At 68.1% G+C, this 93211-nt stretch carries 86 protein-coding genes, 1 tRNA gene, 2 pseudogenes and 1 riboswitch; of the genes and pseudogenes, 57 read left to right on the forward strand and 32 right to left on the reverse strand.

Going from position 1 to position 93211, the window contains the following annotated elements; all coding sequences use genetic code 11:
- The first annotated feature begins 439 nt into the window (after positions 1–439).
- Genes AB0H49_RS31920 through AB0H49_RS31940 form a run of 5 tightly spaced genes read left to right on the forward strand, consistent with a single transcriptional unit; the run spans position 440 to position 6437 of the window.
- Positions 440–2047, forward strand: a complete 1608-nt coding sequence (locus tag AB0H49_RS31920; protein ID WP_357256476.1) for an ABC transporter substrate-binding protein — start codon at positions 440–442, stop codon at positions 2045–2047.
- Positions 2048–2107: 60 nt separating this feature from the next.
- Positions 2108–3034 carry an ABC transporter permease gene (locus tag AB0H49_RS31925; RefSeq protein WP_355000516.1) on the forward strand — a complete coding sequence of 309 codons (927 nt, stop codon included), beginning with the start codon at positions 2108–2110 and terminating at the stop codon, positions 3032–3034.
- Positions 3027–3980, forward strand: a complete 954-nt coding sequence (locus AB0H49_RS31930; protein ID WP_357256478.1) for an ABC transporter permease — start codon at positions 3027–3029, stop codon at positions 3978–3980. The genes AB0H49_RS31925 and AB0H49_RS31930 overlap by 8 nt, the downstream gene beginning before the upstream one ends.
- 8 nt (positions 3981–3988) lie before the next feature.
- Entirely contained in the window at positions 3989–5662 is a 1674-nt protein-coding gene (locus tag AB0H49_RS31935; protein WP_357256480.1) for an ABC transporter ATP-binding protein, read from the forward strand.
- 28 nt (positions 5663–5690) lie between these two features.
- The gene (locus tag AB0H49_RS31940) at positions 5691–6437 is read left to right on the forward strand and encodes an oxidoreductase (protein WP_357256482.1); all 747 of its coding nucleotides are present in this window, start codon (positions 5691–5693) and stop codon (positions 6435–6437) included.
- 619 nt (positions 6438–7056) lie between these two features.
- Here the strand turns inward: AB0H49_RS31940 and AB0H49_RS31945 are convergent.
- Entirely contained in the window at positions 7057–7866 is an 810-nt protein-coding gene (locus AB0H49_RS31945) for an HAD-IB family hydrolase (RefSeq protein ID WP_357256596.1), read from the reverse strand.
- A 427-nt stretch (positions 7867–8293) separates the two neighbouring features.
- Here AB0H49_RS31945 and ssd point away from each other — a divergent pair, with 427 nt between their 5' ends.
- The 7 genes from ssd to AB0H49_RS31980 all read left to right on the forward strand — a co-directional run bounded on the left by ssd (position 8294) and on the right by AB0H49_RS31980 (position 13973).
- Positions 8294–9406, forward strand: coding sequence for a septum site-determining protein Ssd (gene ssd / locus AB0H49_RS31950; RefSeq protein ID WP_357256484.1), 1113 nt, complete (start codon positions 8294–8296; stop codon positions 9404–9406).
- Positions 9403–10590 (forward strand): TadA family conjugal transfer-associated ATPase, encoded by a 1188-nt coding sequence (locus AB0H49_RS31955; protein WP_357256486.1) that lies wholly within the window; start codon positions 9403–9405, stop codon positions 10588–10590. The genes ssd and AB0H49_RS31955 overlap by 4 nt, the downstream gene beginning before the upstream one ends.
- A 112-nt stretch (positions 10591–10702) precedes the next feature.
- Positions 10703–11491 (forward strand): type II secretion system F family protein, encoded by a 789-nt coding sequence (locus AB0H49_RS31960; RefSeq protein WP_357256488.1) that lies wholly within the window; start codon positions 10703–10705, stop codon positions 11489–11491.
- 234 nt (positions 11492–11725) lie between these two features.
- Entirely contained in the window at positions 11726–12340 is a 615-nt protein-coding gene (locus AB0H49_RS31965; RefSeq protein ID WP_357256490.1) for a type II secretion system F family protein, read from the forward strand.
- A gap of 420 nt (positions 12341–12760) precedes the next feature.
- Positions 12761–13003: a DUF4244 domain-containing protein gene (locus AB0H49_RS31970; protein ID WP_357256492.1), complete on the forward strand. Its 243-nt coding sequence runs from the start codon at positions 12761–12763 to the stop codon at positions 13001–13003.
- A gap of 161 nt (positions 13004–13164) precedes the next feature.
- Positions 13165–13566, forward strand: a complete 402-nt coding sequence (locus AB0H49_RS31975) for a TadE family type IV pilus minor pilin (RefSeq protein ID WP_357256494.1) — start codon at positions 13165–13167, stop codon at positions 13564–13566.
- Positions 13567–13586: 20 nt separating this feature from the next.
- Complete coding sequence (locus AB0H49_RS31980; protein ID WP_357256496.1) at positions 13587–13973, forward strand: Rv3654c family TadE-like protein; 387 nt, start codon at positions 13587–13589, stop codon at positions 13971–13973.
- Between the two features lie 296 nt (positions 13974–14269).
- On the opposite strand, the gene AB0H49_RS31985 is transcribed toward AB0H49_RS31980, so the two are convergent.
- Positions 14270–16621 (reverse strand): DEAD/DEAH box helicase, encoded by a 2352-nt coding sequence (locus AB0H49_RS31985; RefSeq protein ID WP_357256598.1) that lies wholly within the window; start codon positions 16619–16621, stop codon positions 14270–14272.
- A 499-nt stretch (positions 16622–17120) separates the two neighbouring features.
- Between AB0H49_RS31985 and AB0H49_RS31990 the strand changes: the two genes are divergently transcribed.
- The 3 genes and pseudogenes from AB0H49_RS31990 to AB0H49_RS32000 form a co-directional block, all read left to right on the forward strand.
- On the forward strand, positions 17121–17327 hold the full coding sequence (locus tag AB0H49_RS31990; RefSeq protein WP_011206895.1) for a cold-shock protein: 207 nt from the start codon (positions 17121–17123) through the stop codon (positions 17325–17327).
- A gap of 1057 nt (positions 17328–18384) precedes the next feature.
- A complete protein-coding gene (gene topA / locus AB0H49_RS31995; RefSeq protein WP_357256600.1) occupies positions 18385–21222 on the forward strand; it encodes a type I DNA topoisomerase in 2838 nt (945 codons plus the stop codon).
- Between the two features lie 103 nt (positions 21223–21325).
- Positions 21326–21400: pseudogene (locus tag AB0H49_RS32000) on the forward strand (toxin-antitoxin system HicB family antitoxin); the annotation flags it as partial.
- Between the two features lie 20 nt (positions 21401–21420).
- On the opposite strand, the gene AB0H49_RS32005 reads toward AB0H49_RS32000, so the two are convergent.
- On the reverse strand, positions 21421–21963 hold the full coding sequence (locus AB0H49_RS32005) for a DJ-1/PfpI family protein (RefSeq protein WP_355000506.1): 543 nt from the start codon (positions 21961–21963) through the stop codon (positions 21421–21423).
- Positions 21964–22134: 171 nt separating this feature from the next.
- Between AB0H49_RS32005 and AB0H49_RS32010 the strand changes: the two genes are divergently transcribed.
- Positions 22135–23340 (forward strand): DNA polymerase III subunit delta', encoded by a 1206-nt coding sequence (locus AB0H49_RS32010; protein WP_357256498.1) that lies wholly within the window; start codon positions 22135–22137, stop codon positions 23338–23340.
- 73 nt (positions 23341–23413) lie between these two features.
- Positions 23414–23486: transfer RNA gene (locus AB0H49_RS32015), tRNA-Thr, on the forward strand.
- A 79-nt stretch (positions 23487–23565) separates the two neighbouring features.
- On the opposite strand, the gene AB0H49_RS32020 is transcribed toward AB0H49_RS32015, so the two are convergent.
- The 4 genes from AB0H49_RS32020 to AB0H49_RS32035 form a co-directional block, all read right to left on the reverse strand.
- Complete coding sequence (locus tag AB0H49_RS32020; protein ID WP_357256500.1) at positions 23566–23934, reverse strand: hypothetical protein; 369 nt, start codon at positions 23932–23934, stop codon at positions 23566–23568.
- Positions 23935–24059: 125 nt separating this feature from the next.
- A complete protein-coding gene (locus AB0H49_RS32025; protein ID WP_357256502.1) occupies positions 24060–25427 on the reverse strand; it encodes a tyrosine-type recombinase/integrase in 1368 nt (455 codons plus the stop codon).
- A gap of 77 nt (positions 25428–25504) precedes the next feature.
- Positions 25505–25933: a hypothetical protein gene (locus AB0H49_RS32030; RefSeq protein ID WP_357256504.1), complete on the reverse strand. Its 429-nt coding sequence runs from the start codon at positions 25931–25933 to the stop codon at positions 25505–25507.
- Positions 25934–26026: 93 nt separating this feature from the next.
- The gene (locus AB0H49_RS32035) at positions 26027–26602 is read right to left on the reverse strand and encodes a helix-turn-helix domain-containing protein (protein WP_357256506.1); all 576 of its coding nucleotides are present in this window, start codon (positions 26600–26602) and stop codon (positions 26027–26029) included.
- A 610-nt stretch (positions 26603–27212) separates the two neighbouring features.
- Here AB0H49_RS32035 and AB0H49_RS32040 point away from each other — a divergent pair.
- The 5 genes from AB0H49_RS32040 to AB0H49_RS32060 all read left to right on the forward strand — a co-directional run bounded on the left by AB0H49_RS32040 (position 27213) and on the right by AB0H49_RS32060 (position 32398).
- Entirely contained in the window at positions 27213–27356 is a 144-nt protein-coding gene (locus tag AB0H49_RS32040; RefSeq protein WP_357256508.1) for a hypothetical protein, read from the forward strand.
- 358 nt (positions 27357–27714) lie between these two features.
- Positions 27715–29766: an AAA family ATPase gene (locus AB0H49_RS32045; protein ID WP_357256510.1), complete on the forward strand. Its 2052-nt coding sequence runs from the start codon at positions 27715–27717 to the stop codon at positions 29764–29766.
- 980 nt (positions 29767–30746) lie between these two features.
- Positions 30747–31007 (forward strand): hypothetical protein, encoded by a 261-nt coding sequence (locus tag AB0H49_RS32050; protein WP_357256512.1) that lies wholly within the window; start codon positions 30747–30749, stop codon positions 31005–31007.
- Between the two features lie 308 nt (positions 31008–31315).
- Positions 31316–31903 (forward strand): hypothetical protein, encoded by a 588-nt coding sequence (locus AB0H49_RS32055; protein ID WP_357256514.1) that lies wholly within the window; start codon positions 31316–31318, stop codon positions 31901–31903.
- 147 nt (positions 31904–32050) lie between these two features.
- On the forward strand, positions 32051–32398 hold the full coding sequence (locus tag AB0H49_RS32060; protein WP_357256516.1) for a hypothetical protein: 348 nt from the start codon (positions 32051–32053) through the stop codon (positions 32396–32398).
- Here AB0H49_RS32060 and AB0H49_RS32065 read toward each other — a convergent pair.
- From AB0H49_RS32065 to AB0H49_RS32080, 4 genes are all read right to left on the reverse strand, one after another.
- Entirely contained in the window at positions 32395–32934 is a 540-nt protein-coding gene (locus AB0H49_RS32065; RefSeq protein WP_357256518.1) for a hypothetical protein, read from the reverse strand. The two genes, AB0H49_RS32060 and AB0H49_RS32065, sit on opposite strands and share 4 nt — an antisense overlap.
- A 167-nt stretch (positions 32935–33101) precedes the next feature.
- The gene (locus AB0H49_RS32070; RefSeq protein WP_357256520.1) at positions 33102–33938 is read right to left on the reverse strand and encodes a helix-turn-helix transcriptional regulator; all 837 of its coding nucleotides are present in this window, start codon (positions 33936–33938) and stop codon (positions 33102–33104) included.
- On the reverse strand, positions 33935–34453 hold the full coding sequence (locus AB0H49_RS32075) for a DUF6879 family protein (protein WP_357256521.1): 519 nt from the start codon (positions 34451–34453) through the stop codon (positions 33935–33937). The genes AB0H49_RS32070 and AB0H49_RS32075 overlap by 4 nt, the downstream gene beginning before the upstream one ends.
- The gene (locus AB0H49_RS32080) at positions 34434–34805 is read right to left on the reverse strand and encodes a hypothetical protein (RefSeq protein ID WP_357256523.1); all 372 of its coding nucleotides are present in this window, start codon (positions 34803–34805) and stop codon (positions 34434–34436) included. The genes AB0H49_RS32075 and AB0H49_RS32080 overlap by 20 nt, the downstream gene beginning before the upstream one ends.
- Before the next feature lie 350 nt (positions 34806–35155).
- On the opposite strand from AB0H49_RS32080, the gene AB0H49_RS32085 reads away from it, so the two are divergent.
- From AB0H49_RS32085 to AB0H49_RS32095, 3 genes are all read left to right on the forward strand, one after another.
- Complete coding sequence (locus tag AB0H49_RS32085; protein ID WP_357256525.1) at positions 35156–35356, forward strand: hypothetical protein; 201 nt, start codon at positions 35156–35158, stop codon at positions 35354–35356.
- A 118-nt stretch (positions 35357–35474) separates the two neighbouring features.
- Positions 35475–35690, forward strand: coding sequence for a hypothetical protein (locus AB0H49_RS32090; RefSeq protein ID WP_357256527.1), 216 nt, complete (start codon positions 35475–35477; stop codon positions 35688–35690).
- The gene (locus AB0H49_RS32095; RefSeq protein ID WP_357256529.1) at positions 35687–36592 is read left to right on the forward strand and encodes a site-specific DNA-methyltransferase; all 906 of its coding nucleotides are present in this window, start codon (positions 35687–35689) and stop codon (positions 36590–36592) included. Before AB0H49_RS32090 ends, AB0H49_RS32095 begins: the two co-directional genes overlap by 4 nt.
- On the opposite strand, the gene AB0H49_RS32100 is transcribed toward AB0H49_RS32095, so the two are convergent.
- Both AB0H49_RS32100 and AB0H49_RS32105 read right to left on the reverse strand, forming a co-directional pair.
- A complete protein-coding gene (locus AB0H49_RS32100; protein WP_357256531.1) occupies positions 36575–37216 on the reverse strand; it encodes a hypothetical protein in 642 nt (213 codons plus the stop codon). The genes AB0H49_RS32095 and AB0H49_RS32100 overlap by 18 nt on opposite strands.
- Before the next feature lie 213 nt (positions 37217–37429).
- Complete coding sequence (locus tag AB0H49_RS32105) at positions 37430–37726, reverse strand: hypothetical protein (RefSeq protein ID WP_357256533.1); 297 nt, start codon at positions 37724–37726, stop codon at positions 37430–37432.
- 570 nt (positions 37727–38296) lie between these two features.
- Here AB0H49_RS32105 and AB0H49_RS32110 point away from each other — a divergent pair.
- Positions 38297–38953, forward strand: coding sequence for a triacylglycerol lipase (locus AB0H49_RS32110; protein ID WP_357256602.1), 657 nt, complete (start codon positions 38297–38299; stop codon positions 38951–38953).
- 116 nt (positions 38954–39069) lie between these two features.
- Here AB0H49_RS32110 and AB0H49_RS32115 read toward each other — a convergent pair whose 3' ends face one another.
- Positions 39070–39423: a DoxX family protein gene (locus AB0H49_RS32115; protein WP_357256535.1), complete on the reverse strand. Its 354-nt coding sequence runs from the start codon at positions 39421–39423 to the stop codon at positions 39070–39072.
- A gap of 91 nt (positions 39424–39514) precedes the next feature.
- On the opposite strand from AB0H49_RS32115, the gene AB0H49_RS32120 reads away from it, so the two are divergent.
- Positions 39515–40408, forward strand: coding sequence for a LysR family transcriptional regulator (locus tag AB0H49_RS32120; RefSeq protein ID WP_357256537.1), 894 nt, complete (start codon positions 39515–39517; stop codon positions 40406–40408).
- Between the two features lie 51 nt (positions 40409–40459).
- On the opposite strand, the gene AB0H49_RS32125 is transcribed toward AB0H49_RS32120, so the two are convergent.
- A complete protein-coding gene (locus AB0H49_RS32125) occupies positions 40460–41515 on the reverse strand; it encodes an alpha/beta hydrolase (RefSeq protein ID WP_355000501.1) in 1056 nt (351 codons plus the stop codon).
- A gap of 446 nt (positions 41516–41961) precedes the next feature.
- Between AB0H49_RS32125 and AB0H49_RS32130 the strand changes: the two genes are divergently transcribed.
- The 3 genes from AB0H49_RS32130 (at position 41962) to AB0H49_RS32140 (ending at position 43161) form a co-directional block, all read left to right on the forward strand.
- Entirely contained in the window at positions 41962–42339 is a 378-nt protein-coding gene (locus AB0H49_RS32130) for a glyoxalase superfamily protein (protein WP_357256539.1), read from the forward strand.
- 109 nt (positions 42340–42448) lie between these two features.
- Positions 42449–42910 (forward strand): DUF2752 domain-containing protein, encoded by a 462-nt coding sequence (locus tag AB0H49_RS32135; RefSeq protein WP_355000499.1) that lies wholly within the window; start codon positions 42449–42451, stop codon positions 42908–42910.
- Positions 42911–42975: 65 nt separating this feature from the next.
- Positions 42976–43161 (forward strand): hypothetical protein, encoded by a 186-nt coding sequence (locus AB0H49_RS32140; protein WP_355000498.1) that lies wholly within the window; start codon positions 42976–42978, stop codon positions 43159–43161.
- Positions 43162–43167: 6 nt separating this feature from the next.
- Here AB0H49_RS32140 and AB0H49_RS32145 read toward each other — a convergent pair whose 3' ends face one another.
- The 3 genes from AB0H49_RS32145 to AB0H49_RS32155 all read right to left on the reverse strand — a co-directional run bounded on the left by AB0H49_RS32145 (position 43168) and on the right by AB0H49_RS32155 (position 49307).
- The gene (locus tag AB0H49_RS32145) at positions 43168–44517 is read right to left on the reverse strand and encodes a M1 family metallopeptidase (RefSeq protein WP_357256542.1); all 1350 of its coding nucleotides are present in this window, start codon (positions 44515–44517) and stop codon (positions 43168–43170) included.
- A complete protein-coding gene (locus AB0H49_RS32150) occupies positions 44517–48455 on the reverse strand; it encodes a Pls/PosA family non-ribosomal peptide synthetase (RefSeq protein ID WP_357256544.1) in 3939 nt (1312 codons plus the stop codon). Before AB0H49_RS32150 ends, AB0H49_RS32145 begins: the two co-directional genes overlap by 1 nt.
- 222 nt (positions 48456–48677) lie before the next feature.
- Positions 48678–49307 carry a LysE family translocator gene (locus AB0H49_RS32155; protein WP_357256546.1) on the reverse strand — a complete coding sequence of 210 codons (630 nt, stop codon included), beginning with the start codon at positions 49305–49307 and terminating at the stop codon, positions 48678–48680.
- A gap of 100 nt (positions 49308–49407) precedes the next feature.
- A riboswitch (SAM riboswitch) is annotated at positions 49408–49521 on the forward strand.
- A gap of 46 nt (positions 49522–49567) precedes the next feature.
- On the opposite strand from AB0H49_RS32155, the gene AB0H49_RS32160 reads away from it, so the two are divergent.
- The 3 genes from AB0H49_RS32160 (at position 49568) to AB0H49_RS32170 (ending at position 51591) form a co-directional block, all read left to right on the forward strand.
- Positions 49568–50887 (forward strand): aminotransferase class V-fold PLP-dependent enzyme, encoded by a 1320-nt coding sequence (locus AB0H49_RS32160; protein WP_357256548.1) that lies wholly within the window; start codon positions 49568–49570, stop codon positions 50885–50887.
- Between the two features lie 61 nt (positions 50888–50948).
- The gene (locus AB0H49_RS32165) at positions 50949–51305 is read left to right on the forward strand and encodes a type II toxin-antitoxin system RelE/ParE family toxin (RefSeq protein WP_357256550.1); all 357 of its coding nucleotides are present in this window, start codon (positions 50949–50951) and stop codon (positions 51303–51305) included.
- Complete coding sequence (locus tag AB0H49_RS32170; RefSeq protein ID WP_355000493.1) at positions 51298–51591, forward strand: helix-turn-helix transcriptional regulator; 294 nt, start codon at positions 51298–51300, stop codon at positions 51589–51591. Before AB0H49_RS32165 ends, AB0H49_RS32170 begins: the two co-directional genes overlap by 8 nt.
- Before the next feature lie 6 nt (positions 51592–51597).
- Here AB0H49_RS32170 and AB0H49_RS32175 read toward each other — a convergent pair whose 3' ends face one another.
- Positions 51598–52149, reverse strand: a complete 552-nt coding sequence (locus AB0H49_RS32175; RefSeq protein WP_355000492.1) for a flavin reductase family protein — start codon at positions 52147–52149, stop codon at positions 51598–51600.
- 99 nt (positions 52150–52248) lie between these two features.
- Positions 52249–52725, reverse strand: a complete 477-nt coding sequence (locus tag AB0H49_RS32180) for a YbaK/EbsC family protein (protein ID WP_355000491.1) — start codon at positions 52723–52725, stop codon at positions 52249–52251.
- A gap of 110 nt (positions 52726–52835) precedes the next feature.
- Between AB0H49_RS32180 and AB0H49_RS32185 the strand changes: the two genes are divergently transcribed.
- From AB0H49_RS32185 to AB0H49_RS32205, 5 genes are all read left to right on the forward strand, one after another.
- Positions 52836–53657 (forward strand): crotonase/enoyl-CoA hydratase family protein, encoded by an 822-nt coding sequence (locus tag AB0H49_RS32185; RefSeq protein ID WP_355000490.1) that lies wholly within the window; start codon positions 52836–52838, stop codon positions 53655–53657.
- Positions 53658–53736: 79 nt separating this feature from the next.
- Positions 53737–54234, forward strand: a complete 498-nt coding sequence (locus AB0H49_RS32190; protein ID WP_355000489.1) for a MarR family transcriptional regulator — start codon at positions 53737–53739, stop codon at positions 54232–54234.
- On the forward strand, positions 54231–56024 hold the full coding sequence (locus AB0H49_RS32195; RefSeq protein WP_357256553.1) for an MDR family MFS transporter: 1794 nt from the start codon (positions 54231–54233) through the stop codon (positions 56022–56024). The genes AB0H49_RS32190 and AB0H49_RS32195 overlap by 4 nt, the downstream gene beginning before the upstream one ends.
- Positions 56021–57271: a sensor domain-containing protein gene (locus tag AB0H49_RS32200; protein WP_357256555.1), complete on the forward strand. Its 1251-nt coding sequence runs from the start codon at positions 56021–56023 to the stop codon at positions 57269–57271. Before AB0H49_RS32195 ends, AB0H49_RS32200 begins: the two co-directional genes overlap by 4 nt.
- The gene (locus AB0H49_RS32205; protein WP_357256557.1) at positions 57259–57918 is read left to right on the forward strand and encodes a response regulator transcription factor; all 660 of its coding nucleotides are present in this window, start codon (positions 57259–57261) and stop codon (positions 57916–57918) included. The genes AB0H49_RS32200 and AB0H49_RS32205 overlap by 13 nt, the downstream gene beginning before the upstream one ends.
- Here the strand turns inward: AB0H49_RS32205 and AB0H49_RS32210 are convergent.
- Positions 57888–59393 carry an alpha/beta hydrolase gene (locus AB0H49_RS32210; RefSeq protein ID WP_357256559.1) on the reverse strand — a complete coding sequence of 502 codons (1506 nt, stop codon included), beginning with the start codon at positions 59391–59393 and terminating at the stop codon, positions 57888–57890. The genes AB0H49_RS32205 and AB0H49_RS32210 overlap by 31 nt on opposite strands.
- A gap of 71 nt (positions 59394–59464) precedes the next feature.
- Positions 59465–60628, reverse strand: coding sequence for a serine hydrolase domain-containing protein (locus tag AB0H49_RS32215; protein ID WP_357256560.1), 1164 nt, complete (start codon positions 60626–60628; stop codon positions 59465–59467).
- Positions 60629–60951: 323 nt separating this feature from the next.
- Here AB0H49_RS32215 and AB0H49_RS32220 point away from each other — a divergent pair, with 323 nt between their 5' ends.
- Positions 60952–61194: a hypothetical protein gene (locus AB0H49_RS32220; RefSeq protein WP_067789945.1), complete on the forward strand. Its 243-nt coding sequence runs from the start codon at positions 60952–60954 to the stop codon at positions 61192–61194.
- A gap of 158 nt (positions 61195–61352) precedes the next feature.
- Here the strand turns inward: AB0H49_RS32220 and AB0H49_RS32225 are convergent, their stop codons facing one another.
- Positions 61353–61844, reverse strand: coding sequence for an inorganic diphosphatase (locus tag AB0H49_RS32225; RefSeq protein ID WP_067789948.1), 492 nt, complete (start codon positions 61842–61844; stop codon positions 61353–61355).
- Positions 61845–62075: 231 nt separating this feature from the next.
- Between AB0H49_RS32225 and AB0H49_RS32230 the strand changes: the two genes are divergently transcribed.
- From AB0H49_RS32230 to hpt, 4 genes are all read left to right on the forward strand, one after another.
- Positions 62076–63482 carry a D-alanyl-D-alanine carboxypeptidase gene (locus AB0H49_RS32230; protein ID WP_357256604.1) on the forward strand — a complete coding sequence of 469 codons (1407 nt, stop codon included), beginning with the start codon at positions 62076–62078 and terminating at the stop codon, positions 63480–63482.
- Between the two features lie 13 nt (positions 63483–63495).
- On the forward strand, positions 63496–64611 hold the full coding sequence (locus AB0H49_RS32235) for a zinc-dependent metalloprotease (RefSeq protein ID WP_357256563.1): 1116 nt from the start codon (positions 63496–63498) through the stop codon (positions 64609–64611).
- A 391-nt stretch (positions 64612–65002) separates the two neighbouring features.
- Positions 65003–66004: a tRNA lysidine(34) synthetase TilS gene (gene tilS, locus AB0H49_RS32240; protein WP_357256565.1), complete on the forward strand. Its 1002-nt coding sequence runs from the start codon at positions 65003–65005 to the stop codon at positions 66002–66004.
- 54 nt (positions 66005–66058) lie between these two features.
- Positions 66059–66616, forward strand: coding sequence for a hypoxanthine phosphoribosyltransferase (gene hpt / locus AB0H49_RS32245; RefSeq protein ID WP_355000485.1), 558 nt, complete (start codon positions 66059–66061; stop codon positions 66614–66616).
- 126 nt (positions 66617–66742) lie between these two features.
- On the opposite strand, the gene AB0H49_RS32250 is transcribed toward hpt, so the two are convergent.
- From AB0H49_RS32250 to AB0H49_RS32260, 3 genes are read right to left on the reverse strand one after another with little or no spacing between them, the layout of a single operon-like run.
- Positions 66743–67450 (reverse strand): cyclase family protein, encoded by a 708-nt coding sequence (locus AB0H49_RS32250; RefSeq protein WP_357256568.1) that lies wholly within the window; start codon positions 67448–67450, stop codon positions 66743–66745.
- Between the two features lie 54 nt (positions 67451–67504).
- Positions 67505–69694 (reverse strand): serine/threonine-protein kinase, encoded by a 2190-nt coding sequence (locus AB0H49_RS32255; protein ID WP_357256570.1) that lies wholly within the window; start codon positions 69692–69694, stop codon positions 67505–67507.
- Positions 69691–72390 (reverse strand): protein kinase, encoded by a 2700-nt coding sequence (locus tag AB0H49_RS32260; protein ID WP_357256572.1) that lies wholly within the window; start codon positions 72388–72390, stop codon positions 69691–69693. The genes AB0H49_RS32255 and AB0H49_RS32260 overlap by 4 nt, the downstream gene beginning before the upstream one ends.
- A gap of 337 nt (positions 72391–72727) precedes the next feature.
- Between AB0H49_RS32260 and AB0H49_RS32265 the strand changes: the two genes are divergently transcribed.
- Positions 72728–74047, forward strand: coding sequence for an amidase family protein (locus tag AB0H49_RS32265; RefSeq protein ID WP_357256574.1), 1320 nt, complete (start codon positions 72728–72730; stop codon positions 74045–74047).
- Positions 74048–74066: 19 nt separating this feature from the next.
- Here AB0H49_RS32265 and AB0H49_RS32270 read toward each other — a convergent pair whose 3' ends face one another.
- On the reverse strand, positions 74067–74957 hold the full coding sequence (locus tag AB0H49_RS32270) for a LysR substrate-binding domain-containing protein (protein WP_355000480.1): 891 nt from the start codon (positions 74955–74957) through the stop codon (positions 74067–74069).
- Between the two features lie 531 nt (positions 74958–75488).
- Entirely contained in the window at positions 75489–76157 is a 669-nt protein-coding gene (locus tag AB0H49_RS32275) for a hypothetical protein (protein ID WP_357256576.1), read from the reverse strand.
- Positions 76158–76367: 210 nt separating this feature from the next.
- Here AB0H49_RS32275 and AB0H49_RS32280 point away from each other — a divergent pair, with 210 nt between their 5' ends.
- From AB0H49_RS32280 to AB0H49_RS32295, 4 genes and pseudogenes are all read left to right on the forward strand, one after another.
- A complete protein-coding gene (locus AB0H49_RS32280) occupies positions 76368–77552 on the forward strand; it encodes a lipase family protein (RefSeq protein ID WP_357256578.1) in 1185 nt (394 codons plus the stop codon).
- 9 nt (positions 77553–77561) lie between these two features.
- Complete coding sequence (locus tag AB0H49_RS32285) at positions 77562–78443, forward strand: diiron oxygenase (RefSeq protein WP_357256580.1); 882 nt, start codon at positions 77562–77564, stop codon at positions 78441–78443.
- A 13-nt stretch (positions 78444–78456) separates the two neighbouring features.
- Positions 78457–78636, forward strand: a pseudogene (locus AB0H49_RS32290) (ferredoxin family protein); the annotation flags it as partial.
- Between the two features lie 153 nt (positions 78637–78789).
- The gene (locus tag AB0H49_RS32295; RefSeq protein ID WP_357256606.1) at positions 78790–79833 is read left to right on the forward strand and encodes an FAD-dependent oxidoreductase; all 1044 of its coding nucleotides are present in this window, start codon (positions 78790–78792) and stop codon (positions 79831–79833) included.
- A 1-nt stretch (position 79834) separates the two neighbouring features.
- Here the strand turns inward: AB0H49_RS32295 and AB0H49_RS32300 are convergent, their stop codons facing one another.
- A complete protein-coding gene (locus AB0H49_RS32300; protein WP_357256582.1) occupies positions 79835–80668 on the reverse strand; it encodes an SDR family oxidoreductase in 834 nt (277 codons plus the stop codon).
- Positions 80665–82272, reverse strand: a complete 1608-nt coding sequence (locus tag AB0H49_RS32305) for an aldehyde dehydrogenase family protein (RefSeq protein WP_357256584.1) — start codon at positions 82270–82272, stop codon at positions 80665–80667. Before AB0H49_RS32305 ends, AB0H49_RS32300 begins: the two co-directional genes overlap by 4 nt.
- Before the next feature lie 145 nt (positions 82273–82417).
- Here AB0H49_RS32305 and AB0H49_RS32310 point away from each other — a divergent pair, with 145 nt between their 5' ends.
- Complete coding sequence (locus AB0H49_RS32310; protein ID WP_355000476.1) at positions 82418–83716, forward strand: helix-turn-helix domain-containing protein; 1299 nt, start codon at positions 82418–82420, stop codon at positions 83714–83716.
- A gap of 6 nt (positions 83717–83722) precedes the next feature.
- On the opposite strand, the gene AB0H49_RS32315 is transcribed toward AB0H49_RS32310, so the two are convergent.
- A complete protein-coding gene (locus AB0H49_RS32315) occupies positions 83723–83971 on the reverse strand; it encodes a DUF2277 domain-containing protein (protein WP_355000475.1) in 249 nt (82 codons plus the stop codon).
- Between the two features lie 132 nt (positions 83972–84103).
- Between AB0H49_RS32315 and AB0H49_RS32320 the strand changes: the two genes are divergently transcribed.
- Entirely contained in the window at positions 84104–84940 is an 837-nt protein-coding gene (locus AB0H49_RS32320; RefSeq protein ID WP_357256587.1) for a DUF1266 domain-containing protein, read from the forward strand.
- 37 nt (positions 84941–84977) lie between these two features.
- On the opposite strand, the gene AB0H49_RS32325 is transcribed toward AB0H49_RS32320, so the two are convergent.
- On the reverse strand, positions 84978–85895 hold the full coding sequence (locus AB0H49_RS32325) for a hypothetical protein (protein WP_357256588.1): 918 nt from the start codon (positions 85893–85895) through the stop codon (positions 84978–84980).
- 555 nt (positions 85896–86450) lie between these two features.
- On the opposite strand from AB0H49_RS32325, the gene ftsH reads away from it, so the two are divergent.
- From ftsH to AB0H49_RS32360, 7 genes are all read left to right on the forward strand, one after another.
- Positions 86451–88859 (forward strand): ATP-dependent zinc metalloprotease FtsH, encoded by a 2409-nt coding sequence (gene ftsH / locus AB0H49_RS32330; RefSeq protein WP_357256590.1) that lies wholly within the window; start codon positions 86451–86453, stop codon positions 88857–88859.
- Positions 88860–89002: 143 nt separating this feature from the next.
- Complete coding sequence (folE, locus tag AB0H49_RS32335; RefSeq protein ID WP_355000570.1) at positions 89003–89617, forward strand: GTP cyclohydrolase I FolE; 615 nt, start codon at positions 89003–89005, stop codon at positions 89615–89617.
- Between the two features lie 56 nt (positions 89618–89673).
- A complete protein-coding gene (folP, locus tag AB0H49_RS32340; RefSeq protein ID WP_357256608.1) occupies positions 89674–90501 on the forward strand; it encodes a dihydropteroate synthase in 828 nt (275 codons plus the stop codon).
- The gene (folB, locus tag AB0H49_RS32345; RefSeq protein WP_355000471.1) at positions 90498–90935 is read left to right on the forward strand and encodes a dihydroneopterin aldolase; all 438 of its coding nucleotides are present in this window, start codon (positions 90498–90500) and stop codon (positions 90933–90935) included. The genes folP and folB overlap by 4 nt, the downstream gene beginning before the upstream one ends.
- Positions 90932–91480: a 2-amino-4-hydroxy-6-hydroxymethyldihydropteridine diphosphokinase gene (gene folK / locus AB0H49_RS32350; protein ID WP_357256592.1), complete on the forward strand. Its 549-nt coding sequence runs from the start codon at positions 90932–90934 to the stop codon at positions 91478–91480. Before folB ends, folK begins: the two co-directional genes overlap by 4 nt.
- A gap of 17 nt (positions 91481–91497) precedes the next feature.
- Positions 91498–91953, forward strand: coding sequence for a DUF3180 domain-containing protein (locus tag AB0H49_RS32355; protein ID WP_355000568.1), 456 nt, complete (start codon positions 91498–91500; stop codon positions 91951–91953).
- A gap of 70 nt (positions 91954–92023) precedes the next feature.
- Positions 92024–93049 (forward strand): DUF6779 domain-containing protein, encoded by a 1026-nt coding sequence (locus AB0H49_RS32360; RefSeq protein WP_357256594.1) that lies wholly within the window; start codon positions 92024–92026, stop codon positions 93047–93049.
- The last annotated feature ends 162 nt before the right edge of the window (positions 93050–93211 follow it).

Raw genomic sequence — 93211 nt, forward strand, 5'->3', positions numbered from 1 at the left:
CAGTGCAGTCGCTCGGCCTGCTCGGCCCAGAACGCGTCGCGATCGTCGGCGGCCGCCCGGTACAGCGAGGCGTCGGCGTTCGCCGCGGCGGCGAATTCCGCGCTGGGCGGATACGAGTCCCGGTGGTCGGCGGTGGTTTCGGTCATCACGTCTCTTCTTTCGCGTCGGCTCTGCCCACCTCGACACTAGCCAACTGTGACCTACGCCGCGCCGAGGAGTACGCGCCGGGCCGCGCGCATTCGGTGACATAGTTTCGGTGTTTCGCCGATGTTGCCGCGTTGGTAACAAGTGAAACGAACATAGGGCGATCCGATGACAAGGTCACCCGCCGATGGCTAACGTCGCTGACATTCCGAGGCGGGACGTGCGGGTACGCGCTGGAGAGGATCACGGGGCGCCGCACAGCCGCCTTCGACCTTCTCGAAATCGGGAGTACGCGTTGCGATTCCACAGAGTTACCGCGCTCGCCGCGGCGGTCTTGCTGGCCACAAGCCTAGGACTGTCCGCATGTTCCACCGATGACGGAGCCGATGCCGACATCGTCACCGTCAACGGCGCCGAACCGCAGAATCCGCTGGTGCCCACCAACACCAACGAGAACATGGGCGGTCGGGTGGTCGATCGGCTGTTCGCCGGGCTGAAGTATTACGACGCCGACGGCAAGGCGCACGACGAAATGGCCGAATCGATCGAGACCGCCGATCGCAAGAGCTATCGAATCACCATCGAGCCGGACTGGAAGTTCACCGACGGCACGCCGGTGACGGCCAAGTCCTTCGTCGACGCGTGGAACTACGGCGCACTCGGCACCAACGCGCAGCTGCAGAGCTACGTCTTCTCGCCGATCGTCGGCTTCGACGAGGTGTCCGCGGAAAAGCCCACCGCGCAGACGATGTCGGGTCTGAAGGTGGTAGACGACCGCACCTTCACCGTCGAGTTGAAGGCTCCCTCCATCGATTTCGAGAGCGAACTCGGCTACGCGCCGTTCTATCCGCTGCCCGAGGCGGCGCTCGAGGATATGCAGGCGTTCGGGCAGAACCCGATCGGCAACGGCCCGTACAAGTTCGCCGACGCGGGCGCGTGGGAACACAACGTCAAGATCGATCTGGTGCCCAACCCGGACTACCAGGGCGGTCGTCCGGCCAAGAACAAGGGCCTGCGGTTCGTGATGTACCAGTCCTTCGACACCGCCTACGCCGACCTGCAATCCGGCAACCTCGACGCGCTCGACACCATTCCGTCCAGCGCGCTCTCGGTGTACAAGCAGGAGCTCGGTGATCGCGCGATCGCCAAGCCGGTCGCGCAGAACCAGCACATCGGCGTGCAGTCCAACGTCCCGCATTTCGCGGGCGAGGAGGGCCTGCTGCGCCGGCGCGCGATCTCGATGGCGATCAATCGGGAACAGATCTGCGAGAAGATCTTCCACGGCACCCGCATCCCGGCCCGCGACTTCACCGCGAGCACGCTGCCCGGCTTCGACGGCAACCTGCCCGGTTCCGAGGTGCTGAAGTACAACCCGGAGGAGGCCAAGCGGCTGTGGGCGCAGGCCGACGCCATCGCGCCGTGGTCGGGCCGCTACGAGATCGCCTACAACTCCGACGGCGGCCATCAGGCCTGGGTGGAGGCGGTGGCCAACAGCGTCAAGAACACCCTCGGCATCGACACGATCGCGGTGCCCTACCCGACCTTCAAGAACATCCGCGACGAGGTGAACGCCGAGACCATCGGCAAGTCGTTCCGGTACGGCTGGCAGGGCGACTATCCGACGATGCTGCAGTTCCTCACCCCCCAGTACTACAGCTACTCCGAGACCAACAACGTCAACTACAACAATCCCGAATTCGACCGCCTGCTCGACGCCGCGCTGGCCGCGCCGTCGCAGGAGGAGTCCTACCGGCTCGTCGCTCAGGCGCAGGCGCTGCTGATCCGCGACATGGCCGACATTCCGGTACTGAATTACGTGGCGGCGGCGGGACATTCGGATCGCGTCAGCAACGCGCGACTCGCCTGGAACGGCTTGTTCGACTTCGAGAACATCGAGAAGTAGCCGCGTTGGAGCCGGGCCGACGACGAAAGTCGGCCCGGCTCGGCACTTTCCGGAGGAAATATGGCTTGGTACATCCTGCGCCGACTGCTCCAGATGATCCCGGTGTTCCTCGGCGCGACGCTGCTCATCTACGCGATGGTCTTCCTCATCCCCGGCGACCCGATCAAGGCGCTGGCCGGTGAGAAGCCGCTCACCCCGGCCGTCGAGGCCCAGCTGCGGGCCAGATATCACCTCGACGAGCCGTTCTTCATGCAGTACCTGCTCTATCTGAAAGGCATTCTGACCTTCGACTTCGGCACTGCCTACTCGGGCCGTCCGGTCCGCGACGAGCTGGCGCGCGCCTTTCCGATCACGATCAAGCTGGCCTTCATGGCGGTTTTCATCGAAGGCGTTTTCGGCATCGTGTTCGGCCTGATCGCGGGGTTGCGCAAGGGCAAGCTGTTCGATTCGACGATGTTGGTGGCCAGCCTGGTCATCATCGCGGTGCCGGTGTTCGTCGTCGGTTACCTCGCGCAGTTCCTGTTCGGGGTGAAGTGGGGCATCGCGCCGACGACCGTCAGCGGAAAGGCGAGTTTCGCGGAGCTGCTGCTGCCCGCGATCGTGCTCGGTTCGCTCTCGTTCGCCTATGTGCTGCGGCTTACGCGGAACTCGGTGGCGGAGAACATGTCCGCCGACTACGTGCGCACCGCGACCGCCAAAGGATTGAGCAGGCGGCGCGTGGTGACCGTGCACATTCTGCGCAATTCCATGATCCCGGTGGTCACGTTCCTCGGCGCCGACCTCGGCGCGCTGATCGGCGGGGCCATCGTCACCGAGGGCATCTTCAACATCCCCGGCGTCGGCGGCACGCTGTACCAGGCGATACAGCGGGTGGAGCCGCCGACGGTCGTCTCGTTCGTGACCGTGCTGGTGGTGATCTTCCTGATCGCCAACCTCGTCGTGGATCTGCTCTACGCCGCACTCGACCCGAGGATCCGCTATGCCTGAGCTGGAGAAAGACGTGGGCCGGCCCGGTCAGGAGTACTACGTCGCGCCGCCGGACGAGGTCGAGGTGCTGGCCACCGACCGCGTCGACGCCTCGGGCGAGCCGACGAGCATCTGGGGCGACGCCTGGCGGCAGCTGCGGCGCAACCCGATCTTCGTCGTCGCGGTCCTGTTGATCGTGGCGGTGACGGTGGTCGTGCTGTGGCCGGGGTTGTTCACCGATCAGGACCCGCGCCGGTGTCTCGGCGACGACATCATGGCGCCCCCGCGCCCCGGGCATCCGTTCGGTTTCGACCGGCAGGGCTGCGACGTCTACACCCGCACCCTCTACGGCGCGCGCGCCTCGGTGCTGGTCGGGCTCGGGGCGGCCGCGTTGTTCGTGCTGATCGGCGGCACGCTCGGCGCGCTGGCCGGGTTCTTCGGCGGAGTGCTCGACGAGATCGTCTCGCGCATCGCCGAGATCTTCTACGCCATCCCGATGGTGCTCGCCGCGATCGTCCTGCTGCAGATGCTGCGGCCCGCCACCATGTGGAACGTCGTTCTGGTGCTCGCGTCGTTCACCTGGCCGCAGGCGGCCCGCATCGCCCGCGGCGCGGTCATCGAGGCGAAGAACAGCGAATATGTCACGGCGGCAAAGGCGTTGGGCGTCTCGCGGACGGGGACGCTGGTGCGGCACGTGCTGCCCAACGCGGCGGGGCCGCTCATCGTGGTCTCCACCATCTGGCTGGGGGTCTTCATCGTCGCCGAGGCGACGCTGTCGTATCTCGGTGTCGGTCTGCCGCCCGACATCGTGTCCTGGGGCGGCGATATCGCCAGGGCCAAGAACGATCTGCGCACCTCGGCGATCCTGTTCTATCCGGCCGCCGCGCTGGCCATCACGGTGCTGAGCTTCATCATGCTCGGCGACGCGGTGCGCGACGCGCTCGATCCGAAGGCAAGGAAGAGGTGAGCGCCGCGATGCCGGACCGTCCACTGCTCGAAATCCGCGATCTGAACGTCTCTTTCAGTGCCGAGGGCAGGCTGGTGCCCGCCGTGCAGGACGTCGGCCTCGCCGTATACCCGGGCCAGACCGTGGCGATCGTCGGGGAGTCGGGTTCCGGGAAGACCACCACGGCGCACGCCGTCATCGATCTGCTGCCCGGTACCGGCCGGGTCACCTCGGGGTCGATCGTCTTCGACGGCAAGGATCTCACCAAGGCGTCGAAGAAGGAGATCGTCGCAGTGCGCGGTCGCGGTATCGGGCTGGTGCCGCAGGACCCGATGTCCAATCTGAATCCGGTGTGGAAGGTCGGCTTCCAGGTGCGGGAGACGTTGGCGGCCAACGGAATCGCCAAAGGCTCCGCGGCGGGGAAGCGGGCCGTCGAACTGCTCGAAGAAGCCGGTATGCCGGATGCCGCGCGCCGGGTGAACCAGTACCCGCACGAGTTCTCCGGCGGGATGCGGCAGCGGGCACTGATCGCGATCGGATTGTCGTGCCGTCCGAAGCTGTTGATCGCCGACGAGCCGACTTCCGCGCTGGACGTCACCGTGCAGCACCAGATTCTCGACCATCTCGATTCGCTGACCAGCGAATTGGGCACCGCCGTCCTGCTCATCACGCACGATCTCGGGCTGGCCGCCGAGCGGGCCGAGCACCTGGTGGTGATGTATCGCGGGCGGGTGGTGGAATCCGGTCCCGCCCTGCGTATCCTGCGCGAACCCCAGCACGCCTACACCAAGAAGCTGGTGAACTCCGCGCCCTCGCTCGCTTCGCAGCGGCTCTCGGCGGTGCGCGAGCGGATCGAGATCCGCGAGCAGGCGGTGCAGGTGGCCGAACAGGGCGCCGCGGCCGCGACGGCCGATGTCGTTGTCGCCGAGCGCCTCACGAAGGTGTTCCCGATCCGCGGTGGGGCGCCGTGGAAGTCTTCGGAGTTCCGCGCCGTCGACGACGTGTCCTTCCGGCTGCGCCGCGGGACCACCACGGCCATCGTCGGCGAATCCGGTTCGGGCAAGTCGACCGTCGCGCAGATGGTGCTCGGCCTGCTCGCGCCCACCTCCGGCACGGTGACCTTCGACGGACGCGACGTCGCGAAGCTGGATCGCAAGAGCGCCTTCGCCTTTCGCCGACGGGTGCAGGCGATCTTCCAGGACCCGTACGGCTCGCTCGACCCGATGTACTCGATCTACCGCACGATCGAGGAGCCGCTGCGCACGCACAAGATCGGTACTTCGAAAGAGCGCGCCGCGACGGTGCGGGACCTGCTGGACAAGGTGTCGCTGCCTGCCTCGGTGCAGCGGCGCTATCCGAACGAGCTGTCCGGCGGTCAGCGTCAGCGGGTCGCGATCGCGCGGGCGCTCGCGTTGTCGCCCGAAGTGGTGATCTGCGACGAGGCCGTGTCGGCGCTGGACGTGCTCGTGCAGGCGCAGATCCTGAGTCTGCTCAACGACCTGCAGGCCGAGCTGGGCCTGTCGTACCTGTTCATCTCGCACGACTTGGCCGTGGTGCGCCAGATCGCCGACGACGTGCTGGTCATGCAGCAGGGCCGAGTCGTCGAGGCGGCGGCCGCCGAGGAGGTCTTCGACCATCCGCGCGAGGACTACACGCGCAGGCTGCTCGACGCGATCCCCGGGCGGGATCTGCTCGCGGGGTGAGGCGGGCGCGCAAGTAGCCTCGTCTTTCGTGACCGACCCGCTGCAGCCCCTCGTCGACCTGCCCGGCGTGCGCGACGCCGCCGACCGCGCCCGCGATGCCCTCGCGGCGGTGCACCGGCACAAGTCGAACCGCCGCGGTTGGGCGGTCACCGCGGCCGAGGCGGCGGTGCGCGCGGCGCGGTCCTCGGCGGCGATCGACGGCGGCAGCACCGAGCTGCCCGCGGACGGGCAGGTCGGGGATCCGATCCTGGCCGGCTCGCTGCGCGTCGGACAGGCGCTCGACGGCGACGCCCTGCGCAACCTCACGGGCACTTGGCAGCGCGCGCCACTCCAGGCGCTCGCCCGGCTGCACCTGCTCGCCGCCGCCGACCTGGTCTCCGAGGAGGAGCTGCTCGGGCGGCCGCGCACGGATCCGGGCGTCGCCGAGCGGCTCGACCTGCTCGCGCAGACGGTGTTGGCCACGAAAGCGCCCGCGCCCGTCGTCGCGGCGGTGGTGCACGGCGAGTTGCTCGCGCTGCGGCCGTTCGGCACGGCCGACGGGATCGTCGCGCGCGCGGCCTCGCGGTTGGTGTCGGTGGCAAGGGGGCTCGACCCGCACAGCCTGGGTGTGCCGGAGGTGTTCTGGTTGCGGCGCAAGCAGGCGTACGACGCCGCCGCCGCGGAATTCGGGACCGGTCGGCCGGACGCGGTCGGCGGATGGGTGATCTTCTGCTGCGGTGCGCTGGAGGACGGCGCCAGGGAGGCGACGTCGATCGCGGACGCGGCGGCGGGGTAACGGCTCGGCTTCGGTGCCGCGTGCGCTGGTCGATGCCGCGTGCGCGGGATTCGATGCCGCTGCGCTGAGGCGTCCGCGCGTGCGGGTGCGGAACCCCCGCACATCAAAGCGGGCGGCGTTGTCGTTGACGACCTCACCGCCCGCTAGCACGGACTACCGGGTTACCAAGCGTGCTAGGTGGGTTGTGTTCTGCGGCCTCGGCGACTATTCGGACTCCGCCGGTTCATCCCCGCAACCTGTGCGAGGCCTTCGCCGTCGACAATCCGAATCTCGCAGGCCCACAACGCTTCTGCCCTTGTCGCGGCGTGCTCCGCGTGGGTGCCTGGTGTCCGTGCTGGGAAGGGTGGGATGGGAGACTGAACCTTCTCTTCCGGCTCCGCCTTGGCCTTCCGTCCTTCCGTGCCTCCTTTCTACCACTGTGAGTGGGCTCACTCAAGGGTTGAGAAAGCAATGAATTATTGGCGTGTCTGTCGGCGTTTCGTGATTAAATGCCTGGTCGCGGGCACCCCTCGTATCGGGTCGGCAGACCCCTTCGGCAAGCCTTCCGCTGCCCCGTCGAACAGCGCGGCGGAGGGCGTTCGGACCCCGCAGTCAATGATCAGCGTCGGGCCGTCGGCGATCAGCGGCGGCGGCGCAGCAGGCGGTAACTGATCGCTCCGGCCAGCACCGCGCTGAGCCCGACGGCCGCTGTCGCGGCAAGGGTGGTGGACGACGGCGACTGAAACCGCGCCCACAGCGAGACCGGGTTGGAGAAGGTGAGGATCGGCCAGCCGCGCGTGACCGCCTCGCGGCGCAGATTGCGATCCGGGTTCACCGCCGTCGGATGTCCGACGGCGCTCAGCATCGGCAGATCGGTCACCGAATCGGAGTAGGCGTAACAGCGCGAGAGGTCGTAACCCTCTGTGGCGGCGAGCTTTTCGATGGCCTCGACCTTGCCCTCGCCGTAGCAGTAGAACTCGACCTCGCCGGTGTACTTGCCGTCCGCGACGACCATCCTGGTGGCCGCGGTGCGCGAGGCGCCGAGCACCTCCGCGATGGGCCCGACCATCTCCTCGCCGGAGGCCGAGACGATCACCACGTCGTGGCCCCGAATCTTGTGGTCCGCGATGAGATCGGCGGCCTCGGCGTAGATCAGCGGGTCGACCAGTTCGTGAAGCGTCTCGGCGACAATGGATTTCACCTGTTCGACGTCCCAGCCCGCGCACATCTTCGTCAGATGTTCGCGCATACGCTCCATTTGGTCGTGGTCGGCGCCGGACAGCAGGAACAAGAAGTGCGCGTAGCTGCTTTCCAGCACCGCTCTGCGGTTCAGCAGGCCCTGGGCGAAGAACGGCTTGCTGAACACGAAGGTGCTCGATTTGGCGATCACCGTCTTGTCCAGATCGAAGAACGCGGCGACGCGCCCGCGTCCGATCGGGGTGCTGTTCACCGTCGTCGCGGCGCCCGCCTGGTGGTCAGGAACGGTTGTCTGGTCGCCCTCGGCCGTCACCCGTTCAGAATATGCACGCGATGCAAATCGCGGTGGCCGGGTGGGGTCTCCGGAGGCGGCCACGAGTTTGCCCGGGAGACGCCGGAGCCGCGGTGACGGCAAAGTTCTTCGTAGACAGACTTGCGTGACGGCCGGGGATTGGGTGTAGTATTGCTGGCACCTGGACATGGTCCAGGCGCGTTCAGCCCGACCCCCCGGGGCTGAACCCGACGGCCCCAGCCTCCTCCCCCCCCGGCTGGGGCCGTCCTCTATTTCGGGGACGGATTCCCCTCTTCGCTGGCTCGGCGGTTGTCCACAGCGGCGGAGTTATCCACATTCGGCATCTCGGGTCTTCTGGTGTGTCGCCAATTGCACCACGCTGACCTGCATGGATACCGACGCCGCGCAGACCGCCTGCATATCGCCCGCGCTCGTGCTCATCCGGGATGTCCGGTTACGCGACGAGGTCCGCCGGGTGGCGGCGGCAGCGGAACGCCAGCTGGACGAGCGTGAGCCGCCGGTGGGCAGGCATGTCTGGTCCGGAACGCCCCTGGTGATCCTCGACACAGTGGGTGCGCGCTCGTGCGCGGCGGCCGGTTGCGCCCGGCGGGTGGGCGTCGTTCTGGTGACCGAAGGGGAGCCCGAACTGTCCGATTGGCAGGCCGCGGCGGCGATCGGAGCCGAGCGCGTCATCGCCCTGCCCGCGTCCGCCGAGGGACTTGTCGAGAAGTTTGCTGAGCACGGCGAGCGGCGCGCTTCCGACGGCATCGCGGTGGCGTTTGCGAGCGGATCCGGCGGCGCGGGCGCCTCGGTTCTCGCCGCAGCGACCGCCCTGCGAGCCGCCGCCGAAGGGTTCCGGCACGACGTGGTGCTCGTCGACGGGGCGCCCTTCGGCGGCGGTCTCGACCTGCTGTTGGGCATAGAGACAGGTATGGGTCCCCGCTGGCCGGACTTGGTCGTCGAAGACGGCAGGGTCGCGGCCTCGGCACTGCACAACGCACTGCCGAGGGCGGCGCCGGGGCTCAGCGTGTTGTCCTGCGGCCGCGGCGGTGCCGGTAGATTGCCGAGCCGCATCGGCGCCGGTGCGGTGCGCGCGGTGATCGAAGCAGGCCGTGCCGCAGGCGATCTCGTGATTTGCGACATTTCCGGCGAGCGCGGCGCGCACGCGGAGCAGATGCTCGACCGCGCGGATCTGGTGGTGTTGGTCGTGCAGGCGACACTGCGGGCGGTGGCGGCCGCGGAGTCCGTCGCGGCGTACATCGGACGGCGAAATCCCAACCAGGGATTGGTGGTTCGAGGCCCAGCGCCGGGCGGTCTGCGCGGGGCAGAGGTGGCCGAGGTGCTCGATCTGCCCCTGCTCGCGGCCGTGCGCGCCCAAGGGGGTCTTGCGGGCCGATTGGAACGTGGCGGTCTCCCCACGCCGCGGCGCGGACCGCTCAAGGACGCTGCCGACGCCGTGCTGGCCGTGCTCGGTACGCCGACGGTGCGGAGCGGACGGTGAGCGCGCTCGTCACGGCCGAGCTGCTGGATCGCGTGCGAGAACGGCTGGCGGGTGCGCCCGGCGCGCCGGAACCGGCGGCCGTGGCGGCGGCCATTCGAGCCGAAGCGGGCGGCGTGCTCGGCGACACCGACCTGCTGCGGGCGTTGCGGCTGTTGCAGACCGAGATGACGGGCGCGGGAGTGCTGGAACCCCTGCTGCACGACCCGCGGGTGGCGGACGTGCTGGTGACAGCGCCCGACGCGGTCTGGATCGACCGGGGGTACGGGTTGGAGAAGACCTCGATCACGTTCCAGGACGAGGCGGCGGTACGCCGGCTGGCCCAGCGATTGGCGCTCGCGGTGGGCCGCAGACTCGACGACGCGCAGCCATGGGTGGACGGCAGGTTGACCGGAAGCGAAGCGGCGCTCGGTGATTCGTTCGGCGTCCGCCTGCACGCGGTACTCGCGCCGATCGCGCACGGCGGTACCTGCCTCTCGCTGCGGGTGCTGCGGCCCGCCACGCAGGGGTTGGACGCGCTCGCCGCGTCCGGCGCCGTGCCGCCGACGGCGAAAACGCTGCTGGAGCGGATCATCCGGGCCCGGCTCGCGTTTCTGGTGGTCGGCGGCACCGGCGCGGGAAAGACGACACTGTTGTCCGGCCTGCTCGCCAAGGTCGATGCCCGGGAACGGATCGTGTGCGTCGAAGACGCGGCCGAACTCGCGCCGCCGCATCCGCACGTGGTGCGCCTCGTCGCGCGCACGGCCAACGTCGAGGGCGTCGGCGCGGTGACGGTCCGGGACCTGGTGCGGCAGGCGCTGCGCATGCGACCGGACCGGATCGTCGTCGGCGAGGTACGCGGAGCCGAAGTGGTCGACCTGCTGACCGCGTTGAACACCGGCCACGACGGCGGCGCCGGCACCGTCCACGCGAACTCCCCGCGCGAAGTACCCGCCCGCCTGGAAGCCCTGGCGGCGCTCGGCGGCATGGGCAGCGCCGCACTGCACAGCCAGCTCGCCGCCGCGGTCCAGGTGGTGCTGCACGTGGAGCGCCGGGCGGACGGTTCGCGTGGACTGCGAGAGGTCGGTGTGCTCGATCGTGCGGAGAGCGGGAAGGTGCGGATCATCGCGGCTTGGCGGGCAGACGGTGGAGCGGTGCCGGGGGCGGGAGCGTTGGAAAGTCTTCTGGCGGAACGGGTCGGGCGATGAACAGACCGATGTCGTGGGTGGGCGAGCGGCTTGCGCAACAGGGGTGCGCGGACCCGGCGGCAGTGCTGGCCGGGGCCGCCCGGGCGGACCTCCTGATGGGATGGAGTCGGCGATGACAGCGGCGATGTTGTGCCTGGCGCTCGCGGCTCTGCTCTTGCCCAATGCGGGTGCGAGACGACGGTTTCGCGGACTGTTCTCGTTGGAGGGCGCGCGAATTTTGAACTACAGCAAGGTTGTTCGGGTCTCGGTGATTCTGGGTGTGGTATCCACCGCGCTGCTGGGCGTCGGGACCTTCCTCGCCGCCGCGCTGCTGGCGGCCACCGTGGGGCTGCGTAGGCGGCGGGCTCGCGGCGACCGTCACCGTGCGGAGGAGTGTGCCCACCTTCTCGACGCGCTCGGGGCGGTCATCGGCGAGCTGCGAGTCGGCGCGCACCCGAGCACGGCCGCGGACGTCGCCGCTCAGGAATCGCGCGGCGCGGCGGCCCACGCCTTCGCGGTCAGCGCCGCCCGCAGCAAGCTGGGTGGTTCCGGCGCCGACGGCCTGCGCGACTCGGGTGCCGTCGTCGAAGCCGAACTCGCTCGCATCGCCGACGCATGGCGGATCGCCGAAGACCACGGTCTGGCGCTCGCCGAGCTTCTGACGGCCGCCCGCGCAGACCTGCGGGGACGCATCCGTTTTCGTGCCCGCGCGACCGCCGCTCTCGCGGGTGCTCGCGCCACGGCCACGGTTCTGTCCACGCTCCCGCTGCTCGGATTGGCCTTGGGGCAGCTCATGGGCGCCGATCCACTGCGGGTCCTCTTCGCCTCCTCGGCGGGAGGCCTGTTGCTTCCACTCGGCGTGGGCCTGGCCTGTGCGGGACTGCTGTGGAGCGATGCGATCACGCGAAAGGTGCTGGTGTGAAAGGGCGCGGTGTTCCTCGGAGCCGCCGGGGCGGTTTTCCATCGGCGACGTCGCCAGTGGTCCCGTCGCCGGTACTGGCGCGGATGTGTGCCCTCGCCACAACGAGAACCGCCTTCTGCGGACGATCGAGCCGCCGTTGCCTGGGCGAAGTCGGGGCCGGTCCGCAGTGGTTGTCCGGAACCGCGAGCGGTCGTCCGGTGCTCGCGAATTCATTGCTGCGGAAGGGGATTCGGCATGACGATCGAGACGGGCGTCGCGACTCTGGCGCTGGCCGGAGCCTTCGCGCTGTGGCCGGGGCGCGTCGGTCCCAATCGGCGACTGCGGCTGCTGGCGCCGGTCGCAGGCGCGACGAATACGAAACCGGAGAAGCTGAGCGCGGGCGACCCGCTCGATATCGCCTCGGTGTTCGATCTGCTTGCCGCATGTCTGCGCGCGGGTCTGCCGATGGCGGGTGCGGCGCGAGCTGTGGCGAGTGGAGCGCCGTGGTCGGTCGGTGCGGCGCTGTGCACCGCCGCGGACCTGCTGGCGCTCGGATCGGAGCCGAGCGCCGCGTGGGAGCGCGCGGCGCGGGAAGCGGCGGGGCGGCCGGGCTCGGCCGAGATCGATTCGCTGGCCCGGATGGCACGACGTTCGGCGCGCTCTGGCGCGTCGCTGGCGGTGGCCGTGGGAGAACTCGCCGATCAGCACCGCGGCGCGGTCGAGGATGTGGCGGCGGCCCGAGCGGAACGCGCCGGCGTGCTGATCGGCGGTCCGCTCGGCCTGTGCTTCCTGCCCGCGTTCCTCTGCCTGGGCATCGTGCCCGTGGTGATCGGCCTGGCGGGGCGGGTCTTGGATGGCGGTCTCCTATGAATGGGCACCGCCTCGCCGATGGCGCACGGCCGCAGCAGTCTTACCCGCGCGGAGGGGCCGCGCGGGCCGAAGGGAAAGGGGAAGCCGGTGCGAATCGACAAACCGACGGCTCGCGCGCCGCGACGAGTCGGCGGCCCGCTGCTGGCCGAATGGTGCGCTCGCGCCCACACGGCCGCACGGGATTCGACGGCCGAAGTGGTCCGCGCGCTGCGTGGTTCCGCGACGGACATGGCGAGATCGCCGGGAAGTTCGATCCGGCGGGCCGCCCGCATGGCGGGTGTTCGCTTGGCTCGGAGGCGTGTGAAGTCGCGAAGGAGAGCGGCGCACCGCGCGGATCCAACGAGTCGGCACATGGTGCCTGCGAATGCCGCGGTCGCCGTGCGGCATCGGGATGCCGCATCGACGAGAGCCGAAGTAGATATGGCGGATTCGAGGTTTCCCTCCCGGCAGTTGCGTGCTCGCGCACGAGAAGCGATCGCGCGACTCCAGCTCCGCACGGTACGGGCAGCCGCTGCCGACGACGGCATGAGCACAGCGGAATACGCCATCGGCACGATCGCCGCGGCAGCGTTCGGCGCGGTGCTCTACGGGGTAGTGACCGGAGATTCGATCGTCGACGCGTTGACAAGGATCATCGACCGCGCCTTGAACACCACGGTGTAACGGCGGGCGCCGCGCGGCCCTCCCCTGTGATGGCGAGTGCTGCGCGGCGCTTCACCGTCGCGCCCGGTGTCCTGCGGCGTTCGACCGTGGTGGATGCAGTACGGCGCTTCACAGCCGCAGTGCGGCGCTCCACCGTGATGGCGGATGCCGCAGGTTCCCCTATGGCGGTGGCTGCTGCGGGGCGCACCACTGTCGCGGCGGGCGTTGGGCGGCGCCTTGGATCTACGCGGATCGCGGGCGATCGCGGTGCTGTCACGGTGGAGGCGGCGATCGCGCTCGGATCTCTCGTTGTCGCGGTGATGGCCTGCCTCGGAGCACTGCTCGCGGCGTCGACACAGGTCCGCTGTGTCGACGCCGCCCGCGAGGCGGCACGACTGGCGGCGCGTGGCGACGGGCCCAATGCCGTCATCACCGCCAGGCAGGTCGCCCCACCGAACGCAACCATTTCGCTCCGTACGGAAGGCGCCCACGTCGTCGCGGTCGTCTCCGCACGAACGCCCCTCGTTCCCCTCGAGCTACGCGCGGAGGCTGTGGCGGCTTTGGAACCGGAGGTGACGCGGTGAACGGGAGATCCGGATCGCCCATGCTCAGATGCGGTGGCACCAGCAGCCCGGCATGGCGAGGGGAGACAGGCGGGGCGACGGTGTTCGCGTGTGTGGCGTTGGTGGGGTTGATCGCGGCGGCGTTGTCGATCGGGCAGGTGGGAGCGGTGGTGGTGGCGCGGCATCGGGCGCAGGCGGGGGCGGATCTGGCCGCGCTGGCGGCGGCCGGGGCTTTGGACGGAGGAGTCGAAGCGGGGTGCGCGGCGGGCGAGAAGGTGGCGCGACGGATGGGCGCGCGGATTAGTGAGTGCCGGGTCGACGGATGGGATGCCACGGTGTCGGTGGCGCGAAATGTACCAATGGGTCTGTTCGGTGCGCGGACAGTGCACGCGATCGCCCGGGCGGGGCCGGTCGAAGAAGAAGAGTGACCGGTACGTACTAACACTCTCCGGTGTTTGTTGTGATGTCGAACAGACAATAGGATTATTCGAATAATTACGATGCGATATCTATTTTCCGCGCCGGGCGGAATATGTTGGCTATGAATCCGCACGTCGAGTGTCCAAGGCCACGGCAATAGCCCAGTTAACCTGAATCTAATCCTTTTTATTCGGCCAGGCGGCATCGCCGCGCCTGGTAGGGCGGAAGAGGGCTGGTGGAGGCAGCCGACTCCCGGAAACCACCCCCTAGATGGCGGTCCGGTCACGCTCGTGGGACGCAGCTGTCACGAACCGAGATCCGCGCTGTGACCTGGGCGAATAGAACCGTCGGGTCGGTCGTTCAACTCCGCGATGACGGCGGTCAACAGGCGCGCGGCGGCCCCCTTGTCGAGCGGGTGGTTGCCGTTGCCGCACTTGGGCGACTGCACGCACGACGGGCAGCCCTCCGCGCACGCGCAGGACTCGATGGCCGACAGCGTCGCCGAGAGCCAGCGGTGCAGCTGGGCGAACCCGCGCTCGGCGAAGCCCGCCCCACCGGGCTGGCCGTCGTAGACGAAGACGGTGGGCAGGCCGGTGTCCGGGTGCTCCGCCGTCGAGACTCCGCCGATGTCCCATCGGTCGCAGGTCGCGACAAGGGGCAGCAGGCCGATCGCGGCGTGCTCGGCGGCGTGCAGTGCGCCGGGCACCTGCCGCGGGTCGATTCCGGCGGCGACCAGGAGCGCGGGTGTGACGGTGTAGAGAACGGCGCGGGTCGGCAGGGATTGCGGCGGCAGATCCAGTTCGACCAGGTCGAGGACCTCGCCGGTGGGCAGGGTGCGCAGGTAGCCGATCACCTGGCTGGTTACGGTGACCTGCGCCAAGGCGCTGGTCACGGCCCCGTGTCGGTGCTGCTCGGTGAACGCGTCGACGGCGATATTGGTGACCTGCCGCGCGCTGGTCGTCCACCCGGGTTCGGCCGCGTGCACGAACGCTACGCCGCCCTCCATGTCGAGCTCGTCCACCACATAGGTCTCGCCTTGGTGCAGGTGGACGGCGCCTTGGTGCAGCGTCGCCGGGGCGCGCCCGGCATCGGCGGTGCCGAGCAGCCTGCCGGTCTCGCCGTCCACGATGGCCACCGGCGCGCCGATGCCGCCGCGGACGTCGACGTTGTCGTGCGGATGCGCGTCCGCGGTGACGTACCAGCGGGCGGCGCCGTCCTGACCTGCGTCGCGCCGCCGGATGAGACGTTCGGCGGCGAGGTCGGCGAGGACTTCACCGGCGCCGAGTTCCTCGACTTCGGCATCGGTGAGCGGCAGCTCGAGCGCCGCGCACAGCAGCTGCGGGCCCAATACATAGGGATTGCGCGGGTCGGTGATGGTGGCCTCGACCGGCTTGTCCAGCAGCGCCTCGGGATGGTGGACGAGGTAGGTGTCGAGCGGGTCGTCCCTGGCCACCAGCACGACCAGCGAACCCTGGGAACGCCGGCCCGCCCGGCCCGCCTGCTGCCAGAAGGAGGCGACCGTGCCGGGAAAACCCGAGATCACCACCGCGTCCAGGCCCGCTATGTCCACGCCGAGTTCCAGTGCGTTGGTGCTGGCCGCGCCGAGCAGGGAACCGTCGGAGAGTGCGGTCTCCAGGTCGCGCCGATCTTCGGCGAGGTATCCGGCGCGGTAGGCGGCGATCCGCTCGGCGAGGGCCGGATCCACCTCCGTGAGCAGCCGCCGCGCTTCCATCGCGGTGAGTTCGGCGCCGCGTCTGGACCGGACGAAGGTCAGCGTTCGCGCGCCCTCGATGACCAGATCGGCCATGATCCGTGCCGCCTCCGACGTCGCCGAGCGGCGGACCGGCGCACCGTTTTCGCCGGTCAGCGTCGTGAGCAGGGGCGGCTCCCACAGCGCGACGGTGCGCGCGCCCTGCGGCGAGCCGTCCTCGGTCACGGCGACGCAGGGCGCGCCGATCAGGCGGGACGCCGCGGCCGCTGGCTCGGCGGTGGTCGCCGAGCACAGGATGAAGACCGGATCGGCGCCGTAGCGGGCCGCGATCCGCCGCAGCCTGCGCAGGACCAGCGCGACGTGCGAGCCGAAGACGCCCCGATACGCATGGCATTCGTCGACGACCACATACCGCAGCCTGCGGAAAACCCGGGCCCAGCGCTGGTGTGACCGCAGCATGCCGACGTGCAGCATGTCCGGATTGGTGAAGATCCACCGTGCGTTCGCGCGGACCCACTGCCGGATCTCGGCGGGTGTGTCGCCGTCGTAAGTCGCCGGATGCACATCCCGCAGCGGGCCCTCGTGGGTCAGCGCGCCGACCGCGCGCAGCTGGTCGGCGCCGAGCGCCTTGGTCGGCGAGATATATAGGGCGGTGGCCTTCGGGTCGTCCAATAGAGCCGTCAACACCGGCAATTGATAGCCGAGGGATTTACCGGACGCGGTCCCCGTGCTGACCACGACGTGCCGTCCAGCGGCAGCCAACTCCGCGGTCCTGGTCTGATGCGTCCATGGGGCGTCGATTCCGCAGGCGCGGAGGGCTTCGATCACGTCCGGAGCGGCCCAATCCGGCCATTCGGTGCAGCCAGCATCCCGCGCCGGTAGCTCCACGACGTGGGTCAACCGGGGATCGCCGTCGAGGCCGCCGCTTTGGACACGATTCAGCAACGATCGCCCGTAGCCGGGGCTGCTGTCGCGCTCGGTCCGCGCCGCCTGATGGGTCGGATTCACGATGCCGGGGCTCCGACACGCGAGGAAAGTGTGAAACGTGTGCGAGTGGGAAGCTCCACCAGCCATTTCGATACCAAATAGCGACCTGGATCACATCTGGTTTGCCAGATGCTGTCCCGGTTATCCAGGGGCAAACGAACCTGAAGTACGGATTCGAGCATTGTGTCCCTCACCTGCACATTCGCAAGATCAACTTTTTTGCAAATTGTCGGTAACTCGACTGTTGAATTGCTCGAAGACATGGTTCACTAGTTCCTGGTCGCAAGCTTCTGTGTTCGAGGGACGGATCCAAAGTCCAAACCGTCAGCAGGATCGATGTTGCGAACGGTGTGCTTGGTGCTTTCCTGCAGGGGGAACCAAGAGTACAGCGGTCGGAACGGACCCGGTGGACGAACCCAGTTGTCCGCCGTTCCGGTAAGAAAAGAGAAGGAACAGAATGGCACAGGGAACTGTGAAGTGGTTCAACGCGGAGAAGGGGTTCGGCTTCATCGCGCCCGAGGACGGCTCCGCTGACGTCTTCGTCCACTACTCCGAGATCCAGGGGTCGGGCTTCCGGACCCTCGAGGAGAACCAGAAGGTCGAGTTCGAGGTTGGCCAGGGGACCAAGGGCCCCCAGGCCACCGGAGTCCGCGCGCTCAGCTGAGCGACGCTCAATCCACAGCTCGTCCCCCACCACCGGTGAGCCGGAGGTGGGGGACGAGCTATATCCGGGGTAGGTCGGAAAAGGGCACCGGCGGTCCGTGAAAAATATGAACTAAATGCGCGGCTGCCGACCGGCGTCGACTCCGCGGGCCGCGTTGCTCGAAGGATGCCGGTTCGCGAGCTTCGTATCGGTCGCCGGAGTGGGCGCGCATTGCGGTGCGAGGGTCGTTTCAGATGGAAAAACCGCAGCGTGCGGCACTTAACGCCAAGCCGCGTGCTCGGTCCGATCGCTGCCCGAACATCCGACCCAGCCACGACACCGCGACCGGTACTGGCACGCGGCGCATACGCTCGCCCGTCGCACAGCTGTGAAATCTGGCCCGCGCGCGTCGGAGGCCGAGCCACGGGTTACGCGCCCAGCCATCAGCAGCGGCAGAACGGCGCGATCCGGTCCGCGCCCGCGAACAGCGCGCAGGCGGTCCTCGTGGACGTAGGCCGAACTCCGGGAACCTCGGCGGTGAGCAGGCCGAGATCCCGGTTCATCCAGCTCGAGAACCTGCCCGGTGGCGAAGCACCTTGTCATTCAGCGCGATTGGCACACGCGCACACATCCAACTTGCCCCCGCACTCCGTATATATCGGCGACGACCCCAATACTCCACCACCCCACCAACCAGCCCAGGGCGAGCCTTACGAGCCCGTTCGCGGCCGTCTCGCTTCCGGACGGTCGAAGCGCACGCGACGCAGTCGCGAGTCTCTACCACTCGGAAGCGAGACATAAGTGGCCGCGAACACGCGCGCACCAGCGCGCCGAACAACAGGGCATACTGATCGGCAGCGATCACGTACGCTCAGTGGTTCGGGTCGCAAGCACTCGACCACAACCAGCGTCAAGGTATAAACGTGACTGGTAGCGATGTCAGCGTCGCCGCCGCTTGCCCCAAACCGCGCACGAACGCGCACCAGCGCGCCGCGCGGGTCGAGAAGGAAAGGTGTATTCGCCGGTGGCAACACGAGACCGCGGTGCAGCCGACCAGGGCCGTCCCCTGCGTCGTCTCGTGATCGTCGAGTCCCCTACCAAGGCCCGCAAGATCGCGCCCTACCTGGGCCGCAACTACACGGTCGAGGCCTCGGTCGGCCACATTCGGGACCTGCCGCGCGGAGCGGCGGACGTGCCCGCCAAGTACAAGGGGCAGCCGTGGGCGCGCCTCGGTGTGGACGTGGACAACGATTTCGAGCCCATCTATGTGGTGAGCCCGGATAAGAAGGCCAAGGTCACCGAGCTCAAGAGCCTGTTGAAGGACGCCGACGAGCTGTACCTGGCCACCGACCCCGACCGCGAGGGCGAGGCCATCGCCTGGCATCTGCTGGAGACGCTGAAGCCGAAGGTGCCGGTGCGCCGGATGGTGTTCCACGAGATCACCGAACCCGCCATCCAGGCCGCGGCGGCGGACACCCGCGAGCTGGATCCGGATCTGGTCGACGCGCAGGAGACCCGGCGCATCCTGGACCGGTTGTACGGCTACGAGGTCAGCCCGGTCCTGTGGAAGAAGGTCATGCCGCGGTTGTCGGCTGGCCGGGTGCAGTCCGTGGCGACCCGCGTGATCGTCCAGCGCGAGCGGGAGCGGATGCAGTTCCGTTCCGCGGAGTACTGGGATATCGCGGCCAAGCTGGACGCCGGTTCCGGCGAGGCGGTCGACGCCTCGAATCCGCGGACCTTCGGCGCGCGACTGGTGAACGTCGACGGCGCGCGGGTCGCGACCGGTCGAGATTTCGGTTCCGACGGGCAGCTCAAGTCGACCAACGGCGTGATCGTCCTGGACGAGGGCTACGCCCGACGGCTGGCCGAGGCGCTCGACGGCGCGGATCTGGTGGTCTCCTCGGCGGAGGCCAAGCCGTACAGCCGCAAGCCGTACGCGCCGTTCATGACGTCGACGCTCCAGCAGGAGGCGGGCCGCAAGCTGCGTTTCACCTCCGAGCGGACCATGCGGGTGGCGCAGCGGCTCTACGAAAACGGCTACATCACTTACATGCGTACCGACTCGACCACGCTGTCGGAGTCGGCGATCGCCGCGGCCCGCTCGCAGGCGACCCAGCTCTACGGCGCGGAGTATGTGCACCCGACGCCGCGCCAGTACACCCGCAAGGTGAAGAACGCGCAGGAGGCGCACGAGGCGATCCGCCCCGCCGGCGACACCTTCGCGACGCCGGGCCAGCTGCACGCGCGGCTCGACAACGACGAGTTCCGCCTGTACGAGCTGATCTGGCAGCGCACCGTCGCCTCGCAGATGGCCGACGCGCGCGGAACCACGCTGACGCTGCGCATCACCGGTGTCGCCGGTACCGGTGAGGAGTGCGTGTTCTCCGCTTCGGGTCGCACGATCACCTTCCCCGGCTTCCTCAAGGCGTACGTGGAAAGCGTGGACGAGGAGGCGGGCGGCCAGTCCGACGACGCCGAATCCCGGCTTCCCGCACTGGAAGAGGGCCAGGGCGTCACCGCGGTCGAGCTGAATCCCGATGGGCACAGCACGAATCCGCCCGCGCGCTACACCGAAGCCTCGCTGATCAAGACGCTCGAAGAGCTCGGCATCGGCCGTCCTTCGACGTATTCCTCGATCATCAAGACGATCCTGGACCGCGGATACGTGTACAAGCGCGGCAGCGCGCTGGTGCCGTCGTGGGTGGCGTTCGCGGTGGTCGGTCTGTTGGAGGCCTACTTCGGCAGGTTGGTGGACTTCGACTTCACCGCGGCCATGGAGGACGATCTCGACGCCATCGCAGGCGGGCGTGAGCAGCGCGGAAACTGGTTGTCCAGCTTCTACTTCGGCGGCGATCACGGCGTCGAGGGTTCGGTCGCGCGCTCCGGCGGGTTGAAGAAGATGGTCGGCGAGCAGCTCGACGACATCGACGCCCGCGAGGTCAACTCGATCAAGCTCTTCACCGACGACGAGGGCCGCGACGTGGTGGTCCGGGTCGGCCGGTTCGGGCCGTACCTGGAGCGCATGGTCGTCAATCCCGATGACCCCGAGGGTGATCCGATCTCGCAGCGGGCCAACCTGCCCGACGATCTGCCGCCCGACGAGCTGACGGCCGAGGCCGCCGAGAAGCTGTTCGCGACACCGCAGGAAGGGCGCAGTCTCGGCGTCGATCCGGAGACCGGGAACGAAATCGTCGCCAAGGAAGGACGTTTCGGCCCGTACGTCACCGAGATCCTGCCCGAGCCCGCCGCCGAGGAGACACCCGCGAAGAAGACCGCCAAGAAGGCGGCAGCGCCCAAGCCGCGCACCGGTTCGCTGTTCAAGTCCATGGATCTCGCCACGATCACCCTCGACGACGCGCTGAAGCTGCTGTCGCTGCCGCGGGTGGTCGGCGCGGACCCGGCCTCCGGCGAAGAGATCACGGCGCAGAACGGCCGCTACGGCCCGTACTTGAAGAAGGGCACCGACTCGCGGTCGCTGGCGTCGGAGGATCAGATCTTCACCGTCTCGCTGGACGAGGCGTTGAAGATCTACGCCGAGCCGAAGCGCCGCGGCAGGCAGGCCGCGAGCGCGGCGCCACTGCGTGAACTCGGTAACGACGCGGCGACCGGCAAACCGATGGTCATCAAGGACGGCCGCTTCGGTCCGTACGTCACCGACGGTGAGACCAACGCCAGTCTGCGCAAGGGCGACGAGGTCGAGTCCATCACCGACGAGCGCGCCTCTGAGCTGCTCGCCGACCGGCGCGCACGCGGGCCGGTGAAGAAGGCGGCCAAGAAGACCGCGGCCAAGAAGACGACGGCCGCGAAGAAGACCGCCGCCAAAAAGACGGCCACGGCGAAGAAGACCGCCGCCAAGAAGACGACGACCACCGCGAAGAAGGCCCCGGCCAAGAAGGCGGCCGCCGAGAAGTCCTGAGCGCCCGCCAACGGACTGGAGCTGTGGTCCGCGCTGTGCGACCGGGTTCGGGAGGACTGATCGTCTCGAGCCCGCACACGTGGCGTGGTACTGAATTGGTGCTATGTCGAACCTGAATCTGCGATTGCCCGAGGATCTGCACGCCGCGGCGTCGGCCGCGGCGGACGCCGCGCACGTGTCGCTGAATACCGCCATCTATTACCGCAGGAGGCGGAGGAATTCGCGCATCCAGGCGGGGTGGTCGGGCCAGGCGCGGCCGGTGACGATGTTGTCCTCGACGTGCGCCTCGCTGTCCACGAACTTGGCGCCCGCCGCCTCGATGTCGGGGGCGAGGGCGGGGTAGGCGCTGCACGAGCGGCCGGTGAGCACGCCCGCCGCGGCGAGGATCAGCGGGCCGTGGCAGAGGGCGGCAATGGGCTTGCGCTGCTCGGCGAAGTGCTGGACGACGCGCTGGCAGTCCGGGTTGTTGCGCAGGTACTCCGGCGCACGTCCGCCCGGAACCACGAGCGCGCCGTAGTCCTGCGGCACGACGTCGGCCAGCGCGATGTCGGCGGGCCAGCTGTGGCCGAGCTTCTCGGTGTAGGTGTCGAAGCCGTCCGCGAAGTCGTGGACGACGAATTGGAGCTTCTTGACGGTCGGCGCCGCGATGTCCACGGCGTGCCCCTCCTCGAGCAGGCGCTGGTAGGGGTAGAAGACCTCGAGGTCTTCGGCGGCGTCCCCGGCGATCAACAGGATTCTCACGATGATTCCACCTCCGCATCGAGGATCCGCCTGTGTGACGAGCCTGGTCAACGACCCGCGCGTCCACTGCCGCGTGTCGCGACGGGACAGGCCGAGAGCGGGTGGCGGGGAGAGCCTCCGGGGCCGCCCGGGCTGCGGACTTTGTCGGACGGCACCACTAGGGTGTATGCCGTGGCGGGAGTCTTCGATCGGTTGGTCGGCCAGGATGCGGTCGAGTCCGAGCTGACGGCTGCCGCGATCGCGGCCCGCGCGGGAGCGGTCGAGGGCGCGATGACGCACTCCTGGTTGTTCACCGGTCCGCCCGGATCGGGGAGATCCATTGCGGCGCTGTGCTTCGCGGCGGCATTGCAGTGCACCGATCCCGGGGTGCCCGGCTGCGGAAAGTGTCACGCCTGCACCACGACCATGGCGGGCACCCACGGCGACGTGCGGCGGGTCGTGCCCGAGGGACTGAGCATCAGCACCAAGGAGATGCGCGAGATCGTTCAGATCGCCGCGCGCCGTCCGAGCACCGGACGCTGGCAGGTGGTGGTCATCGAGGATGCCGACCGTTTGACAGAGGCGGCGGGAAACGTGCTGCTCAAGGTGGTCGAGGAGCCGCCGGACCGCACGGTGTTCCTGCTGTGCGCCCCTTCGGTGGATCCGGAGGACATCTCGATCACGCTGCGCTCGCGGTGCAGGCACGTGCACCTGGTGACCCCGTCGGTGCCGGCCATCGCCAAGGTGCTGAAGGAGCGGGACCAGCTCGACGAGAAGACCGCGAACTGGGCGGCCTCGATCAGCGGCGGCCACGTCGGGCGGGCCCGGCGGCTGGCCACCGACGAAGAGGCGAGGGCGCGCAGGCAGCGGGCGCTCGCCCTGGTGGCGGCCGTCGGACGTCCCGGCGCGGCCTACGCCGCCGCCGACGAACTGGTGAAGGCCGCCGACGACGAGGCCAAGCAGATGAGCGCGGCCCGCGACGAACGCGAACGCGAGGAGCTGGCCACCGCGCTCGGTGCGGGCGGCACCGGCAAGGGGGCGGCGAGTGCGACCCGCGGTTCCGCGGGCGTGCTCAAGGATCTCGAGCGCCGCCAGAAGTCCCGCGCCACCCGCACCGGTCGCGACGCACTGGACCGCGCGTTGATCGACGTGGCCGGTGTGTACCGCGACGCGCTCGCCGTCCGCTTCGGCGCGGCGCGCAACGGCTCGGGCGTCGCCCTCACCCACCCCGACCTGTCCGACCAGATTTACGACCTCGCCGATCGGGTGCGCCCCGAAGGCCTGCTGCGCTCCATCGAGGCCGTGCTCGACTGCCGCGAAGCCCTCGACCTCAACGTCAAACCCCGCTTCGCCCTCGCCGCCATGGTCGCGGCGATCATGGCCGCCCAATCCGCCTGACGTTCACCCTGCTGAACCACCCGTTTTCGCGATCAGGGGGCGGAGACGATAGACTCGCGTGGCCGAGAGGCACGCCGCCTTAGCTCAGTCGGTAGAGCGCTTCACTCGTAATGAAAAGGTCGGGGGTTCGATTCCCCCAGGCGGCTCGGTGCAGAAGGCCCCTGACATGCGGAAACGTATGCGGGGGCCTTTTTGCTGGTCGAACAAAGATTCGGTGTGTCACCACTATGACACCACTCGTCGTGCTCGGCACTTCTTGCGAGCCGAAGGTGTGTTCGAGTGACTGCACTCGGAATGGTCTACTCGGGCGCGTGCGGGCGAGGGCTCGGGGACGGCCTGACCGCGTACCTCGGCCATGCGTTCGGCGCGGCATCGGGCCATAGCTGATTTGGTGCGCGGATGGTCGCAGTGCTGATGACTGATCCGGCTGTTGAGCAACTGCCTGACGACTTCGGCGGGGGACATGCCCAGGTCCGTATGTGCAGCTTGCTCGGAGTCGGCGTCTCGGAAAGCCGCGATGATGCGCTTTAGCGGGTCCTGTTCCACACCGCCGTTGAACCGGCGACCCGGTTTGGTGTTGTCGCTCGTCGTCATGCGCGCATTGTAAGAATGTGGGTTTGACCGGCGGAGATGCTGCGCTCAGCGTGTCTGTGAGCGTCTGTGTATAACTCTCGCGACAGTGTGTGTCGGCGCGAACGTGCGGGCGTGCACGGACGAACCTAGACGCTCTTGCGCGTCCTCGGGATGAACGCTGTCACGTTGTCGGCGCTCGTTTGGGCTACGTCCTCGAACATGGATACGTAGACCTCCATCGTCAGCTTCATGTCGGCGTGCCCCAAGGTCTCTTGAACGGTCTTCGGATCGGAGCCCGACGCGATCATGAGCGACCCGGCGGTGTGGCGAACATCGTGCAGCCGGATCGGTGGCAGGTCGGCGGCTGCGGCAAGGCGCTTGAACAGCTTGGTGAACTGGTTCGGGTCGATGTCGCGCCCGTCCTCGCGGGTGAATATCCGATCGGTCTTGGTGTACGCCTCGCCCCACTTCAGTTGTTCGCGTTTCTGCGCAGCGCGGTACGCCTTCAGCAACGAGACGTTCTCAGTGCCGAGGGCTACGGTGCGGTCGCCAGCGTCGGACTTGGGTGTGTCCTCGATGACGCCGGACGGGCTGTGTACCAACTGGTTGTCGATCGTCACGGCCTTGTTGTCCCAGTCGACTACGGGCCAGTCCAAGGCGAGTGCTTCGCCACGACGGAGACCGCGCGTGCCCAGGATGTGCCACAGGGCGTAGAGGCGGTCACCTTCGACGGCATCGAGGAATGCGCCGAGGTGATCGGCACGCCAGACCATGACCGATGAGGGTGTGGGCGCTTCACGTCGTGCCTGCTTCGGAGTCCGGCCTTCCTCGATGAGCTTGGCAATGGCGTTGCGCCAGGTCTTTTCGCGTGCCTTGGTCCAGACGAGCGCTTTGGGTGGCTTGCCCGATGGAAGTTTGACGAGCTTCGCCACGTTCACCGTGACCAGACCCTCACGCAGGGCATCGCTGAGGCAGCTACGGAGCATTGCGCGCATTCGCTGCATGGCAGACGGGCCGGTGACGCGAGCCTTGATCTTGCCGCGCCGGATCTCTTCGTTGCGTTCCTCGATGTCTTCGAAAGCAGCGGTGAGGTGATGGACGCGAAGTTCGTCCAGCTTCACGCGACCGATGTACAGGCCCCAGCGCACGGAATACCGGGTGTAGTGGTCGTGGGTGTTGCCCTTCAGTTCGTGCGCTTTGCCCTTGAGCCATATCTCCATGTACTCCGCGACGGTGATACGGACCGAGATGTCCACACCCCGCGCGGCTTTCGCTTTCAGAGTGTCGAGGGCATCCACTGCGTCTTGCTTGGAATCGAATCCGAACTGCGTGCGCTGACGGCGCTTGCCCGTGGCGTCGGTGATTCCGATGATGTAGCCCCATGTGCCGTGCGTGGGCGACCAGCCGCCCCCGGCGCGCTTGAGTTTCGGGCAGTCCTTACCGAGCTGACGCCGCGTGCCGTCCTCATCGACGTAGGTGCATCCGCAGCGCTTGGTGATCGTTCCTTGTGCCATCGTTCGGCCTTTCTGGGTGGAGAAATGCGACGAGCCCCACGCATCGCGCAGGGCCCATCGGGGGTAGGTGGGTGTGGTCAGGCGTCGATACCGCGCTGTGCGAGCCATTGCCTGAAATAGGAAGTCTCTTGTCGGCCTCCGCGTCGGGGGCGCCTCACACAGAAAACGACGTAGTCGCCCTCGTCTGTGCCATCCTTCGGAACTTCGCAGGTCCCGTAGCCGCATTCGATCGACCACGTGTCTCCGGCGTCGGTGATGGAGTCGAACGGCTGTACCGCGTATGCGTGCTCCTCCGTACGGCTGGGCTCATACCTGACGAGGGACCGCGCGGTCGGCAACTTCTCCTCCAGCCAGGTGCGGAAAAGCTTCGCCCGGAACTCTGGCGGCAGTTCGTAGTAGTCGATGGAGGGCCGATCCCGACCCACGTGATGCAGCAGTACCGACTGAACGAGACGGTTGACGATTCGAGTGTGGACTTGGCGCGGGACGTGCGCGATGGATGTCATGGGAATGTTCTCCTGGTTAGGTGATTTCGGGGTGTCTAGGAGGCGCTGAGAGCGCCTGTCGGGATGCGGTGCGTGTGTGTTCGTGTGGTGTCGTCACTCACCGCCCTTCTGGATGTGCTCGCGGACCTCGCGTAGCAGACGCTTGGTCATGCCAGCGCGCAAGGTGCGCAACGCTTTCGGATCACTCGGGCGTGTGGACGATAGGCGTTCGTCACGCTCCTTCGTGGCGGCATGACCCCAAAGTTGTTGCGCGACATCCATAACCGTTTCGAGGTCCACACCCAACCGATCGGCGATCCTGTCGGAAACGGGGTCGTCCTCGCCTGCTTCGGAGAGATCGAATCTGACGACCGACGATCCAGCACGTTTGCCCTGAAGTAGGCCGCGCACGTCGGTAAGCGGGATCTCAGCCTCGGCGGATAGCTGAACATCCCCGGTGCCGTTGAAGAACTCAGCGAGCGATACGCGATACGCCGAGGCCATCAGCACGAGTTCATCGACGGTGACCGATGGCTTGCGCCCGCTTTCCAGAGAAGCCACCCAATCGCGGGTTATCGGCAACCCACACGCTGCAAGGCGTTGTGCGCACTCATGCTGAGTTTCACTTGAACCCACACGAAGACGTTTCAGGTTCTCACCTGCGATTCTGCCGGTTGTGGCTGCTTTCATGTGTGTAAATCTACCACATGTATGTGTGTTGTGAACTGTTATGACCGCGTGTTATCAATTTCATGCGTGTTCGATTGACACGCATGAGAGGAAGGAACCGCAGGTCATGGCAGGAAAGATGGGTCGTTCGATGACCCGAGATGAACTCATGAGACTCGCATCCGAGACGACCACCGACCTTCAGTCGGCGGGTCGCGCATGTGGGTTCTCGAAGCAGACTTGCTACAACCGCCTGCACGACGGGACATTCCCGGTGCCAGTCCACAAGTACGGGTCCGTGTATCGCGTGCCGACAGCGCCATTGCTCCGGTATCTGGGCATCGACCCGAACGAGCCTGCGCATCGTCCACACACACCGGCGTCTGAGTCGAACGGAGAACCGGGCACCTCATGTGTTGTGAAGACCAAGCGCGGCAAGGTGATTCGCCCAGACGGTCGATACCGTGACCGCGAGACAGGCCGCGTGTACGACGGGGCCGACATCATCGCGATGGCTCGCGTGCTGGGCGTCGCGTCATGAGTCCGCTCACGTCTGCGAACGTCGCCGACAACGAATCACGCGCGGTGCGGTGTGCCAGGCGCTCACGGTGTCTGCTGGGACGTGGTGCCGATGTCTAGCAACGTCGTGCTCGATTACGTGCTCGCGGTCATTGCCGTACCAGACGATCGAGCGAACGAATGGCCCTACGCCGCAGCCGTTCCCCTCGCGCTGCTCGTGTACCTGATCCATCCGTACCGGCGGGGTGCGCGATGAGACGCCGATACGCAACGCCACCGATCGAGCCCCCGGCGTCAGCGCTGGAATTCGTCGCCCGTTTCGTGTGCCCGGCGTGCGGGAGCAAGGCCGAGCTGATCGAGGGGCCGAGTAACTGGGCTGTCGAGATCGACCACACCGCCGAGTGTGCGAATCCGGCACCCGCGCCTGAGTTCGACGAGGCGGACGTGGAGGACCCACGCGACCGGATCAGGTTTCCCGAGCTGTTCGCTCCGGCACCCGTGGACCTCGATCACATCGAATGCCGACACGGGCCACTCGGGCGGGCGTACTGCGAACGCAAGCGGCGACAGGACGAGCGCGTCCGACGCGCAGAACAGGAAGCACGGAAATGACTATGACCAAGAAAGACACTGAGAACATCGACCGCGCGGCCATCGCGGATCATCTCGACCGGAACTACAAGCGCCGCACCGGGTTCGTGTGCGTCGGGAGCAAGGATCAGGCCAAAGGACAGAAGGACTTTCGGCATGAGTTCCTGATGTGGCCGAAGCAGCGTCGGGCGGTGATTGATCGTCTCGTGGACCTGAACAGTCAGAACCGTTGCGTGTGGGTGCCGACGTCCCTGTTCCACACCGACCGGCGTCGAGATGGCGAGACGGTGCCCAGCAATGTTCTCTCGTTCGAGCTGGACATCGTGACTGTGGATGCGCTGCAACTGCTCAATCACCTCGGGGCCGATCTCATCGAGTCCGGGCGGGTGGGACATCTACACGTCAATCTCTATTTCGCTGAGGACCTGAGCGGGGCCGAACTCAAGGAACGCGGGCGTCGTCTCGCTCGGGCGTGTGGAATCACCGGCCACGAATCGGGCGGCAAGTATGGTGACGGCGAATTGCTCCGACCCATCGGCACTTTCAACACCAAGGCCGAGGCTCGTACTCAGGTCATGCTGCGCAAGGCCGGTCGGTCGCGTCGTTACCCGATCAGTGTGGACCGATTCGACAGCATGGTCGGCTGGGCGCTCGATGGCGTGCCTGACGAACCCTCGCGCGGGAGACATGTCGATCCGATCACATTGGTCGCTCAGGAGGTCTCTAAGGACCGATTGCGGCGCATCGAGTTCCGCGAGATTCGATCCGCGCTGCGACAGCGTGACCCAGGTGATGGGACGGGCCGCCACAAGCTGACGAAGAAGCTCGTGCGCCTGTGCAACGAGAAGGGGCTGACGCAGGGCGAGGCGCTGTGGATTCTCGAGCAGCACGAACCGTCAGTAGCCAAGTTCGGGTTCGCCCGCCTCGCTGAGCAGGTTGTTGCGTGCTGGGACGGAGATACCCGAACGCCGGCCAAATCACGGAAGAAGGACGACGCGGCTGTCATGCCTGATGAAGACGACGAGTTGATTGTGGAGGATGCGCTGATGCCCGCGACGATTGCACGATGGCTGCTTGACGGGTGGCTTCCTATCGGAGAACTGGCGTTGGTCGCCGGGTTCGAGGACATGGGCAAGTCCACTCTCTGCATCGACTGGGCGGCCAGGACATCGAGGGGCGAACTGGCGGGCGAGTGGCTGGGGCGACCTCGCGGTGTGCTCTATATCGCCACAGAGGACTCGTGGACCTCAGCGATCATTCCTCGCCTGCAAGCCGCGGGAGCCGACCGTAGCCGAGTCTTCCGGGTTCGCCCTCCGGACAGCAAGCGGAGCTACGTCGATGCGGTGAAGTACCTCGATCAGTTGCGAAAGGTCATTAGCGCCAAGGATGTTGGGCTGATCGTCTTCGACCCCATCGCGAGTGTGCTGGGCGGGGTGAACGTAGAGAAGGAAGATCCCCTGCGGGCGGCCCTGGACCCGATCATCAACATGGCTGAGGAATGCCAGGTGGCAATCGTCGGGCTCAAGCACTTCACCAAGCTTGAATCCGCTGACCCGGCGAAGCTCATGGGCGGCAACAGGGCGTGGTCTCAGATCGCGCGAACCACGATCATGCTGGCGCTGCACCCGGATGAACCCGATCAGGTGGTCGTCGGCGTCCATAAGAGCAACCTTGCTCTGAAGCCGCAGGCCCGCTTGTTCAGCCGCGAAGGCGTGACGATCACCATTGAGGGACGCGAGAAGTCGTACCCGAGGATTGTGTGGGACGGAGAATCGCCGTACAGCCCACAGGAAGCGCTCACCGTGCGCCTGGCCAAGGAACGGGCCGCCAGCAATTCGACCAAGGCCACCACCAAGAAGGTATTGCCAGCGGCCTGGCTCGAAAGCTACCTGGAGGACGTCGGTCCCACACCCCGACCGGATGTGCTCGCCGCAGGTACCAAAGAACAGGAATTCTCGGAGCGGACGATCGACCGAGCTTGGGCAACATTGCGCGACAAGGGAATTGGTCAGGCAATGCGGACAGGCGACGGAACGATCGTCTGGGCGCTGCGTGATCTGCCCGAAGTCGTCTGACTCGCGTACGCGCACGCGCCGGTGATGCTCACAATCGGGGTTTGGCAATGGCAATTGGCAACAAGGTTCGCGCGTGAACTGTTTTAGATTGGCAATTAGAAAACAGGTATACCCCGACTGATCGCCATATTGCCAATTGCCAATCGTCATGTGAACAGTCACCGGCGCCCGCGTGCAGACTGCGCCCGCACGTAATGCGCACCGGCACACGTACGCGAGGAAGAAACGGGCCGATACGAAAACGAAAGGAAAGGTCATGGCAATAGTTCAGTTGGACCCGACGCCGATCTACAAACGGCACAACTGCACAAAGAAACACAGGACTACGCGGACGTTTATGAAGTGCGCCATCCGTCGTGCGGCGTGGGTGTGGGGTGAAGGTCCGTACGCGCTAATCGCTTGGTGTGGAGCCCCAACGGTCAGCTTGCACGAAACGCGAGAACTCGCGGAGTTCCACGAGGATCAGATCGACCGCTACGCCTGCGGGCATATGTGCAACGGGAGGCATGTGATTGTTCGAGTGCGCCTGTAAGGCAATTCATAACCAATCAGGTGAGCGGGGCTCGTACACAGGTCAGATGTTGTGTGACACCACTGTGTACGGGCCTCTCGCTATAGCTCAGACGATGAATGTCAATGCTTCGCATTAGGTGGGTGTGGAGCCGCCACGTGTGCGCGCACACGAGGAAGACACGCTGATGTCTTGACCATGCGTGACCGTGGGATTTATCGCGAGAGCGTGTGACAGTCGCTGTGCGGACCTGCTAGAACGTAATGTCGGCGTCTGATTCATGAGCGACGTGCGGGGGGAATTAGTTTCGGGGTATTGGAAAGCCATTCGGGCTATCGCTGTGGCTTGGTCGCGCCTGCGTGCGAGGAGGCAAAACTTACGGGTTCGGATTCAATTGTCTTTGTGCATATCATGCCGACAATGGCGCACGCCGCCGCGTCATTCGGAGGAAACCCGGAAGGGAACGAAAATGGCTTACCGAGCATACCGAGACAATCGAGTACCAGACATTGCGGGCCTCTGTGAGGATGTCACCTATCGCATTCCCGGAGTGCCGCATGAGTTCGTGATCAACGCGGACCTGTTGTGTGGCGACTGCTCGGTGCCAATCATCGAGTTCCGAAACCGCACGTCCGGCAAGACAACTCGTGCCCAGATGTGGCATGACGGGACCTGCCCGACCGCCGATGACGAGGTGAAGATCAAGCCTCGAATTCTGCACCGTCAGTAGTAGGTTCCGCACGTCGCCGAAAGAAGGGAGGTGAACAGCTATGGATAACAGGCCACCGCCGGTACGGCGATCTGAGATTCAGATAAGCCGCGAGGCGCTCGGGCGCATGACGCCGCAGGAAATCGTGGAGGCTCAGCAGAAAGGTCAATTGGTCGACGTGCTGAGTGGTAAGTCGAAGTAAGGCTCATGCGTGCCCGAATGGGCGGTGTGGGGCATAGGAATTCCGCTCTTTCGCCGAATGGCAAGGTCGGAAATCCGAGATTGGAATCAGGCGGGTAAAGCCGCAATCACCGAAAGGAGATGTACGAATGTCTGTCTTTGAAGAGTTGAAGGCCCGCGTCATCGCGGGAGATAGCAAGGTCACGCCCAAGCAGCTCGCCGAGGGACGGGCCGCCGATGAGCTGGCCGAGTTCCTTGCGTTGTCCGACAAGCGAGAGTCCGAGGAGCGTGAGGCGCGGGAGCGCAAGGAAGCTCAGGATGCGTTCATCGCTGGGGAGTACGAAGACTTCATGACCACGGATCTCGATCCGTTGCGTGAGGCGTACGCGGACGCAGTGCGGGCAATCGCCAAGCTGTACACCCTCGCTCAGGAACGTCGGCGCGCGCAGAGCGAGATTCGCCGGAAGGCCGCGAAGCTCGAACTGATCCAGGCTGTTTACGGGCCGTCAGCGTCAGCCCCACACCGGGTACCAGTTCCCGACGATCGGAAGCGCTGGATGGAGCAGTACATCGCCGGGGACTACGTCAAGCGCGCCGTTCTCGAAGGCGAAGGGCGGCAACTGAGGGGACATGTTCTCCACACCGACGAGGTGTTCAACGAGCTTCAGGAACGCGCTGAGGCCAACAAGGAAGCCGCAGCCGAGCACGGTCGCATCTTGCGCGAATCCGTCAAGTAGCGCGGCAGAGATCCCGTGAAGCCGCACACGGGGTCGCGCCGATAGACCCGGAGTGTCGACTGCCCCCGTGCACTCCGCCCATAGCCCCGCGACGGGCTTGTTCCCCATTCTCCGTCGCGGGGCTTCGCCGTAGATGAGGGAGAAGTGATGCAGGTAGCCGAGCGACGCGCGGAAGCCCTTCGGATGCGCGAAAGCGGGATGGGTGTGGACGAGATACGAGAAGCGATGGGCTACAGGACGAATCGCCTTGTGCGACAAGACATCCGCAAGGCACGAGAACAGGCGTTTGCCGTCCGCGATCCGCTCGAAGATGAGCTGCCAGTAGACGTGCTGACGTCTCGTGACCGTCGCGTGCATAGACTCATCGCGCAACGCGCGCGGATGCGTGAGCGTCGCCTACAGGACCTACTACGCGCGTCCGGGTTGCACGTGTCGCAAATGACTGCCGCGCAACTCGGTTCGCGTGTCTGGTCGCTGGAGCAGTACGACGGTTAATCTGTCCCGAGGTTCCGGTGATCGCTCACGCTGTCGAACCAGCGGATGAAGTCGACGGTTGTTCCCCAGCCTTCGCGAATCCGGTTATGGATGGCGCGCTGATCATGGCCCGGTACGAACTGACGCCCACCGGATACGGCAGTGCCACAACCGCATTCACACTGGCGAGGCGCGCCGAGCTCATCGGGGATGTAGGTAACCGGGTTGCGGAATGCATCGACGGTCCGGCCGACCAGCATTTCGTAGGCAGCATCGCCGGATTCGAGCACGCGCGCCACAACCGCCTGCTTGACACCGCCGTCCACCAGGTCCACGTCTTCGATGTGATCGACCTCGACAGCGGCGCGAACGATGCCGTCATAAGAGAAGGTCGCGTACCTCTCCTTGGCTGCGCGAGGCCCGAGCTTCCACACCCCACGGTTGATCTTGTACGTCAGATTGTCGGACTGTCCCTCTTCCCACCCGACCCAGGTACGACCCCACACGCACGAGTCCACCACGTCGCGCTTCGGGCCAAGCTTGAAGTTGAGCGCCATCACCACTCCTGTCGGAAAGCTGAACCCAAGGGCTTGGGTTATCTGTAATGTCTCGAAGTGTAGGCATGGGTGACGGGATAAAGCAAGGGCTTGAGTCAGGTTTATTAGCCACTGATCACAGTCCACGCACACCGTTGCCGACGTGCGGTGTGGAACTGCTCATCTGATCAGTCATTAGAACGCAGATCGGCCATAGCCGCGCTGATCATGGCTCGCGCGTCTTGTCCGTGGATGGCTTGGTCCTTGAGCCGGTGAAATGCCTTCTCGTACAGAGCGATCTCGCTGGGCTGGGTGATGGTCAGCTCTGCGGAGATGGTCTCGACCTGCACCATGCGGGAGTCGAACATGATGAAGTTGTTCGTGGGTGCGGTGTAGGTGTGCGCCGACGGGACGACGCCCACCACGACGCGAGGCAAAGACATCGCGGTGAGCAAGCGGTCCATCTGTTCGAGCATCACGTCCGCGGTGCCAACGCGGGTGTGGAGAACCTGTTCCGCGAGGATGAAGTAGAAGCGGTGATTGCCTCGGTACAGGACCTGCTGACGTTCGAGACGTGCGGCAAGGCTGGCGTCTATCTCGTTCGCCGGTTCGTCGCAGAACTCAAGGACGGTGCGCAACAGCGCCTCAGCGTAGGGCGGCGTCTGCAACAAGCCTGGCACAAGCACCGGTTCATACCAGCGCATGAGGTTTGTCTTGGCCTCGGATGCGATCGACTGTTTCTGCCTGTGCGGCAAGCGCATCCGTCGCCATTCGAGGTAGGCGGTTTCGACGTTGCGCAGGTTGGCGATGAGGTCAGGCACTTGATCGGCACTGTGGGTGTGGATGCACCAGACGCGCACGTCGTCATCGGTCGGCACCTGCCTGCCGTACTCGATCTTCGAGACCTTGGACGGGGGCCAACCGGCAAGCTCGGAGAGTTGCCTACCGGTCAGCCCCGCATCCTTACGGAGGTTGCGCAGGCGCTCACCGAACGCCTCGCGGGCCTCTTTCGCGGTTGTGGTCACGCCTTGACGTATTCAGCGTGAGGGACGGCCTTGTCCCACACCCGATTCCACACCGCCCGAGCGTGTTTGACTATCACCGGGTCGTGGCTGATGCCCCACCCGACGTAGCGCCCTGACGGCTCGAAGACGGTGAACGCGAGCGCTCGGTCATCAAGGAGCCAGAAGTCATCCGTGGTCAGCTCGGACGGGTCGATGAGGTGTCGCGCGAGATAGCGGATTTCCTCACCCACAGCGATGTTCTGATTCGAGACCACGAGACCCCACCGGGTGTAGTCGGTGTGTGGCTCGGTGACGACGCGGGCACGTCGAACAGCTCGCCCCGTGCTCGTGACCTCGCGAATCAGGTTCCACCATGCCGTACCCCATGCGTAGTCGTCGCGCTCGCCGGCCAAAAACTTGCGGAACGGTTCGGCTTCTTCGGGCGTCTCGTACGTGTCGAGCACTTCAAGGTGATAGGCGCTGTGCTCGCACGACCGGAGCAGGTCGTCGATCTCCTCACCTTGCAGTAGTTGCATGAATCCAAATCTCCTGTCCTACGGGAACCTCGATGCTGGTCTCGTGGTCCGGGGTGTTCATCTGCGCCAACGCCGCAACGTCCGTCACGGGAGTACCCGTCAGGATGAACGTCCCGCGTCCGGTGTCCTCCAACGGTGCGCCGACGCTGGTTCCTGGGCGGGTGTGGGCAAGTAGCCGGTGCGGGATCTCCACTTGGTCGGGCCGTCCCGTCACCCTCCAGCTCTGGATGACGTAGGTGTCCCGGTTCGTGGCGAAGACCGTGGGGCTCCCGCCGTTCTGCGTGTTCTTGCCGAGGAACGTTAAGACCAACGGCGCGTCTTCGGTTGTGGTGTTTCGTGTGATTTCTTCCATGTGTCGATCGTCAGACACCCGGAGAAACCAGTCAACAGAAATCGTACCATCGAGAAATCTAGAGAAATCTCGTTCAGATTTTCGCGCTCGGATTCGTAGCGTCGTCTGCAATGGGCCGGGTGAGCTTGACGTTTGGTCGTTCACCCGGCTCAGAGCCAATCGAAAGGGCTTGGCGTGCAAGACGATCAGTGCCACGTACGCATCAGGTTCGGGCCTCACGTGCTCGACTACTGCGCGGCGAGGCGGGCCGCGATCCTGTACGCGAAGGACGTGGGGGAATGGCTGGGCGTTCCCGTACTGATAGACGATGAAGTCCGCGACGACATGCCGCCCTTGCCCTGCGAGTCGCTATGGTCGTGATCGTCTTCAGTCTCGCCGTAGTCGCGGCGTTCGTGCTCGGCTTCATGCTGGGCCGCTACCGTTCCACACCGCGCCCGCCAGGGCGGCACAGCGTCGCGTACTTCGAAATGGCCTCTGAGGCAACGATGGAGCTGCCCGTGATCGCCGATGGCACGCCGCGTCATCGAACGCGACCGGCGGATAGCATCTGACACCAGCCTTGAGGCGAGCGGTCCGCTCGGTTGTGGATGGTTGCTGATCTGTGGATAAGTCAGCTCTGGGTCGGCGTGTCCAATAGACGTCTAGACGTCTTTATGCTAGGCTCGCGCCATGACTGACAGGTTGCGGCCAGGCGCCGTTCGCGATGCGATCCTGGAGGCGCTTCGCGGATCGAAGGGCCTCTCGGTTGCGGAGATCCATAGCGCCGTGGTCGAAAGTTTGGGTCGCGAGGTTCCTCGTTCGTCCGTTCGTTCATACCTCAACCTGAATACTCCAGAGGTGTTCGAGCGGGTTGGCCGCGGCGCATACAGGTTGGCCAAGAAGTGAGCGGCGCGAGTGAATTTAAGTATGGACGGGCAAAGTTGTTTCATGCCGATTGCCTTGCATGGTTAAAGGGATGCGCAGAGAAGTCCATTCACGCAGTCGTCACGGACCCGCCTTATGGCATTCATGAGTACACTGACGAGCAGCAACAGAAGATGCGTGCCGGGAAGGGGGGCGTGTGGAGACTGCCTCCTGCATACGACGGCCACACGCGCTCGCCATTGCCGAGATTTACGACGTTGACTCCGAAGGATCTCAAGCATTTGCGAGAATTCTTTAACGAGTGGGCGATTGCGCTTAGGCCTGCGCTGGCTCCGGGAGCTCACGTTTTTATGGCAGCCAATCCTCTTGTCTCGACCTATATCTCGATGGCTCTTTCGGATGCAGGTCTTGAGAGGCGAGGGGAAGTTGTCCGTGCTGTTATGACTATGCGTGGGGGTGACCGCCCCAAGAATGCACATGAGGAATTCTCTGACGTATCGGTTATGCCCCGGTCGCAATGGGAGCCTTGGTTGCTCTACCGGGAGCCAATTGAATGTAAGACTGTCGCTGACAATCTTAGAAAATATAAGACCGGTGGATTGCGGCGCATCTCCGATGAACAGCCCTTCGGTGATCTGATCTGGTCTCATCCGACTCGCAAAACTGAGAAGTCTATTGCGAATCATCCATCACTCAAACCGCAGTCATTCATGCGGGCAATCGTGCGTGCGTCGCTGCCACTTGGCGAGGGTGTGGTTCTAGACCCATTCGCGGGATCGGGTTCAACGCTCGCAGCAGCTGAATATGTAGGATATGAGTCGATCGGGCTAGAGCGTGATGCGGAGTATTTTGCGCTTGCGCAGGACGCGATCCCGAAGCTGGCTAAACTGGAAGTCAAAGCTCGCTCAGCCCCGCCAAGCTGAGTGACCTCCGTCGCCCTTGTCGAGGTAGACCCAGCCCTCGCGGAATTTGATCAGACCCTCTTTGTGGAGGGTCGATGTTCTGGTCCCGAGGGTTCCTCGCTCATTGTGGCGGAAGTCGGCCAGTGTCACCTGGTTGATGTAAATTTCCCGGATCCGCAACGGCTCGCGCTCGTATACAGACTTGTCTCTGTTGTTGTCGACCTCGTAAACCCAGACGCAAAGTGTCTGGTCACGAGCGCCATGGGTATCCACCGCACCGCCTGACTTTCTGGTGGCCTTGACCTCAACGCCTTCCTCCCCGGCTTGAACGCGGTCCTGTGGATACCTGCCTTTAAGGATCAAGTCGGGATGCCCGTTGTGATACAGGTTCGACGTAAGTCCGCGTGAGTGATTCGCCAAGCTATCGGTGATCATGTCTGACAACATGCCTGACATCGCCGCTGGGCGCAGCATGTCATCCAGTCGTTGAAGGCCTCGGCCGGTGAGGTTATCGTTCACGTCGCCGAAGAAGTCATAGACGTCCTGCATAGCTGAGATGAAGTCCATTCGCCGGAGGCTGTATGGCAACTCAATTCCGTAGTTGAACTTTGACTCGTCAACCTTCGCGCGCTTCACCTGGGGCATTGCCGCAGGTTACCACTCGCAGTGGTTGCATCGTCGGTCCGCACCGGCATGGATGACGGTAAGCAACGCCTGAGATCGCCTGTGCGCGACTATGATACGAGCACTTGAGTGATCACATGGTGGCGATGCGCGAGGACCGTACGAGCGAGCTCAGGGCAGAGTCCCCACCACAAAGCCCCGGCCGTAGCCAGGGCTGAGAGGTTTGAGCACGGGTTACTCGGCGTCGGGTGTGGGTTCGTCGGTCGCCTTCGCGGCCTCAGCTTCGGCCTTCTTCGCGGCCTTGGTGGCTTCGCGCTCCTTGGTCCACTTCATGAAGCGGGTCTTCATCGGGCCGACATCCTTGGTGGTGAACGAGTAGCGCGACCCGGCGCCCACGGCTTCGTAGTCGTCCGACGCACGCAGGAACACACGCAGCGTCTTCGGGTCGGTGCCGAGCGCTTCGGCGATCTGCTTCGTGGTCAGCGTCTCGGCGGCCTTCATGGTGGTCTTCTTCGCGGCGGGCGTGGTCATCGTGATCTCCTTCGTTGGTTGGCGTGCGACAGCAACGTAAGAGAGGTCAGGCGCTGGTCCGAACAGATGACGACGGACTCCGTGGCAAGTTGTGACCTTCGCGCCCCGCGACGACGGGCGGTGCGGACGTAGGAGTGTGTCACGCAGTGTGACACCGAACGTCGTATGACGACGTGGTACGAGCTAGCCCGAAAAAGGGCTTCCCACCTGCGCAGAAGCGCGAATATCCGGTACTACGCGATGTCACGCAGGACGCCACTTGGCTATCTCGTAATGAAAAGGTCGGGGGTTCGATTCCCCCAGGCGGCTCCAGGTCAGAGGCCCTTTCCGGTTCGCCGGGGAGGGCTTTTCTCGTTTCAGTGTGCCAACAGTGTGTGAACCGGCGGGAAGACCGCCCCCGCAGCGCGGCGGCCAATCGCGATATCCAGGGACTCTACGACAAGTTGAAATAGCCAAGTTCCACAGTGAGCGAGATTAACCTTGCGGCGCTAGTTTCTGTCTGCTCGCAATGAAGCGAGCGGATCGGAGTCGACACCCATGCACATCACATCGACCGCGCGCCGCCTCGGGATGGCCGCAATCACCCTGGTCGCGACGGCCACCGCCGCACTCGGCATCGCCACGCCGCAGGCCGCTGCGGCGCCGGCGCGAGATCCGATACTTTTCGTCCACGGTTGGCAGGGATCGGCGTCGAACTGGGATTACATGTGGGGCCGATTCTTGGGCGCGGGGTACTCCGTGAGAGAGATCGCACGATTCAGCTACGACAGCTCCCAGTCGAACGAGGACATCGCGCTGGAGGTGAAGTCGCAGGTCGATGCGCTGCGCGCGAAAACCGGCGCCGCCAAGGTCGACATCATCACCCACTCGATGGGCGGCCTCAACAGTCGCTGGTACCTGAAGAACCTCGGCGGCCTGGGTTCCGTCGACGACTGGGTCTCCATCGGCGGCCCCAACCACGGCACCGAAGTCGCCAACGGATGCCTCGACGTCTCCTGTGTGGAGATGAGGCCCGGCTCGGCCTTCCTGACCGACCTCAACAGCACCGACGAAACTCCCGGTCAAGTGAACTATGGCACCTGGTGGTCACCGTGCGACGAGATCATCAACCCCGATGAGAGCACTATTCTCAGCGGCGCCGCCAACACCCGGACGCTGTGCCTCGGCCATCTGTCGCTGCTGGCGTCGGCGACGGTTTTCGAGGGTGTGCGCGACTTCGTGAAGTAGTCGGCTGAGCCCTAGCCCGGCCTGTCTCGCACCCGCGAGGCGGGCCGAGTCTCTTGGTCCGGTTCTCGGCGACGGCACCTACCTCGATTGTCATACCTCGCGAAAAGCGTACTGGCTCAGCCGATTTGGTAGAGCAGGGTGGTGGTGAGGGTGGCTGCGGTAAGGGTGAGGGCTGTGGATACTCGAGCGAGATGGAAGTCCGCGACTCGTAAGTGAGCGATTACCGCGCCGATGAAGTACAGGACCAGGCCCGTCGCCGCGGCTATGCCGATGATCGGTATGGCGAAACCTGCCACGAGGCCGAGCGCTCCGGCGGCGAGTAGCGAGCCCAGCGGGAGCATCCACGATTGCGGGACCCGCACCTCTTTCGCGGCGGCTACGGGGATGGGGTGGCGGACGAAGTTCATCCACGCCCCGGTCGCGGCGCCGAGCGCGGTGAGTGTGGTCAGGGTGGCGTAGAGGGCGAACACAATCAGGCCTTCCGATGGTGACTAGCGTGCGCAACCAGTCTCGATTCGGTGGTCGTTGTGGCACCAATACCTGTATCCATAACCTGGGGGCATGGATGTCGACACTCGGCTGCTGCGCTACTTCACAGCCGTGGCCGAGGAAGGGAATCTGACCCGCGCGGCGGAGCGGTTGTACGTCTCGCAACCGGCGCTCACGAAGCAGATCAAGCAGCTCGAAACCTTGCTGGGGGCGACGCTTTTCACTCGTTCACGAGCGGGAATGGGGCTCACCGAGGCGGGGCGCGCGCTAGCGCGGCGGGCACCCGCTCTGCTCGACGACTGGAATCGCGCGGTGGCCGAGACCAACGCAGCGGCCGCGCGGGAGACGCGCGTCCTGCGGGTGGGTTTCCTGGCCAGCGCCGCCAACGAGGCCACCACGGAGATCATCGCCGAATTCACTGCGCGCAGGCCGGGCTGGCGGGTGGATATGCGCCAGAGTGCCTGGTCGGATCCGACCGCGGGATTGGCCGACGGCCGGGTCGACGTAGCGATACTGCGGCTGCCGATCCCCGGTCAGGAGAAGTGGCGAGTGGAGGTGCTGCTCACTGAGCCGCGCTGCGTCGTCCTGCCGAGTACGCACCGGTTCGCCGATCGCGACGAGATCCCGTTCGCGGAGTTGTACGACGAGCCGTTCGTGGCCGCACCGCAGGCGACCGGTCCGTGGCGCGACTATTGGCTCGCGGTCGACGAGCGGGGAGGCGTGCCGCCGCGCATCGGCGCCGTCACCCAACACCCGGACGACTGGCTGAACGCCATCGCGAACGGGTACGGGATCGCCTTGGCGCCGGAATCCGCGGCTCGCTTCTATCAGCGGCCCGGTGTCGTTTTCCGGTCGGTGGTCGGCATCGCCGCCAGCCTGGTCGGTGTCGCGTGGAATCCGATCGATGACGACAACGCGCCGGTCCAGGACTTCGTCCGCAGTTGTCTGCGCTTCGAGCAGGCGTGAACGTCGCTCCCGGGCCGAGCGTCGTCGACCGGCCCGGGAGAACGATCGGGGTCAGACCGCGGTGGCGCGCTGGTCGCTCGCGCCCTGGGCGATCCGATCGATTTCGGCGTTGAAGCGGTCGGCAGCCTCGATGTTGCCGAGGTGGCCGGTGGGCCAGACCTGGTAGTCGGCGAGGGAGCCCGCGGCGCCGAGGGCGTCGACGATGGGGCGGTTCATCCTGGCGGGCAGCAGGTAGTCGTGCGCGCCCGCGATGACGGTGGTGGGGACGGTCAGGTGCTTGGCCGCGTCGCCCAGGTCGAGGATGGCGAGCGCCGCGGCGTGCAGGCCGCGGGTGAGCGGGCGGCAGGACCGGACGATGCCGAGCGAGAAGGCGACCTCGTCGGCGGTCGCGTTCTTCGTCATCAGCCTGGCTTTGATGATGGCGGTCACCAGCGGGCCGCCGGGCAGCGGCACCGGTGCGCTCAGCAGCGTCTCGGCGAAGACCAGCGGCATGCGCACACCCGCGCCGAAGAAGGTGACCGGACGTCGCGCCATCGTCAGCGGCTTGTTCAGCAGCGGAAGGAGGTCGGTCTCGTGGCGGATCTCGCGGGAGGCGGTGTTGGCGAGCACCACTGCGTTGGCGCGTGCGGGCACCTGCTCGGGATAGCGGGCGGCCCATGCCTGCAAGGTGATTCCGCCCATGCTGTGGCCGACGAGGGTGGCGCGCTTGCCGCGCGGGAGGGTGGCGTCGAGGACGGTGGCCAAGTCGTCGGCGAGAGTTTCGCCGGACGGGGTGGTGCGGCCCAATGTGCTCTCGCCGTGCCCGCGCTGGTCGTAAGCGATCACACGGTAGCGGTCCGCGAGGGCGTTGATCTGCGGGTTCCAGTACTCGATGCAGCAGCTCCAGCCGTGGATGAGCACGATGACGTCACCGTCGGCGGGTCCGTACGCGTGGACTCGGAGCTGGGCGCCGTCGACGGTCGTGACCGGGATGATCTCGCAGGGTGCGGTCGGCTTGTTCAGCGAAGCTGTCGCGAAAGTGCGGGACCGAAGTCCGGCACGGTAAGCCGCGGTGAGCGGCTCGGCGCCGCGCACCCCCGCCAGTGTCTTCATCGACGTCACCAGCATTGTGCACTCCTTTGTGTCATCCGCCACAGTACGATGCGAACAAAGTGCTTGCAACTGCAAGCGGTCGATGGCGGAAATCCTGGCGCATATCTGTGGGTACCCAATATTCGGTCCGGTGAACTCTGCCCGGAAGGAGAAACATCGCGCACGAGCGAAGTTCCCCTGGAGTGCAGACGGCTCGAACAGTCACATCCGGTACATCGCCGCCTGAGCCCGCGCCGCTATCGGCGGTACCCGATCGTTATCAGCCCGAGAGTCACGGACCCGCTCGCTCTCGGCGATATCAGGCCGCTGACCTGGCCGGGATCTCCCGATACGGCTGCGCGACGCCAATGTATTCGTCGATCGGACGGTCGGCAGCTTCTCTTCGGGGTGCTGGCGTCAGTCGCGCGCCTTCCGCGTCTCGAGCGAAGAGCGCTGTCGGTGCGTGGTGCGATGATCGGCCGATGACCTCCGAGGACATCCGTTTCGCCGCGCCGATTCCCGTGCTGCGCATGTTCGACACCGCGAAAACCTATGAATTCTATTGCGATTACCTGGGATTCACCGTCGACTGGGAGCACCGATTCGGTGCGGACTTCCCGCTCTACGCCCAGGTGTCCCGGTCGGACGCGAAGCTGCATCTGAGCGAACACCACGGGGACGGCACCCCCGGATCGGTGGTGTGGATCGCGGTGGGCGACATCCACGCGCTGCACGCCGAGCTCGCCGCCAAGGACTATCGGTACGCCAAGCCGGGCTGCCCCGAGGACGGTCCCGGCGGTCCCGGTTTCGATCTGACCGATCCCTCGGGCAACGTCCTGCGCCTCGCACAACCGGATTAGCCCCATCCGCAGGCACTTTCGAGCCGGGAGCAGCACGGCCGGACAGTCGCGCGCCAACCGCCCGACGGCTGTAGCGCCGACCGGCTCGCCCCCGCTACCGTGGTTTCTCGTGGAGACCACGCACCTCGCAGGCCAGCCCCCGTTCCCGCCACCGCAGCGGGTACGGCGTACCGGTTGGCGCGCGCTCGGTCTGCCCGCGCTCGCGGCGGGCGCCGCGGTCGGAGCCGTGGTCCTGCTGCACTTCCGCGACCCGCACGTGGAGGGCTCCTACGGGATCTGCCCGATCTACGGCCTGACCGGGTTGTACTGCCCCGGCTGCGGCGGCATGCGCGCCGTGCACAACCTCACCGACGGCCGCCTGCTGGACTCGCTGCACAGCAACCTGCTGGCGATTCCGCTGCTCCTCGCCTTCGCGTTGTTCCTCGGCGACTGGGCGGTGCGCGCCTGGCGCGGCGAACGCCCCCGCGTCCCCGACCTCCCGCGCCCGTTCATGTGGACGGTGCTCGCGCTGTTCGTCGTCTACTCGGTGCTGCGCAACACGCCTTGGGGTACGTGGCTGGCGCCGGTCTAGGTGTGCCGCCGCCTCCGCTCCGGCCATGGGAGATTCCCGCGCCCCGAACCGGGCAAGCTCTCGGTATGACGGATTCACTCAAGGCGCGGGTGCGTGAAAAGCTGCTGCGCCAGCTGGCCGAGGACGCGCCCGATAACGAACACGACGACCCGAGGCAGATCTCGGTGGCCGCCGACCTGGACACCCTGGACAGCGTCGCCGAGGACGACCCGATCGTCGAGGAACTCGCCACCCGCTATCTGGTGTTCTGAGCGAACTCAGCGCGCGCCGGTCTGCCCGCCGTAGGGTGGCAGCTGCGGCAGCCGCTCGTCGCGCAGCCAGCTGTCCCACAGCGGACGCAGCGGAACCAGGCTGTAGTGCCCGGCCAGATCGGTGAACTCCTCGGTGCTCACCGAGGAATGCCGGTAGCGCAGCACCCATTCGCGCAGCAGGTCGAAGAAGCCGGGCTCGCCGAGTTCGAGGCGCAGCGCGTGCAGGGTGAGCGCGCCGCGTTTGTACACCCGATCGTCGAACATGCGCTTGGGACCGGGGTCCCCGATGACGATGTCCTGCGGCTGTCGCGCCAGGTTGTGCAGGACGGCGCGGGCCAGCTGATCGGCGGTCGGCCCGCCCGAGGCCTCGGACCAGATCCACTCCGCGTAGCAGGCGAAGCCCTCGTGCAGCCAGATGTCGCGCCACTGGCGCAGGGTCAGGCTGTTGCCGAACCACTGGTGCGCGAGTTCGTGCGCGACGAGCCGTTCGGAGCCGCGGCGACCGTCGCAGTGGTTGGCGCCGAACACCGAGATGCCCTGGGCCTCGATCGGGATCTCCAGGTCGTCGTCGGTGACCACCACCGTGTACCCGCCGAATGGATAGGGGCCGAACCGTTCGGTGAAGACCTCCATCATCCGCGGCTGGCGCGCGAAGTCGTGTTCGAACTCGGCCCGCAGCCGTGGCGGCACGACCGCCTGCATGGGCACCGGTCCGTGCGCCGGGCCGACGCGGTGCTTGCGGTAGTGCCCGATCTGGATGGTGGCCAGGTAGCTGGACATCGGCTCCGGCTGCTCGTACACCCAGGTGGTCTGGCTCGCCTTGGTCTGCTTGCGCATCAGGGTGCCGTTCGCGACGGCGTAGTAGGGGCTGTCGGTGGTGATCGAGATCCGGTAGCTCGCTTTGGAACTCGGGTGGTCGTCGCAGGGAAACCAGGACGCGGCCCCGTTGGGCTGGCTGGCGACCAGTGCGCCCTCGGACAGCTCCTCCCAGCCGACCTCGCCCCACTGCCCGCGCACCGGCTTCGGCACGCCCGCGTACTGGATCACCATCGAGAGCACGCCACCCGCCGGAATCCGCTGCTGCGGCGTGACGACCAATTTGCCGTGCTGGTGACCGTACTTCGCGGCCTTGGCGCCGTTCACGAACACCTTCGACACCGTCAGCGCCTGCGCGAGGTCGAGGCTGAACCGGGGCTGGACGGCGGTGGTGACCGCGGTGATCTCCGCGCGCCCGCTCAGCCGGTTGCTCGCCACCCGGTAGACCAGGTCGAGCTCGTACCGCGAGACCCGATAGCCGCGATTGCCGTTCTGCGGCAGGTAGTCATCGATGGGTTGCTCGTAGAACTTCTCACCCATCAGCCCTCCTCGCCCGGTTCGTGCCACGGTGCGATGGGGTTGCCCCACCACCTGGTCGACGGCGGCACGGTGTCGCCGCGCATGACGAGCGAGGCAGGCCCGACGGTCGCGCCCGCGCCCAGACCCGCCGCGGGCAGGGCGACGCAGTGCGGGCCGAGGGTGGCGCCCGCGCCGAGGGTGACGGTGTCCATGGCCATGATCCGATCGTGGAACAGATGGGTCTGCACCACGCAGCCTCGCTCCACCGTCGCGCCGTCGCCGAGTGTCACCAGATCCGCCTCCGGTAGCCAGTAGGACTCGCACCATACCCCGCGGCCGATGCGCGCGCCGAGCGCGCGAAGCCACAGATTCAGCACCGGTGTTCCGGTCGCGGCGCGGGCGAACCAGGGCGCGGCGACGGTCTCGACGAAGGTGTCCGAGACCTCGTTGCGCCAGACGAACGAGCTCCACAACGGATGCTCCTCGGCCCGGATCCGGCCGACCAGCAACCACTTCGCGGCCACTGCGCTGCCGCACGCGATCGCGCCCGCGACCAACAGCACGACGCCGCTGAGCAGGGCGGTCGGCAGGTGACCGATCCGCTGGGCCAGCCAGGCCAGTGCGAAGAGCACGCCGAGGCCGATGGCGAAGGTGACCAGCACCGGAATCAGCCTGCACGTCTCCACGATCGCCCGCGCGACGCGCAGCCGCCGCGGCGGATCGAAAGTGCGGCTGGCGTCGGCGGTTTCGGAGGCGCGGCGCAGGCGCACGGGCGGGCTGCCGAGCCACGAGGACCCCGCCTTGGCCTTGGACGGCGCGGCAGAGAGCACGGCGACCAGCCCGTTCTTCGGTACCCGGCGGCCGGGCGCGGTCATCCCCGAGTTGCCGAGGAACGCTCGCTTGCCGACCTTGGCCTCGCCGATGCGCAGCCAGCCGCCGCCGAGTTCGTAACCGGCGACCATGGTGTCGTCGGCCAGGAAGGCGCCGTCGGCGACGGTGGTGAACTTCGGCAGCAGCAGCACGGTCGACGCCTCGACGTGCTTGCCGACCTTCGCGCCGAGCAGGCGTAGCCACAACGGCGTCAACAGGCTGGCGTAGAGCGGGAACAGGAAGGTGCGCGCCGAGTCGAGCAGGCGTTCGGTGGCCCAGGCCTGCCAGCCGACGCGGCTGCGCACCGGATGGTGGCCCTCGGTCAGCCCGATGGCGAACAGACGCACCAGGACGACGGTCGCCGCGGCGTACACGCCGAGCACGAGCAGCACCGCCACCGGCAGCACGGCGAAGGCGCGGCCGAGCGCGGCGGTGAGCGTCGTGGTGTCCCGGACCCACCAGGCCAGGAACGCGCCGCCCGCGCCGAGGCCGAGGATCGGGAGGGCGGCGAGCGCCATCGAGGTGATGCCGAAGATCGGGACCCAGTGCCGGGCGCGCGGCGGCGTGTGCGCGGGCCACCGGTGCCGGGCGCGGCCGACCTTCACGGCGGGCGAGCCCGCCCATTCCTGTTCGGCCTTGACCTTCCCCGAAACGGCGGAACCTGGCGCGATCTCGGCGTTCTTCCCGATCCTCGTGCCAGGCAACAGGATCGAGCGCGCGCCGACCACCGCGCCGGGGCCGATGCTGATCGGGCCGATGTGCACGAGGTCGCCGTCGATCCAGTAGCCGGACAGATCGACCTCGGGTTCCACGCTGCACCCGTCGCCCAGTTCGAGCATCCCGGTCACCGGCGGCAGTGTGTGCAGGTCGACACCCTTGCCGATGCGCGCGCCGAGCGCCCGCGCGAAGGGCACCATCCAGGGTGCGCCGGAGAGGTTCTCGGCGCCGCTCGCCTCGGACAATCGCACCGCGGCCCACAGGCGCAGGTGCACCGAGCCGCCGCGCGGATAGCTGCCGGGCGCGATGCCGCGCAACAGCACGCGCGAACCGGCCACGCACAGCGCCATCCGGCCGGGCGGGGAGATGAAGAGCAGGAACGCGATCAGCGCCCACCACCAGGACAGTCGAGGCAGCCAGGGCAGCGATCCCGACCACGCCGCGATATTGCCGACGATGGCCAGCCAGGTGAGCCACTGCAATCCGGTCAGGGTGGTCAGCGGCACCGTGGCGAGTACCTGCACCCACTGCGCGGTGCGGGGGGTGGGACGCACGGTGCGTTCCGCGACCGCGGCGGCGGGGGCGCTGGCGTCGAGCAGGTCGGCGAGCGCGCCGAGGCGCGGATGGTCGTAGAGATCGGCGACGGCGACCCGCGGATAGCGTTCGCGCAGCGCGGTGACCAGCTGGGCGGCGGCGAGCGAGCCGCCGCCGAGGTCGAAGAAGTCGGCGTCGGGGCCGGTCGCCTCGGCGCCGAGGATGGCGTCCCAGAGTCCGGCGACCCAGCGCGCGGTGGGGGACATGTCGGCGTCGGCGGGCTTGGCCTTGGGCAGGGGCCAGGGCAGCGCGTCGCGATCGACCTTGCCCGAGGTGCGGGTGGGTAGCTCGTCGACCACCGCGAGGCGCGGCACCAGCGGCGCGGGCAGTTGGTCGGCGAGCAGTTCGCGCGCCGCGCGCGCGTCGAAGTCGCCATCGGGGCCGGTGAGGTAGCCGACCAGGGTCTTGTTGCCCGCCTTGGTCGTTCGGATCGCGGCGGCCGCTCCCGTGACACCGGGCAGATGCTGGAGCGCGTTGTCGATCTCGCCGAGCTCGATGCGACGGCCGCCGAGTTTGATCTGATCGTCGGCGCGGCCGAGGAAGACGAGCCCGGCGCTCTCGTTGCGGACCAGATCGCCGCTGCGATAGGCGCGTTCCCAGCCGAGCCCGGGCAGTGGAGCGTACTTCTCGGCGTCCTTGGCCGGATCGAGGTAGCGGCCGAGTCCGACGCCGCCGATGACGAGTTCGCCCGATTCGCCCTCGCCGACCGGGTTGCCCTGCGCGTCGACCACGGCCAGATCCCAGCCGTCCAAAGGCAATCCGATGCGAATCGGCGGCTCCCCGGTGAGCAGGGCCGCGCACGCCACAACGGTGGCCTCGGTGGGGCCGTAGGTGTTCCACAGCTCGCGTCCCGAATCCTCGTCCCCAGCAAGGCGTTCGGCGAGTTCGGGCGGCACGGCCTCGCCGCCGAAGATCAGCAGCCGGACCGGTTCCAGCGCCTCGGCGGGCCAGGTCGCGGCCAGCGTCGGCACCGTCGAGACGATGCTGATCTCGCGGCGGACCAGCCAGGGGCCGAGGTCCGCGCCGGTGCGCACCAGCGCGCGCGGCGCGGGCACCAGGCAGGCGCCGTGCCGCCAGGCCAACCACATCTCCTCGCAGGAGGCGTCGAAGGCGACCGAGAGACCGGCGAGGACACGGTCACCGGGGCCGATGGGCGCCTCCCGCAGGAACAGTCGCGCCTCGGCGTCGACGAAGGCGGCGGCGTTGCGGTGGGTGACCGCGACGCCCTTCGGGGTGCCGGTGGAGCCGGAGGTGAAGATGATCCAGGCGTCGTCGTCGGGTGCGGGGAACGTGTGGTCCGTGTCCTCACCGGCCGTGAGAGAGGTTGGGGCGGTGGATGTTTCGACGGCACGGACACCCTCGGCGGTGACGACGGCGCTCACCCGCGCCTCACCGAAGACCAGCCGGGCCCGCTCGTCGGGATCGTCGGCGTCGACCGGGACGTACGCGGCGCCCGCCCACAGCACGGCGAGGATCGTGACGTACAGATCGCCGCTGCCGGAGGGCATTCGGACGCCGACCCGGTCGCCAGCGCGGACTCCGGCCTCGACCAGCTCGGCCGCTCGTGCCTCGACCGCGATGAGCAGCTCGCGGTATGTGATCAGAATCTCGCCGTCATCGATGGCGTGCGCGTCCGGATGGGCACGCGCGGTGGCGGTCAGGATGTCGACGAGGGTGCGCGGCGGAGGCGCCGCAGCGCCGCGTAGCAGGGGGTCGGACAACGACTGCCCGGTCGTCGGGCTAGTGCCCACCGCGGTGTCGACCTGCGGCTGGAGCATCACGTCCGGCCCACCTCTCATAGACCTGCCTTGCGTTTCCCGATGGTTGTTTCACATGAGGGTTACCGATTGGCAAACGCCACGGTGACCAACTGACCACGGTACCCGCGGTACCAGCGATATCTCCGGGGCTGCGGTGTGACGTCGATCGGCGAGCCGAGGCGGGTGGATGGGGCCGTCAGGCGCACTTCCGCATTCGCTCCGTTTGGGCGGCGGCGCCTATCAGGTCGCCGAGGCCGCGGTACCTAGACCCAGCGCGGTGAGAATCCCGGCGCTCGCTTGCTCGAGCCGATCGCGGACCCTCGGGCTGCGCAGGAACGCCACCGCGCGGGCGGCGAGCAGGGCGAGCAGGATCATCTCGACGGCGGCGACGGTGCATTCGATCGCGCCGAGCGCGAGGGTGTTCAGGAAGGTGACCTCGGTCAGGAACTGGGGAAGCACGGCGAGGTAGAACAGGCCGACCTTCGGGTTGAACAGACACGAGACGACGCCCGCCGTGAACGCCGAGCGAACCGAGGGCGCTTTCCCGCTGCCGGAATGGAACTCGGCATCGGCCTGCGCCCGCCGCTTGCGCAACTCGATGAGCGTACGAATTCCGAGGTACACCAAATAGATTCCGCCGACGATCTTCAGCGCGCGATACGCGGTCGCGGATTGCTCCAGCAGCGCGGCGACGCCAGCGGCCACCACCACCGCCCACACCAGGCCGCCGAGCGCCGAGCCCACCGCCGCGGCGATGCCGGGACGGGCGTCCACGATCGAAAAGCGCAGCACCAGAAACGAATCCGGCCCCGGCGTCAGGGAGAGCAGGACGCACAGTCCGACGAAGCTGAGCAGCAGCGAGGGCGTCACCCAACGAGTGCAGCGCAGTTCCCGCGGCGGCGCAACCGACTTTCGGCCGCGCGAATCCAGAGGTTGACAGAGCCGCGTGCGGTCTGCCAATCTCGGGACAGGTCACGAGTGCCAGCGCTAAGCCCCGGCTAGCTGGTCGGCAACCCTCCTCCGCGGTGGGGTGCTCCGGGTGACGACCGGGCCGCCGTCCGACCGGGCGCGGCAAGCGCGGACTCGACGAATCCCTCGATCGCGAGTCCCAGAGCCGACGGGATTACGTGATGACCGCTGTTGTGGACCAGACCTGTGCCGCCTTCGCCCGCGTTTCGGGTGACGATCTGCCGGTGCCGCTCGTGCAGGGTGGAACCCGCACCTACGCCAACTTCGACTACGCCGCGAGCGCGCCGGCGCTGGCCCAGGTCACCGACCGGATCCAGCGGCTGCTGCCGTACTACGCCAGCGTGCACCGCGGCGCGGGCTACGCCTCGCGCATCTCCACCGAGTGCTACGAGGCCGCGCGCGGTTCGGTCGCCCGTTTCCTCGACGCCGCCGACGACCAGGTGGTGGTGTTCACCCGCAACACCACCGATTCGCTGAACCTGCTGGCGTCCTGTGTGCCGGGCGACACCGTGGTGCTCGACATCGAGCATCACGCCAATTTCCTGCCGTGGACGCGGCACGGACGCCGCGTGGTGCGCGCTGCCGACACCGTCGCCGAGACCATCCGGTTGCTGGTGGCGGAGCTGTGCAGCAAGCCCGCCGCACTGCTCGCGGTGACGGGGGCGTCGAATGTCACCGGGGAGGTGCTGCCGTTGGAGCGGCTCGCCGACATCGCGCACCAGTGTGGCGCGCGCATCCTGGTCGACGCGGCCCAGCTCGCGCCGCACCGGCGAATCAGTCTGCGGGAGGCGGGGATCGACTACCTCGCCTTCTCGGGTCACAAGCTGTACGCGCCGTTCGGTGCGGGTGTGCTTGTCGGCCGCCGCGACTGGCTGGATCGGGCCGAGCCCTATCTCGCGGGCGGCGGTGCGGTGCGCGCGGTGAGCACCGAGCGCGCCGAATGGGCGCCCGCGCCGCAGCGGCACGAGGCGGGGTCGCCGAACGTGCTGGGCGCGGCCGCGATCGCCGCCGCCTGTGACGCGCTCGCCGCCATCGATCCCGTGGGGTTGGCCGCGCACGAACGCCTGCTTGCCGACCGCCTGCGCGAGGGACTGTGTGCCATCCCGGGCGTCGAGACGCTGCGCATCTGGTCCGACAGTCCCGATTCCGTCGGCATCGTGGCGTTCACCGTCGCGGGCTTCGCGCCCGGCCACGTCGCCGCCTACCTCTCCGCCGAACACGCCATCGGTGTGCGCGACGGCCGCTTTTGCGCCCACCCGCTGCTCGCCCGCCTCGGCCTCGACGGCGCACTGCGCGCCAGCATCGGCCTCGGCACCACCCCCGCCGACATCGACCGCCTCGTCGACGCCGTCGCCACCCTGGTCCACCGCGGCCCCTCCTGGAACTACGCCGAAACCGACGGCCTCTGGAACCCCACCCCCGAAACCCGCCCCTTCACCGCCGACCCGTCCACCGGCGCCACCCCCTGCCTGATCGCATAAGCCGCTGCAAGATCCGTCGAAAAGCGACGACATAGCGACGGCGCTATATAGCATCTGCGCTATGGGATGGGGTACCGTCGAGTTGGAGCCGGAGGTACGCGCATGGCTGGAAGCACTTCCAACCACGATGTTCGCGAGGGTGGCGTTCCACATCGACCTATTGGCCGACGTGGGGCCACTGCTCGGCGAACCGCACACTCGTCAGCTGGACGGAAAGCGGCGCGAGCTGCGGTTCGACCTCGACAGCAACGCATTCCGGGTGACCTACTGGATTGCCTCGGGCCGCCGGATCGTGTTGCTTACTGTGTTTGCCAAGCAGCGAATGCGGGAGCGGGCTGAGATCGAGCGAGCACGGCGCGCTATGGAGCGCTGTATGGCCGAGCGGCATACGGCCGAGGAGGTTGAGATCCATGGGTGAGCGATCGGACTGGGCGGAGATCAGGGACCGGCGCATGCGCGAGCCGGGGGCGGAAGAGGCTTACGCCGCTGCGAAATTGGCCTATCAGCTCGGTCGCACCATCCGGCAGATGCGGGAGGGCAGGGGCTGGAGCCAGACCACGCTCGCTCAGGCCGCCGGGATGACCCAGTCGGCGGTAGCTCGTTTCGAGGCGGGCGGGACGATTCCGAGTCTGCCCGTGCTGGAGCGCTTGGCGGGCGCGCTGGACGCGGATCTCGTCGTCGAGGTGAAGCCGCGAGTCGCCTGAACTCGCTCAGCCCTCCAGGGAGGACGGGCGGTGGTAGCGGCCGTTGTAGTACAACAGCGGTGCGGCGGCGGGCTTTTCGTCGGTGTTGTCGTGGACGCGGGTGACCAGGCCGACGACGAAGGTGTGGTCGCCGATGGGGATGAGTTGCTGGACAACGGCGCGGACCCAGATGGGGGTGCCGTGCAGGACGGGTTCGCCGGTGTCCAGCGTGGTCCACAGGGAGCGGTCGGTGAAGCGTTCCTCGGCGGAGCGGGAGAAGCGCTTGGCGATGTGCTGCTGGTGTTCGCCCAGGAAGTGGATGACCACGGAATCGGCGTCGAGCATCGCGGCCATGCTGGACGAGGTGTGCGCGATGTTGAACGACACCAGCGGCGGTTCCAGCGAGAGCGAGGCGAAGGAGGTCGCGGTGAAGCCGACCGGTCCCTTCGGGCAGGAGAGCGTGACCACGGTGACGCCCGCCGGATAGTGACGCATGGACGCGCGGTACTGCTCGGCGGTGATGCCGCTCAGGTCGTCGGGGATCCGGACGCCGGTGTGCGGCTGCGGTGCTTCGGTCACATGACGAACGTACGCCCGATTCGCCCGCTCCGGGCCGGGCGATTGTTGTTCGATTGCCGTTCGCCCCGGAAACCCGCAGCTCATGCGGCGGTGTGAGATTCAGTCCACATCGATCGGAAGCCCGGCGGTGATCCGCACCAACTCCCGGAAGGACGTACGGAACAGCGTGTTCGGATGCCCGCCCGCCGCCCACAGCTCCTGGTGCCTGGCCAGCGCGTTGTCCACCCAGGTCGGCAGGTTGGTGGGATGTCCGACCGGCGCGACCCCGCCGATCGGCTGACCGGTCACCTCGCGCACCAGCGCCGCGGGCGCGCGAGTGAGCGTGCCTTCCAATCGTGCGCCGGTCTGCGTCAGGTCCACGTTGTGCGCGCCGGAGACCAGCAGCAGCACCGGGTCCTGATCGAGCAGGAACACAAGCGATTTGGTGATCGCTCCCACCTCGACGCCGAGGGCGCGTGCCGCGTCGGCGGCAGTGCGGGTGGGTGTGGGTTGGCGGAGGATGACACCGTGATGGCCGCGCGCGATCAGCGTGTCGGCGACCCGGCAGGCGACCGGAGGTAGCTGGGCCCTGCTCATGGATCCAGGGTAAGCAAAACCGCGCATTTGCTCCTGCCGAGAACAGACCGCGTTCCTGCCTCGGCGCATTCCCCCTGACGGCCCGCGCAAGCGGCGTATACGCTGTACAAATGACTGACTGGCAGGCTTTCACCGTCGAGACAAAGGACCACGTCGCGCAGGTGACGTTGACCGGCCCCGGCAAGGGCAACGCGATGGGCCCGGACTTCTGGCGCGAACTTCCCGAGATCTTCCGCGGTCTCGACGCCGATCCCGAGGTGCGCGCCATCGTGCTCACCGGCGCGGGCAAGCACTTCTCCTACGGCCTCGACCTCCCGGCCATGGCGGGCACCTTCGGTCCGCTGCTCGCCGACAAGGCGCTGGCCGCGCCGCGCACCGACTTCCTCAAGGAGATCCGGCGGATGCAGGACTCGGTCACCGCGGTGGCCGAGTGCACCAAGCCGGTGATCGCGGCCATCTCCGGCTGGTGCATCGGCGGCGGCCTCGACCTGATCGCGGCCGTCGACGTGCGGCTGGCCAGCGCGGAAGCCAAGTTCAGCCTGCGCGAGGCCAAGGTCGCGATCGTCGCCGACATCGGTTCGCTGCACCGGCTGCCCGGCATCATCGGCGAGGGCCACCTGCGCGAGCTCGCCTACACCGGCAAGGACATCGACGCCGCGCGCGCCGAGAGGATCGGCCTGGTCAACGACGTGTACCCGGACCAGGAAGCCGTGCTGGACGCGGCGCACGCGATGGCGCGCGAGATCGCCGCGAACCCGCCGCTGGTGGTGCAGGGCGTGAAGGACGTGCTGGACCAGAAGCGCGCGTCGGAGGTGGCCGAGGGGCTGCGCTACGTCTCGGCGTGGAACGCGGCCTTCCTGCCGTCGGAGGACCTGACCGAGGCCATCCAGGCCGTCTTCGAGAAGCGCGAGCCGCAGTTCAAGGGTCGATAGGCGTTTGCTTCCGGCGTCCACGCACCCACATACTTGCGACGGACAACTAATTGATTGGCGCAAGTAAAGGTGGCGGTGCGTGGACGCGGACGACCTTTCGATCGACACCATCGCGGTGCAACTGACCCGGCTCCAGCGCATCCGCGACCGGACCGCCTTGCAGATCCGCACCACGGACGGCGTGGACCCGGCTGTGTTCGCCGTGCTGTTCCGGCTGCTGTGCGACGGCCCGATGCGCTCGGGCGCGCTGGCCGAGGCGGTGTTCTCCGACGCGTCGACGGTCAGCCGTCAGGTCGCCCAGCTGGTCGAGCGCGAGCTGGTCCGGCGGACGGCCGACCCCGCCGACGGACGCGCGACGGTGCTCGAGGTGACCAAGCGGGGGCGGGAGGTGGCCGAGCGTATCCGCAGGCGCCGCCACGACAACCTCACTCTGGTGATGGCCGACTGGACGCCGGACGACCGCGCGCTCTTCGCGGACCTGCTGCGCCAGTTCGTCGACGATTTCGAACGCGCGCGACCCGCGATGGTCGCCGGGCCGCGGCTCACGAATCCGGATGAAGCGGAGCGGCGTTCGTGACCACTCCGACCGCTGTGACGCCGCAGGCGGGATTCACCCACCGGCAGATCCTGACCATCCTCAGCGGGCTCATGCTCGGCATGCTGCTCTCCTCGCTGGACCAGACCATCGTCTCGACGGCGATCCGCACCATCGCCGACGATCTCGATGGCTACGCGCTGCAAGCCTGGGCCACCACCGCCTACCTGATCACCGCCACTCTCACCACGCCGCTCTACGGCAAGTTGTCGGACATGTTCGGCCGCAAGCCGTTCTTCATGGCCGCCATCAGCATCTTCGTCGTCGGCTCGCTGCTGTGCACGCTCGCCCAGTCGATGTACCAGCTGGCCGCCTTCCGCGCCGTCCAGGGCATGGGCGCGGGCGGGCTGATGTCGCTGGCCCTCGCCATCCTCGGCGACATCGTCGGCCCCCGCGAACGCGCCCGCTACCAGGGCTATTTCCTCGCGGTGTTCGGCACGTCCAGCGTGATCGGCCCGGTGCTCGGCGGCATTCTCGCCGGGCAGGACACCATCCTCGGCGTCAGCGGCTGGCGCTGGGTGTTCCTGGTCAACGTGCCGGTGGGGCTGGTGGCGCTCGCGGTGGTCTCGCGGGTGCTGCGCCTGCCGAAGAAGCCGCACTCCACCGATCGGGTCGACTGGTGGGGTGTGCTCGTGCTGGCCGTCGGACTGGTGCCGCTGCTCGTCGTCGCCGAACAGGGGCGCGAATGGGGTTGGGGCAGCGTGCCTTCGGTGGTCTGCTACGTGATCGGCGCGCTCGGCGTCGTCGGGTTCGTCGTGGTCGAGAAGGGGCTGAAGGACGCGGCGCTGATCCCCCTGCGAATCTTCGGCAACCGGACTTTCGCGCTCGGCGTCGTCATCTCGTTCGTGGTCGGCGCGGCCATGTTCGGCGGCATCTCGCTGCTGCCGCAGTACCTCCAGGTCGTTCGCGGGGCGAGCCCGACGATGGCCGGTCTGCAAATGCTGCCGATGGTGCTGGGGCTGATGCTCGGCTCGATCCTGTCCGGCCAGTTGATCTCGCGAACCGGCCGCTACCGGATCTTCCCGATCATCGGCGCGACCACGCTGACGCTCGGCCTGTTCCTGCTGCATTTCCTGGACGCGGACAGCCCGCTGTGGCTGGCCATGCTCTTCATGGCCTGCACCGGGTTCGGTCTCGGCAACCTCATGCAGCCGCTCACCCTCGCCTTGCAGAACGCGTTGCCGCCCAAGGACATGGGCGTTTCCACCGCGGCCGCCACCTTCTTCCGGCAGATCGGCGGCACGCTGGGCGTCGCGGTGTTCCTGTCCATCCTGTTCGCGCGAATGACGCCGAACATCACCGACGAACTGCGCGCCGCCGCGCGCGATCCGGAGTTCGCACAGGCCGTCCTCGCCGGTGCGCAGAGCGGCAATCCCGCCGACGCCGCATTGGCCAAAGGTTTGCTCGCCCAAGACACTTCGGCCGCAGGCGAGGTGCTGAAGGACAGCTCGATCGTCCAGCAGCTGAGCCCGGAGCTGGCCAGGCCCTTCCAGGTCGGTTTCGCCGACTCCATGTCGACGGTGTTCCTCGCCGTCACCTGCCTCGCGCTGCTCGCGCTGGTGCTCGTGCTGTTCTGGAAGGAAGTGCCGCTGCGCATGGTCAGCGGCATCCAGGCGGCGAACGACAAAGCCGAATCGGTGGTGGATGTCGAGGCGCGGGTCATCGAGCAGACCGGCCTGCCGCTGCCGGGCGGTGCGACGGTGGAGCCGCCGCTGGACAAGAGCGCGGATCGGGAAAGCGCGCGGCGCGGTGCGGACGGCCCGGGTTCGTGACCGACGGCTGGTGGCGCCGATTCACCGAACGGCTGCGGCGACTGCCCGCGGCCGTCGGTTACCTGGCGATCGGCGGCGTCACCGGCCTGCTCGCGCTGTTCGCCGCGCTGGGGTTGTTCGTCGTGGCGGTGCTGAGCCTGATCGGGGTGGGCATACCGGCGCTGCCCGAGGCGGCGCGGCTGCTGCGCCCGCTGCTCGGGTTCGAGAGGCGAAGGGCGGCGGCGCGGCTCGGCACTACGATCGAGCAGATCTACCGGCCGCTGACCGGAGACCTGCGGGAACGACTGGCCACGCTGGTCGCGGACCCGGCCAACCGGCGCGATCTCGGCTGGCTGGTACTGCACGCGCTGACCGGGTTCCCGCTGGCCGCGCTCGCGGTCGCGCTCCCGGTGAGCGCTGTGAATCAGGCGCTGATCCCGGCGTATTGGCGGCTGCTGCCCGAGGGCGCCATCACCAACTTCGGATTCGTCGTCGACTCCTGGCCGCGAGCTTTCCTGAGTCTGCTGATCGCTGTCCCGGTCGGCGCGGTGGCGTTGCGTCTTCCGGCACTCGCCGAAGGTCAGGCGCGGGCGGCAAGGGCGCTGCTCGCGCCGGACGAGGGCGCGGTGCTCGCCCACCGAGTGGCCGAGCTGACCGCCACGCGGGCCGCCGCCCTCGACGCGCACGGCGCCGAACTGCGCCGCATCGAACGCGACCTGCACGACGGCGCACAGGCCAGGATCGCGGCCGTGATCATGCAGCTCGGGCTGGCCGAGCAACTGCGTGAGCGGGATGCCGAGGCCGCCGCCGACATCGTGCGCACCGCCCAGGACACCGCCGCCGCGGCGCTCGCCGAACTGCGCGACGTGGTGCGCAGCGTCTACCCGCCGGTGCTGTCGGACCGCGGTCTGGCCAGCGCCGTCTCCGCGCTGGCCGCGCGCAGTCCGATTCCGTGCGTCGTCGACCTCGGCGCCGCGGGCCGGCGTCCCATGGCGGTCGAGGCGGCGGCATACTTCGTGATCGCCGAGGCGCTGACCAACGCCACCAAACACTCGCGAGCCGAACATCTTTCGGTCAGCCTCGGTGGGACGATGCAGCGGTTGGTCGTCGAGATCCGCGACGATGGCGTCGGCGGCGCCGAGCCGACCGAAGGCGGCGGACTGGCAGGCATCCGGCGCAGGGCCGAGGCGCTCGACGGCCGGATGACGCTGGACAGTCCACGCGGTGGGCCTACTGTGGTGCGAGTGGAGCTGCCGTGCGGGTTGTGATCGCCGAAGACGACGCCCTCCTGCGAGAGGGTCTCGTGCTGTTGCTGCAGACCGCGGGCATCGAGGTGGCCGCGGCCGTCGACAACGCCGACGACTTCCTGTCCGCCGTCAGCGCCGACCGTCCGGACGCGGTCGTCGTCGACGTCCGGCTCCCGCCCACCTTCACCGACGACGGGCTGCGCGCGGCGGTGCGCGCCCGCGCGATCCACCCCGGGCTGCCGGTGCTGGTGCTCTCGGCCTACGTGGAGGACAGCTACGCCGCCGAGCTACTCGGCGACGGCGCGGGTGGCATCGGCTATCTGCTGAAGGAACGGGTCGGCAAGGTGGACAGGTTCCTGGAGTCGCTGCTCCGCGTCGCCGAGGGCGGTACGGCCATGGACCCGGAGGTGGTCTCTCAGCTGCTGGTGCGGCGCAGGGCCGACGACCCGCTCGCCGCGCTGACCGCGCGGGAGCGGGAGGTGCTCGCGCTGATGGCCGAGGGCCACGCCAACCCGGCCATCGCCGAACGGCTCGTCGTCACCGAAGGCGCTGTGCACAAACACATTCGGAGCATCTTCGCGAAACTGAGCTTGTCCGCCGACGAGGCGGGACACCGCAGGGTGCTCGCCGTGCTCGCCTACCTCAACGCCCGTCCCGGAACATCCTGACAGGTCAGGTCGCCGGCGGGCAGCGTGCCGTCGCGGAAGTAGGTGTTGACCGCGGCGTCGACGCAATCGTTCGGATAGCGCCCGAAGACCGAGTGGACCGGCACATCCTGCAAGGTGACCATGCGGGAACCGGTCAGCGCGCGGTGCATGGCGAGCGCCCCAGGGTAGGTGGTGCGGGTGTCGCCGGTGGCCTGCACGATCAGGCTCGGCACGGAATTGCCGATGACCGTGGGGCTTTCGATCGGCGCCGACCAGAACGCGCACGGCGTGATGTTGTTGGCGAACGCGCCGAACAGCGGCTGGTTCGCCCGGTTCGCCTCGATGTTGCGCCAGTACCAGGCCGGGTCGCGCGGTGCGCTCACGTCACCGCACATGATCGCCATCTGCGCCGAATTGTCGCTCGGCCGCGCGGCCAGCATGAACGCGAGGACGGCGGCGAGTTCCGGACTCGGCGCCACCGGCGCGCCCGCTGCCGCGTCCAGGAGCTGGCGCAGCTGGTTCGCCACCTGCTCGTACTGACGAGGATCGTCCAGTCCGACGAACAGCACCATCGGCACGCTGTGGTCGTCCAGCTCGAATTCGCCGAGCCGGATGGGCCGCTCGTTCGCGCGCCGGACCAGATCGAGCACTGTGGCGCGGACGGCGGCACGGTCGGCGCCGAAGCGGTACTCGCTGTCGCGGTCGGCGGCCCAGTCGGCCCACCGATCGAAGGCGGCCTCGTTGGCCGGGCCCATATCCTGGACCATGCCGACCGGACCGTAGCGCTGCGGGTCCACCGAGCTGTCCAGTACGACGCGGTCGGCGCGCCGCGGGAACATCTGGGTGTAGACCGCGCCGAGATAGGTGCCGTAGGAGGTGCCGAAATAGTTGATCCGGTCCTCGCCGAGCGCGCCGCGGACGACGTCCATGTCGCGCGCGGTGTTGCGGGTGGTGATGTGCCGGATCCGCTCACCTTCGGTCGCCACGCAGCGCGCCGCGAGTTCGGCTTGCTGCGCGACGGATTCGGCGTAGCTCGCGGCGTCGACGCCCGCCGACTGCAAGGCGAAGCCGCGCGGCCAGCGGCAGTTCACCGGGTTCGATCGGCCGACGCCACGCGGGTCCATACCGATGAGGTCGTAGCGGGCCCGCACCTCGTCGGTCATCGCCTCGCGGACGTCCACCATGGCGTCCAGGCCCGCGCCGCCGGGGCCGCCCGGGTTCGACAGCACGACTCCGCGTCGCTGCGCGGGATCGGCGGCCGGGATGCGGGAAACGACCACGGTGAGGGTCCGCCCTTCGGGCGCAGCGTAATCCAGCGGGACCGTGACGTCCGCGCACTGTGCGCCGAGCGGGTCGAGGCGCGGATCGCCGCAAGATTTCCAGGTCAATCGCTGGTGGTAGAAGCGGTCGAGCCCCGCGTCGGCCGTTGCCGGCGCGGCGGTCAGCAGCGCGGCGAGGGTAGCCGTTCCTGCCGCGATCAGTTTTCCGAGATTCATTGTGAAGACTCCGATTTCGTTCGACCGAGCCGTGTGCGGCGCGGGGCGGGACAAGGGCCGTTGGAGCGGGGTCACGCCGCGCAGACCGCCGCGTCGAACGTTTGCTGCACGAGCGCCGCATCCTCCTCGGTGGTCGGCAACTCGTTCACGATCACGGTCACCGCGTGTCCGTCGGCGGTGACGCCGTTGCGGGTCTCGAACCCTGGGATGCTCCCGCCGTGCCCCCAGACCTCCTTGCCGCAGGACGTCGGTAGCTGGATGAGGCCCAATCCGTAACCGGCCCCTGGCATCCGGTCGAAGGGCACGGTGTGTCGCATCTCGTCGAGTTGCGCGGCGGGCAGCAGGCGGCCGTTCAGCAGCGCGCGGAAGAATCGGTTCAGGTCGGCGCCGGTGGCGATCATCGCGCCTGCGGCGTCGGCCCAGGAGGGATCCAGCTCGGTGAAGTCGACGCGCGCGCCGTCGACCTGCTGGTAGCCGACGGGATGCGGTCCGCGGATCCCGATCTCGCCCGAGGCGGGAAACCAGGTGTCGCGCAGGCCGAGCGGCTCGATGATCCGCGCCGTGATCTCGGCGGCCGTGGTCCGGCCGGTCGTTTGCCGGATCAGCATGCCGAGTAGAACGTAGTTGGTGTTGGTGTACACCGAGCGAGCGCCGGGCTCGAACCGCGGCGGCATCGTCATCGCCAGGCCCACCAGTTCGGCGGCGTCGTACCGGTGCGTGCGCACGGCTTCGGTATCGACCTCGAGCTGTCGCGTACCGTGTTCGGCGCGCAGTTCGGGATCGCCCCCCGCCAGGTAATCGGGCAGGCCGCTGGTGTGCTGGAGCAGGTGACGGACTGTGACGCGATTCCCGTCGTTGCCGCTGCCGCGAACCACTCCCGGAAGGTAACGCTCGATGGGCGCATCCAATTCGACCTTGCCCTCGGCGGCCAGTTGCAGCACGACCGTCGCGACGAATGTCTTCGTGTTGCTGCCGATTCGCACGCGCGCGTCGGCGGGAATCGGGGCACCCGTGGCGATGTCGCCGACGCCCGCGGTAACTGTGCGATCGCCCGCATCGGTGGTCAGCACCGCCTGCGCGCCGGGGAAGCCGCCGCGCACCGTAGCGTCCAGCGCCCGCTGGATCGCCGCGGTGCGACCGTCATCGGCTGGCGCGGCGTCGCCGCAAGCCTGCGCGCCGAACAGCGCGACCAGGCAAATCCCCGCCGCGGCCGCATGGCGTCGAAAAACGATCATGAGCTGTGCGTTCCTCCTGTGCTCGATGCGACGCAACGCTTGTGCGCCCGACGATTTCGAGGCTAGGAACGCGAGCTCGCCGTGCCCATGACGCTCACACCCGAATTCGTGGTGGTGCGCACCGGATTTCAGGGGTAGTGCCAGCACTACCCTTCCCGGCCCGTTGTCGCGTATTCCGGCAGGCGTGGCGGCCCGTGCAGGGTGGAGAAGGTGGAATCGCCCGAGGGGGCGGGTGTTCGAGCCCTAGGGGTGGCTGTTCAGCGGCGTTTCGCTCCCTACCTTGAGAGAGGTCAACATCAACCTCGCTTTCCAGGAGCAGTGAAATGCGAATCAAGTCCTTCCTCGCCGCGGGCCTTCTTGCCACCGCAGCCGTCGCCGGGGTGTCGACGGCTGCGACGGCCAACGCCGCGCCGACCTACCAGGCCACCGGCTACGGGGCCACCTACATCGGCACCTACGCCACCTTCGAGGCCTGCCGCGCCGACGGCGTCTCGCCCAGCACCGGCGGCTACTACTGGGAGTGCGTCGAGGCCTGGGACGGCTGGGACCTCTACATCTACTACTGATCCCGCGAAACCACCCGTAATCGGCGCTCTCGCACCGTGATCGGATCCCCAGGGACGTCCGGCGCAGGCCGGGCGTCCCTTTCGCGTACGGGGACAACCCATTCGGGAAACGAAAAAGGCGGGAGGTCCGTACGGACCTCCCGCCTTCGTCGGGTGACTCAGTGGCCGCCCTTCTCCTGCAGACGCTTGAAGGAGGCTTCCACCTCGGCCTCGGCCTCGGCGCGACCGACCCACTCCGAGCCCTTGACGTACTTGCCCGGCTCCAGGTCCTTGTAGCGCTCGAAGAAGTGCTTGATCGCGGCGAGCTCGAACTCCGGCACGTCGGCCAGGTCCTGGATGTGGTCCCAGCGCGGATCGCCCGCGGGCACGCACAGCACCTTGGCGTCGCCGCCCGCCTCGTCCTCCATCTTGTACATGGCGACCGGGCGCGCCTCGACGATCACGCCGGGGAACACCGAGTCGGGCAGCAGGACCAGCGCGTCCAGCGGGTCGCCGTCCTCGCCGAGCGAGTTCTCGATGAAGCCGTAGTCGGCCGGGTAGGCCATGGAGGTGTAGAGGAAGCGATCGAGCCGAACACGGCCGGTCTCGTGATCGACCTCGTACTTGTTGCGGGAACCCTTGGGGATCTCGATGGTGACGTCGAACTCCACGCCATCTCCTTCTGTGCTGCATCCGGTGGCTCGAGCGGGCACGACCGCCGACTCGCCAGGTTGTTCGGGGGAACGGTAGCGGAACGAGGATAGTGTGATCGGTGGGGCCGAGGTTCAAAAGGGCATGGGTGCGCCGGTGGTGCGTGGCAGCCGAGTCAGGGAGACGACGGGTACGTGGTTGGTGGGAAGAAGAGAAATATCGGTGACTTGGCCGCGCGGCGGCGGCGCAGGATGTGGATCGGATTCGGGGCGACCTTCGGGGTGCTGCTGATCGCCGCCGGCGGTGCGTTGGTCGTCGTCCAGCCGTGGACCCCGGAATTCCGGCACGGCGGGCTCACTATCGCCGCGCCGCCCGCCCTGGTCAAGCCTTTTCCGCAGGTGGCTCCCGCGCCGTCGAACGCGCCCGCGCCGAGCCCGGCCGGTGTCGCGGCGGCGCTCGGCGGGGCGCTTGCCAATCCGGATCTCGGCACGTTCGCCGGTGTGGTCACCGACGCCGAGAGCGGAACCACGCTGTGGAGCCAGGATCCGGGCACGCCGATGATCCCCTCGTCCACCGCCAAGATCCTCACCACCGCGGCCGCGCTGCTCGCGCTGCCGCCGGACCAGCGGGTCGTCACCAAGGTGGTCGCCGGATCGGCGCCGAACGAACTGGTGCTGGTCGGCGGCGGAGATCCGACGCTCACCGCGCAGGCCGACGGCAAGGGCTACTACCCGAAGGGCCCGCGCCTCGCGGACCTGGTCGCGCAGATCAGGCTGGCCGGGAGCGCGGCGGACACCATCGTGGTCGACACCACCGCCTTCGCCGGGCCGACCATGGCGAAGGGCTGGGAGGACGCCGACATCCCCGGCGGCTCGATCGCGCCGATCGAAGCGGTGATGATCGACGGCGGACGCGTCGAGCCGCTCGTCGAATACTCCCCGCGCAGCTCGACCCCAGCGCTGGACGCCGGACGCAGGCTGGCCACCGAACTCGGGCTCGACCCGTCTCGGGTGCGCGCGGGCAAGGCGGCGCCGGGTGCGGCCGAGGTGGCGAGCGTGCAGTCCGCGCCGCTGCGCGACCGGCTGCGCGACATGATGGTCTACTCCGACAATGTGCTCGCCGAGACCATCGGCCGGGAGATCGCGGTGGCGACCGGACACGAACCGTCGTTCGCCGGCGCGGTGGCCGCCGTGGCCGCCACACTGGAGAAGGCGGGTTTCGATCTGAACGGGGTGGTGATGCACGACACCAGCGGACTCTCCACCGACGACCGCATCCCCGCGCGCCTGCTGGACAAGATCGTCGCCACCGCCGCCCAGTCGACCGACGACACGCTGACCCGGCCGACCGGCACCAAGGCTCGGCCCGCGGGCGAGAAGCTGGCGGCCACCCTCGCGCCGATGCTGGACGATCTGCCGGTCGCGGGCGCGACGGGCTCGCTGGCCAGCCGGTATGTCACCCAGAACCGCGGCGGCGCCGGATGGGTGCGCGCCAAGACCGGAACTCTCTCGGTGGCCAGCACGTTGGTCGGATATGTGCTCGACCGGGATGGCCGGGTGCTGACCTTCGCGTTGATGTCGAACGATCGGCCGCCGGAGGTGAGCAGGCCCGCGTTGGACGCCATCGCAGGCACGCTGCGCAACTGTGGATGCTCGTGACGGGTGGTTGACCATGATCGAAGGCGCTGACAAGACACGCGAATCCGCCGTCGCCGATTCGGCATCGGACGGCAAGGCGCGACGTCGCTCCGGCCTGTCCGGCGCCGTCGACTGGCGTTTGGCCGCGCGTACCGGATCGGCGTTGGTGCCGCCGGGTCCGCGCACCTCGCGGTACTCGGCCGAACAGGTGGTCGCCGAGCTGGCCGAGGCGTCGGTGCGGGCCGAGGGACCGGTTCGCGAGGTGAGCGGACTGCTCGACGATCAGCCCGTGCCCGCGGCGCGCATCGTCGACCGGCCCGGCTGGATCGGCGCGGCCGCCGACTCCATGGCCCAGCTCACCGGCACCGGCGGCGATCCGCACGGCCGCGGCACGTTCGCGGGCAAGCCCGCGGGTGTGCAGGCGGGCGCGATGCTGGCGTTCCTCTCCACCGCCATCCTCGGCCAGTACGACCCGTTCACCGGGCCGGACGGCACACTGCTGCTCGTCGCGCCCAACATCATGGCCGTCGAGCGCGCGCTCGGCGTCCCGGCCGGTGACTTCCGGTTCTGGGTGTGCCTGCACGAGGTGACCCACCGGGTGCAGTTCTCCTCCGCGCCCTGGCTGGCCGACTACATGCGCAACAACGTCGACATCCTTTCCGAGGTCGGCGACGAACCGCTGACCGACATGCTCACCCGTTTGGTCGACGAACTGCGCGACCGCCGCCGCGGCACCGCATCCGACGATCCGGCCACCCGCGGCGTCGTCGGTCTGCTGCGCGCCACCCAGGCGCCGCCGCAACGCGAGGCCCTGGACCGGCTGCTCATGCTCGGCACCCTGCTCGAAGGCCACGCCGACCACGTGATGGACGCCGTCGGCCCCACCGTCATCCCGACGGTGGAGCAGATCCGCGCGGCCTTCGACAAGCGCCGCAAGCGCCCGACCAACCCGCTACAGCGCATTCTGCGGGCCCTGCTCGGCGTGGACGCGAAGGTCGCGCAGTACGTCCGCGGCAAGGCGTTCGTCGACCACGTCGTCGGCCGCGTCGGCATGGAGCGGTTCAACGTCGTGTGGTCGAATCCCGAGACGCTGCCCCGGCCGGACGAGATCGAGAACCCGGACCGCTGGATCGCCCGCGTACTGGGCTGAGCGGACTTCGGCGACCGGCCGCGGATCGCCGCGCGGCCCCGGCATGTGGACGATCCGCACCGGCGGAGCGGCGAGACACACAGCGTCCGGTGCGGCCGACGGCTCGGCTCGCGGCGCTGCCCGAGCACGGTGGTCGTCGGCGCGCCGGGCGGCGCGCCGAGTCCGCGATTTCCGTGAACCCGTCACGGTCTCGGAGGCGGCGGGACTCGGTAGTGTCCTCCCCATGGGCCGTGCGGTACGAGTGACGCCCGGGCAGCGCGAGGCGACCGGGTCGACCGCTGGCAGCGCTGGTTCGAGTGTGGGCCGTGCTGGTTCGAGTGCGGGCAGCACTGGCTCGGGCGCGGGCGGCGCTGGTTCGAGTGGGCCGCGCAAATTGCCGGAGACTGCGGCGGTGCTCGAGGTCCGGCGCGCGGTGCGGTCCTGGGCGGGGGAGTATCTGGCGCAGGGCGCTTCCGTCGCGGTCGGGCTGTCCGGCGGGGCGGATTCACTGGCCCTGACGGCCGCGGCGGTCATCGAGATCCGGCACGTCGACGCGTTGATCGTCGACCATCGCCTGCAAGAAGGCTCGGGACAGGTGGCGGCGGACGCGGCCGCCGCGGCCCTCGCGCTCGGCTGCCGATCGGCCCGCGTGCTCGCGGTGGAGGTCGGCGCCGAAGGCGGCTTGGAAGCGGCGGCGCGCACGGCCAGATACGGCGCGATGGACGCCGCCCGCCACGGCGCGCCCGTTCTGCTCGGCCACACCCTCGACGATCAGGCCGAGACCGTGCTGCTCGGACTCGCCCGCGGTTCCGGCGGACGCTCGATCCAGGGCATGGCCGCCTACACCGAACCGTGGGGCAGGCCTCTGCTCGGTGTCCGGCGGGCCACGACCCGCCAGATGTGCGCCGACCTCGGCCGCACCCCGCACGAGGACCCGCACAACCTGTCGACCGAATTCACCAGGGTCCGGCTGCGCACCGAGGCGTTGCCGCTGCTCGAGGACGTCCTAGGCGGCGGCGTCGCGGCCGCGCTGGCCCGCACCGCCGAACAGCTGCGCGAGGACGGCGCGCTGCTCGACGTGCTTGCCGACGAGTTGCTGGAGGCCGCGAAGGTACCCGGCCCCGCCGTCGAGGGTTCCGGCGCCCCCGATGATGAGGTGGCGCTGTCGATCGAGACGCTCGCCACTGCGCCCGCCGCGCTGCGCCGCAGGGCGATCCGCTCCTGGCTGCTGCACGGCGGAGCGAAAGCGCTGACCGACAAGCATTTACGGGCGGTGGACGCCCTGGTCACGGCGTGGCGCGGGCAGGGAGGGGTGGCAGTCGGCGGCGGGTCACCGGACACGAGGTTGGTTGCCGCGCGCGAACATGGCAGGCTGACACTGCGCGAACAAGACCGATGTCTGCGCAGTGACTGATGCCGAGCGGGATCGATCGAAACCAGCGGCGCACAGGAAGGGAAACCAACTGACGTGTACGGGGACGACATCGCGTCGGTGCTGATCACCGAGGAACAGATCGCCGCCAAGACGCAGGAGCTTGCCGAGCTGATCGCCAAGCGCTACCCGGCCGACGCTCCCGAGGGCGACCTGCTGCTGGTCGGCGTGCTCAAGGGCGCGATCTTCTTCATGACCGATCTGGCCAAGGCGCTGCCCATCCCGACCCAGATGGAATTCATGGCCGTCTCCTCCTACGGCTCGTCCACCTCCTCCTCGGGCGTGGTGCGGATCATGAAGGACCTGGACAAGGACATCGCGGGCCGCAACGTGCTGATCGTCGAGGACATCATCGACTCCGGTCTGACCCTGTCCTGGCTCAAGCGCAACCTGTCCACCCGCAACCCGGCCTCGCTCGAGGTGGTCACCCTGCTGCGCAAGCCGGACGCGCTGCGCACCCACGTCGACGTGGCCCACGTGGGCTTCGACATCCCGAACGAGTTCGTCGTCGGCTACGGCCTCGACTACGCCGAGCGCTACCGCGACCTGCCCTACATCGGCACCCTCGACCCGAAGGTCTACGGCGGGGCCTAGGACACCCAGCCCGAACAGCTCGGGGCACTCGCCCACAACAGCCCAGGGCACGACAGCTCAGGGCAGCAGCCCACGACAGCTCAGGGCACCAGCCCACGACAGCTCAGGGCACCAGCCCACGACGACTCAGGGCAGCAACGCGAAAATCGTTGCGGGCGAGCCCGACCCACCGCGATAGAGCGGCCCGCCGACCAGGATCCACGCGCCGGTCGCGGGTAGCTCACCGAGATTCGCCAGGCACTCCAGGCTGATCCGGTGCTCACGGTAGAGCAGCTTGGACACCGCGTAGGTGTCGTCGGCGCACACATCGGGTCCGAAGGTGTCGATGCCCAGCGCGCCGCGCCTGCCGAGCCGTCCCGTCCGCAACAGCCACTCCACCGTCTCCACCGCGAATCCGGGCTGGCGACCGGCCGATTCATCGACGCCGATGAAGTCGGGGCCGCCCCACTTGGCGTCCCACCCGGTCCACGCGATCACGGCCGCGCCGTCCGGGATGCGGCCGTGCCGCGACTCCCAGCGCCGCAGATCGTCCACGGTAACGGCGTAATCGCGGTCCGCCGCGCACCGCTCGCGGACGTCGATCTTCACCGCGGGCAACAGCAGATCGGCCAGGTCCAGTTCGTCGGCCGCCAGCCCGTCGGCGTGGAAGTGGATCGGTGCGCCCCAATGCGTTCCGGTGTGCTCGCCTTGCTGGATGTACCGCAGGTAGTACCCGTCGTTGGCGACGGTGGCGACGATATCGGTGCGGAATTCCGGGTCGCCGGGAAAGATCGGCGTCGTCGCCGGATCGTGCACATGCGACAGGCTGACAAGTCTGCCGAACGGTGGCTTCATCGTGCTCCTGGGGTGGTGCCTACGAACCCGCCACTCACGCGGAGAGCTACGCCATCATGGGTACACCTGCCTCCGCCGCAGCGCGTACAGATCCTGTTCCATGGCCCGGAACAGCAGATAGACCGCGACGAAGGCGACGATGCTCGCGATGCACATTATCCGCAGTGCGACGATGATTTTGGCCAGGTCCGGGGGATGCAACAGGGTCGATCCTGCGACCGCGATGAGCGGAATGGACGCGGCGAGCACCAGATACACGCCGCTGCGGCGGCGCAGCGCGCGTAGGTCGTTCGCCTCGGAGCGCTCGATTCCGCCCTGTCCCAAGAACATCGGGTATATGCACCGGATGAGGTAGAAGTTCGTCAGCAGGAACGGATACGTCATCGCGATGACGCCCGAGACGGTGTGCAGGATCATGAAATGCGCGTAGTCGCTGGCGGATACGACGTCGGGGGTGCCGCGCAACGCGAGCGGATAGACCAGACCGGAGACCAGCCACATGGTGAAGATGATCAGCGCGGCCCAGTCGCCGAGCCGCACGGCCGAGGCACGCGCCTTGTGCAGCACGTCTTCGTCGTAGCGGACGCCCGCGGCCAATCCGTGCGGCACCGTGATCAGGTATCTGGCCAGGTAGACCAGCAGCACCGTGCCGATGGCGAAGCCGAAGCCGTTGACGATGATCGAGTAGATCTCGAACTGCCGCTGCGTCTGCGCGGACTGCCTGCTGTGCATCAGCATGTTGTTGTGGTCGATGTTGTAGATCGAGGCCAAGATGTTGGGCACCCCGATGGCCAGGGCGATCAGCACCACCCGCCAGGGGCGCAGTCGCACCCGCCAGCTGTGCTCGGGCGGGTCGACCAGGTCGCGGGCGCGCGGGTCGAGACACAGGTCCAATTGCTCGGCCAGCACCGCGCCGTTCCGCCAGCGCCGCAGCGGGTCGGGCTCCAGGCAGGTCAACAGGACGCGGCGCAGCGCGGGCGGGCAGTCGGCGGGCAGCGTCGCGAGCGCCGCCGCGGGCACGCCCGCTCGGCGGGCCCGCAGCGCCGCCTCGACGGTGGGCGGGTCGTCGGCGAATGGCCTTGTCCCGGTCAGCAATTCCCACAGCAGGATGCCGAGCGCGTAGAGATCGCTGCGGCTGTCCGGGGCCGGTGCGTCGGAGTCGAGCGCGGCGGCGAGCTGTTCGGGGGAGCGGTAGGCGAGCCACTCGCGAAGCGCCGCGGGTGAATCGGGTGGCGTGGTCGTGCCGTCGCCGGGCGCGAAGTCGGCCAGCTTGGGTGTGCCTTCGCTGGTGAACAAAACGTTGGCGGGGTCGATGGCGTGGTGGGCGATGCCGTGGCGATCCGCGTAACCGAGTGCGTCGGCGAGGCGGCGGCCGATCCACGCCACCGTCTCCGGCCAGCTGAGCTCGGCGAGCTCGGCGCGCACCAGGGAGTCCGCGGGCCGGATCTCGCCCTTGGCCTCGATGGCGGCGTCCAGCGCGTCGAGTAGGAGCGCTCCGCCCATGGCCTCGTCCTGGCCGCGGCGGCGTTGTGCCGATTCCGCCGCGCGGCGACGCTCGAGCACCTCCGCCGCGGTGCCGCCCGGCAGGTACTGCATGTAGACCAGCCTGCCGATCTCACCGTCGAACGCGAGCACCCGCTGGTCGAAGACGCGGACGATGTTCGGGTGGTCGAGCTGGACCATCGGTTGCGGGTCCGCACCGCCCGCCGCCGCGATCCGTACCGCGACCACCCGCTGCATGGACAGCTGCTTGGCCAGGAACACCCGACCGGCGCGGCCGCTGCCGAGTTCGGTCCGCAGGTCGAAGTCGTCGACCCGCTGGCCGGGGGCGAGGTCGGCGGGATCGCGGTCGACGTGCACAACCCCGGCGTGGCCCTGCTCGCCGGTGAGCCGGGCGCGCACGGTGTCGGCCAGTTCGGGGTACTCCGCGAGGAATTCCTCCAGCGGCAGTGGGCCGCGTCCGCGCCGGGCGGTGAACTCCTCGCAGATCAGGTCGGCCAGCTGCGGGCTGGCGTCGACCTCGGGAAACTCCTCGCGATACTCCGCGATGCGCTTGACCGGCCCGCGTCCGCTCCAGCGGTGCCGCAGGTCGATGCGGACCAGGTCGGTGAGCACGGCGGTCCGTACCTCGGTGCCGTCGGGCACGTAGTCGGCCAGGTGCGGCGGGCTTTCGCTGGCGGCATGCAGGCAGTGCCGCCAAGCGGCGGTGAAGCGTCCGACCGGATCGACGTGCGTGACGGTCATGGACGCTCCGCGGCCGCGCGCGGGCGGTTGTCGTACCGGGCGGAGCCGCCTTGCGCGGTCGACGCGCCGGGCTCCCCGCTCGGCGCCACCACTCGCTCCAGCGCGCGCAGGTCGGCCTCGAGCGCGCGGAACAGCAAATACGACCCGACGAACGCGATGATGGCGCCCACGCAGAGCACGCGAACCGCGACGATCACCATGGGGATGTCCTCGGGCGGGAGGAAGGTCACCCCGGCTACCGCGAGTAGTGGCACCGAGGCCGCGATCGCGAGGTACAGGTTGCAGCGCCGGTCGAGCGCGCGCAATCTGCCAGCGTCCTCGGCGCTGATGTTCCCGTGCCGCAAGAAGATCGGATAGATGCAGCGGATCAGGTAGAAGGTCGCCAGGAAGAACGGATACGACCCGGCGATGGCGCCGCAGACCACCAGCGAGGCCATGAAGTGCACGACGTCGCGCCCGGTGACGTCGCCGGTGGACAGCTGCATCACGGCGGGGAAGGTCAGCGCGGCGAGCACCCACAACATGAACGGGATGGCCACCGCCCGCTCGCCGAGCAGCAGCGTGTCGGTTCTGGCGCGGGTCAGCGTGTCAGGGTCGTACCGTCTGCCCTTGCGCAGTCCCTTGGTCACCCGCAGCATGTAGCGCATCGAGTAGATGATCGTGAAGAACCCGATCGGGAAGAACACCGCGTTCACCGCGCCGGTGAGGATCAGGAACGTGTGTTGCGCGTCCTCCGGCATTCGGTCGACGATGAGGTTCTGGTTGTGCTGGATGTTGTAGAGCGAGGCGAGCATGTTCGGCACGGCGATGGCCACCACCATCACCGGGAGGATGTAGGGCTGCAGCCGCTCCCGCCAGCTCCCCGGTGTCGGGTCGACCAACCCGCGCGCTCGCTCGTCCAGGCAGAGGTCGAGCTGTTTGGCCAGCGTCGCGCCGTTGGACCAGCGCTCGTCGCGCTCCGGTCGCAGGCAGGTCAGCAGCACGCGGCGCAGCGCGGCGGGGCAGTCCTTCGGTACCCGGGCCAGCGCAGCGGCGTCGACGCCGACGCAGCGCCGCTCCAGCATGGCTTCCAGCGTGGTGTCGTCGCCGCGCTGGCCCGCGCCCGCGGTGCTGTCGTCGTAGGGCTTCGCGCCGGTGAGCAGCTCCCACAGCACCACGCCGAGCGAGAAGATGTCCGAGCGGGTGTCGAGGTCGGCGGCGGAGCGGGTGCGGCCGGGGTGGCAGGCCTCCAGCTGTTCGGGCGACATGTAGGCCAGCGAGCCGCCGAAGTAGGCGACCGGGCTCGTGCCCTCGACATTGCGGCTGAAGCTGATGTTGAAATCGGCCAGCTTCGGCACGGCCTCCGCGGTGAGCAGCACGTTGGCGGGTTTCACGTCGCGGTGCAGCACGCCGTGCGCGGAGGCGTAGTCGAGCGCCTCGGCCAGCCTGCGGCCCAGCCAGGCGACGGTCTCCGGCCAGCTCAGCGCGGCGATCTCGGCGCGCACGCTGGAATCGGTCGGCCGGATCTCGCCCTTTTCCTCCATCGCCGCGTCCACCGCGTCGAGCAGCAGCTGGCCGCTGCGTTCCTCCGGCGGGGTGGCGCGCACCCAACGCAGCACGCCGAGCAGCGTGCCGCCGGGCAGGAACTGCATGTAGAGCAGGCGCAACCGCCGCGCGGTCTCGCCCGCCTCGCCCGCGTCGAGCAGGCGCTGATCGAAGACCCGCACGATGTAGTCGTGATCCAGCTGGGCCAAGGTCTGTGGCTCAGTGCCGTGGTCGGCGGAGATCTTCACCGCGACCAGTCGCTGCATGGACCGCTGCCTGGCCAGGAAGACCCGGGCGAAGGCGCCGCTGCCGAGACCGGTCAGCAGGTCGAAGTCGTCGACGCGCTGACCGACCTCGATGCGGTCCAGCGGGTCGAGACGACCCGGTCCGGTACCCATCGTGGTGCCGATCGCGGTTTCTGTTCCGCCCAGATCGGCGGCCCTCGTAGCCTCCGCCGTGTGGTTCACCCCCGTACCACGAACGGACGTGGTGGTTCGGTTCAGCGCGGAGCTCTGGTCGGGGCCGGTCGCGGGCATGGTTCCGTCGAACGCGGCGCGGGTGGATTCGTCGATCGGGGACTGGCGCGTCTCGTCGAGTGCGGCCGTGTCGGTCTCGTCGATCGGCGGTCGGGTGGAGTCGTCGAGGGCCTCCGGCGGGGTTCGGCGGGTGCTCTGGTCGACGTCGTCGGCATTCAGCAGACCGCGTAACTCGGCCGCCTGGTTCGGATATTCGCGCAAGCATTCCCGCGGGTCGACGCGCTCGCCGCTCTGGCGCCGGACGACGAATTCCTCGTACACCAAACTGGCCGGTATGTTCTTGCGTTCGAGCTCGGGGAAATCGGCGCAGTATTCGGCCAGTCGTTTGCGCCGCGGCGCGGGCGGCGGCGTTTCCTGGCGGCGCGCTCCGAGCGCGGGCTTTCGCAGCCACCGGTGCCGCATATCCACCCGGATCAGTGCGATGAGCGCCTCACGGCGCAGGGTGCGCGCGTCGGGCAGGAACGCGGTGATCTCCGGTAGTGGTCCGGGGCCCTCATCTGGGGCGATGTTGATCGCGGCGGCCCACGCCGCGGTGAAGGCCTGCACCGCGACGAGCTCGGATCGGAGCAACTGGCCGCCGGACGCGGAGTCGGAAGCCGTATCCGGACGGGTATTTCTATCGGAGTCGGCACTCATTCTCGGACCTACTAGCTGTGGCGGAGTTCGGGAAATCCGCACTGGTCGGTCGGTGGCTGCACCGGATAAAATCCGCCACACCCGACGTCATCGTCCCCCGAGCAGTATCGGGAATGATAACTTGCGCCACAACAGCGGATCACCCGATTTCGACAACGATGCGACGGGGGCGAATCAGCACATGCACAACAAGGCTACGGCGGTGGCCGAAGGCTTGGCCGCGATCACCGAAACCACGAGCACCGAACCATTGTCCGCCCGGGAGGCACCCGTGGGCGATAGCGAGCGAGGGGGGCCGTACGCCGAGGGGCAAAGGGAGTCGCCGCGGGGTCCCGCGGTGACCATCGCCGCAGGCGTCCGCGAGGGCTCGCTGACACCGACCGAGGTCGTCGACGCGACCCTCGCACTCATCGCCGCCGAGGACGCGACGACCAACGCGTTCAGCGTGGTGCGCGTCGAGCGCGCGGTCGCCGAGGCCATCGCGCTGGAACAGCGGTCGGATCTGGACGTGCTGCCGATGGCGGGTGTGCCGGTGGCGATCAAGCACAACATCCCGGTGACCGGCGAGACCGTGCTGTGCGGTTCGGCGGCGACCGACACCGGCCAGGCCACGGCCGACCACCCGGTGGTGCGCAGGCTGCGCGACGCGGGCGCGGTCGTCGTCGGGCTCACCACCGTGCCGGAGCTGGGACTCTGGGCGATGACCGACGATCAGCACCGCATCACCAGGAATCCGTGGAACGTCAAGCGCAGCGCGGGCGGCTCCTCCGGCGGCGCCGCCGCGGCGGTCGCGGCCGGGTTGGTCCCCGTGGCGCACGGCAACGACGGACTCGGCTCGGTGCGCATTCCGGCGGCCGCCTGCGGCGTCTACGGCATCAAACCCGGCAGGCACACCGTGCCCTCGGAGGTCGGCCTGGACTCCTGGGGCGGCATGGTGGAGAACGGCGTGCTGGCGACGACCGTCGGCGACGCCGCGCTCGCGCTATCGGTCATGGCCGCCCGCCCCGACCTAGCCGAGCTGGAACCGCCGGGCCGACTACGCATCGCGGTGGCCATCGCCCCGCCTTCCCGGTTCGTCCGCGTCGACCCGCACTGGGCCGAAGCCGCGAACAAGGCGGCGGCCGTCGCCGCCGCGGCCGGTCACCAGGTGGAGACGACCGCGCTGCCCTACGGCAACGCCGTCCTCGCACTCCTGCTCCGTTGGCTGACGGTGGCGCTGCCCGAGGCCGCCACCCTCGCTCGTCCCGAACGTCTGCAACCGCGTACCCGCCGTCATCTGGCGCTGGGCCGCTTCGTCCAGCGGCTCGAGCTGGTCCGCGCCGCACAGGTCGACCGGATCGAAGCCCGGTTGCTCGAATTCTTCGAAAGCTACGACGTGGTGATCACGCCCACGTTGGCCACTCCGCCGCCGCGGGCGCGCGCCTGGCACGGCAGGGGCTGGTTCGCCAATGTGCTGACCGGCTTCCGGTTCTCCCCGTTCACGCCGATCTGGAACCTGGTCGGCTGGCCCGCCGCCTCCGTGCCGATGGGCACGCACCCCCACTCCGGCACTCCGGTCGCCGCTCAGCTGGCAGGCCTGCCCGGCAGCGAAACCACCCTGCTGCGGCTTTCCGCGCAACTCGAACAGCTGCACCCCTGGCGGCGCACCGTGCGCTGACGGTGCGCCGGGAAACCGCTCAGCTGGCCAGCGGCTGCTGCTGGGTGGAGGAGAAGCCACCCTCGACGGCGCGGGCCGCGAACTCCAGGATTGTCGGTCGGGTGTCGTCGGCCCGCCACGCGACGGCGAGCTCGCACGGCGCGAGTCCGGTCAGTGGCCGCGCGGTGAGACCGGGCCAGCGGTACATCGGCACATTGTTCTCGGCGAGCAGGCAGACACCGAGGCCGAGACTCACGGCCTCCAGCTTGTCCTCGGGCGTCGCCGCTTCCGCGCCGATCTTGGGCTGACGGCCGTTGCGCGCGTCGTTGCCGAGCCAGAAGTCGCGCACCGCGCCCGCTTCCGAGGGCAGCGCGATGAACGGCTCGTCGAGCAGATCGGCGAAATCGATGCTGTCCTGATCGGCCAGCGGGTGGTTCTCGGGTAGCAGCACCCAGCGCGGCTCGGTGCGCAAAACCTCCCAGCGGTACCGGTTCGGGTCCGGCAGCGGCAGCCACACCAGCGCCAGATCGGCCTGCCTGCCCGCGAGACCGCTGGACGGGTCGGTCCAGGAGGCGGCGTGCAGAGCCAAGCGGTGGCCGCTCGCGCTCTCCAGATCGTTGAGCAGTCCGCGGCCGAGCGCGGACTGGATGCCGACGCGCAGCACCTCGCCCGCCTCCTGCAGGGAGACGTTGGTGACCTCCCAGAGCTCCAGGATCTTGCGGGCGCCTTCGAGCAACTCCTTGCCCGCGACGGTCAGCGCGACGCTGCGCTGGTTGCGGTCGAACAGGACCACGTCGAGCTGGCGTTCCAGCTGGCGGATCTGACGCGACAGGGTGGGTTGAGCGATGTGCAGCCGCTGAGCGGCGTTGGTGAAATGCAGTTCCTCAGCGACGGCGACGAAATACCGCAGGTCGCGCAAATGCGGGTCCATAGCCCCTTGCTATCAGAATCAGTCCTCAATTTCCAGCCTTATCAGGCCGAAAAGTTTGGATACGGGCACCGAAACAGTCGGCAGGTTTGTTAGGGACAGCATATTGCCTGACATGGTCGTCTGCACCACCGGCTCGGCGAATTTCCGGCACGCGCCGCGGCTAGGCTGCGTCGCACATTCTTTGGTCGTTTGACCAGCGCTTATGTTACAGACTCGTGATCTGCGGACCGGGCTCGCGGTGTGCTCCGCGAACTCAGTGACCGGACAGAAACCCCTCGCTGAGCGGCCAGACCCTGTTACGGCCGAAAAGAGTGATATTGATCACAAATTGCTCGGTTGTTGGTATAGCCGGAGTGACGGCGGTTGCCACCAGGCGTCCGCGCGGTGCGACATCCGGCACATACGGCGGAGGCACTGTGATCGACGGCAAACCGCGATCACAGCGCCTCTGGACCCGCCCGGGGCTACCGGAACGTGGCGTTCACTTGTATCTCGTGCCCGAAGGTGGCCGATAGCTTCGCGGCCACGGGCCTAGGTATTGATGGTGATGAGGTATCCGAGGAAGGTCGGGATCATCACGGGTCCCGCCAGGCGGAGAACGCCCGACACGGCTCCGCCGGGCACGGCTGTCGCGGCGCCGATCAGGCACCCGATCGCGGGTCCCGCGCCGAGCATCATGGCCACCGGCGCGGTGGCGACGGCGCCGGCGAGGCCGCCGAGCAGACAGCCGAGCACGCCCGCTCCGACGGCGCCGATGCCCGCGCCGATGCCGAGTCCTTTGGCAATGGTGGAGATGGCGCGTTCGAGGGCGTCCCGCTCGCGCTCGGAGGAGATGTTTCCGCCCGCAGGCTCGGCGATGGGGCGGTACCGGGCGCGCGTCGGGTCGAGATTCGGAGTCAATCGGGCTGTGTCGCCGATGATCTCGGCGTCGATCGGAAACGCGATGTCGCCCACGTGCAGCTGCAGCGGCACCGCGGCAAGGACTTGGTCCGAGCCTGCGCGAATCTGAAGCGAGTCACCGTCCAGGACGAGTGTGGCCGTGGGGTCGACGGTGACTAACGCGGCAGCGCCTTCCAGCGATGCGGTGTAGTGGACCTCCGCGTTCTCGGACACCACCGGATCGGCGGAGCCGGTCCCGCTGACGGCGCTGATGGTGGCCACGGTGAGAGCGGCGGTCAGCACGCGTTTCTTGACGTCCATGGTTTTTCCTTCGATTTGTCGCAGCCGACAGCTGTGCGGTGTGGCAGCGGGGCCGCTTAGCAGGGCCTCCCAGGTATATCAAGTGTTGTGAAACATATCAAGCAAGTGTTTCATGAAGGGAGCGCTCGCACCCCGCGGACAGGGGTCGAGCGATCCGCAGGCCCCACGTGCCGCGAATTCTCTGATAAGCAACATGATTCGAGGAGAACAATGAAGTCCATCCTCTCCAGGGCGCAGCGGTCGCTGCGACGACGAGTGGCACCGACCGCGTGCGCCGTTGCGTTGGTGGCCGCGCCACTGGGCGTCGGCGTCGCGCACGCCGACGACCCGCACGTCGGCGAACCCGGGGATGTCGTCCATGTCGAGGCGTCCACATACGACCTTTTGCCCGGCATTCCGGCCCCGGTCGACGCGTGGAAGATTCGATACCGCTCGACCGATGCGCTCGGGCAGCCGAATCTGGTCTCCGGCAGGATCCTCGTGCCCAGGGACGGCCGAGCGGGCACCCGCCCGCTGGTGACCTATGCCGTGGGCACCGTCGGGATGGGCGATCAGTGCGCGCCGTCGGCCACCGGAGGTCCGCGCGAGATCACCGGGTTGCTGGAGAAGGGTTGGGCGGTGGTCGTCACCGACTATCAGGGGCTCGGAACACCTGGCGATCATCCATATCTGGTCGGCCCTTCCGAAGGCACCGCCGTCCTGGACGCGGCTCGCGCCGCCCAGCGATTGCCCGAAGCCAACACGCGCGGGGTGAGCGCGGACTCCCCGGTAGGGATCGTCGGCTACTCCCAGGGCGGGCACGCCGCCTCCTGGGCAGCCGAACTGGCCAACGAGTACGCGCCCGAGCTGCGGATCAAGGGTCTGGCCGCAGGCGGTGTCCCCGCCGACACCCTGACCGACGCCCTGGACCACCGCGGCGAACCGGCCAACCTCGCCGCGTATTTCATGATTGCCATCGGACACGACGCGGCCTATCCCGAGCTTCGCTTCGACTCCTACCTGACGGACGCGGGGCGCGCTTTCGCGCACAAGATCCGCACCGGCTGCGTCGTCGACAACCTCCTGGCGAACCACGGAAAGACCTTCCGGGAGCTGGTGACCGGCGATCCCCTCGACACCCCCGAGTGGCAGCAGCGGTTGGCCGAAGACCGGTTGGGCACCCGCGCGCCGGGCTTTCCGATCTACCTGTTCCACGGGATGAACGACGACATCGTGGGCTACAAGTTCGGGGCACAACTGCGCTCGGACTGGTGTGGACTGGGAAATCCGGTCGAATGGCACGCGATTCCGCTCGCCGAACACCTCGCCACACCGAGTCTCGGTGGCAACCCGGCGCTGGATTGGCTCGGCCACCGGCTCGCCGGTGAGCCGACGCATGGGAACTGCGGAAGCTGATCGATGAATATGACCGGCCCTGACCATCCCGCCGCGTTCTACGACCGCCTTCTCGACTCGGCGCGACGTCTGTCGTTCGATCTGCGGGAGGCCGAAGTCGATGCCGCCGATCAGGATCGCTACGGGATGAGTCCGGAGTGGTCTCCGCTCTTCGGTACGCCGTCCTGGACGGACCTGACCGAATCGGCCAGAAAACATCTGACCAGGTGCGAGGCCTCGCACTTTCTCGGCGTCGCGATCTGGCTGGAGGTCGCGTTGCAGATCGTGCTGCTGCGGCGCGTCCACAACGTGGACCCGACAAGAGCCGATGTGAAATTCCTGTTCAACGAATGCGCCGACGAGAACCTGCACTCGCTGATGTTCGCCGAGGCCATCGAGCGGCTGGGGACCGGCCACTATCGCCTGGACCGTTCGATGGTCCTCGCCGGGTGGCTGTTTCGCACCTTCGCGTGGGACGAGATCGCCTACGCGATCGTGCTGGCGGGTGAGGAGGTCTTCGACGTCATGCAGCGCGATTGGATGCGCGACGACAGAGTCGCCGATACGGTGCGCCGGACGTCGTACGTGCACGTCGTCGAAGAGTCACGGCATATGTCGTTCGCGCGTCAGAAGATTCGCGACCATCTGGTGCGGGTGTCGCGGCCGAGACGCTTTGTCGGCACGATCGTCATCGCGATCGGCGCCCACGTCATCGCCAAAGGCATGATCAACAAGCGGATCTACCGCAGTGTCGGCCTGGACTGGTCGACCGTGCGCGCCGAGATCAGCCGGAACGAACACCACCGGATGATGTTCCGCCGCGCGGCGTCGCCACTGGTCGCGTTCCTCGACCGAGAGAAGTTGCTGAACGGACCCGCGCGATGGATCTATCGCAAATCCCACCTCCTGTGACCGGCGGGCACGGATGAGCCACGTCATTCTGGGACACTGTTGCAAGGACGCGTCCTGCGTCGAGGTGTGCCCTCGCGACTGCATCCGTCCCGTACCGGGGGACCCGCAGTTCGAATCGGTCGAACACCTCTATATCGACCCGAACAGCTGCATCGACTGTTCGGCGTGCGTCCCGGCATGTCCGGCGGGAGCGATCAAAAGCGAAGGCGCGCTGAGTGATTCGGAACGCGACTACGCCCGTCTGGCAGCCGAGTCCTTCGCGGCGATCGGCCCCGCGGGGCACTTCGCAGGGCTCGGACTCCCGCAGGCTTTCCCGCGAACCGCGACGCCGTTGCGGATCGCCGTCGTGGGTGCCGGTGCCGCCGCCATGTACACCGTGCGTGAGCTGCTGCAACGATCCAGCACAATACGGATCACCGTCTTCGAGCAACGTGCGGAGATCGGCGGGTTGTTGCGTACCGCGGTGTCGCGGCAGCACAACGGGATCCGAGACATGGTCCGGCTCTTCGACATCCCGTTCGGCGACGACAGGGTGACCGTACGGTTGAACGTCCGTGTGGGTGTCGACATCTCGATTCCCACGCTTCGACGCCAGTTCGACGCCGTGGTCCTGGCCGTCGGGGCGTCGCGGCCGCGGGAGATCGGAGCCGGGCGAATCCCGGACGTACACCAGGCGCTGTCGCTGCTGTCGGCAGTCAACAGCGCCCGGCCAGGCACACCGGTGTTGCCGCTCCGCGGTCCGGCGACGGTTGTCGTGGGTGGCGGCAACGTCGCGTTGGACGTCGTGGCGGCCATCGCGAGGGGGCTCGTTCCCACTCGTTCCGGCGGGCCGGTCACCCAGGTAACGGTCGTCACGCGGTCCCCGGTCGGACGCCCGTCGTTCACGTTGTCCGCGCTCTACGAACTGGCCGAGCTGGACGCCACCGTGACCGTCGCGCCCGCCTCGGAACTCGGCGACGCCTCCGACCCGGTCCAACGCCTGCTGGCCGACCTGGCGCACCGTCCCGCCACGTCGGCGGAGGGGCGACGGGCACGGTCGATCGTCCTGTCGTTCGGTCACCAGGTCACCTCCGTTCGCGCCGACGGTGACCGCATTCGGGTGGCGACCGCGGCGGGGCGAACCTTCACCGCCGACTCGGTCGTGTGCGCCACCGGCTTCACCGTCGCCCCGCCCGCCGGTATCCGGCTCGGTGATGGCGGCGTGGTCGCCAACCGGCACGGCAGAGTCGTCGCACCCGATACCGATGTGCCGATCGAGGGCTTGTACGTAGTCGGCTGGGCGAAACGTGGTGCCCGCGGCGGTGTCGGGGACAACCGGCGATGTGCCGCCGAGACCGTCGACCGGCTCGTCGCCGACTTGCTCGGCGCGGAAGCTGCGCAGGCCCCGTGATCTACACGCTTCTGGCGCGCTCCTCGTAGGCCTTGCGCTTCTCCGCGTCGACGTCGTCGAGGAACGCGTGGCTCGCGCCCAGCGCCCGCGCGATGCCGTCGCCGATCGCCTGCGGAAGCAGGCCGACGACCTGGGAGACGAGCCCGGCCACCGCGGTGACCCTGACCTTCGAGCGCGGCGTCTCGATCAGCCCGACGATCGCGTCGGCGATCTCCTCCGGCTCGGCGGGACGCAGCAGCTTCGGCGCCGTCACGCCGGAGCCGAGCTCGGTGTTGGTCAGCGTCGGCAGCACCGAGGAGAAGCGCACGCCGGAGTCGCGGTACTCCTCGCGCAGGGTGTCGGTGAAGCCGAGCACCGCGTGCTTGCTCGCGTTGTAGGTGGCCAGGCCGGGGATGTGCGTCTCACCGGCGAGCGAGGCGATGTTGATGACGTGCCCGCTGCGGCGCGGCAGCATCCTGGCCAGTGCCAGCTTGGAGCCGAGGATCACCCCGTAGACGTTGATGTCCAGGATCCGGCGGGTGATCTGATCCGGCTCGTCGACCAGCCTGCCGGTCGGCATGATGCCCGCGTTGTTGATCAGCACGTCGATCGGGCCGACGGTGCGCTCGACCTCGTCGAGGAAGGACTCGAACGAGGTCGCGTCGGTGACGTCGAGCTTGCCGTACAGCTCGAAGTCGCGGGCCGATCCGGACTCCTTGACGGTGGTCTCGTCGACGTCGCCGATCGCGATCTTGGCGCCGAGCGCCTGCAACGCGGTGGCGGTGGCCAGGCCGATGCCGCGGGCGCCGCCGGTGATGACGACGACTTTGCCTCGGATCTTCGCCGGGTCGGTCACTTGTTGTCTCCCTTGAGTTTCAGCAGTGCGGGGATGTCGATACGGCGCAGGCCGCGCGCACCCGCGGCGCGCATGGCGCCGAGCGCGGTGAGCAGTTTGGAGTTCTGGTACGGGTACCAGAACAGTTCCTTCTGCAGGGTCGGCACCATCGGCTTGGTGATCGCCTGCTGGCGGCAGTACTTGCGCACGCCGTTGGCGCCGCCCCAGCGCGCGCCGACACCGGAAAGGCCCCAGCCGCCCATCGGCAGCGCGTAGCTGAACAGGTTGGCGAAGACGTCGTTGATGTTGACCGCGCCCGCGTTCAACTGGCGGGCGATGCGCTCGCCGCGGTCCTTGTCGCCGGTCCACACCGAGGCCGAGAGACCGTATACGGAGTCGTTGGCCAGCCGGATCGCCTCGGCCTCGTCGGCCACCTTCATCACGGGCAGCGTCGGGCCGAAGGTCTCCTCGGCGACGCACGACATGCTGTGGTCCACGTCGACGAGCACCGTCGGCTCGAAGAACGTGCCCTGGCCGGTGCGCTTGCCGCCGGTGAGCACCTTGGCGCCCGCCGCGACCGCCTCCTCGACGTGGCGCTGCACGATGTTCACCTGGTTCTCGTTGGCCAGCGCGCCCACGTCGTGCTTCAGCTCGCGGCCGTCGATGCCCTGGCGCAGCGCCTTGACATTGGCCGTGAGCTTGGCGACGAACTCGTCGTAGACCGGCGCCTCGACGTACACCCGCTCCACCGAGATGCAGACCTGACCCGCGTTGAACATGCCGCCGAACGCGATGCCGTGCGCCGCGCGATCGATGTCGGCGTCGGCGAGCACGATGGCCGGATCCTTGCCGCCGAGCTCGAGGCTGTACGGGATCATCCGCTCCACGCACGCCGCCGCGATCTTGCGGCCGGTGGCGGTGGACCCGGTGAACTGGATGTAATCGGCATTGCCGACCACCGCCGCGCCGGTCTCACCCGCGCCGGTGACGACGGCGAACACCGGCGGCGCGCCGATTTCCCGCCAGCCCCTTGCCAATTCGAGCGCGGACAACGGGGTCACCTCGGACGGCTTGAGAACCACCGCGGCGCCCGCGGCCAGCGCCGGGATCACGTCCATCACCGGCATGGCCAGCGGGAAGTTCCACGGGGTGATCACGCCGACCACCGGGTACGGGCGGTACGCGGTGGTCAGCTTCTTGACCCGGGCCAGCGGGCTGTGCGGCGAGGGGTGGTCGTCGGCGAGGAACTTGGCCGCGCGGCGGGCGTAGTAGCCGATCAGGTCGGCGCCGAAGGACGGATCGATGAGGGCGTCGGCGCGCGGCTTGGAGGTCTCCGACTGGAGCACGTCGGCGAGGTGCTCGGTGTTGTCGATCAGCCAGTCCTGCAGTTTCAGCAGCCATTCCTTACGGCCGTCGGGGCCGATGGCCTCCCACTCCGGCTGGTAGAGCCGCAATTCGCGCACCGTGGCCGCGACCTCGTCGGCGCTCTGCGCCGGCACCGTGCCGACGATCTGGCCGGTGCCGGGATTGCGCACCTCGATGACGGTCGGCGCGTCCTTCTTGGCGGCTGGTTTGCGCGCGGACGCCTTCTTCGCCGCGCTCGGCGCGGACTCGGTGTTGGTCACTGCTGTTCTCCCACTGCCCTCGTGCGCGTCGCGGTGCTCGCTGCCGAGTCGCGTCGGCGCTGTGAATCAGCTCACTGAACTATGATCGTGACACAATGACCGGTGAGTTTCTTGGCTTATTTTGTCAACTGGATCGGGTCTGATTGTGTCGAAAGTACAAAGCGGCGCGGCCGAATCGGCGGTGCGCATCGGACCGAACAGCGCGGTGGTGCGCGACTGGCTGGCCGACTACGTCTTCGAGACGATGCGCACCGAGACGCTGGAGCAGGTGGTGGAGCGGCTCGACAACGCGATCGTCGCGCGCGTGCCCGAATTGGCCGATCGCGACATGAGCCGCGACCTCGCCGCCAGCACCCGCGCCCACGCCAGGACCATGCTGAGCGGATTGACCAGCGACACCTTCGAACTGGCGCTACCCGAGGAGGCGCACGCCTTCGCGCGCACCATCGCGCGCCGCGGCTTCGACCTGCGCCTGCTGCTGCGCACCTACCACGTGGGCATGGAGGCGGTGCTCGACTACATGACCGACGCCGTCGAGCAGCGCGACGTGCCGCAGGAGATCGAGCGCGCCGTCATGCTCCGGCTGTTCGATCGGTCGACGAAATGGGTCAGCATGTCGGTGGAACTGCTCACCGACACCTATATGGAAGAGCGCGAGCGAGTGCTGCGCGCCGCGCTGAACCGCCGCACCGAGACGGTGCACGCGCTGCTGTCCGGCGAGGAGATGGACGGCGACCAGGCCTCGATCCGGCTCGGCTACCGGCTCGCGCAGCAGCACCTCGCCTTCGTGCTGTGGACCGACGCGTCCGAACCCGGCGGCGACGGCGAGTCGACCGGGCTGCTCGACCGCGCGGCCGCGCGGGTGGCCGCCGAACTCGGCGGCGCCAGGCTGCTCACCGTGCCGTCCGGAGCGAGCGGGATGTGGGCGTGGCTCGGCCTCGAGGACGCGGCGCAGGCCGCCGACCTCGCCGTGCCCGGCAGGCTCGAGCGATTGCTCGCCGCGCACGTCGACGCGCCGGTGCGGGTCGCTTTCGGGGTGCCCGCGGCGCGGGCGGGCGGCTTTCGCGCGAGCCACCGCGAGGCGGTCGCGGCGCGGCACGTCGCCGAGCTCGCCCCCGGCGGCGGTTCGCGCGTCACCGCCTATCGCGATGTCGAGATCGCCTATCTCGCCGGAACCGACGAGACGGCCATGCGCGGCCTGATCCGCCGCGAACTGCGCGAGCTGGCCGGCGCCGACGCCAACGCCGTCCGATTACGCCGGACTCTGCACGCCTACCTGGCAAGCCACCGCAGCCCGGAGGCCACGGCGAAGCTGCTCGGCGTGCACAAGAACACCGTCCGCTACCGGATCCAGCGGATCGAGGAACTGCTCGGCCATCCGATCGAGCAGCGCAGTCTGCCGCTGGAGGTGGCCCTGGCCTGCGTCGAGGCCTACGGGGTCTGAATCCGCTCAGTCCACCTCGGCGCGCCGCACCGCGGGTTCGGTGGACGGCGCGATCGTGGTGTCCGGCAGCTCGTCGAGCAGGGTCGTCGTCGCCGCCGCGATGGTCGCCACGGCCTTGTCGACGGCCGCTTTGGTCGTGCTGCTGAGGCCGGACACCCCACCGACCTTGCGCACGTACTGCAGTGCGGCAGCATAGATTTCCTGCTCGGTAGCGGCAGGCTCCAGGCCACGCAGGACGGTGATGCTCTTACACATGCGTGCACATTAGCCCTCCACCCGCCGATGCGGCAGGCCAAGAAACAAGGGAACTGAAAATCGCCCGTCTACTCGTGGGCGCGTCGGCGATAAGCACGGCCGCGGGTCGCTCCATGGGGAACAATCGGAGGCATGCCTGCCCGCGGTATACCAACGTTGACGACCTTCCCCTACGAAGAGCTCGACAAGCGGGAAGAGGACCACTGGTCCGGGGCCGCGATATCCGACGACGAGCTGCGCGCTCTCGCGCTCGGCGGCTTCTACTCGGCCCGCTGGGACGCTTTCCACGACGCCCTGCTGCTCGGGCCCGAGCGGGAACATCCGCTCGGCGACCGCAGGGAGCTGGCCATCGACACCCTGACCGGAGCGTGGGGCATCACCGACGGCACCGAGGCGCAGGCCTCGATGGAGCAGTTGCTGGACGGCATGCACGCCCCCCTCTACGCGATGGTGCACCCGCTCGTCATGGCCTCGATCAACGCCAGCGAGCGCGACCGCTTCGGCGAGCGCGCCGACCGGCACCGCGCGTTCCTGCGCCAGGTCGGCGCGTTCCGCGGCATGGACAACCCGGAGGCGCTGGTCCGCGACTACGACATCTGGTCGCAGGCCATCAAGATCGGCTTCACCGACCACCTGGCCCGCCCGTTGCCGACCGACATCCACGCCTGGGACCTGGCCCGCGTCGTCGCGGTCGCCAGGATGGCCTTCACTGCCGGTTATCTGGAAGCCGACGTGGCCTGGGGTTATCTCATGCGCGCGCTGCCGCTGGCCCAGCGCAAGTACCGGAACTGGCGTCAGTTCGGCGACGCCTACCTCGCCGGCTGGACCTACTGGCAGGCCTGCGAAGACCTCGCCGAACTCAAGAACGGCGGCGTCGACCGGCGCATGGAACTGCTCCGCCTCTGGACCCGTCCCACCAGCCCGTGGCGCCGCATCGCGCTGAACGAGAAGGCCCCGGATCAGGGCTGACCGATCCGACTCCTCGGCCTCCCGCCGCCGCGCGAGGCTAGGGAGTCGCGACGGAATCCGGCAGCGAGCGCAGAATCCCGCGCCCGTAGCGCTGGAACTGGCCGTCGTCGACCATGCCGAGCGAATGTCGCTCGACGAGCAGCTCCCACTCCGAATACAGCTGTGCCACACCGGGATCCGCGGGTCCGGCCCCGCCGTCCGCGGAATCGCGGCGGACCGCGAAGTTCACCGCGCACGCGACCCGCTCGATGTCGGCGCGATCGGTGCCGGTGAAACGCAGGGTGATGTTGCCGTCGTGCACTTCCACGCTGGTCTCGCCGCGCGCGCCGATCTCGCCGGGCGCGGTCGGCGCGCCCTCGGTGGACCTGGCCCACAGCACCGCGGGGATCGGCAGCTCGTGCGCGTACCGCTCGCCGGGGCCGATCGAGACGAACAGCAGGCGACCGGTGGTGACGGCGAGCAGTCCGGCCCCGGTGCCCGCGGGCGGGTGCGCCACGGTGACCGCGGTCTCCAGGACGTATTCGTCGGCCGTCACGTAACGATGCAGAGCGCCTATCGCCGACCTGGCCTCGCGGCGCGGCGCCATCCTGCGCACCGCTCGCTCCACGTCCGCGCGCGTCGGGCCGGTCTTCGTCCAGGTCGGCGCGGGCGGGTTCAGATCGGGCGCCGCGACGTCGATGCGCTGGGCCGCCATGATCTGGTCGTTGATCCGCTCCACGATCTCGCTCGCCGCGGGCACGTCGTGCTCGGCGATCAGCACCGGAAGCGGGGTGCGGTCGGCGGGCACGCCGGTCAGCACCGGGGTGGGATAACGCAAGTAGATCTCGATGACGACGGCGTCGTCCGCTCGCCGGCTGAGCCGGACCTTGAGCAGATCGGTGACCGGCACGTCGAGAACGCGCTCGCCCTCGCTGCCCGGACGCAAGACGATCAGCCGTCCGCGACCGTGGCGCACAATCGCTGTGGGTGTCCGTAGCTCGACTATGTCCATACCCCCTGCGCTCTGTCCGATGTGCGGGTTACCCACGGGTCCGAAGTGCGGCTTTCCCGTGATCCTTCTCGGTTCCGCGAGCCGTCACCTCGGTGCCGTGAGCTCGCGCGCCGCGTTCGTGTCGTGGTGACGCGAGCCACTGCCTCGTTGCCTGTCGGCTCGCGTTGTCTTGCCCAGTGTCCGGTGCTCGCGAGGGCTCGCCTCCGCGGCCTCTCGTTCGCGCCGGATGTTGTGTCGTCGCTCACGATAGGCCGAACATGCCATGATTGTGACCACTCGAGGGAAACCGGAGCGAGGAATCGGGAACCACCGTGGTCCTCCGACCGTTTACTTGTCGAACTGCACCAACTGCCGAACTGCGCAATGTATCGAGTAGACCGTACGCGGTAACGTGGCTTGTCCGCATCCGAACCCTCCCGGAATCGGGTAGGACCGGGCGGAATGCAACACGACGCGCCCGACGTTTCGCTAGGCAGAACCGGAGACACCGGAAAGGACTGGCCGCCCGGCCTACGCTCTATGAACCGCAAGACAGTGTTCCGCACCCTGGCCATAGTCTCGGGCATCTTGCTCGTGATCTATGCGTTCAGCTATTTCGGCAATGACACGCGCGGCTGGAAGAGCGTCGACACCTCGGTGGCGTTGAGCCAGCTGGACGACAAGGGCAACGTCAAGAACGTCCAGATCGACGACCGCGAGCAGCAGCTGCGGATCGAGCTGAACAACGGTAACGACGCGACCGACGGCCAGAACAAGATCCTCGCGAAGTACCCGGGCGGCAGTGAGACCTCGGCGCAGATCTTCGCCGCCGTGCAGAAGTCGGGCGCTCCGTACAACACGGTGGTGAAGCAGGAGAGCTGGTTCACCCAGATCCTGCTGTTCGTGCTGCCGATGGTGATCCTGCTCGGCCTGTTCATCTTCGTGATGGCCCGTATGCAGGGCGGTGGCCGCGGCGGCATGATGGGCTTCGGCAAATCGAAGGCCAAGCAGCTGTCCAAGGACATGCCCAAGACCACGTTCGCGGACGTCGCGGGCGCCGACGAGGCCGTCGAAGAGCTCTACGAGATCAAGGACTTCCTGCAGAACCCGGTGCGCTACCAGACGCTGGGCGCGAAGATCCCCAAGGGCGTTCTGCTCTACGGTCCGCCCGGCACCGGTAAGACGCTGCTCGCGCGCGCAGTCGCTGGCGAGGCGGGTGTGCCCTTCTTCACCATTTCCGGCTCGGACTTCGTCGAGATGTTCGTCGGCGTCGGCGCCTCCCGCGTGCGCGACCTGTTCGAGCAGGCCAAGCAGAACAGCCCCTGCATCATCTTCGTCGACGAGATCGACGCGGTCGGCCGCCAGCGCGGCGCGGGCCTCGGCGGCGGTCACGACGAGCGCGAGCAGACGCTGAACCAGCTGCTCGTCGAGATGGACGGCTTCGGCGACCGCACCGGCATCATCCTGATCGCCGCGACCAACCGCCCCGACATCCTCGACCCCGCGCTGCTGCGCCCCGGCCGCTTCGACCGGCAGATCCCGGTCGGCAACCCCGACCTGGCCGGCCGCCGCGCGATCCTGCGGGTGCACTCACAGGGCAAGCCGATCTCCACCGAGGCCGATCTGGACGGTCTCGCCAAGCGCACCGTCGGCATGTCCGGCGCGGATCTGGCGAACGTCATCAACGAGGCCGCGCTGCTCACCGCGCGCGAGAACGGCGCGGTCATCACGGGTGAGGCGCTGGAAGAGTCGGTCGATCGCGTGATCGGCGGCCCGCGCCGCAAGAGCCGCATCATCAGCGAGCACGAGAAGAAGATCACCGCCTACCACGAGGGCGGCCACACCCTGGCGGCCTGGGCGATGCCCGACATCGAGCCGGTCTACAAGGTCACCATCCTGGCCCGCGGTCGCACCGGCGGCCACGCCATGACGGTGCCCGAGGACGACAAGGGCCTGATGACCCGCTCGGAGATGATCGCCCGCTTGGTCATGGCGATGGGCGGCCGCGCGGCCGAGGAGCTGGTTTTCCACGAGCCGACCACCGGCGCGTCCTCCGATATCGACCAGGCCACCAAGATCGCTCGCGCGATGGTCACCGAGTACGGCATGAGCGCGCGCCTCGGCGCGGTCCGCTACGGCCAGGAGCAGGGCGACCCGTTCCTCGGCCGGTCCATGGGCATGGGCTCGGACTACTCGCACGAGGTCGCCCGCGAGATCGACGAGGAGGTGCGCAACCTCATCGAGGCCGCGCACACCGAGGCGTGGGCGATTCTGAACGAGTACCGCGACGTGCTCGACGTGCTGGCCACCGCGCTGCTGGAGCGCGAGACCCTGCACCGCAAGGATCTCGAGGAGCTCCTGGCCGCGGTGGAGAAGCGCCCGAGGATCACCGCGTTCAACGACTTCGGCGAGCGCGTCCCCTCGGACAAGCCACCGGTGAAGACGCCGGGCGAGCTGGCCGCCGAGCGCGGCGAGGCCTGGCCGCCGGAGCCGGTGCAGCCCTCGCTGGCCGCCGCCACGCGAGAGGCCGTGCCCGCCAACGGTTATCCGCAACAGGGTGACCGCCAGGCCGAGCCGCAGTACGGCTACCCCAGCCAGCCCGCGACCGGCGGCTACCCGAGTCCGCACGCGCCGACCCAGGCGTACCCGCGCCAGGGCGGCACGCACGGCTCGCGCCCGGACTACGGCGCCCCGGCCGGTTGGTCGGCGCCGGGCTGGCCGCCGCGGGAGGAACCGCAGCAGCCCGCCGGACAGTCCGGCTACGGCGGCGGTTGGAGCGGCCAGGGCGAGTCCCGGCACGGCTACCAGCCGTGGAGCAGCCCGCAGCAGGGCGGTTCCGGCCAGGAGCACGGCGGCTACGACAACGGCGGCTACGAGGAGCCGGGTCGCCCGAGCCAGCGCGGCGAGGGCGAGAACCACGAGTGGGATGGACCGAACGGACGGCGCTGAGCGGGCGCCGATTACGCTCGACCATCGGGGTGCCGAGTGATTGCCGGCGCCCGAGATTTTGGAGGTGTCCTCGATTGTCGGCCAATCATCATGCCGTCGGCTCGGCGCTCAATGGTCGCGACGAGGTCGAGCGCAACGGTTCCGTGCCTGCGTCGACTCGGCCTGAACTGCGCGCGCTGGAGACGGGTCGGCCGTTCGACCAGGATCGGGCCGAAGCCGCGGTCCGGGAATTGCTGATAGCGATCGGCGAGGACCCGGACCGCCCCGGCCTGATCGAGACGCCCGCCCGCGTGGCCCGGGCCTACCGGGAGACCTTCGCCGGGCTCTACCAGGAGCCGGACGCGGTGCTGAACACCACGTTCGACGAGGGGCACCAGGAACTCGTGCTGGTGCGCGACATCCCGATGTACTCCACCTGCGAGCATCACCTGGTGTCCTTCCACGGCGTCGCCCACGTCGGGTACATCCCCGGCGAGCACGGCCGGGTCACCGGGTTGTCCAAGCTAGCCAGACTGGTCGACCTCTACGCCAAGCGCCCGCAGGTGCAGGAGCGACTGACCAGCCAGATCGCCGACGCGATCATGCGCAAACTGGAACCGCGCGGCGCGATCGTCGTGGTGGAGGCCGAGCACCTGTGCATGGCGATGCGCGGCATCCGCAAGCCGGGCGCGAGCACCACCACCTCGGCCGTGCGCGGACTGTTGCAGACCAACGCCGCCTCGCGCGCCGAGGCACTCGATCTGATCCTGCGCGGGTGAGGGAGGACGCGGTGTCCGGTCACGTCATCGCACGCGACGGTCGTCGCTGCGTGGTGATGGGCGTCGTGAACGTCACCAGCGATTCGTTCTCCGACGGCGGCTGCTACCTCGATCCCGGGCTGGCCATCGAGCACGGCGTCCAGCTGTACCGGGCCGGCGCCGACATCATCGACGTCGGCGGCGAGTCGACCAGGCCCGGCGCGGATCGCGTCGATCCGGAGACCGAGGCGGCCAGGGTCGCGCCGGTCATCCGCGGGCTGGTCGCGGCCGGCGTGCCGACCAGCGTGGACACCATGCGAGCGAGCGTCGCCGAGGCCGCGCTCGGCGCCGGCGTGTCGGTGATCAACGACGTATCCGGCGGGCGTGCCGATCCCGATATGGTGAAAGTCGTTGCCGCAGCGCAAGTTCCGTGGATTCTCATGCACTGGCGGGCGGGCGCCGACTACCGGCACACCGGTCCGGCCGATCACTACGACGACGTCGTCACCGAGGTGCGCGCCGAACTGAACGCGCAAGTCGAGACCGCCGTCGCCGCGGGCGTCGACCCGTCCCGGCTGATCCTGGACCCCGGCCTCGGCTTCGCCAAGAACGCCGACCACAACTGGGCGCTGCTCGGCGCGCTGCCCGACTTCGTCGCCGACGGCCTTCCGGTGCTGATCGGGGCCTCGCGCAAACGCTTCCTCGGCGCCCTGCTCGCCGACACCGACGGTCCGCGGCCGCCGGACGGCAGGGAGGTCGCCACCGCCACGGTCTCCGCGTTGGCCGCATTGCACGGCGCCTGGGGTGTTCGCGTGCACGACGTGCGCGCCTCCTTGGACGCGATCGCCGTCACCGACGCCTGGCAGCGCGCCGCCCGGCCGAATTCGCGAGGAGCGCAGGAATGAATCCGTCCACGGCGCCGGTGACCCACGAGGGCCGACCGGGGGAGCACCGCGGCCTGCCGTCCGGTCCCGACCGGATCGAACTACGCGGGCTGCGCGCCTTCGGGAACCACGGGGTCTTCGAACACGAGCGCCGCGACGGCCAGGAGTTCGTCGTCGATCTCACTGTCTGGGTGGATTTCGCGACGGCCGCGGCCTCCGACGACTTGGCCGCGACGGTGGACTACGGCGCGCTGGCCGAACGCGCGGTGCGGATCGTGCAGGGCCCGCCGCGCAATCTGATCGAGACGGTGGTCTCCGAGATCGCCGACGACGTGATGACCGATCCGCGCATCCGCGCTGTGGAAGTGGTGGTGCACAAGCCGTCCGCGCCGATTCCGCACACCTTCGCCGATGTCCGCGTGGTGACCGCACGCGTGCGCGAGGGCGCCGAATGAGTCGCGCCGTCCTGTCGATCGGCTCGAACCTCGGGGATCGTCTGGCGCACCTGCGCAGCGTCGTGGACGGGCTCGAACAGCGGGTCGTCGCGGTGTCGGCGGTGTACTCGACCGCGCCGTGGGGCGGTGTCGATCAGGATGATTTCCTCAATGCTGTTGTGCTGGTGGACGATCCGGAGCTGGATTGCCGCGGCTGGTTGCGCACGGGCCAGGAATTCGAGCGGGCCGCGCACCGGGTCCGCGAAGTGCGCTGGGGCGCACGAACACTCGATGTGGACGTGGTGTGGTGCGCCGAACCCGGTCCGTCGGGGCTCGTCCCGTGCGTCAGCGCCGATCCGGAGCTGACGCTGCCGCACCCGCAGGCGCACAACCGGGCCTTCGTGCTGATCCCGTGGCTGGACGTGGAACCCGAGGCGCGACTGTCGGTCGCGGGGGACGACCGGCCGATCCGGGAATGGCTCGCCGCGCTCGACGCCGACGAGCGGGCCGGTGTGCACCGGACCGAGCTGTCGCTGCACCGGACCGCAGGGGGAGCCACATCGTGAAGCTCAAACCGACCCGGATGCTCGACCTCGGGGCCAACGTGCTGATCGCGGCGGTCGTCGCGTGGATCGCCACCAGGATCGCCTACGCGAATTTCCCCCCGATCTCGATCTACGCGGGCGCCTCGCTGTATCCGGTGGCCGCCATCGAGGTGGTGCTCGCCTTCCTCATCCGGGCCAGGGTCAGCGACCACCAGATCGGCGACGGAAGCAATCAGCTGCATCCGATCACCGCCGCCCGCGCGGTCGCTTTGGCGAAGGCCTCGCTGCAGGTGGGCTCGATCGCCGCCGGCGTCTGGCTCGGCTTCCTGTGCTGGGTCTTCCCACAGCGCGGCACCCTGCGGGCGGCCGCCGCCGATTCGCCGGGCGCGGTCGTCGGCATGTTCGCGGGGGTGGCGCTGGTCGCCGCCGCGCTGTGGCTCGAGTATTGCTGCCGGGCTCCCGAGGAGCCGCCGGACGAATCAGCTACTACATAGCAAATCTTCTGAATGGAAGCAGCGGACCGTTTTCTGGGCGTACCGCGCCAACCCCGCTACCCTGGCGTGCATGGTTTCACCCTCCCGTAGCAGCACTTCCCGTCCACGGCGGGATCAGGCGGGAAAATTGTTCGTCGGCGCTTTGATTCTGCTCGGTCTGATTGCCAGTGTTTTCCTGGTCTTCAGCAACAGCTTGCAGTTCACCAGGATCGGTCTGATCGCCGCACTGTGGGCCGCCGCGATCGGCGCGCTCGCCGCGACCAAGTACCGCAAAGACGCCGATGTGGACAAGGCGAAGGTGCGTGACCTGCAGACGGTCTACGAACTTCAGCTCGAGCGGGAGATCACCGCGCGCCGCGAATACGAGCTCGGCGTCGAGTCGAGGGTGCGCGAGGAAGTCGGCGCCGACGCCACGGAACTGGCCGCGTTGCGCGCCGAGCTGACGGTGTTGCGGCAGAGTCTGCAGCGCCTCTTCGACGGCGATCTGCCGATGGATCGGCCCGCGCTGCGCGCCGACGCCACCCGAATCCAGGAGTTGCCGAGCGCGTACGGCGATCCGGCGAACGATAGCTCCGCGAATGCCGACGGGTGGGTCGGTCCGCTTGGACAGCAACCGCGCAGCGCGGTCACCCCAGTCTTCGTTCCCGATCATCCGGAGCCCCCGGTCTTCGCGAGCCCGTTCGACGAGCCCGTCACCGCGGAGACCGCGATCGTCTCGCCCGACGACTTCCCCGAGGACGACGACTACGCGGACGCCGAGTACGCGAACTCCGGGTACGCCGACGGCGACTATCCCACCGACCCGCCGAGCGCCCCCGCGGGCTGGTCGGACGCCTTCACCGACCCGGCCGAACGTGAAGAACCGCAAGCCGAGCCGTCCGTCCCGCTCCGCCTTCCGCCGTTGGACGAGGACGCCGCCCCGCGCCCGATGATCCCGCCTCTACCCACCCCGCACGCGACACCGACCGTCGGCACCGCCAGCTCCCGCCGTCGCCGCCGCGTCGATCCGGACACCGACTCCGGCAATGCCTCCCGCCGACTATCGGTCGCCGAGATCATGGCCAACCTGCAATCCGAACAGAACGGCCGCGGCTAGCCCGGCCCAAACGCACGTCTCAGACGCTAGCCACCACCTCCAGGCGAGTCTTACGAGCCGTTCGCGGCCGTGGGGGGGGGGGGAGCGGGGGGCGGGATCTGCCCCCGCGCGCGGGCCGGGCGCGCGGGCACGGGATAAAAGGGCGCGGCGCCCCCGCCCGCG

Source organism: Nocardia sp. NPDC050713, assembly GCF_040654315.1.
Taxonomy (GTDB): Bacteria; Actinomycetota; Actinomycetes; order Mycobacteriales; family Mycobacteriaceae; genus Nocardia.

Coding starts and splice junctions, on each gene's coding strand:
- AB0H49_RS31925 (WP_355000516.1), top strand. CDS start 2,108: ATGGCTTGGTACATCCTGCGCCGACTGCTCCAGATGATCCCGGTGTTC.
- AB0H49_RS31930 (WP_357256478.1), top strand. CDS start 3,027: ATGCCTGAGCTGGAGAAAGACGTGGGCCGGCCCGGTCAGGAGTACTAC.
- AB0H49_RS31935 (WP_357256480.1), top strand. CDS start 3,989: ATGCCGGACCGTCCACTGCTCGAAATCCGCGATCTGAACGTCTCTTTC.
- ssd (WP_357256484.1), top strand. CDS start 8,294: ATGGATACCGACGCCGCGCAGACCGCCTGCATATCGCCCGCGCTCGTG.
- AB0H49_RS31960 (WP_357256488.1), top strand. CDS start 10,703: ATGACAGCGGCGATGTTGTGCCTGGCGCTCGCGGCTCTGCTCTTGCCC.
- AB0H49_RS31965 (WP_357256490.1), top strand. CDS start 11,726: ATGACGATCGAGACGGGCGTCGCGACTCTGGCGCTGGCCGGAGCCTTC.
- AB0H49_RS31970 (WP_357256492.1), top strand. CDS start 12,761: ATGGCGGATTCGAGGTTTCCCTCCCGGCAGTTGCGTGCTCGCGCACGA.
- AB0H49_RS31975 (WP_357256494.1), top strand. CDS start 13,165: ATGGCGGTGGCTGCTGCGGGGCGCACCACTGTCGCGGCGGGCGTTGGG.
- AB0H49_RS31980 (WP_357256496.1), top strand. CDS start 13,587: ATGCTCAGATGCGGTGGCACCAGCAGCCCGGCATGGCGAGGGGAGACA.
- AB0H49_RS31990 (WP_011206895.1), top strand. CDS start 17,121: ATGGCACAGGGAACTGTGAAGTGGTTCAACGCGGAGAAGGGGTTCGGC.
- AB0H49_RS32020 (WP_357256500.1), bottom strand. CDS start 23,934: ATGACGACGAGCGACAACACCAAACCGGGTCGCCGGTTCAACGGCGGT.
- AB0H49_RS32025 (WP_357256502.1), bottom strand. CDS start 25,427: ATGGCACAAGGAACGATCACCAAGCGCTGCGGATGCACCTACGTCGAT.
- AB0H49_RS32030 (WP_357256504.1), bottom strand. CDS start 25,933: ATGACATCCATCGCGCACGTCCCGCGCCAAGTCCACACTCGAATCGTC.
- AB0H49_RS32035 (WP_357256506.1), bottom strand. CDS start 26,602: ATGAAAGCAGCCACAACCGGCAGAATCGCAGGTGAGAACCTGAAACGT.
- AB0H49_RS32040 (WP_357256508.1), top strand. CDS start 27,213: ATGTCTAGCAACGTCGTGCTCGATTACGTGCTCGCGGTCATTGCCGTA.
- AB0H49_RS32045 (WP_357256510.1), top strand. CDS start 27,715: ATGACCAAGAAAGACACTGAGAACATCGACCGCGCGGCCATCGCGGAT.
- AB0H49_RS32050 (WP_357256512.1), top strand. CDS start 30,747: ATGGCTTACCGAGCATACCGAGACAATCGAGTACCAGACATTGCGGGC.
- AB0H49_RS32055 (WP_357256514.1), top strand. CDS start 31,316: ATGTCTGTCTTTGAAGAGTTGAAGGCCCGCGTCATCGCGGGAGATAGC.
- AB0H49_RS32060 (WP_357256516.1), top strand. CDS start 32,051: ATGCAGGTAGCCGAGCGACGCGCGGAAGCCCTTCGGATGCGCGAAAGC.
- AB0H49_RS32065 (WP_357256518.1), bottom strand. CDS start 32,934: ATGGCGCTCAACTTCAAGCTTGGCCCGAAGCGCGACGTGGTGGACTCG.
- AB0H49_RS32075 (WP_357256521.1), bottom strand. CDS start 34,453: ATGCAACTACTGCAAGGTGAGGAGATCGACGACCTGCTCCGGTCGTGC.
- AB0H49_RS32080 (WP_357256523.1), bottom strand. CDS start 34,805: ATGGAAGAAATCACACGAAACACCACAACCGAAGACGCGCCGTTGGTC.
- AB0H49_RS32085 (WP_357256525.1), top strand. CDS start 35,156: ATGGTCGTGATCGTCTTCAGTCTCGCCGTAGTCGCGGCGTTCGTGCTC.
- AB0H49_RS32090 (WP_357256527.1), top strand. CDS start 35,475: ATGACTGACAGGTTGCGGCCAGGCGCCGTTCGCGATGCGATCCTGGAG.
- AB0H49_RS32100 (WP_357256531.1), bottom strand. CDS start 37,216: ATGCCCCAGGTGAAGCGCGCGAAGGTTGACGAGTCAAAGTTCAACTAC.
- AB0H49_RS32105 (WP_357256533.1), bottom strand. CDS start 37,726: ATGACCACGCCCGCCGCGAAGAAGACCACCATGAAGGCCGCCGAGACG.
- AB0H49_RS32110 (WP_357256602.1), top strand. CDS start 38,297: ATGGCCGCAATCACCCTGGTCGCGACGGCCACCGCCGCACTCGGCATC.
- AB0H49_RS32120 (WP_357256537.1), top strand. CDS start 39,515: ATGGATGTCGACACTCGGCTGCTGCGCTACTTCACAGCCGTGGCCGAG.
- AB0H49_RS32125 (WP_355000501.1), bottom strand. CDS start 41,515: ATGCTGGTGACGTCGATGAAGACACTGGCGGGGGTGCGCGGCGCCGAG.
- AB0H49_RS32130 (WP_357256539.1), top strand. CDS start 41,962: ATGACCTCCGAGGACATCCGTTTCGCCGCGCCGATTCCCGTGCTGCGC.
- AB0H49_RS32140 (WP_355000498.1), top strand. CDS start 42,976: ATGACGGATTCACTCAAGGCGCGGGTGCGTGAAAAGCTGCTGCGCCAG.
- AB0H49_RS32145 (WP_357256542.1), bottom strand. CDS start 44,517: ATGGGTGAGAAGTTCTACGAGCAACCCATCGATGACTACCTGCCGCAG.
- AB0H49_RS32150 (WP_357256544.1), bottom strand. CDS start 48,455: ATGCTCCAGCCGCAGGTCGACACCGCGGTGGGCACTAGCCCGACGACC.
- AB0H49_RS32160 (WP_357256548.1), top strand. CDS start 49,568: ATGACCGCTGTTGTGGACCAGACCTGTGCCGCCTTCGCCCGCGTTTCG.
- AB0H49_RS32165 (WP_357256550.1), top strand. CDS start 50,949: ATGGGATGGGGTACCGTCGAGTTGGAGCCGGAGGTACGCGCATGGCTG.
- AB0H49_RS32170 (WP_355000493.1), top strand. CDS start 51,298: ATGGGTGAGCGATCGGACTGGGCGGAGATCAGGGACCGGCGCATGCGC.
- AB0H49_RS32180 (WP_355000491.1), bottom strand. CDS start 52,725: ATGAGCAGGGCCCAGCTACCTCCGGTCGCCTGCCGGGTCGCCGACACG.
- AB0H49_RS32185 (WP_355000490.1), top strand. CDS start 52,836: ATGACTGACTGGCAGGCTTTCACCGTCGAGACAAAGGACCACGTCGCG.
- AB0H49_RS32210 (WP_357256559.1), bottom strand. CDS start 59,393: ATGAATCTCGGAAAACTGATCGCGGCAGGAACGGCTACCCTCGCCGCG.
- AB0H49_RS32215 (WP_357256560.1), bottom strand. CDS start 60,628: ATGATCGTTTTTCGACGCCATGCGGCCGCGGCGGGGATTTGCCTGGTC.
- AB0H49_RS32220 (WP_067789945.1), top strand. CDS start 60,952: ATGCGAATCAAGTCCTTCCTCGCCGCGGGCCTTCTTGCCACCGCAGCC.
- AB0H49_RS32230 (WP_357256604.1), top strand. CDS start 62,076: ATGTGGATCGGATTCGGGGCGACCTTCGGGGTGCTGCTGATCGCCGCC.
- AB0H49_RS32235 (WP_357256563.1), top strand. CDS start 63,496: ATGATCGAAGGCGCTGACAAGACACGCGAATCCGCCGTCGCCGATTCG.
- AB0H49_RS32250 (WP_357256568.1), bottom strand. CDS start 67,450: ATGAAGCCACCGTTCGGCAGACTTGTCAGCCTGTCGCATGTGCACGAT.
- AB0H49_RS32255 (WP_357256570.1), bottom strand. CDS start 69,694: ATGACCGTCACGCACGTCGATCCGGTCGGACGCTTCACCGCCGCTTGG.
- AB0H49_RS32260 (WP_357256572.1), bottom strand. CDS start 72,390: ATGAGTGCCGACTCCGATAGAAATACCCGTCCGGATACGGCTTCCGAC.
- AB0H49_RS32270 (WP_355000480.1), bottom strand. CDS start 74,957: ATGGACCCGCATTTGCGCGACCTGCGGTATTTCGTCGCCGTCGCTGAG.
- AB0H49_RS32275 (WP_357256576.1), bottom strand. CDS start 76,157: ATGGACGTCAAGAAACGCGTGCTGACCGCCGCTCTCACCGTGGCCACC.
- AB0H49_RS32280 (WP_357256578.1), top strand. CDS start 76,368: ATGAAGTCCATCCTCTCCAGGGCGCAGCGGTCGCTGCGACGACGAGTG.
- AB0H49_RS32285 (WP_357256580.1), top strand. CDS start 77,562: ATGACCGGCCCTGACCATCCCGCCGCGTTCTACGACCGCCTTCTCGAC.
- AB0H49_RS32315 (WP_355000475.1), bottom strand. CDS start 83,971: ATGTGTAAGAGCATCACCGTCCTGCGTGGCCTGGAGCCTGCCGCTACC.
- AB0H49_RS32320 (WP_357256587.1), top strand. CDS start 84,104: ATGCCTGCCCGCGGTATACCAACGTTGACGACCTTCCCCTACGAAGAG.
- ftsH (WP_357256590.1), top strand. CDS start 86,451: ATGAACCGCAAGACAGTGTTCCGCACCCTGGCCATAGTCTCGGGCATC.
- folP (WP_357256608.1), top strand. CDS start 89,674: ATGGGCGTCGTGAACGTCACCAGCGATTCGTTCTCCGACGGCGGCTGC.
- folB (WP_355000471.1), top strand. CDS start 90,498: ATGAATCCGTCCACGGCGCCGGTGACCCACGAGGGCCGACCGGGGGAG.
- folK (WP_357256592.1), top strand. CDS start 90,932: ATGAGTCGCGCCGTCCTGTCGATCGGCTCGAACCTCGGGGATCGTCTG.
- AB0H49_RS32355 (WP_355000568.1), top strand. CDS start 91,498: ATGCTCGACCTCGGGGCCAACGTGCTGATCGCGGCGGTCGTCGCGTGG.
- AB0H49_RS32360 (WP_357256594.1), top strand. CDS start 92,024: ATGGTTTCACCCTCCCGTAGCAGCACTTCCCGTCCACGGCGGGATCAG.